Source organism: Saccharopolyspora sp. MMCC62 (assembly GCF_057736575.1).
Window position 1 is genome coordinate 1 of sequence record NZ_JBYKCM010000015.1, and the last position, 114376, is coordinate 114376.

The 114376-nt window shown below is 72.6% G+C and carries 102 protein-coding genes and 1 tRNA gene; 49 read left to right on the forward strand and 54 right to left on the reverse strand.

Features of this window, described 5'->3' with window-relative positions; genetic code table 11:
- The first annotated feature begins 195 nt into the window (after window positions 1-195).
- Window positions 196-297 (forward strand): aromatic-ring hydroxylase C-terminal domain-containing protein, encoded by a 102-nt coding sequence (locus tag AC29IT_RS26520; RefSeq protein WP_488220471.1) that lies wholly within the window; start codon window positions 196-198, stop codon window positions 295-297.
- A gap of 73 nt (window positions 298-370) precedes the next feature.
- Here the strand turns inward: AC29IT_RS26520 and AC29IT_RS26525 are convergent, their stop codons facing one another.
- Window positions 371-1498, reverse strand: coding sequence for an NDMA-dependent alcohol dehydrogenase (locus AC29IT_RS26525; RefSeq protein ID WP_358433244.1), 1128 nt, complete (start codon window positions 1496-1498; stop codon window positions 371-373).
- Window positions 1499-1919: 421 nt separating this feature from the next.
- On the opposite strand from AC29IT_RS26525, the gene AC29IT_RS26530 reads away from it, so the two are divergent.
- Complete coding sequence (locus AC29IT_RS26530; protein WP_358433247.1) at window positions 1920-2561, forward strand: carbonic anhydrase; 642 nt, start codon at window positions 1920-1922, stop codon at window positions 2559-2561.
- Window positions 2562-2653: 92 nt separating this feature from the next.
- Window positions 2654-3415 (forward strand): MBL fold metallo-hydrolase, encoded by a 762-nt coding sequence (locus AC29IT_RS26535; protein ID WP_488220472.1) that lies wholly within the window; start codon window positions 2654-2656, stop codon window positions 3413-3415.
- Between the two features lie 70 nt (window positions 3416-3485).
- On the opposite strand, the gene AC29IT_RS26540 is transcribed toward AC29IT_RS26535, so the two are convergent.
- Window positions 3486-4505, reverse strand: a complete 1020-nt coding sequence (locus AC29IT_RS26540) for a CobW family GTP-binding protein (protein ID WP_358433253.1) — start codon at window positions 4503-4505, stop codon at window positions 3486-3488.
- 175 nt (window positions 4506-4680) lie between these two features.
- On the opposite strand from AC29IT_RS26540, the gene AC29IT_RS26545 reads away from it, so the two are divergent.
- Window positions 4681-5475, forward strand: a complete 795-nt coding sequence (locus tag AC29IT_RS26545) for an acetoin reductase (RefSeq protein WP_358433256.1) — start codon at window positions 4681-4683, stop codon at window positions 5473-5475.
- A 40-nt stretch (window positions 5476-5515) separates the two neighbouring features.
- On the opposite strand, the gene AC29IT_RS26550 is transcribed toward AC29IT_RS26545, so the two are convergent.
- Window positions 5516-6415 carry a CPBP family intramembrane glutamic endopeptidase gene (locus AC29IT_RS26550; RefSeq protein ID WP_488220473.1) on the reverse strand — a complete coding sequence of 300 codons (900 nt, stop codon included), beginning with the start codon at window positions 6413-6415 and terminating at the stop codon, window positions 5516-5518.
- 148 nt (window positions 6416-6563) lie between these two features.
- Here AC29IT_RS26550 and AC29IT_RS26555 point away from each other — a divergent pair, with 148 nt between their 5' ends.
- Together AC29IT_RS26555 and AC29IT_RS26560 are read left to right on the forward strand one after the other, a co-directional pair.
- On the forward strand, window positions 6564-7961 hold the full coding sequence (locus AC29IT_RS26555) for a sensor histidine kinase (RefSeq protein ID WP_488220474.1): 1398 nt from the start codon (window positions 6564-6566) through the stop codon (window positions 7959-7961).
- Window positions 7962-7984: 23 nt separating this feature from the next.
- Complete coding sequence (locus AC29IT_RS26560) at window positions 7985-8638, forward strand: response regulator (protein ID WP_358433263.1); 654 nt, start codon at window positions 7985-7987, stop codon at window positions 8636-8638.
- 173 nt (window positions 8639-8811) lie between these two features.
- Here AC29IT_RS26560 and AC29IT_RS26565 read toward each other — a convergent pair whose 3' ends face one another.
- The 4 genes from AC29IT_RS26565 to AC29IT_RS26580 form a co-directional block, all read right to left on the reverse strand.
- Complete coding sequence (locus AC29IT_RS26565) at window positions 8812-9639, reverse strand: carbohydrate ABC transporter permease (RefSeq protein WP_358433266.1); 828 nt, start codon at window positions 9637-9639, stop codon at window positions 8812-8814.
- Window positions 9636-10547 (reverse strand): carbohydrate ABC transporter permease, encoded by a 912-nt coding sequence (locus AC29IT_RS26570; RefSeq protein ID WP_488220475.1) that lies wholly within the window; start codon window positions 10545-10547, stop codon window positions 9636-9638. The genes AC29IT_RS26565 and AC29IT_RS26570 overlap by 4 nt, the downstream gene beginning before the upstream one ends.
- Window positions 10544-11788 carry an ABC transporter substrate-binding protein gene (locus tag AC29IT_RS26575; RefSeq protein WP_488220544.1) on the reverse strand — a complete coding sequence of 415 codons (1245 nt, stop codon included), beginning with the start codon at window positions 11786-11788 and terminating at the stop codon, window positions 10544-10546. Before AC29IT_RS26575 ends, AC29IT_RS26570 begins: the two co-directional genes overlap by 4 nt.
- 375 nt (window positions 11789-12163) lie before the next feature.
- Window positions 12164-12436, reverse strand: coding sequence for a hypothetical protein (locus AC29IT_RS26580; RefSeq protein WP_488220476.1), 273 nt, complete (start codon window positions 12434-12436; stop codon window positions 12164-12166).
- 124 nt (window positions 12437-12560) lie between these two features.
- Here AC29IT_RS26580 and AC29IT_RS26585 point away from each other — a divergent pair, with 124 nt between their 5' ends.
- Together AC29IT_RS26585 and AC29IT_RS26590 are read left to right on the forward strand one after the other, a co-directional pair.
- Window positions 12561-13436, forward strand: a complete 876-nt coding sequence (locus tag AC29IT_RS26585) for a helix-turn-helix domain-containing protein (RefSeq protein WP_488220477.1) — start codon at window positions 12561-12563, stop codon at window positions 13434-13436.
- Entirely contained in the window at window positions 13408-13602 is a 195-nt protein-coding gene (locus AC29IT_RS26590) for a DUF397 domain-containing protein (protein ID WP_358433277.1), read from the forward strand. The genes AC29IT_RS26585 and AC29IT_RS26590 overlap by 29 nt, the downstream gene beginning before the upstream one ends.
- Before the next feature lie 66 nt (window positions 13603-13668).
- Here AC29IT_RS26590 and AC29IT_RS26595 read toward each other — a convergent pair whose 3' ends face one another.
- The 3 genes from AC29IT_RS26595 to AC29IT_RS26605 all read right to left on the reverse strand — a co-directional run bounded on the left by AC29IT_RS26595 (window position 13669) and on the right by AC29IT_RS26605 (window position 17015).
- Window positions 13669-14889 carry an FAD-dependent monooxygenase gene (locus tag AC29IT_RS26595; RefSeq protein WP_488220478.1) on the reverse strand — a complete coding sequence of 407 codons (1221 nt, stop codon included), beginning with the start codon at window positions 14887-14889 and terminating at the stop codon, window positions 13669-13671.
- A 52-nt stretch (window positions 14890-14941) separates the two neighbouring features.
- Window positions 14942-16750, reverse strand: a complete 1809-nt coding sequence (locus AC29IT_RS26600; protein WP_488220479.1) for an ABC transporter ATP-binding protein — start codon at window positions 16748-16750, stop codon at window positions 14942-14944.
- 136 nt (window positions 16751-16886) lie between these two features.
- Window positions 16887-17015 (reverse strand): hypothetical protein, encoded by a 129-nt coding sequence (locus tag AC29IT_RS26605; protein WP_358433286.1) that lies wholly within the window; start codon window positions 17013-17015, stop codon window positions 16887-16889.
- A 367-nt stretch (window positions 17016-17382) separates the two neighbouring features.
- On the opposite strand from AC29IT_RS26605, the gene AC29IT_RS26610 reads away from it, so the two are divergent.
- Together AC29IT_RS26610 and AC29IT_RS26615 are read left to right on the forward strand one after the other, a co-directional pair.
- A complete protein-coding gene (locus AC29IT_RS26610) occupies window positions 17383-18750 on the forward strand; it encodes a pyridoxal phosphate-dependent decarboxylase family protein (protein WP_488220480.1) in 1368 nt (455 codons plus the stop codon).
- Between the two features lie 102 nt (window positions 18751-18852).
- Window positions 18853-19011, forward strand: a complete 159-nt coding sequence (locus tag AC29IT_RS26615; RefSeq protein ID WP_358433290.1) for a hypothetical protein — start codon at window positions 18853-18855, stop codon at window positions 19009-19011.
- A gap of 107 nt (window positions 19012-19118) precedes the next feature.
- On the opposite strand, the gene mftE is transcribed toward AC29IT_RS26615, so the two are convergent.
- The 12 genes from mftE to mftA form a co-directional block, all read right to left on the reverse strand.
- Window positions 19119-19790: a mycofactocin biosynthesis peptidyl-dipeptidase MftE gene (mftE, locus tag AC29IT_RS26620; protein WP_488220481.1), complete on the reverse strand. Its 672-nt coding sequence runs from the start codon at window positions 19788-19790 to the stop codon at window positions 19119-19121.
- Window positions 19787-21121, reverse strand: coding sequence for a mycofactocin biosynthesis glycosyltransferase MftF (gene mftF / locus AC29IT_RS26625; protein ID WP_488220482.1), 1335 nt, complete (start codon window positions 21119-21121; stop codon window positions 19787-19789). Before mftF ends, mftE begins: the two co-directional genes overlap by 4 nt.
- Complete coding sequence (locus tag AC29IT_RS26630; protein ID WP_358433298.1) at window positions 21118-21903, reverse strand: mycofactocin-coupled SDR family oxidoreductase; 786 nt, start codon at window positions 21901-21903, stop codon at window positions 21118-21120. Before AC29IT_RS26630 ends, mftF begins: the two co-directional genes overlap by 4 nt.
- Complete coding sequence (locus AC29IT_RS26635; protein ID WP_488220483.1) at window positions 21896-22756, reverse strand: mycofactocin-associated electron transfer flavoprotein beta subunit; 861 nt, start codon at window positions 22754-22756, stop codon at window positions 21896-21898. The genes AC29IT_RS26630 and AC29IT_RS26635 overlap by 8 nt, the downstream gene beginning before the upstream one ends.
- A 5-nt stretch (window positions 22757-22761) precedes the next feature.
- Window positions 22762-23058, reverse strand: coding sequence for a ferredoxin family protein (locus AC29IT_RS26640; RefSeq protein WP_488220484.1), 297 nt, complete (start codon window positions 23056-23058; stop codon window positions 22762-22764).
- 24 nt (window positions 23059-23082) lie between these two features.
- Entirely contained in the window at window positions 23083-24441 is a 1359-nt protein-coding gene (locus AC29IT_RS26645) for an FAD-dependent oxidoreductase (RefSeq protein WP_488220485.1), read from the reverse strand.
- Complete coding sequence (locus AC29IT_RS26650) at window positions 24434-25372, reverse strand: mycofactocin-associated electron transfer flavoprotein alpha subunit (protein WP_488220486.1); 939 nt, start codon at window positions 25370-25372, stop codon at window positions 24434-24436. The genes AC29IT_RS26645 and AC29IT_RS26650 overlap by 8 nt, the downstream gene beginning before the upstream one ends.
- Complete coding sequence (locus AC29IT_RS26655; protein ID WP_488220487.1) at window positions 25369-27330, reverse strand: mycofactocin system FadH/OYE family oxidoreductase 2; 1962 nt, start codon at window positions 27328-27330, stop codon at window positions 25369-25371. Before AC29IT_RS26655 ends, AC29IT_RS26650 begins: the two co-directional genes overlap by 4 nt.
- Window positions 27327-29258, reverse strand: coding sequence for a mycofactocin system FadH/OYE family oxidoreductase 1 (locus AC29IT_RS26660; protein ID WP_488220488.1), 1932 nt, complete (start codon window positions 29256-29258; stop codon window positions 27327-27329). The genes AC29IT_RS26655 and AC29IT_RS26660 overlap by 4 nt, the downstream gene beginning before the upstream one ends.
- Before the next feature lie 70 nt (window positions 29259-29328).
- Window positions 29329-30531 carry a mycofactocin radical SAM maturase gene (mftC, locus tag AC29IT_RS26665; protein WP_488220489.1) on the reverse strand — a complete coding sequence of 401 codons (1203 nt, stop codon included), beginning with the start codon at window positions 30529-30531 and terminating at the stop codon, window positions 29329-29331.
- 22 nt (window positions 30532-30553) lie between these two features.
- The gene (gene mftB / locus AC29IT_RS26670) at window positions 30554-30859 is read right to left on the reverse strand and encodes a mycofactocin biosynthesis chaperone MftB (protein ID WP_358433321.1); all 306 of its coding nucleotides are present in this window, start codon (window positions 30857-30859) and stop codon (window positions 30554-30556) included.
- Window positions 30837-30944, reverse strand: a complete 108-nt coding sequence (mftA, locus tag AC29IT_RS26675; protein ID WP_358433324.1) for a mycofactocin precursor MftA — start codon at window positions 30942-30944, stop codon at window positions 30837-30839. The genes mftB and mftA overlap by 23 nt, the downstream gene beginning before the upstream one ends.
- A gap of 81 nt (window positions 30945-31025) precedes the next feature.
- Between mftA and mftR the strand changes: the two genes are divergently transcribed.
- Window positions 31026-31637 carry a mycofactocin system transcriptional regulator MftR gene (gene mftR / locus AC29IT_RS26680; protein ID WP_358433326.1) on the forward strand — a complete coding sequence of 204 codons (612 nt, stop codon included), beginning with the start codon at window positions 31026-31028 and terminating at the stop codon, window positions 31635-31637.
- Here the strand turns inward: mftR and AC29IT_RS26685 are convergent.
- Window positions 31634-32542 carry a pseudouridine synthase gene (locus AC29IT_RS26685; RefSeq protein WP_488220490.1) on the reverse strand — a complete coding sequence of 303 codons (909 nt, stop codon included), beginning with the start codon at window positions 32540-32542 and terminating at the stop codon, window positions 31634-31636. The genes mftR and AC29IT_RS26685 overlap by 4 nt on opposite strands.
- A gap of 116 nt (window positions 32543-32658) precedes the next feature.
- Between AC29IT_RS26685 and AC29IT_RS26690 the strand changes: the two genes are divergently transcribed.
- The 3 genes from AC29IT_RS26690 to AC29IT_RS26700 all read left to right on the forward strand — a co-directional run bounded on the left by AC29IT_RS26690 (window position 32659) and on the right by AC29IT_RS26700 (window position 34103).
- Window positions 32659-32748 (forward strand): putative leader peptide, encoded by a 90-nt coding sequence (locus AC29IT_RS26690; RefSeq protein ID WP_488220491.1) that lies wholly within the window; start codon window positions 32659-32661, stop codon window positions 32746-32748.
- Window positions 32749-32832: 84 nt separating this feature from the next.
- Window positions 32833-32906: transfer RNA gene (locus AC29IT_RS26695), tRNA-Cys, on the forward strand.
- 45 nt (window positions 32907-32951) lie between these two features.
- Window positions 32952-34103, forward strand: a complete 1152-nt coding sequence (locus AC29IT_RS26700) for an MsnO8 family LLM class oxidoreductase (protein ID WP_488220492.1) — start codon at window positions 32952-32954, stop codon at window positions 34101-34103.
- Window positions 34104-34151: 48 nt separating this feature from the next.
- On the opposite strand, the gene AC29IT_RS26705 is transcribed toward AC29IT_RS26700, so the two are convergent.
- Genes AC29IT_RS26705 through AC29IT_RS26720 form a run of 4 tightly spaced genes read right to left on the reverse strand, consistent with a single transcriptional unit; the run spans window position 34152 to window position 39579 of the window.
- Window positions 34152-35099 carry an ABC transporter substrate-binding protein gene (locus tag AC29IT_RS26705; RefSeq protein WP_488220493.1) on the reverse strand — a complete coding sequence of 316 codons (948 nt, stop codon included), beginning with the start codon at window positions 35097-35099 and terminating at the stop codon, window positions 34152-34154.
- Window positions 35096-36112 carry an acyl-CoA dehydrogenase family protein gene (locus tag AC29IT_RS26710; RefSeq protein ID WP_488220494.1) on the reverse strand — a complete coding sequence of 339 codons (1017 nt, stop codon included), beginning with the start codon at window positions 36110-36112 and terminating at the stop codon, window positions 35096-35098. The genes AC29IT_RS26705 and AC29IT_RS26710 overlap by 4 nt, the downstream gene beginning before the upstream one ends.
- Window positions 36113-36152: 40 nt before the next feature.
- Window positions 36153-37607, reverse strand: coding sequence for an ABC transporter substrate-binding protein (locus AC29IT_RS26715; protein WP_488220495.1), 1455 nt, complete (start codon window positions 37605-37607; stop codon window positions 36153-36155).
- Window positions 37608-37635: 28 nt separating this feature from the next.
- Entirely contained in the window at window positions 37636-39579 is a 1944-nt protein-coding gene (locus AC29IT_RS26720) for a hypothetical protein (RefSeq protein WP_488220496.1), read from the reverse strand.
- A gap of 461 nt (window positions 39580-40040) precedes the next feature.
- Here AC29IT_RS26720 and AC29IT_RS26725 point away from each other — a divergent pair, with 461 nt between their 5' ends.
- Window positions 40041-40928 (forward strand): aldolase/citrate lyase family protein, encoded by an 888-nt coding sequence (locus AC29IT_RS26725; protein WP_488220497.1) that lies wholly within the window; start codon window positions 40041-40043, stop codon window positions 40926-40928.
- A gap of 115 nt (window positions 40929-41043) precedes the next feature.
- On the opposite strand, the gene AC29IT_RS26730 is transcribed toward AC29IT_RS26725, so the two are convergent.
- Genes AC29IT_RS26730 through AC29IT_RS26755 form a run of 6 tightly spaced genes read right to left on the reverse strand, consistent with a single transcriptional unit; the run spans window position 41044 to window position 47065 of the window.
- Window positions 41044-41901, reverse strand: coding sequence for a phosphogluconate dehydrogenase C-terminal domain-containing protein (locus tag AC29IT_RS26730; RefSeq protein WP_488220498.1), 858 nt, complete (start codon window positions 41899-41901; stop codon window positions 41044-41046).
- Window positions 41898-42695, reverse strand: a complete 798-nt coding sequence (locus AC29IT_RS26735) for a sugar phosphate isomerase/epimerase family protein (RefSeq protein ID WP_488220499.1) — start codon at window positions 42693-42695, stop codon at window positions 41898-41900. The genes AC29IT_RS26730 and AC29IT_RS26735 overlap by 4 nt, the downstream gene beginning before the upstream one ends.
- Entirely contained in the window at window positions 42692-43468 is a 777-nt protein-coding gene (locus tag AC29IT_RS26740) for a triose-phosphate isomerase family protein (RefSeq protein WP_488220500.1), read from the reverse strand. The genes AC29IT_RS26735 and AC29IT_RS26740 overlap by 4 nt, the downstream gene beginning before the upstream one ends.
- Window positions 43465-43935 (reverse strand): ribose-5-phosphate isomerase, encoded by a 471-nt coding sequence (locus AC29IT_RS26745; RefSeq protein ID WP_358433355.1) that lies wholly within the window; start codon window positions 43933-43935, stop codon window positions 43465-43467. Before AC29IT_RS26745 ends, AC29IT_RS26740 begins: the two co-directional genes overlap by 4 nt.
- A 36-nt stretch (window positions 43936-43971) precedes the next feature.
- A complete protein-coding gene (locus AC29IT_RS26750) occupies window positions 43972-45687 on the reverse strand; it encodes a dihydroxyacetone kinase family protein (RefSeq protein WP_488220501.1) in 1716 nt (571 codons plus the stop codon).
- A gap of 31 nt (window positions 45688-45718) precedes the next feature.
- On the reverse strand, window positions 45719-47065 hold the full coding sequence (locus AC29IT_RS26755; protein WP_358433361.1) for an MFS transporter: 1347 nt from the start codon (window positions 47063-47065) through the stop codon (window positions 45719-45721).
- A gap of 426 nt (window positions 47066-47491) precedes the next feature.
- Between AC29IT_RS26755 and AC29IT_RS26760 the strand changes: the two genes are divergently transcribed.
- Window positions 47492-48232: a FadR/GntR family transcriptional regulator gene (locus AC29IT_RS26760; RefSeq protein WP_488220502.1), complete on the forward strand. Its 741-nt coding sequence runs from the start codon at window positions 47492-47494 to the stop codon at window positions 48230-48232.
- Between the two features lie 64 nt (window positions 48233-48296).
- Here the strand turns inward: AC29IT_RS26760 and AC29IT_RS26765 are convergent, their stop codons facing one another.
- Entirely contained in the window at window positions 48297-48692 is a 396-nt protein-coding gene (locus tag AC29IT_RS26765) for a Rid family hydrolase (protein ID WP_488220503.1), read from the reverse strand.
- Between the two features lie 325 nt (window positions 48693-49017).
- Between AC29IT_RS26765 and AC29IT_RS26770 the strand changes: the two genes are divergently transcribed.
- The gene (locus tag AC29IT_RS26770) at window positions 49018-49392 is read left to right on the forward strand and encodes an SdrD B-like domain-containing protein (protein ID WP_488220504.1); all 375 of its coding nucleotides are present in this window, start codon (window positions 49018-49020) and stop codon (window positions 49390-49392) included.
- A 46-nt stretch (window positions 49393-49438) separates the two neighbouring features.
- On the opposite strand, the gene AC29IT_RS26775 is transcribed toward AC29IT_RS26770, so the two are convergent.
- On the reverse strand, window positions 49439-50656 hold the full coding sequence (locus AC29IT_RS26775; protein WP_488220505.1) for a cytochrome P450: 1218 nt from the start codon (window positions 50654-50656) through the stop codon (window positions 49439-49441).
- Window positions 50656-51186, reverse strand: a complete 531-nt coding sequence (locus tag AC29IT_RS26780; RefSeq protein WP_358433374.1) for a PadR family transcriptional regulator — start codon at window positions 51184-51186, stop codon at window positions 50656-50658. The genes AC29IT_RS26775 and AC29IT_RS26780 overlap by 1 nt, the downstream gene beginning before the upstream one ends.
- Window positions 51187-51517: 331 nt before the next feature.
- Here AC29IT_RS26780 and AC29IT_RS26785 point away from each other — a divergent pair, with 331 nt between their 5' ends.
- The 20 genes from AC29IT_RS26785 (at window position 51518) to AC29IT_RS26880 (ending at window position 80544) form a co-directional block, all read left to right on the forward strand.
- Entirely contained in the window at window positions 51518-52519 is a 1002-nt protein-coding gene (locus AC29IT_RS26785; protein WP_488220506.1) for a glutathione S-transferase family protein, read from the forward strand.
- A 365-nt stretch (window positions 52520-52884) separates the two neighbouring features.
- Window positions 52885-54732: a phage tail sheath C-terminal domain-containing protein gene (locus AC29IT_RS26790; RefSeq protein WP_488220507.1), complete on the forward strand. Its 1848-nt coding sequence runs from the start codon at window positions 52885-52887 to the stop codon at window positions 54730-54732.
- Window positions 54733-54750: 18 nt separating this feature from the next.
- Window positions 54751-55275: a phage tail protein gene (locus AC29IT_RS26795; protein WP_224955584.1), complete on the forward strand. Its 525-nt coding sequence runs from the start codon at window positions 54751-54753 to the stop codon at window positions 55273-55275.
- Window positions 55276-55316: 41 nt separating this feature from the next.
- A complete protein-coding gene (locus AC29IT_RS26800) occupies window positions 55317-56045 on the forward strand; it encodes a T4 family baseplate hub assembly chaperone (RefSeq protein WP_488220508.1) in 729 nt (242 codons plus the stop codon).
- On the forward strand, window positions 56038-56700 hold the full coding sequence (locus AC29IT_RS26805; protein ID WP_488220509.1) for a hypothetical protein: 663 nt from the start codon (window positions 56038-56040) through the stop codon (window positions 56698-56700). Before AC29IT_RS26800 ends, AC29IT_RS26805 begins: the two co-directional genes overlap by 8 nt.
- A complete protein-coding gene (locus AC29IT_RS26810) occupies window positions 56697-57707 on the forward strand; it encodes a Pvc16 family protein (RefSeq protein WP_488220510.1) in 1011 nt (336 codons plus the stop codon). The genes AC29IT_RS26805 and AC29IT_RS26810 overlap by 4 nt, the downstream gene beginning before the upstream one ends.
- Before the next feature lie 33 nt (window positions 57708-57740).
- Entirely contained in the window at window positions 57741-59627 is a 1887-nt protein-coding gene (locus tag AC29IT_RS26815; protein ID WP_488220511.1) for an ATP-binding protein, read from the forward strand.
- Window positions 59618-59881, forward strand: a complete 264-nt coding sequence (locus AC29IT_RS26820) for a hypothetical protein (RefSeq protein WP_488220512.1) — start codon at window positions 59618-59620, stop codon at window positions 59879-59881. Before AC29IT_RS26815 ends, AC29IT_RS26820 begins: the two co-directional genes overlap by 10 nt.
- Window positions 59878-66561 carry an eCIS core domain-containing protein gene (locus tag AC29IT_RS26825; RefSeq protein ID WP_488220513.1) on the forward strand — a complete coding sequence of 2228 codons (6684 nt, stop codon included), beginning with the start codon at window positions 59878-59880 and terminating at the stop codon, window positions 66559-66561. Before AC29IT_RS26820 ends, AC29IT_RS26825 begins: the two co-directional genes overlap by 4 nt.
- The gene (locus tag AC29IT_RS26830; RefSeq protein WP_488220545.1) at window positions 66561-67028 is read left to right on the forward strand and encodes an SUKH-3 domain-containing protein; all 468 of its coding nucleotides are present in this window, start codon (window positions 66561-66563) and stop codon (window positions 67026-67028) included. The genes AC29IT_RS26825 and AC29IT_RS26830 overlap by 1 nt, the downstream gene beginning before the upstream one ends.
- A 20-nt stretch (window positions 67029-67048) precedes the next feature.
- The gene (locus AC29IT_RS26835) at window positions 67049-67723 is read left to right on the forward strand and encodes a hypothetical protein (RefSeq protein WP_488220514.1); all 675 of its coding nucleotides are present in this window, start codon (window positions 67049-67051) and stop codon (window positions 67721-67723) included.
- Between the two features lie 3 nt (window positions 67724-67726).
- Entirely contained in the window at window positions 67727-68068 is a 342-nt protein-coding gene (locus AC29IT_RS26840) for a LysM domain-containing protein (RefSeq protein ID WP_488220515.1), read from the forward strand.
- Window positions 68061-69200 (forward strand): hypothetical protein, encoded by a 1140-nt coding sequence (locus AC29IT_RS26845; RefSeq protein ID WP_488220516.1) that lies wholly within the window; start codon window positions 68061-68063, stop codon window positions 69198-69200. The genes AC29IT_RS26840 and AC29IT_RS26845 overlap by 8 nt, the downstream gene beginning before the upstream one ends.
- A gap of 17 nt (window positions 69201-69217) precedes the next feature.
- Window positions 69218-69736, forward strand: coding sequence for a phage baseplate assembly protein V (locus AC29IT_RS26850; protein ID WP_358433409.1), 519 nt, complete (start codon window positions 69218-69220; stop codon window positions 69734-69736).
- Window positions 69737-69745: 9 nt separating this feature from the next.
- Window positions 69746-70069, forward strand: a complete 324-nt coding sequence (locus AC29IT_RS26855; RefSeq protein ID WP_358433412.1) for a hypothetical protein — start codon at window positions 69746-69748, stop codon at window positions 70067-70069.
- A complete protein-coding gene (locus AC29IT_RS26860) occupies window positions 70066-70431 on the forward strand; it encodes a GPW/gp25 family protein (RefSeq protein WP_358433414.1) in 366 nt (121 codons plus the stop codon). Before AC29IT_RS26855 ends, AC29IT_RS26860 begins: the two co-directional genes overlap by 4 nt.
- Window positions 70428-73511 carry a putative baseplate assembly protein gene (locus AC29IT_RS26865; RefSeq protein WP_488220517.1) on the forward strand — a complete coding sequence of 1028 codons (3084 nt, stop codon included), beginning with the start codon at window positions 70428-70430 and terminating at the stop codon, window positions 73509-73511. The genes AC29IT_RS26860 and AC29IT_RS26865 overlap by 4 nt, the downstream gene beginning before the upstream one ends.
- Window positions 73508-76981 carry a putative baseplate assembly protein gene (locus AC29IT_RS26870; RefSeq protein ID WP_488220518.1) on the forward strand — a complete coding sequence of 1158 codons (3474 nt, stop codon included), beginning with the start codon at window positions 73508-73510 and terminating at the stop codon, window positions 76979-76981. The genes AC29IT_RS26865 and AC29IT_RS26870 overlap by 4 nt, the downstream gene beginning before the upstream one ends.
- A complete protein-coding gene (locus AC29IT_RS26875; protein WP_488220519.1) occupies window positions 76978-79113 on the forward strand; it encodes a hypothetical protein in 2136 nt (711 codons plus the stop codon). The genes AC29IT_RS26870 and AC29IT_RS26875 overlap by 4 nt, the downstream gene beginning before the upstream one ends.
- Before the next feature lie 27 nt (window positions 79114-79140).
- Entirely contained in the window at window positions 79141-80544 is a 1404-nt protein-coding gene (locus tag AC29IT_RS26880; protein ID WP_488220520.1) for a DUF6519 domain-containing protein, read from the forward strand.
- Between the two features lie 443 nt (window positions 80545-80987).
- Here the strand turns inward: AC29IT_RS26880 and AC29IT_RS26885 are convergent, their stop codons facing one another.
- Window positions 80988-81197 (reverse strand): hypothetical protein, encoded by a 210-nt coding sequence (locus tag AC29IT_RS26885; RefSeq protein WP_488220521.1) that lies wholly within the window; start codon window positions 81195-81197, stop codon window positions 80988-80990.
- Window positions 81198-81709: 512 nt separating this feature from the next.
- Between AC29IT_RS26885 and AC29IT_RS26890 the strand changes: the two genes are divergently transcribed.
- The 6 genes from AC29IT_RS26890 (at window position 81710) to AC29IT_RS26915 (ending at window position 84660) form a co-directional block, all read left to right on the forward strand.
- Window positions 81710-82549 (forward strand): helix-turn-helix domain-containing protein, encoded by an 840-nt coding sequence (locus tag AC29IT_RS26890; RefSeq protein WP_488220522.1) that lies wholly within the window; start codon window positions 81710-81712, stop codon window positions 82547-82549.
- Window positions 82546-82722, forward strand: coding sequence for a DUF397 domain-containing protein (locus AC29IT_RS26895; RefSeq protein WP_488220523.1), 177 nt, complete (start codon window positions 82546-82548; stop codon window positions 82720-82722). Before AC29IT_RS26890 ends, AC29IT_RS26895 begins: the two co-directional genes overlap by 4 nt.
- Before the next feature lie 108 nt (window positions 82723-82830).
- The gene (locus AC29IT_RS26900) at window positions 82831-83007 is read left to right on the forward strand and encodes a DUF397 domain-containing protein (RefSeq protein ID WP_488220524.1); all 177 of its coding nucleotides are present in this window, start codon (window positions 82831-82833) and stop codon (window positions 83005-83007) included.
- A gap of 105 nt (window positions 83008-83112) precedes the next feature.
- Window positions 83113-83289, forward strand: coding sequence for a DUF397 domain-containing protein (locus AC29IT_RS26905; RefSeq protein WP_488220525.1), 177 nt, complete (start codon window positions 83113-83115; stop codon window positions 83287-83289).
- A 108-nt stretch (window positions 83290-83397) separates the two neighbouring features.
- On the forward strand, window positions 83398-83574 hold the full coding sequence (locus AC29IT_RS26910; RefSeq protein ID WP_488220526.1) for a DUF397 domain-containing protein: 177 nt from the start codon (window positions 83398-83400) through the stop codon (window positions 83572-83574).
- Between the two features lie 180 nt (window positions 83575-83754).
- Window positions 83755-84660 (forward strand): NADP-dependent oxidoreductase, encoded by a 906-nt coding sequence (locus AC29IT_RS26915; RefSeq protein WP_358433451.1) that lies wholly within the window; start codon window positions 83755-83757, stop codon window positions 84658-84660.
- A gap of 9 nt (window positions 84661-84669) precedes the next feature.
- Here AC29IT_RS26915 and AC29IT_RS26920 read toward each other — a convergent pair whose 3' ends face one another.
- Genes AC29IT_RS26920 through AC29IT_RS26930 form a run of 3 tightly spaced genes read right to left on the reverse strand, consistent with a single transcriptional unit; the run spans window position 84670 to window position 87946 of the window.
- On the reverse strand, window positions 84670-87027 hold the full coding sequence (locus AC29IT_RS26920) for an ATP-binding protein (RefSeq protein ID WP_488220527.1): 2358 nt from the start codon (window positions 87025-87027) through the stop codon (window positions 84670-84672).
- Between the two features lie 15 nt (window positions 87028-87042).
- Complete coding sequence (locus AC29IT_RS26925; RefSeq protein WP_488220528.1) at window positions 87043-87684, reverse strand: DUF6879 family protein; 642 nt, start codon at window positions 87682-87684, stop codon at window positions 87043-87045.
- Entirely contained in the window at window positions 87677-87946 is a 270-nt protein-coding gene (locus tag AC29IT_RS26930) for a hypothetical protein (protein ID WP_358433459.1), read from the reverse strand. Before AC29IT_RS26930 ends, AC29IT_RS26925 begins: the two co-directional genes overlap by 8 nt.
- Before the next feature lie 627 nt (window positions 87947-88573).
- Here AC29IT_RS26930 and AC29IT_RS26935 point away from each other — a divergent pair.
- Complete coding sequence (locus tag AC29IT_RS26935; RefSeq protein ID WP_488220529.1) at window positions 88574-91168, forward strand: AAA family ATPase; 2595 nt, start codon at window positions 88574-88576, stop codon at window positions 91166-91168.
- On the opposite strand, the gene AC29IT_RS26940 is transcribed toward AC29IT_RS26935, so the two are convergent.
- The 3 genes from AC29IT_RS26940 to AC29IT_RS26950 all read right to left on the reverse strand — a co-directional run bounded on the left by AC29IT_RS26940 (window position 91158) and on the right by AC29IT_RS26950 (window position 93240).
- A complete protein-coding gene (locus AC29IT_RS26940; RefSeq protein ID WP_358433465.1) occupies window positions 91158-91586 on the reverse strand; it encodes a Dabb family protein in 429 nt (142 codons plus the stop codon). The genes AC29IT_RS26935 and AC29IT_RS26940 overlap by 11 nt on opposite strands.
- On the reverse strand, window positions 91586-92746 hold the full coding sequence (locus tag AC29IT_RS26945) for an MFS transporter (protein WP_488220530.1): 1161 nt from the start codon (window positions 92744-92746) through the stop codon (window positions 91586-91588). Before AC29IT_RS26945 ends, AC29IT_RS26940 begins: the two co-directional genes overlap by 1 nt.
- An 89-nt stretch (window positions 92747-92835) precedes the next feature.
- Window positions 92836-93240, reverse strand: coding sequence for a DUF805 domain-containing protein (locus AC29IT_RS26950; protein ID WP_488220546.1), 405 nt, complete (start codon window positions 93238-93240; stop codon window positions 92836-92838).
- Window positions 93241-93472: 232 nt separating this feature from the next.
- On the opposite strand from AC29IT_RS26950, the gene AC29IT_RS26955 reads away from it, so the two are divergent.
- Complete coding sequence (locus tag AC29IT_RS26955; RefSeq protein ID WP_488220531.1) at window positions 93473-94747, forward strand: ScoMcrA-related endonuclease; 1275 nt, start codon at window positions 93473-93475, stop codon at window positions 94745-94747.
- A 113-nt stretch (window positions 94748-94860) separates the two neighbouring features.
- On the opposite strand, the gene AC29IT_RS26960 is transcribed toward AC29IT_RS26955, so the two are convergent.
- The 5 genes from AC29IT_RS26960 to AC29IT_RS26980 form a co-directional block, all read right to left on the reverse strand.
- A complete protein-coding gene (locus AC29IT_RS26960; RefSeq protein WP_488220532.1) occupies window positions 94861-95853 on the reverse strand; it encodes a transketolase family protein in 993 nt (330 codons plus the stop codon).
- A complete protein-coding gene (locus AC29IT_RS26965; RefSeq protein ID WP_488220533.1) occupies window positions 95850-96731 on the reverse strand; it encodes a transketolase in 882 nt (293 codons plus the stop codon). The genes AC29IT_RS26960 and AC29IT_RS26965 overlap by 4 nt, the downstream gene beginning before the upstream one ends.
- On the reverse strand, window positions 96728-98047 hold the full coding sequence (locus tag AC29IT_RS26970) for an MFS transporter (RefSeq protein ID WP_488220534.1): 1320 nt from the start codon (window positions 98045-98047) through the stop codon (window positions 96728-96730). The genes AC29IT_RS26965 and AC29IT_RS26970 overlap by 4 nt, the downstream gene beginning before the upstream one ends.
- A 64-nt stretch (window positions 98048-98111) precedes the next feature.
- Window positions 98112-98978, reverse strand: a complete 867-nt coding sequence (locus AC29IT_RS26975; protein ID WP_488220535.1) for an NAD(P)-dependent oxidoreductase — start codon at window positions 98976-98978, stop codon at window positions 98112-98114.
- A gap of 89 nt (window positions 98979-99067) precedes the next feature.
- Window positions 99068-99766 (reverse strand): FadR/GntR family transcriptional regulator, encoded by a 699-nt coding sequence (locus tag AC29IT_RS26980; RefSeq protein ID WP_358433481.1) that lies wholly within the window; start codon window positions 99764-99766, stop codon window positions 99068-99070.
- Between the two features lie 316 nt (window positions 99767-100082).
- Here AC29IT_RS26980 and AC29IT_RS26985 point away from each other — a divergent pair, with 316 nt between their 5' ends.
- Window positions 100083-101618: a GMC family oxidoreductase gene (locus tag AC29IT_RS26985; RefSeq protein WP_488220536.1), complete on the forward strand. Its 1536-nt coding sequence runs from the start codon at window positions 100083-100085 to the stop codon at window positions 101616-101618.
- Window positions 101619-101655: 37 nt separating this feature from the next.
- Here AC29IT_RS26985 and AC29IT_RS26990 read toward each other — a convergent pair whose 3' ends face one another.
- Together AC29IT_RS26990 and AC29IT_RS26995 are read right to left on the reverse strand one after the other, a co-directional pair.
- On the reverse strand, window positions 101656-102942 hold the full coding sequence (locus AC29IT_RS26990) for an alpha-hydroxy-acid oxidizing protein (RefSeq protein ID WP_488220537.1): 1287 nt from the start codon (window positions 102940-102942) through the stop codon (window positions 101656-101658).
- 68 nt (window positions 102943-103010) lie between these two features.
- Window positions 103011-103541: a MarR family winged helix-turn-helix transcriptional regulator gene (locus AC29IT_RS26995; protein WP_488220538.1), complete on the reverse strand. Its 531-nt coding sequence runs from the start codon at window positions 103539-103541 to the stop codon at window positions 103011-103013.
- 49 nt (window positions 103542-103590) lie between these two features.
- Here AC29IT_RS26995 and AC29IT_RS27000 point away from each other — a divergent pair, with 49 nt between their 5' ends.
- Both AC29IT_RS27000 and AC29IT_RS27005 read left to right on the forward strand, forming a co-directional pair.
- A complete protein-coding gene (locus AC29IT_RS27000) occupies window positions 103591-104523 on the forward strand; it encodes an amidohydrolase family protein (protein ID WP_358433497.1) in 933 nt (310 codons plus the stop codon).
- 88 nt (window positions 104524-104611) lie between these two features.
- Window positions 104612-105385, forward strand: coding sequence for an SDR family oxidoreductase (locus AC29IT_RS27005; RefSeq protein ID WP_358433500.1), 774 nt, complete (start codon window positions 104612-104614; stop codon window positions 105383-105385).
- Here AC29IT_RS27005 and AC29IT_RS27010 read toward each other — a convergent pair.
- The 4 genes from AC29IT_RS27010 to AC29IT_RS27025 form a co-directional block, all read right to left on the reverse strand.
- Entirely contained in the window at window positions 105336-106595 is a 1260-nt protein-coding gene (locus AC29IT_RS27010; protein WP_488220539.1) for an ROK family transcriptional regulator, read from the reverse strand. The two genes, AC29IT_RS27005 and AC29IT_RS27010, sit on opposite strands and share 50 nt — an antisense overlap.
- Before the next feature lie 278 nt (window positions 106596-106873).
- Window positions 106874-108094 (reverse strand): acyl-CoA dehydrogenase family protein, encoded by a 1221-nt coding sequence (locus AC29IT_RS27015; protein ID WP_488220540.1) that lies wholly within the window; start codon window positions 108092-108094, stop codon window positions 106874-106876.
- A 60-nt stretch (window positions 108095-108154) separates the two neighbouring features.
- Window positions 108155-109510 (reverse strand): LLM class flavin-dependent oxidoreductase, encoded by a 1356-nt coding sequence (locus AC29IT_RS27020; RefSeq protein ID WP_488220541.1) that lies wholly within the window; start codon window positions 109508-109510, stop codon window positions 108155-108157.
- Between the two features lie 232 nt (window positions 109511-109742).
- Window positions 109743-112508, reverse strand: coding sequence for a sensor domain-containing protein (locus tag AC29IT_RS27025; protein WP_488220542.1), 2766 nt, complete (start codon window positions 112506-112508; stop codon window positions 109743-109745).
- 549 nt (window positions 112509-113057) lie between these two features.
- Here AC29IT_RS27025 and AC29IT_RS27030 point away from each other — a divergent pair.
- Window positions 113058-114224: a beta-ketoacyl synthase N-terminal-like domain-containing protein gene (locus AC29IT_RS27030; RefSeq protein WP_488220543.1), complete on the forward strand. Its 1167-nt coding sequence runs from the start codon at window positions 113058-113060 to the stop codon at window positions 114222-114224.
- The last annotated feature ends 152 nt before the right edge of the window (window positions 114225-114376 follow it).

Sequence of the window (114376 nt, forward strand, 5' to 3'; positions counted from 1 at the left end):
GGCCGACCGGCTGTGCCCGGCCGACCGGCTGTGCCCGGCCGACCGGCTGTGCCCGGCCGACCGGCTGTGCCCGGCCGACCGGCTGTGCCCGGCCGACCGGCTGCGCCCGACGCACCGGCTGGGCCCGACGCACCGGCTGGGCCCGACGCACCGGCTGGGCCCGACGCACCGGACGCGCCCGGCCGACCGGTCGGGGTGCTGGTGCGGCCCGACGGGATCGTCGCCTGGGCCGCGGACGCCGCCGGTGCGCCCGGTCTGCCGGAAGCGCTGCACCGGTGGGCGGGCGACCCGGCGTAGCGGGAGCGCCCCGGGGCACGACGGAGAACGGGCCTGCCGCACACGTGCGGCAGGCCCGGTGTCGTGCGGCGGCTCACCAGTCCGCGTCGGTGTAGCGGACCAGGCCGCGCAGGTTCTTGCCCTCCCGCATGTCCTCGTAGCCCTTGTTGATCTCGTCGAGCGAGTAGGTGCGGGTCACCAGCTCGTCCAGCTTCAACCGGCCCTGCCGGTACAGCTCCAGCAGCCGCGGCACCTGGGTGCGCGGGCTCGCCCCGCCGAAGATCGCGCCCTGGATGCGCTTCTGCAGCAGCGTCAGCTCGAACATGCCGATCTTCGCGTCGGTGGCGGTCATGTCGGCGAGCGCGGTCACCACCACCTGCCCGCCCTTGCCGGTGATCGCCAGCGCCTCGGCCAGCTGATCGCCCTGGAGCTCGCCGACGGTGAGGATCGTGGTGTGCGCCAGGCTGCCCCAGGTGATGTCCCGCAGCGGTTCCAGCGCCGCCGCCATCGAGGCGAAGGTGTGCGTGGCGCCGAACTCGACGGCCTTCTGCCGCTTGAACTCCACCGGGTCGACCGCGACCACGAACCGCGCGCCCGCGGCGGCGGCGCCCTGCACGGCGTTGATGCCGATGCCGCCCGCGCCGACGATCACCACGGTGTCGCCGGGGCGCGTCGCGCCGATCTCCGTCGCCGACCCCCAGCCGGTGGACACGCCGCAGCCCAGCAGCGCCGCGGTCTCCAGCGGGATGTCGTCCTCGATCCGGATGACGCTGGACTGGTTGACCGTCACGTACGGCGCGAACGTGCCCAGCAGGCACATCGGCGCCACCGGCCGCCCGCGGTGCGTCACCCGGTGGGTGCCGTCGGAGATGGCCTGCCCGGTGAGCAGCCCGGCGCCCTGGTCGCAAAGGTTCTGCATGCCCGCCGAGCACGGACGGCACACCCCGCAGGCCGGGATGAACCCGAGCACCGCGTGGTCGCCCTCCTGCAGGCCGGTGACCCCGGCGCCGACCTTGGTGACCACGCCCGCCCCTTCGTGGCCGCCGAGCACCGGGTAGAGCGGTACCGGCATCGCGTTGGTGCGCAGGTGTTCGTCGGAGTGGCAGAGGCCGGTCGCGGCGAGCCGCAGCTGCACCTCCCCGGCGACCGGATCGCCCACGTCGATCTCGTCGATGGCCCAGTCCTGGCCCGGTTCGTGGAGAAGGGCGGCCTTGGTCTGCACGATTCGTTCCTCCCGCGAGGCGTCGGCGGACAGCGCTGGCCCGCCGCAATGCGATGGCGTCGTCGGCATCGGGCCGGGCGCAGGACCCTGCGCGCCGCGGCCACGGGTGACCTGAATCTCATGCAGACCGTGTCATGGGTCGTAGCGGCAGGTCAACCGGGCGGCGCGGACTCCGCTGGGTGAGTGGAACCCCGTCGTGGCAGGCGGAATCCGCCCGTTCGGCGCATTGCTGATCCGCGATCGGATGTGCTGGCCGGACCGGAGCGGCGGATCGTGCGCTGGTCCGAACAGCGTATGGCCGGGGGACCGCCGGTCGCGCTCCGCAACCGGCCGGTGGCACTTCGTCCCGGCCGCGGCGAACCCGGCCGATCGTGATCGCGCCCACGGCTGCGGGCGCCTGACCTCGGGTAGCTTGCTGCACATGCCCTTCAACGACCCGGACTCCCCGGCCCAGGCCCTCGATCTGCTGATCCAGGGCAATGCCCGCTTCGTGGACGGGGAGCGGCTGCACCCGAACCAGGACGCCGACCACCGGGCCGCGCTGGCGCCCGGGCAGACGCCGTTCGCCGTGATGTTCGGCTGCTCCGACTCCCGGCTCGCCGCCGAGATCATCTTCGACCGCGGACTGGGTGACCTGTTCGTGGTGCGCACCGCGGGGCACGTCGCGGGCGCCGAGGCGCTCGGCAGCATCGAGTACGGCGTCGGCGTGCTCGGCGCGCCGCTCGTCGTGGTGCTCGGCCACGACTCGTGCGGTGCCGTCACCGCCGCGTCGCAGGCCTACGTCGACGGGAACTCGCCGACCGGGTTCGTGCGCGACGTGGTGGAGCGCGTCTACCCGAGCGTGCTCAGCGCCCGTGCCGCGGGCACCACCGAGATCGACGACATCGTGGACGAGCACATCCGCAAGACCTGCGACTTCCTGGTGGAGCGCTCGGCGGTGCTGGCCGCGAAGGTCGCGGACGGCAGCTGCGCCGTCGCCGGGCTGTCCTACCGGCTGCAGGAGGGCACGGTCCGGCTGGTGGCCGCGCACGGCGAACTCGGCGAGCACCTGGTCGTGAACTAGTACCGGCGGGGCGCCGGGCCGGAACCGGCGCCCCGACCGCGCTGTCCCGCCCGGACGCCGATGCGGCATGATCGTCCCGGGAGGGGATCCTGATGAGCGAGAGCCGCGTCGTGCAGGCCGCCGACGGCACGTACCTGGTCCACGGGAGCAGCAGCAACTGGGTGATCCTCGTCGAGGACGACTCGGTCACGCTGATCGACGGCGGCTACCCGGACGACGCCGACGCGGTGGAGGCCTCCGTCCGCGAAGTCGGCCACCGGATGCGGGACGTGGAAGCGGTGCTCGTCACCCACGCGCACGTCGACCACATCGGCTCGCTGCCGCACCTGGCCGTCAAGTACGGCATTCCGGTGTACCTGGACCGGGTGGAGGTCGCGCACGCCAAGCGCGAGTACCTGCAGCAGGTCTCGCCGAAGCAGATCCTCGCGAACGCGTGGCGGCCCGGCGTGCTGCCGTGGGCGGCGCACGTGGTGCGGGCCGGGGCGTTGAAGTCGTGCGCGATCCCGACCGCCGAACCGTTCCCCCGCGAGGGCGCGCTGGACCTGCCGGGACGACCGGTGCCGGTGCCGACGCACGGCCACACCTCCGGGCACAGCGCCTTCCACCTGCCGCAGCGCGGGGTGGTGATCAGCGGGGACGCCGTGATCACCGCGCACCCCACCTCGCGGGCCGAGGGGCCGCAGATGCTGCTGCCGATGTTCCACCACGACGGTGCCCGGGCCCTGCAATCGCTGGACGCGCTGGAAGGCCTGGGCGCGGACGTCCTGCTCCCCGGGCACGGCCCGCTGCGCACCGGCTCGCTGAACAAGGCCCTCGGCGCGGCTCGGGAGAACGCCGCCCGCACCTTCCGCTGACCGCGACCCCAGGTGAATGGCCCATTCGCCCGCTGTGAACGGCCCCATGGGCCATTCACCCGGGTGGGAATCAGGTGATGTAGCGCAGCACGGGGAGCATCGCGTAGTCGGCGCCCTCGACGGGGGAGCCCGTGGCGCACGCCGCCAAGCGGGCCCGCAGGTCGGGTTCGTCCAGGCCGGTGCCGATGAGGACCAGCGCGGTGCGGGGCGTTTCGCCCGCGGGCCACGGCGTCCGGTGGAAGCGCACGTAGTTGCCCACGGTCTGGAGCAGGTACCGCTGCCGGTACCCCGGGAGTCCGAAGTGGACAGGCCCCTTCATCCGGTACAGCCCGGCGGGCCGCGAGTCCAGGAACGCCAGCAGCGCCCGCGGATCCACCGGCTCATCGGATTCGAAAGCCACGCTCTGGTAGGCGGAATGCGCGTGCTCGGCGCAGTCGTGCTCGGCGAGCAGGTCGGTGAACGACAGCTGGCGCGGCCCGGTGTCGGCGGGCCGTTCCGGGCGGTCGAACAGGAACGCCGGGTCGACCTGGCCGCGTTCGGCCTCCAGCAGCGGGATTCCCGGTGCCTCGGCGGTGATCCGGTCGCGCAGCGCGGCGAGCTCCGCCGCACCGACCCGGTCGACCTTGTTCAGCACCGCCACGTCGGCGAACCGCAGGTGGGTGGCGAACTCGGGGTGGCGCCGGACGGTGTCGTCGAACTCGGCGGCGTCGATCACGTCGACGAGCCCGCCGTAGCGGGTGTGCGGGTTCTCGCCGGCCAGCAGCATCCGGATCAGCGCGCGCGGATCGGCGAGGCCGCTGCACTCCACGACGATCACGTCGATGCCCGCGCTCGGTTCGGCCAGCCGCTCCAGCATCGCGTCCAGCCCGCTCGCGTCGACCGCGCAGCACAGGCAGCCGTTGCCCAGCGACACCATCGAATCGACCTGCCCGGCCACGCTCATCGCGTCGATGCCGATGCTGCCGAAGTCGTTGACCACCACGCCGATGCGGGTGCCGCCCGCGGTCGCCAGCAGGTGGTTGAGCAGCGTCGTCTTGCCCGAGCCCAGGTATCCCGCGACCAGCACCACCGGGATGCTCCTGCCCGCCACCGGAATCGACCTCCTCCGCGTCCGCCCGCCGGGAAACCTACCGGCCCCGCGCGGCCCGGGTGCGGACGGTGCCGTTGTCAGCATGTGAGAACGGGCCTTGGGCGGGGGCGCCCGGTCCCGCAGCATTCGGGTCGCCGGGTCGAGTGACCTGGGACACGAACACGGAGGTCTTCACATGAGCGGGCAGGCAACGACGCCGCGGAACGCGCTGGTGACCGGCGCCGGGCAGGGCATCGGCAAGAGCATCGCGCTGCGGCTCGCCGCCGACGGGCTGGACGTCGCGATCAACGACATCCCGGCGAACGCCGAGGCCGCCCGGGCGGTCGCCGCGGAGGTCGAGTCCCTGGGCCGCCGTTCGACGGTCGCCCTCGCCGACGTGTCCGACGCGCAGGCCGTGGACGGCATGGTGGCGCAGGTCGCCGCCGATCTCGGGTCCCTCGACGTGATGATCGCCAACGCGGGCATCGCGCACGTCAAACCCCTGTTGGAGGTCACCCCGGAGGAGTTCGACCACCTGATGTCGATCAACCTGCGCGGGGTGCACCTGTGCTACGGCGCGGCCGCGCGGCGCATGATCGAGCAGGGCGGCGGTGGGAAGATCATCGGCGCGTGTTCGATCGTCGGCTACCGCCCGTTCCCGCTGCTCGGCCCGTATTCGGCGTCGAAGTGGGCGGTGCGCGGACTCACCCAGGCGGCGGCGATGGAGTGGGCGCAGTACGGCATCACCGTGAACGCCTACTGCCCGGGCATCGTGGGCACCGCGATGTGGGACCACATCGACGAGAAGCTCGCCGAGAACGAGGGGCTGCGCAAGGGCGCGGCGATCGAGAAGTACTCCGAGCTGATCCACCTGGGCCGGGTGTCGGTGCCGGAGGACGTGGCGAAGTTCGTGTCGTACCTGGCTTCCCCGGACTCGGACTACATGACCGGGCAGTCCGTGATGATCGACGGCGGCGTGCAGTTCTCCTGACCGCGCGGGTTCCGGCGGGCTCCCGGCGAGCCCGCCGGGATCAGGCCGTCCGGGCGATGCCGCGGCGCCGCGCCAGCCGGTCGATCCACCACGCGTAGACCACGGTCAGCGCGGTCGTCGGCAGCACGTCCCACGCCGCGAAGTCCCCGGACTGCTCCATGCTCGGCACGCCCTGCGTGCAGGCGATCAGCATGCCGAACGCGTTGTTCACCACGTGCAGCGCGATCGCCGCTTCGAGCCCGCCGGTGCGCACGGTCAGCCAGCTCGTCGCCAGCGCGAACACGAACAGGTCGGCCAGCACCAGCGGATCGTCGTACTCGTGCAACGCGACGAACAGCACCGCGGTGAGCACCGCGCCGGGCCACGGGGTGCGCCACCAGGAGGCGAAGGACTGCAGCAGGAATCCGCGGCACAGGTATTCCTCGGCGGCCGCCTGCAGCGGTACCACGGCGAGCGTGATCAGCGCCGCCAACGCGTACCGGGCGATCCCAGGCCACTGCGCCGCGAGCCACGGCTCACCTCGGGTCAGGCCGAACGCCGTGACCACTGCGAACCCGGCGAGCGCCCAGCCGGTGCAGCGCGCCAGCCATCCCCACCGCAGTCGTCTCTCCACACTGGACAGGGTTCCGGCCGGTCGGCGGTGCGCCCACTTCGCGGCGAGCAGCACGGCGGGCAGGAGCGCGGCGACGACCAGGAATCCGGCGGCGTACTCCCACATCGGGTCGGCGAAGGTGAAGTCGTGCTGCTCGACCCGGGCCAGCGCCGCCAGCCCGGCGAGCGCGCCCGCCGCCAGCGCCACGGACACGAGCGCGAGCAGCCCCAGCAACGGGAAGCCGAGCAGGGTGCGCCACCAGCGGTGCCGCGAGGTGCGCTGCAGCAGGTGGTACGGAATTCCACCGCCGGGACGGGAAGTCCTGGTGTCGTGGTCGGTCTGGAGCATCCGGGTCCTCTCCTCGGGAACGTGCCGCCGAGTCTGGTGCCGTTCGCGTCCCGGATCGTCGGTCGACCGGCCCGGCGTGCTGGTCGATCGGACACGATGTCCTGGCCACCCGGTGCTTCCGCCGCCGGCCGTCCGGGACGATGATCGGATGGTGCTCTTGGGGATGGGACGGCCGTCGTTGCGCGGCCTGGCGGCGCGCGTCGCCGCGGAGCCGCGGCTCACGTGGGACGCGGTGCGGGCGGCGCCGCGGCGCGTGCGGCTGGCGGAATCGGCGTGCTGCGCGCTGCTGTTCGCCGCCGGGCTGGTGATCCAGCTGAACACGCCGCTCGAACTGGTGCCGGAACCGCGGCCGTCGGTGCCGCTGGCCGTGCTCTACGCGCTGTGGGCGGCGGTGCTCGTCCCGGCGCGGCGTCGTTGGCCCACGGTGGCCCTGCTGGCGCTGTCGTTCAGCCAGGCGGTGCTCAGCGTGCTGATCCTGCCCGTGCTGGCGTTCGCCGCGGGCAGGAGGACGCGCAGCGCGGCCCTGCTGTGGGCGGCGGTGCTGGTCACGGTCGTCCTGGGCGCGGTCGAGGAGGCCCTGCTGCGGCCGGTCGCCCCGATGAGCGGCGAGGACGCCCTGCTCCTGCTGTGCGGCATCGTGGTGCTGCTGGTGGTGCCCGTCGTCGCTGGGCGGCTGCTCGGCACCCGGCAGCCGCTGGTGCGGTTGCTGCAGGAGCGCAACGACTACCTGGAGGGCGTCCGGCACCTCACCGCCGAGCAGGCCCGCAGCGCCGAACGCGCCGACATCGCGGGCGAGATGCACGACATGCTCGGCCACCGGTTGTCGTTGCTGTCGCTGCACGCCGGGGCGCTGGAGCTGTCGGCGGCGAAGAAGGCGCCCGAGGTCAGCGAGCAGGCCGAGTTCGTGCGCGCCACCGCGGGCGAGGCGCTCGCCGAGCTGCGCGGCATCCTCGGCGTGCTGCGTTCCGGTGCCGCCGATCGCGACGACAGCAGCGGCCGCCGCGCCGACGTGGAACGGCTCGTCGCCGAATCGCGCACCGCCGGGATGCCGGTCGACCTGCACTGGCACGGCCCCGACCTGGACGAGGTGGACCCGCGCGTGCGGCACGCGGTCCACCGCATCGTCCGGGAGGCGCTCACCAATGCGCACAAGCACGCGCCGGGCGCCGCGGCGGTCGTGGAGGTGTCGGCCGCGGACCCCGTGTCGGTGCGGGTGCGCAACGCGCCGGTCGCCGCCCCGGACGCCCCGGCGCGCGGGCTGCGCAGCGGGCTCGCCGGGCTGGAGGAGCGCGCCCGGATGCTCGGCGGCACGTTCACCGGTGGGCCGGCCGCGGACGGCGGTTTCGCGGTGCACGCGGCACTGCCCGCGCATCCGCCCGCGGCGCCACCACCGGAACCGCCGGTGCGGGAACGGCCGCCGGTGCAGGAGGCGGAGGTGCTCACCACTCCGCGCATGTTCGGCGCCGGGGTGCTGCTGCTCGTGCTGGCGGTGCCGATGCTGCTGGTGGTGCTGGTGCTGCTGTTCGCGATGCTCTACGAGCTCTGACGGCGGGCGGCTACCGTGTGCGCATGATCAGAGTGCTCATCGCCGACGACGAAACGCTGATGCGCGCCGGAATCCGGCTGATCCTGGACAACGCCGACGACGTCGAGGTCGTCGCGGAGGTGTCCGACGGACCCGCCGCGGTCGCCGCCTGCCGCAGGCAGCAGGTCGACGTGGCGCTGCTGGACGTGCAGATGCCCGGGGGCGACGGCATCACCGCCGTCGCGGGCATCGCGCGCGAGTCGCCGCGCACCCGCAGCGTGGTGCTCACCGCGTTCGGCGACGATCGGAACGTGGCGCGGGCGTTGCGGTCGGGGGCGAGCGGGTTCCTGCTCAAGGACACCGGCCCGGCGCAGCTGATCCACGCGGTGCGCGAGGTCGCGGCGGGGGAGCCGATCCTCGCGCCGCAGATCACCCGCGGACTCATCGAACAGCACCTGCTCGCCCCGGACGCGGCGGAACCGGCGCGGCGGCGGCTCGCCGAGCTCACCGAGGCCGAGCTGGAAGTGCTGCGCGAGGTCGGTGCGGGCCTGTCCAACGCGGAGATCGCGCAGCGGCGGCACATGGCGATCGGCACCGTGAAGGCGCACCTGAGCCGGTTGCTGGCCAAGCTCGACTGCACCAACCGCGTCCAGGCCGCGATCATCGCGCACGAAGCGGGGCTCCTGGCCGGCCGCTGACCGGCAGGCCCGCGTCGAACCGGTAACCGGCCCAGAACCCGGCGATCCCGGCGGTGATCACGGCGGCGATTCCCACGAGGTGCGGCATGTCCGGTCCTCTCCGCGGAAGGGGTGGACGCCCAGTGTCGACCCGCCGCATGTCACCGCCGTGACGCGCCGGTTTCCCGCTCGGGTCAGCCGTGGACGCCGGTCTCGGTGACTCCGCGCACCAGGAAGCGCTGCAAGCCGACGAACAGCAGCACGATCGGCAGGATGGACAGCGCCGCCGCCGCGAACAGCAGGTTCAGCTGCGGATTCTGCGCGGTGAGCAGCGCGGACAGCGCCACCTGCACCGTCCACGACGACGAGTCCTGCGCGATGACCAGCGGCCACAGGAACGAGTTCCAGCTGCCGATGAACGTGATCGCCGCGACGGCCGCCAGGAACCCGGTGGAGTTCGGCAGCACGATCCGCCGGAACACGCCCCACCGCCCGAGCCCGTCGATGCGGCCCGCGTCCTCCAGATCACCGGGGAAGTCGAGGAAGAACTGCCGGAACAGCACCGCGTTCAACGCGCTGAACAACCCGGGCACCACGAGCCCGCGCAGGTCGGAGAGCCAGCCGAGGCTGGACACCAGCACGAAGCTCGGCACGAACGTCACCGAGGTCGGCACCAGCAGCGTCGCCACCACCACGCCCAGCACCGTCCCCGAACGCCGGTAGGGGATGCGCGCCAGCCCGTACCCGGCGGCCGCGCACAGCACCAGCGACCCGGCGGTCTGCAGCACGGCGATCACCAGCGAGTTGAGCAGGCTGCGCGCGAACGGCACGTCGGTGCCGGACAGCAGGTCGGTGATGTTCTCCCAGCGCGGGTGGGCGGGCCAGAACGTCCAGTGCGGGGAGGTGATCTCCTCGCGGGTGGCGAGCCCGTTGCGCACCAGCAGGTAGAACGGCAGCAGGAACAGCACCGCCGCGAGCAGCAGCGCGCTCCAGCGGACGGCGGCGGCCGCGCCGCGCCTCACCGCTGCCGCCCGGTGCCGAAGCCGAACACCTTGCCCTGCACCAGCGTCACCACCGCGATCAGCACGGACAGGATCACCGCGCCCGCACTGCCGCGGCCGAGGTCCTGGCCACCGGAGCCGAGCGCCGTGTAGTACAGGTACACCAGCGGTGGCCGCCCGTACGGCGGGTAACCGCGGGCGTCGCCGAGGATGTTGTAGAACTCGTCGAACGCCTGGAACGCGCCGATGAGCAGCAGCAGGACCACGGCGACGCTGGTGCCGCGCAGCTGCGGCAGCGTGATGTGCCGGAACACCTGCCAGCCCGGTTTCGCCCCGTCCAGCCACGCCGCTTCGTACAGGTGCCGCGGGATGCGCTGCAGCGCCGCGATGAACAGCAGCATGTAGAAGCCCAGCTGCAGCCACAGCCGCGCGGTGATGAGCACGATCCAGTACAGCGGCGGGTCGGCGGTGCCGGTCCACGCCACCGGTTCGACGCCGAACGCGCCGAGCACGCTGTTGACCAGCCCGGAGCTCACCCCGGGGAACAGCGAGGTCTTCCAGATCAGCGCGGCCACCACGTAGGAGCAGGCGAACGGCAGGAAGAACACCGACCGGAAGAACGCCTTCGCGACCGGCACCCGGTCCACGGCGAGCGCGAGGGCGAGCGCGGCCGCGTAGGTGAGCGGCACGATGCCCGCGGCGAACGCGGTGAACGTGCCGAGGGAGGCGAGGAACGCCTCGTCGCTCAGCATCGCCGCGTAGTTGTCGACGCCGACGAACACCTCGGGCGTGACGGTGTTGCGGGCGTCGAAGAAGCTCAGGTACAGGCTCCACCCGATCGGCACGTAGGCGAACACGACGAGCCCGAGCAGCAGCGGCCCGACGAACAGCCAGAAGTCGCGGGCGTCGCGGCGGGTGCGGGCGTTCACCCGTGCAGGCGCTTCAACTCGGCGTCCGAAGTGGACACGATCTTCCGGGTCTCCGCGACGGGATCGGCGCCCTGGCGGGCGATGCGGAACAGCGCGTCGGACATCGCCGAGTTCGCCGCCGAAGTCCACATCGGACCGCCGACGAGGTGGGCGTGCTCGCGGGTGTAGCGCACCGCGTCGGCGGCCGGGCCGGTGCGCAGTTCCGCCGCCCGGCCGGTGAGGCCGTCGCGGGCGGGCAGGTGGAAGCCGAACGCGGTGGCGAACTCCAGCTGGTGGTCGGTGCGGTCGACCCACAGCCAGCGCACGAAGTCCTTCGCCGCCGTCACGTCCGAGCTCCGCGCGTTGACCGCCGCGCCGTACGCGCCGATCGGCACCGACGGCGCACCCTGGGAGTCGAGGCGCGGGAACGGCAGCACGCCGAAGTCGTCGCCGAGCGCGGCCGCGATCTTCGGCACGTTCCACAACCCGGTCCACTGCATGGCCGCGAGCCCGTCGATGAACGCGCTCGGATCGGACCAGTCGGCGGGCGCACCGAGCAGCAGCCCGCCGCCGTCGGCGAGCTCGGCGAGCTTCCCGAACGCGACCGCCGCCCGCGGATCGTCGAACCCGGTGCCGCGCTGGTCGGGGGTGAGGTAGTCCAGACCCGCCGACCACAGCAGCGGCCCGGCGAGCACGCCGACGCCGCCGTCGTTCCCGACGAACAGGCCGCGGCCGGTGGCGGAGTCGAGGCGCTTCGCCGCGTCGATCAGCTCGTCCACGGTCTGCGGCGGGCGCACGCCCGCATCGGCGAGCCTGCTCTTGCGGTAGAACAGCACCTGCGTGTCCACGGCCTGCGGGATCGCGTACAGCCGCCCGTCGACGGTGGCGGTCGCCAGCACCTGCTCGGGGAAGTCGTCGCGGGCGTCGCCGAGCACGTCGTCCAGCGGCACCACCTGGTTCTGCCGCACCCAGTCGACCTTGACCTGCGCCTCGAACACGTCGGGGACCGCGCTGTTCTGCAACGCGGTGACGATCTTCGAGTCGTAGTCGCCGGGGTTCCACTGCACCGAGACCTCGCCCTGCGGGTACTCGGCGGCGTAGCGCTGCACGGCCTCGTGCACGCCGTCCTCGCCGTAGGCGTGGTACCACTGCTGCAACGAGCCGGGCGCCGAGCCGCCGCGCCCCGTGTTGGAGCCGCAGGCGGCGGCGGTCAACCCGACCGCGCCCAGGCCGATACCGGCCAGCAGCGACCGCCGGGACAACCCCGGTCCGCCGAGCCGCGCCGAGGACACCCGCGAAGTCGTTCTGCGCACGGCGGATGACGCTAAGACGCAAGATCGCGCAGGTCAACCGCTCCCACAGCGTGGTCGTCGGCGGGCGGGGCCCGAACGCGCCAGCGCAACCGCCCCGCCCGCCTTCAGCGTGATCACTCGATGGGGTGGCGGCCCGGCCGGATCTCGGGGGCACGATTCCGGCCGGACCGCCGGGGAGGGCGAGCGGGAGCGGGACGGTGCTCCCGCTCGCCCGTCGGCCCGTCCGGGCGCGCACCGCTGGGGGAGGGGTGGCGCGGCGCCCGTCGGGCCACGGCCCGCGACCGGTCGGGGAGCGGTGCGCGGGCCGAGTTCAGGGAGCCGCGATCACGCGGCGTCGACCACGCCGCCCACCATCGGCGCGCCGTGCAGCGCGGGTGCGGGCGTGACCAGGGACAGCAGTGCGGCGCACTTCATGCACGGCATGCCGTCGCGTTCCACCTCCACCTGGGACACCGGCAGCGGTTCACCGCACCGGGCGAGGTACCGGGTGCCGTCCAGCACGGCCGGGTGCACCACCCGCCGCGACTCCCCGACGACCCCGACGCGGTAGCGGACGGGGACGGGGGATGCGGTTGGGGCGGTTCGTTCGGTGTCCATCGCGTTCTCCTCATCGGTGGGGTGTTGACCTTGGCTCCGGAGTCATCATGCTGGCTCCGGAGCCATCCCGGCAATAACTCTTTCGGGGACTCGCGTCGATGGGGCGCTGATTACAATCCGGCTCATGGTCGGAGCCAAAGATCGGAACACCCCGAAGGCCCGTTTGCTCGGTGCCGAACTTCGCGAGCTCCGGCAGCACGCGGGGTGGAATGCGCGAAAGCTGGCCGGTGAACTAGGCATCGCGCAGGGAACGGTGACCCGATACGAGCGTGGAGACCGAACTCCGCCCGTGGCCCACGTGTCGAGAGTGCTCGGAGTGCTCGGTGTGACAGGTCGGGCTTACGAAGAGCTCATCGAGTTCGCGGAGAACGCGAGCGAACCGAATCTCGTTGCTGACAGCGGATCCGGCCTTCACGGGCATCTGGTCGAATTGAGCGAGTACGACCGTTCCGCCACCTCGATCACGCACGTGGCGCCGTTGATCGTGCCAGGTCCTTTTCAGACGCGTGCCTACGCGCAGCAGATCATGGCATCCGTTCCGGCCCACGACCGTGAGGTCCGCATCGAGATGCGCATGGCCAGGCGCGAAGCGATCCGGTCGGAGCGCCGGTTCACGGTGATCCTTGCCGAGCGCGTGCTCAGGGAAACGATCGGAAGTCGTGCGGTGATGGCTGAGCAGCTGGACCACCTGTGCGCCACGGCTCGACGTGACAACGTCTCTGTCCAGGTCATCCCGGCCTCGGAAACGCGATGGACGTTGGCGCACAACGGTTCCTTCGTCCTGTTCGAGTTCGACAAGGCAGCGCCGACCATCCACCTCGAACACTTCCGCGGCCCGACCTTCCTGTACGAGAAGCGGGATGTGGAGGCCTACCGCGAAGAGTTGGCGAACCTGCGCGCCACGGCACTGGAGCCGCAGGATTCACTGGAACTGATCGAGTTCGTCTCAGCCCGAGTCAACGAGGAGAACCATGCAGACCTCGCCGGTCAACTGGCGTAAGTCCAGCCGTTCCAACCCGAACGACAACTGCGTCGAAGTCGGGCGGTTAGCGGGCGGTGCCGCGGTGCGGGACACGAAGGACCGGGCCGCCGGGCACTTCGCGGTGCCGGGGCCGCGGTGGTCGGAGTTCGTCGCGGCGCTCAAGTCCGGACACCTCGACCGCTGACGCCGCCAGGTGAATGGCCCATTCGACCAAGAGGACGGGGCGAGTGGGCCATTCACCTGCGGTGCATCAGCGGGAGGGGGACTTCTCCGGGCGGGCGCCGAGAGCTTCGCCCCGGCGGCAGGCCAGGTACCAGCGCTGCCCGTTGTCGTACCAGCGCATTCCCTTGCGCACGGCCGGAACCTGCGTCGCCTGGTGCATCCGGTACTGCCACGGCGACTGGGCACCGCCGCGCGCGGCCATCGCGTACGCCACGTCGACCGCCTCCCGGTCGAGGTAGCGGTCCGCCCGCTCGAACCAGGCCATGCTGGTGCGCCCGGCCGCCTGCAGCGGGCGCAGCGCGCTGCGGCCCTGCTGGTCGAAGTCGCGCAGCGCGGTGTCCAGGTGCTCGTGGTCGTGCAGCTTCTGCGCCAGGATCATCGCGTCCATGATGGCCAGCCGGGTGCCCGACCCGATGCTGAAGTGCGTGGTGTGCGCGGCGTCGCCGAGCAGCATCACGTTCTCGTAGCGCCAACTCCGGTTGAGCACCTGGGTGAACCGCTGCCACCGCGCCGGTTCGCCCCGGGAGCGGCTGATCAGCGAGTGCCCTTCGAGGGGCTTCTCGAAGACCTTCTCCAGCAACCGCACCGCGTCCTCGTCGCTGCGCTCGCCGAAGCCGAGAGCGTTCCAGGTCTGCTCGGTGGTCTCCACGATGCAGGTGCTGACGCCGGCGCTGGACGGGTAGGCGTGGAACCAGATCCACCCCGCCGAGGTCCGCTCGAACGCGAACGTGAACCGGTCGAACACCTTGTCCGTGCCCAGCCAGATGTACGGGTTGCTGCCCGTCTCCACCCGGGTGCCGAACTCGTCCTCGTGCAGCGAGCGCACCTTGCTGCCCGCCCCGTCCGCGCCGATGATCAGGTCGCTGTCGGCGAGCTCGTCGAGGCTCTGCACGTCCTGCTCGTAGCGGATGTCCACACCCAGGTCGGTCGCGCGTTCGGCCAGCACGTCCAGCAGCGTCGCCCGGTTCACGCTGAACCCGTAGCCGCCGAGGAAACCGACGTCGCCGCCGCCGAGGACGATCTGCTGCTCCTGCCACAACGTGGAGGCGGACCGGATCTGCTGCGCGCTCTCCGCATCGTTGGCGTACAGCGGATCCAGCAGGTTGTCCCAGTACACGACGCCCCACCCGTAGGTGGCGCCCGGCGGATCACGCTCGATGACGGTGATGTCGTGTCCGGCGTCGCGCAGCTTCGCGGAGATCGCGAAGTACAGCCCGGCCGGTCCAGCGCCGACGCACGTGATCTTCATGGGCACCTCCTGGACGAGGACGGCGGTGTGCCGCCCGGTTGTCGTTGCGCTGTCACGTGTGTTCCCGCGTGCCGCCGTTGCGCTGCGCGGGCGCGCCGTGCACCACTTCCTCCGACGGGTGGTGCAGGTGGTACAGGTGCGCGTAGCCGTTGTTGCCCGCCAGCAGCTCCGAATGCGTGCCGAGGCCGGTGACCCGCCCGTGGTCCAGGTAGAGGATCTTGTCCGCGTCGGTGACGGTGAGCAGGTTGTGCGAGATGACGATCGTGGTCCGCCCCGCCATCAACCGGTTCAGCGGGCCGAGGATGCGTTGCCCCGCCTCGGCGTCCAGGCTCGCGGTCGGCTCGTCCAGCAGCAGGATCGGCGCGTCCCGGATCATCGCGCGGGCGATCGCGATGCGCTGGCGCTGCCCACCGGAGAGCAACCGGCCGCGCTGCCCGACGCGCGTCTCGTAGCCGTCGGGGAGCGCGGCGATGAAGTCGTGCGCGTCGGCGGCGCGCGCCGCGTCGATCAGCTCCGCGCGTTCCGCATCCGGTTTGCCCGCCAGGATGTTCTCGCCGATCGTGCCGTCCAGCAGCAGCGTCTCCTGCAGCACGATCGCGATGTGCGAGCGCAGCTCCTTCGGGTCCAGCTCGCGCAGATCCGTGCCGTCCAACGAGATGCCGCCGCGATCCGGGTCGTAGAACCGCAGCAGCAGCTTCGTCAACGTCGACTTCCCCGCGCCGCTGGCGCCGACGATGGCGACGCGTTCCCCCGGCTCCGCGGTGAGGTTCACGTCGTGCAGCACCTCGTCGGCGGTGCCCGGGTAGTGGAACCCGACGTCGTCCAGCCGCATCGCGCCGCGCACCCGGTCCAGCCGCTTCGGCTCGCGCGGCGCGGGAACGTGCGGGCGCTGGTCGAACAGCTCCAGGATGCGTTCCGCGCTCGCCGCCGCCCCGTAGATCACGTTCGAGAGCTGGCCGAGGTTGCTCACCGGCGAGTACAGCTGCGACAGGTACACCAGGAACGCCAGCAGCCCGCCCAGGGTGATCCGGCCGGACGCCAGCTCCCAGATGCCGACACCGACGATCGCCATGATCGCCAGCACTTCCAGCAGGTCCACCAGCGGCTCGAACAGGCCCCCGATGCGGGCCGCGGACAACTCCGCGGACAGGCTGGACCGGCTCTGCCGGGTGAACCGCCGCACCTCCGCCGACTCGCGGCCGTAGGCCTGGATCAGCGGGGCGTTGCCGAGGCTCTCCTCCGCGACGGTGCCGATCGAACCGGTGCGCCCGGCGACCTCCCGGGACGCCGACTTGATGCGCATCGCGAAGAACCGTGCCACCGCGAGGAACAGCGGCACCACCAGCAGCGCCACCACCGTCAGCCGCCAGTCCAGGTAGAACAGCACCCCGGCGAACAGCACGATCTTCACCAGCGAGGCCACCGTCTGCGTGATGCCCGACAGCACCAGGCTCTCGATCGAGGCCACGTCGGTGGTGAGCCTGCTCAACGTGTCGCCGAGCCTGCGCCGGTCGAAGAAGTCCACCGACAACGTGTGCAGGTGGGTGAACACCCGGATCCGCAAGCGGTTCAGGAAGTGCTCACCGATCCACACCGTCAGGTAGCTCTCGCCGAACCCGACGACCCCCATCACGATCGTGATCCCGGCGTAGGCGACCGCCACCACCGGGAACAGCGAGAAGTCCCGCGGTGTCAGCACATCGTCGATGAGGACCTTGAACAGCCAGATCGCCGCCGCATCCAGCAGCGGCGACACCAGCACCAACCCCAGGCTGAGCACCATGTACCAGCGGAACGGTCGCGCGTCCGGCCAGAACCGCCGGAACACCTCCCGCACCCCGATCGATGGCGCGGTCTCCACCAAACCCGCCTCTTCGGCGACCGGTGGGTCGAACAACCACCGAATCGGTCCCCGCACGACTTACCCCCTGTTGCCGACGGGTGTGACGCCCGCACCGGTGAAGGTGCGGGCGTCACCCGGACGTTGAGCCAAGCTGTTACTTGCAGCCGCAGCCGTGGCCCCAGCCGTGTCCCCAACCGTGGCCCCAGCCCCAGCCGTGACCCCAGCCCCAGCCGTGGCCCCAACCGTTGCCCCAGCCGTGCTTGCGGCGGCGGTTGTTGTTCACGTACACGAAAATGCTGCTGCCTTTGCCCATCGCCATGCACCTTTCCGCATTGCCGACTTCCCCCGGAGAAGAACGTCATCGTCGACATTCCGCTCGACCGGTCGGTGTCGTCGTGGACATCGGACCGCTGGTGATGCCGCCCGGGCGCGGCCCGGAGATCGGCGCACTCCTCCAGTGGCTTTCCGAAAGGTAGGTGCCCCCCATGTGGCGGAACAACCCGACCTGACAACGAGTAAACGCCATGTCACGGAGCTTGCACAGAGGACTATCGTCCCGGATTTGCCGCTGAACCAACGGGTTCTGCTTTCCCGGGCGTGGCCGCACCTGCCCGCGCGTGGTTCCTTGTGGACGGACGGAGGGGGAACCGATGGACCTGCGGGCGTGGACGGATCGGGCGGTGGCGGAGATCGCGGCGTGGCAACGGGAATTCGGCGAGTTCGAGCCGCACCCGGACGCCGTCGTGCCCGACGGCGAGTTCGGCGCGGCGTTCGACGCGCTGCTCGAACGGCTGCGCGGCACCTACCCGTTCCACCACCCCCGCTACCTCGGGCAGCTGATCAAACCACCGCATCCGGCGGCCGTCGTCGGCTACCTGGCGGCGATGCTGCTGAACCCGAACAACCACGCGCTCGACGGCGGACCGGCCACCACGGAGCTGGAGCGGGAGGCGGTGGAGCGGCTCGCGACGATGCTCGGGATGCCGGGAGCGCTCGGGCACCTCACCGCGAGCGGCACCATCGCCAACCTCGAATCCCTCTACGTGGCAAGGGAAACGCGTCCCGGTGCGGCCATCGCGCACAGCGCGGACGCGCACTACACGCACGCCCGGACCTGCCACCTGCTGGGCGTGCGGTCGGTGCCGATCCCGGTGGACGCGGCCGGGCGGATCGAGGTGGCGGCGCTGGACTCGCTGCTGGCCGAGCAGGACATCGGGACCGTGGTGCTCACCGCCGGGACCACCGGGCTCGGCGCCGTCGACCCGATCCACGAGGTGCTGGCGCTGCGGCGGCGGCACGACTTCCGCATCCACGTCGACGCGGCCTGCGGCGGGTTCTTCGCGCTCATCGCCGACGACGCGCCGGACGGGGTGGCGGCCGCGCCGTTCCGGGCGATCGCCGAGTGCGATTCGGTGGTGGTGGACCCGCACAAGCACGGCCTGCAGCCCTACGGGTGCGGTGCGGTGCTGTTCGCCGACCCGTCGGTGCAGCGGTACTACCGGCACGACTCGCCGTGGACCTACTACACCTCCGCGGAACCCCACCTGGGGGAGATCTCCCTGGAATGCTCCCGATCCGGGGCCGCGGCGGCCGCGCTGTGGCTGACGCTGCGGGTGCTGCCGCCCACGCCCGGCGGGCTCGGCCGGGTACTGCGCGCGGGCAGGCGCGCCGCGCTGCGCTGGGCGGAACTGCTCGCCGACTCGCCGGTGCTGGCGGCCTACCAGCAGCCGGAGCTCGACGTCCTGGGCCTCGTGCCCGCCGCGCCCGGCATGGCCGCGCTCGACGAGCGCACCCGGCGGGTGCTGCACGCCGGGATGCGGGCCGATCCCGGCGAAGCCGTCCACTTGGCGGCCATGGAGGTCACCGCGGACGACCTGGCGCGGCGCGGCCACCGGATCGCGCCGGACCAGCCGACCGCTCGGGTGCTGCGCAGCGTGCTGCTGAAACCGGAGCACGAGCACTGGATCCGCCGCTGCCACACCGATCTGGAGGCACTCGTCCGGCGCGCCGCGGAGTGACCGGTTTGCTCCGCCGGGTGACCGGGCACCCGGGTGGGGCGCTCGCCGGGTGACCGGACGGGCGCCGCACCGTGCCAAGCCGACATCGAAATCGGGGGTCTCATGTCGACTCGTTCGTCCGTCCGCGCCAGAAGGGTTCGCCCGGAGTTCCTGCACACCATGTGGGACGAGTCCCGCCGGATCGCCGACGCGCGCCACCGCTTCCTGCACGGCGGGAACCCGGAGGCCCAGCGCGACCGCACCGTCCCCACCCCGCGCTGATCCCGCAGGTGAATGGCCCATTCGCCCACGTGTGCTGGTCGAGTGGGTCATTCACCTGCCGAGGCCCGGTGGGTGAGTCGCCCAGCGATGTCGGGGGAGTGGGCCACTCACCTCGGGCGCCAGCGGGTGACGGCTGCGACCAGGGCGTCGGTCCAGCGGGCGAGGAGGGCTTCGCCCTCGGCGGGGGTGGCGCCCGCGGGGTCGCCGAGGACGCCGTTGGGGCTGACCGCGCGGACTCCACCGGTGCGCAGTCGATCGATGAGTTCCGGCAGCGGTTCGGTGTTGCCCGCGACGGCGTCCGGGAGAGCGACCTCGTCCGGGTGCAGGTGCAGCATCGCGGAGGTCTCGGTGCGCCCGGCGTGGCTGTCGTCGGCAGGCCCGTCGGGGCACCACGCCAGCACCCGCCTGTCCTCGCCGCGCAGCTGCTCGGCGGCCCGGCGCACGGTGGGCAGGTTGCCGCCGTGCCCGTTCACCAGCACCACCCCGGCGAACCGGTCCGCGGACCGCACCAGTTCCACCAGCAGCAACCACAGCGCCTCGTGCCCGATGGAGAGCGTGCCGGGGAAGTCGGCGTGCTCCCCGCTGGCGCCGTAGGGCACGGCGGGGCCGACGACGACCTCCGGCAGCCGCCGGGCCAGCCGGGTGCACAGCGCCTCGGCGATGGCGGTGTCGGTGCGCAGCGGCAGGTGCGGCCCGTGCTGCTCGGTGGCGCCGAGCGGGATCGCCAGCACCCGTGCGGCGCCGTCGAGTTCGGTCCAGCGCAGCGCGCCCAGGCTCATCGCGTCGTCCTCCCGGTGAACTGCGGCAGCAGTGCCGCCGCGGACCGCTCCCGCGCGCACCCGGCCCACACCCCGCACCCGTAGGCGAGGTCGTCGAGCACCCGCAGCGCGAACCAGCGCGGCCCGCGCCGGTTCCGCAGTGCCTCCCACGCGCAGGGAAGCACCGCCACCAGCAGCAGCGGACGGGTCCGCCGCGAGACCAGCAGCAGCGGGAACCAGGCGCGCCGCACCGCCTCCGCGAGCAGCCGCCCGGCGCCGAGGTGCCCGCGCACCGCCAGCCGCCACGACTCCCGGTCCGGCACGCCGTGCGCGCGCAGCTTCCGCGGCAGCACGGCGGCGCTGCCCACCGCGAGCGCCCCGGCCGGCAGCGGACGTCCCGCCACCAGCGCCGCCCACGACACCGCGCTCCACGCCGACAGCCGGGCGCAGCTGAGCCTGCCCGGGTGCCTGCGGGCCAGCGGGGCGGCGGAGGTGCCGTAGTCGTAGCGCTGCCGCAACCAGGACCGGAGCCCGGCGCGCGGCCGGTGACGTACCACCGAATCGGGGACGTAGCGCACCACCGCGCCGGTGTCGACGAGTCGCCACACCAGGTCCACGTCCTCGCCGAACCGAAGCGCCTCGTCGAACCCGCCGAGCTCGGCCAGCGCGGCGCGGCGCACGACCAGCGCCGCGGTCGGCACGTAGCTGACCCGGCTCATCGGCCGGACCCCGGCCGGGGCCGCGCCGAGGTCGAGACCGCCGCGGTCCGCTTCGTAGCGGGCGATCGCGCCGCTGCCGGAGCCACTGCGGACGCGGGGTGCGGCCGCCTGCACGGCCGGATCGGTGAACTGCCGCAGCAGCGGGGCGAGCCAGCCCGGTTCGGGCAGCGCATCCGCGTCGACGAACGCGACCATGTCGGTCTCCGCCCGCCGCCAGCCGGTGTTGCGGGCGGCCGCGGGCCCGCGGGTGACGGGGTGCCGGAGCTCGGCGGCGGGTTCCCGGGAGCCGTCGTCGACGACGATGCGGTGCGGCAGCTCCTCGGTGGCGGCCAGCAGCCGCGCCAGGCCGTCCGGATCGTCCTTCACCGGCACCACCAGCGTCACCTCGGCGAACTCCGGCGAGCCCGCGGGCGGTTCCGGGTGGGCGAGCCCGGCGTCGAGCAGCCGTCGTGCCAGCGCACCGCCGTCCCGCACCGGTTCGCCCGCGAACCACCGGTCGACCAGCCGCGCCGCCCGCGCCCCCACCCGCAGCAGCCGCACCGGGGAGCCGCCGAGCAGCACTTGGCCGCCGCGGGCCCGCCGCAGCGAGGCGTCCGGCACCAGCCGGGTGCCCGCGGGGACCGGCGCGGTCATGCGGTGAACCCGCCGTCGGCGTGCACCACGGTGCCGGTGATCGCGGACGATTCGGGGGAGCACAGGAACTCCACGACCGCCGCCACCTCATCGGGCTCCAGGATCCGCTCGGTGAGCTGGTGTTCCGCGAACTCGTCCACATCGGACAGTCCGTAGAGCTCGGCGGTGGCCCGCAGCATCTCGGTGCGGGTCGAGCCGGGGGAGACGGCGGTGGCGCAGATCCCGGTGCCGCGCAGGTCGGTCGCCAGCCCGCGCACCAGTCCCACCACGGCGTGCTTGGCCGCGTTGTAGGAGGTGAGCCGCCACAGACCGGTGTGCGCGGCCGCCGAGGCCAGCGCCACGAACCGCCCGGTGCGCGGTGCGGGGCGGCGCAGCAGCGCGGGCACGGCGGCGCGCGCCAGGTGCGCGGTGCCGTCGACACCGACGGAGAACGACGCCGCCCACTCGGTCTCGTCGGCTTCCCAGAACGGGTGCCCGCCGGTCATGAGCGCGGCGGCGGCGACCGCGGCGTCCAGCCCGCCGAACCGCCGTTCGGCGAGGTCGACCGCGCCGCGCAGCGCGTCCGGGTCCTGCACGTCGACGGCCACGTCGAGCACGGCGCCGGGGTGCTCGGCGGCGAGCGCGGCCAGCTGCTCGGCGGTGCCCAGCGGGTACGGCACCCGCGGATCGTCGGCGCAACGATCGGTCGCCACCACCCGCCAGCCGTGCCCGGCGAGCCGCCGCACGACCGCGGCGCCGATGCCGCGCGCGGCGCCGGTCACCACCGCCACCCGCTCAGCCATCGAGGTATCCCTTGTCCCGCAAGAAGGCCAGCAGCTCGTCGGCCGCTTCCGCGGGGTCGTCGGTGACCACCACGCGCGGCGGGTCCGAGCGCTGCCCGGCGCCGGTGAGCTCGCGCAGCCGCAGCAGCGGATCGGTCCCGGCGGGCGCGGGCAGTTCCCGGGCGCGCGGCCGGTAGCCGTGCGCGGCGGTGATCCGCGGCAGGTCCGGTTCGGCGCCGGCCGGGACGACCGGGATCGCGGTGGACCGGGCCGCGAGCACCGCGGGCAGCGCAGCGGTGCGCGGGCGCACCCCGGCGGCCTCCACCGAGCACACGGCGGGCAACGGCACCGCGAGCCGTTCCCGGCGGCCGCGGTCCAGCCTGCGCAGCGCCCGCAACCGGCCGTCGGCGGCGGGCTCGGTGTCCAGCGAGACCAGGCCGAGCGCCTGCGCGCAGCCGAACTCGGCGGCCAGCAGCGCCGGGGTGGCGCCGGTGCCGCGGTCCGGGGAGTGGTCGCCGGTGAGCACCAGGTCCGGTGGGCCGAACCGGTCGCGGATGGCGGCGGCGAGCGCGCGTGCCGTGCCCGCACCGGAGTCGGCCGCCCGCGGATCGGGTGCTCCGGCGGGTTCGACGCGCAGCACCTCGTCCGCACCGGCGGCCAGCGCCGCGCGCAGCAGCTCGTCCGCGCCCGCGGGCGCGAGGCTCACCGCCGCGCACCGCCCGCCGGTGGACTCCGCCAGCCGCAGTCCCAGCTCCAGCGCCGCCGCGTCCGCCGCCGATGTGCCCGCCGGGAGCTCCGCCGCCCGAACCCGGCCGGTCAACGGGTCCACCTCGGCGCGCTCGTCGACCCGGCGCAGCGCCACCACCACGAGCATCCCGCTCACCCCTTCCGGAACACGACGCCGTGCCCGCCGGCCGGGTACTCCCAGGTGATGGCACCGTTCTGGTCGCACACCAGGTAGCAGGTGCCGCACTCGAAGCACTGCTCGTGGTTGAACAGGATGCCGCCGTCGGCGGTGGGCACGAACAGGTTCGCCGGGCACGCGGTCACGCACGCTCGGGTCGTGCAGGAGCGGCACACCTCGGTGTCGACCGCGATGTGCGGTTGCTCGGACGCTCGGAAGTCCACTCTGGACATCCGTTCCTCGAAGGAGAGGTCGTGGTACTGATCTGCCATCGCGGTGCCGTCCTCCCGTTCCGATCAGCCGAAGGTCCGCAAGCCGGTGAAGGCGTCCTTGGCGAGGTCCCGCATCCGCACCCCGTTGCGCTTCGCGGCCCGCCGCAGCAGCGCGCGGAATCCGGGCTTCGGCCGCGGGTTGTCCACTGTGAACACGGATTCGGCGAAGTCGCACAGCAGGCCGGGATACCGCTGCTGCATCCGTTCGGACAGCACCAGACCCGGCGCGTCGCGCAGCTTCTCGTGGTCGGCGAGCACGAAGGAGCTGCGCAGCGCGCTGCGGTACCCGGCGAGCCCGGCCGCCGAGGTGTCCCCGGCGGCCAGCGCGGTAGCCGCGGCACGGCCCGCGTACATGCCGGAGCCGAGCGCGAAGTTCACGCCCTCCAACCAGATCCCCGCCGCCAGGCACATCCCCGCGGCGTCCCCGGCCAGCAGCAGCCCGTCGCCGATCAGCGGCGGCATCGTCCGGTACCCGCCCTCCGGGATGAGGTGCGCCGAGTACTCGACGAGCTCGCCACCGCGCACCAGCGGCGCGATCGACGGGTGCCGCTTCAGCTCGCCCAGCAGCGCTTCCGGCCGCACCTTCGCCTTCGCCAGCCCGCGCAGGCCGAGGACGAGGCCGATGCTGACCGATTCCGCGTTGGTGTACAGGAATCCGCCCCCGGGTACCTTCCCGGTGCACCCGAGCATCTCTACATCGACCCCGCCGCTGCCGGTGACGCCGAACCGTTCGTCGATGGTGTCCTTCGGCAGCGCCAGCGTCTCCTTGACGCCGAGCGTGGTGTGCGAGGCCTGATCGCCGCCGAGCAGCCCGGCCTGCTTGGCCAGGAACGAGTTCACCCCGTCGCAGGCCAGCACGACGCGCGCGGTGAGGTCTCCGTCGGGCCGGTCGGTGCGCACCCCGTGCACGGCGCCGTCGGCGGTCCGCAGCAGCGCCACCGCCACCGTGGACGGCACAAGCACGGCTCCGGCGCGCTGCGCGTGCTCGGCGAGCCACGGGTCGAACTCGGCGCGGTGCGTGGTGGCGCCGTTGTGCGGTGCCCGGCCCCAGTTCTCGCTGCGGAAGTCGACGGTCAGCGACCGCTCGCCGGAGAAGACCATCGTCTGCCTGCGGGTGACCCACCGCTGCACCGGCATCTCCTGCTGCCAGCCGGGGATCAGCCCGTCGAGGACGCGCCCGTAGACGACGCCGCCGTAGACGTTCTTCGAACCGGGGAACGGTCCGCGCTCCAGCAGCGCGACGCTGCGCCCGGCGCGGGCCAGTTCCAGCGCGGCGGCCGAGCCGGCCGGTCCGGCGCCGACGACGATCGCGTCGAAGTCGTAGCGCTGCGGCCGCGGTACCGGTATCGCGGCGGTGGCCGGCCCGGCCCCCTGCTCAGGCATGGTGGTCCTCCTCGATCCGGGCGAGCCTGCGCACCAGTTCGGCGAGCAGCCGCTGCGCGTCGGTGACCAGGCCGAGATCGGCCAGCGCGGTCATGGGGCAGCTGGCGTCGGTGTTCACCGACACCACGTGCCGGGGCGCGCCGAGCCCGCCGAGGTGCTGGGCGGCTCCGGACACGCCGAAGGCCAGGTAGAGCTCGGGGCCCACCACGGCGCCGGTGGTGCCGATCTGCCGTTCGTGCGGCGCCCATCCGGCGTCGGTGACGACGCGGGTGGCACCGACCGAGGCGCCGAGGGCGGTGGCGAGTTCTTCCAGCAGCGCCACCGATTCCGGCCCGGTCCGGTCGCCGTGGCCGAGTCCCGCACCGGCGCCGAGCAGCCGGTGCGCCTCGGAGAGGTCGGCGGTCGCCGGGTCCGGCTCCAGCACCTCCAGCACCTCCGCATCGGCGACCGCGGGCAGCCTGATGTCCACATCGGACACTTCGGCGGGAGCGCCGGCGGGGAGCGCGCCGCGCACGCCCGGCACCAGCGACACCACGCACCGCGGCGGCGTGCGCACCGCGACGCCGAGCCTGCCGTCCCAGCGCACCAGGTCCGTGCCGGACCCACCGGTGCGGGTCGCCCCGGCCAGCAGCGGCCGGTCCAGCGCGGCCGCCAGCCGGGGCGCCAGGTCCCGGCCGTCCGGGGAACCCGGCAGCACCAGCCGCGGCACCTCCGCCAGCAGCGGCGCGAGGGCGGCGGCGAACGCGCCCGGCGCGAAGTCCCCGGCCTCCGCGCACCACGCCCGCCGCAGCGGCGGCAGCGCCGGGACCGCCCGGCGGCAGCCGGTGCCGATCAGCACCGCGGCGCCACCCGCTTCCGCGACCGCCTCGTCGCCACCGACCGGCGGCACGCCGTCCCGCACGACCACCACCGCGACCACGTCCTCCGTCACAGCGCCACCGCCGTCCGATGTCCCTCCAGCACCGCCGCGTGCGCCCGCCGCGGCGCCACGCAGTCGCCGATCCGGTGGACCGGCAGCTCGCCGGTGGCGGAGATCTCCAGCCACAGCTCTTCTTCCGGTTCCTGGTGGGTCGCGCACACCACCCAGTCGAACACCGCCGCGCCGCTCGCGCCGGTGGTGTGCTTGAGCAGCTGCACCTCGACCCGGTCGTCGTCCGCGGTAGCGCCGAGCACCACCTCGTCGGTGGTCTGCTCGATGCGCTTCGCCGCGGCCCGCACCGCGAACGTCTCCAGGTCGAGCGTGCTGCCGAGGTCCTGGCCGACGACCATGCCGGGCGTGCTGATCCGCACCGCGCAGCCCCGGTCGGCGAGCAGTTCGGCCACCGACGTGGCCTGGTGGAACCCGAGGTCGTCGACCACGAGCACCGCACCGGACGGTGCCGCCCGGCCCTCCAGCACGTCCCGGACGTCCACCACGCGCGCCAGTTCGCCGGCCCACCACGGGCGCTGCGGGCGCGCACCCGTGGCCAGGACCACCACGTCGGGCCGCAGCGCGCGCAGCGATGCGGCGGTGGCGTGCTCGCCGGTGCGGACCTCGACGCCGTACCGGCGGCACTCGGCGAGCGAATTCCGCACCACGTCGAGGAATTCGGCGCGCTGCGGCACGCTCGCCGCCACCGCGACCTGGCCGCCGGTGGTGGCCTGGCGCTCCAGCAGCGTCACCCGGTGCCCGCGCTGCGCCGCCGTCGCCGCGGCCTGCAGCCCACCGGGGCCACCGCCGACGACCACGACCCGCTTCGCGGCGCGCGGTGGCGGCAGCGGCACGGATTCCCGGCCGGTGCGGGGGTTCTCGATGCAGCCGAGCCAGCGGTTCAGGCCCATCCGGCCCACGCACTCCTGGTTGCAGGACAGGCAGGTGCGGATGTCGGCGGCGTGCCCGGACCGGGCCTTCGCCGCGAAGTCCGCGTCGGCGATCTGCCCGCGCACCACACCGATCAGGTCCGCGTGGCCCTCGGCCAGCGCCCGGTCCGCCTGCACCGGGTCCTTGAACCGGCCCACCCCGACCACCGGCAGGTCCACCGCCTTGCGCAGCGCGCTCGGGATGAACAGGGCGTAGCCGGGCGGCACGCTCATCGACGCCTCGATCAGGTACAGCGTGGCGGTGGCGACCCCGATCGAGGTGTTCACGTAGTCCACGGCGCCGGTGGCCTCGACGAGCCGCGCCACCGCCACCGCTTCGTCGATGGTGGTGCCGCCGTCGATGAGCTCGTCGCCGCACAACCGCACGCCCAGCGCCAGGTCGGGCCCGATCGCCGCGCGCACCGCCGCGACCAGCTGCAGCAGCAGCCGCGCCCGGTTCGGCAGCGCGCCGCCGTACTCGTCGGTGCGCGCGTTCGTGGCGGGGGACAGGAAACCGCGCACGATCGACGAGTGCGAGCACTGCAACTCCACCCCGTCGAAGCCGCCGTCCCGGCAGTGCCGCGCCACGGTCGCGTACCCGGCGACGATCTCGTCGATCTCGGCGTGGTCCACGGCCTTCGGCACTTCGCGGAACAGCGGGTCCGGGACCGGCGACGGCGCCCACACCGGCAGCCGCGAGTACATCCCGGAGGCCTGCCCGCCGTTGTGGTTGAGCTGCGCGAAGATCGGCACCCCGTGCGCGTGCACCGCGTCGGTGATCCGCCGGTAGCCGGGCACGACCTCCGGGTGGAAGCCGTGGATCAGCTTCTCGTACGGCCAGTCGGTCGGATGGGTGGAGTGCTCCTCGGTGATGATCAGCCCGGCGCCGCCTGCGGCCCGCGCCGCGTAGTAGGCGGCGTGCTGCTCGGTGGGCAGCCCACCGGCCGCGTAGTTCGTCAGGTGGGCGGAGAACACGATGCGGTTGGCGACGGTGACCGGTCCGAGCCGCAGCGGTTGGAACAGGTGCCGGTACCGGCCGGTGGCGCTCATGCCGGTACCACCAGGTCGCGGACCAGGGCGAACGCGGCGCGCCGGCCTTCCCGGACGGCTTCGTGCGCGGTGCGCGGCGCCACCCGGTCGCCGACGGTCGTGCCGAAGTCCGGCGGCGGAGCGGGGTCGGGCAGCCGGTGCCCGCAGTGCACGACGAGCTCGGCGGGCAGGGTCCGTTCGACGCCGGTGAACACGTCGGCCAGCAGCACCTCGCCGGGCCGCACCGCCCGCAGCGCGCTGCGCTTGGCGAGCACCACCCCGGCGCGCTGCAAGCGGGCGTTCGCGTCCGCCAGGTCGCCGGTGCGGGCGAGCTGGGTGCCGATCACCTGGTCCTGGCTGATGATCGAAACCTCCCGCCCGGTGGCGGCGAGGAGTTCGGCGACGGCGACCCCGGTGGCGTCGCCGACCGGGTCGAACACGGCGACCGGGCCGTCCGGCACCACCTCGCCGAGCCGCCGGTCCCGGACCGCGCGCAGCAGGTCGGCGACCTCCAGCACGGGTGCGGTGCTCGCGTAGTGCCGCGGTCCGGGGGCGGAACCCGTTGCGGCGACGAGGAATTCCCCCGGACCGGGCCGGGCTTCCGCGCCGGTGGTGATCGGGACGCCGAGCTCGCGGACCTCCGCGACCAGCCAGTCCACCAGCGCGCCGAGCCGTTCCCGGCCGGGCAGCAGCGCCGCGAGCGCGAGCATCCCGCCGAGCCGATCGGTGCGCTCGACCAACCGCACCGGGTGCCCGCGCAGCGCCAGCACCCGCGCGGCCTCCAATCCGGCGGGACCGCCACCCGCGACGAGCACCGGCCGCCCGTCGCCGGTCCCGCCCGGGACCGGATCGGTGGTCTCGTGCCCGGTGCGCGGTTCGCCGAGGCAGCTCACCAGCGGGTTGCGCTCGTCGCGCACCCGGCACTGCTGGTTGGTGAGCGTGCACGGCCGAACCCGCCGTCCCGCCCGGACCTTCCGCACCAGCGCCGGGTCCGCGAGCTGGGCGCGCGTCATCTCCACCAGGTCCGCCGTCCCGTCGTCCAGCGCGGCCTGCGCCTGCGCCGGATCGACCACGGAACCCTGCAACACCACCGGGGCCGCCCCGGCCACGGCGTCGCGCACCGCCCGGCACAGCTCCCGGTTGAACCCGGGTTCGGCGTGCGCGTCGGGCGTGGTCGCGGCGGCGCCCATCGCGGAACCGCGCACCACGGCCAGGTAGTCCACCTCGGGGGCGAGCGCGGCGGCGAGCTCGGCGCCCTGCTCCGGGGTGATGCCCGCCCACGGTGCGAGCTCGTCGCAGGACAACCGCAGCCCCAGCACCCGGCCGGCGCCGAGTTCGGCGCGGACCGCGGCGAGCACCTCGCGCAGCAGCCGGGCGCGGTCGGTGCCGTACTCGTCGCCGCGCTGGTTCGTCAGGCCGGACAGGAACTGGCGCAGCAGCGAGAACTGGCCCGCCCCGACCTCCACTCCGTCCACATCGGACTCGACCGCGGTCCGGGCCGCGGCCGCGAAACCCTCGACGAGGGAGCGGATCTCGCGGTGCTCCACCGCCATCGGCAGTTCCCGGCTCGCCACGTCCGCGACCCGCGACGGCGCCCACAGCGCCGCCTGCGACCGGGCCGACGAACCCTGCGAACCCGCGTGCCCGAGCCCGGCCAGCACCAGCGCACCGTGCGGGCGGCAGGCCGCCACGACCGCCGCCCAGCCCGGCCCGCACTCGGTGGCCAGCGGCGCGCGCTCGTACGGCCAATCCGATTCGTGCGCGCTCGCGACCTCGGTGACCACGATCCCGGCGCCGCCCGCGGCCCGCTCGGCGTAGTGGGCGGCGTGCGCACCGGACAGCGCGCGCCCGTCGCCCAGGTTCGTCTCGTGCGGCCCGAACAGCACCCGGGACGGTGCTTCGCGCCCGGCGAGCACCACCGGCTCGGTGAGACCCGCAGATCCGCTCATGTGGTGGGAGCCTTCCGTGGATGCGGCGGAACCGCCCGTCCGGTTCGGCCGAACGGGCCGTTCGCCCGGGTCAGGGGTGGAAACCGGCGAGCGGGCTGGTGTCGCAGGCCCGATCGGGCGGCGGCTGCTCGTCCGGTGGTCCCCAGCCGATGCCCACCGCCACCGGTTCCTCCCGGCGGCGGGGCGCGGTGCGGTGCGAGTGGTCCTTGTCCGGTTTCGGCACCGCGGCCCCGACCCCGGCCAGCGCGCGTTCCCCGTTGCCCAGCACGCACTCCGGGTCCGGCCCGTCCAGCGGCAGCCCGGTGAAGAACTTCGCCGCCATGCACCCGCCCTGGCACGCGTCGTAGGCGGCGCAGGACGTGCACGCGCCGCCGGTCTGCGGCGCCCGCAACCGCTCGAACAGCTCCGATTCCCGCCACACCGCCCCGAATCCGCCCTCATCGCGCACGTTGCCCGCGAGGAACTCGGAGTGGATCGCGAACGGGCAGGCGTAGACGTCGCCGATCGGGTCGATCAGGCACACCACCCGGCCCGCGCCGCACAGGTTCAGCCCCGGCAGCGGGGTGGAACCGAGCGCGTTGAGGTGGAAGAACGAATCCCCGGTGAGCACGCCTTCGCCGTGCGCGACGAGCCAGTCGTAGATCTCCCGCTGCTGCCCCGCGGTCGGGTGCAGCTCGTCCCACACGTCGGCGCCGCGTCCGGACGGCCGCAGCCGGGTGAGGCGCAGCTGTGCGCCGTGCTCGTCGGCGATCGCCTTGAACCGGTCCAGCTGGCCGACGTTCTCCCTGGTCAGCACCACGCTGATCTTGAAGTCGGCGAATCCGGCGTCGCGCAGGTTGCGCATCGCCGTCATCGCCGTGTCGAAGGAACCCGCTCCGCGCACCCGGTCGTTGACCTCCGCGGTCGCCCCGTCGAGGGACAGCTGCACGTCCACGTAGTCGGTGCCCGCCAGCCACCGCGCCCGCTCCGGTGTCAGCCGCACCCCGTTCGTGGAGAACTTCACCCCGACCTGGTGCTCGACGGCGTACTCGACGAGGTCCCAGAAATCGGCGCGCACGGTCGGTTCCCCGCCGCCGATGTTCACGTAGAACACCTGCATCCGCTGCAGCTCGTCGATCACCGCCTCGCACTCGGCGGTGGACAGCTCCCGCGGATCGCGCCGCCCGGACGCGGACAGGCAGTGCACGCAGGACAGGTTGCACGCGTAGGTGAGCTCCCAGGTGAGGCAGATCGGGGAGTCCAGGCCGTGCTGGAAGTGCTCGACTAGCCGCATGTGCGCCTCCTCGCGGGGCGGTTCAGTCGCGGGGCCGGATGGTGCCCGCCTCGCGCAGTCCGGCGAGAGCGGTCAGGTAGCGCGGGTGCTGCTCGACGGGCACGTCGGCGGCGGTGAGCGCGGCGTGCACGTCCGGCTGGTGTTCGAGTTCGCGGACCACGGCGACGAGCTCCGGCGTCTTCAGGAACGACAGCCGCCGCGTGGTGAAGTCGTAGACGAGCGCGCCGAAGCGCTCCGGGCGCAGCGAGACGGCCGGGCTCAGCCGGTGCGGGCGACCGGGGTCGAACCCGGCCGGCCCGCCCGGATCAGTAGACGCCGCACATGCCATCGATCGACACTTCCTCGACGAGCAGGTCGTCCTCCACCCCGTCGGCGGGGGCGGTGCCGCTCGCGTCGTGCTGGGATTCGCTCATGGGATGCTTCCTCCCGATCACTCACTGCGATGTGGTGGCCGCCACACGATATGGGCACCCGGTGTCACAATGGAAGAGGCGATGACCGGACCGACCCGCGACCACACTTCCGGACCAACCACGGGTCCCGGCAGGCGGCGCACCACCAGCCCCGCCGAACTCGAACGCGTCGCGTTCGCGCTGTTCGACTCGGACGGGTTCGACCGCACCACCGTGGAGCACATCGCGCGCGCCGCGGGAATCGGGCGGCGCACCTTCTTCCGGTACTTCGGCTCGAAGAACGACGTGGTGTGGGGCGCGTTCACCGAGCGCCTCGACGTGATGCGCGCGGGGTTCCGCGCGCGACCCGCGGACGAGCCGCTGCTGGAGTCGATCCGCGCGGTCGTCGTCGACTTCAACCGGGTCGACCCGGGGGAGGGTGAACGGCACCGCCGCCGCCTCGAACTGATCCTGCGGGTGCCCGCGCTGCAGGCGCACTCGACGCTGCGCTACGCGGACTGGCGGGCCGTCGTCGCCGAGTTCGCCGCCGACCGGCTCGGCGAACCGGTCACCGCGCTGCGCCCGCAGGCCGTCGCGCACTCCACCCTCGGCGCGGCCCTCGCCGCCTACGAGCACTGGTTGTCGAACCCGGGAACGGACCTGTGCGCGGCCCTCGACGACGCCCTGCGCGATCTGGGGCGCGGGTTCGGCTAGCGGTCCAGGGACAGGGTGCGGCGGCTGGTGAAGCGGCGCGGCTCTCCGGTGATCGGATCGTCGAAGGCGAGCTCCTTCGCCAGCAGCCGCAGCGGATCGGTGAAGTCGTCCGCGGCCCGCTCCCGGACCGCCGGGTACAGCTCGTCGCCGAGGATCGGCACGCCCAGCGCGGCCAGGTGCACCCGCAGCTGGTGGGTGCGGCCGGTCGCGGGCCGCAGCCGGTAGCGGCCGAGCCCGTCGCGGTGTTCCACGAGCTCCACCCGCGTCTCGGCGTTCACCGGGCCCGGCACCTCGCGCGCCTGGAGCACGCCGCGTTCCTTCTCGATCCTGCTGCGCACCACCCGCGGCAGCGCGAGGTCCGGGTCGTGCGGCGCGATCGCCTCGTACTCCTTGCGCACCGCCCGGTCCTGGAACAGCAGCTGGTAGGGCCGCCGCGCGGCCTCGTGCACGGTGAACAGCACCAGGCCCGCGGTCAGCCGGTCCAGCCGGTGCGCCGGGCTCAGCTCCGGCAGCTCCAGCCTGCGGCGCAACCGCACCAGCGCGGTCTCGGCGACGTGCCCGCCGCGCGGCGTGGTGGCCAGGAAGTGCGGCTTGTCCACCACCAGCAGGTGCTCGTCGCGGTGCAGCACCTCCGGTTCGAACGGCACCGGTACCTCCGCCGGCGGTTCTCGCCGCAACCACAGGAGATCGCCCGGCGCGAACGGGGTGGTGGCGTCCACGAACCGGCCGTGCCGGTCGGCGACGCGCTCTTCGCGCAGCATCCGGTCCACCTCGTCCGCCGGGATCGGCAACCGGTCGACCAAGTGGTCGCGCATCGTCGCCCACGAACCCGCGTCCGGGGTGCGCAGCCGCGCGGCGTCCAGGCCGTCGCGCTGCGGCAGGGGGGATCGGAGCTTGCGTCGCATCACCGGCCAGCCTACGGCGCGGCCGGTGGCCTGCGGTTCCGGGCGAGCTCGTCCAGCCAGTGGGACGCGGCCCGAGTTCGTTGACGCTCCGGCCGGAACGGCGCCAGAATCGTGGCGTGGACATCGAGGCGCGGTTCTTCTTCGCTCGGCGGCACGTCGACCTCCGGCGGCACGCCAGCTCGATCTGTGCCCCCGCGCTGCCCTGAGCAGCACCCTCCCGGACCCTGACGTGGTCCGATGTGGACGATTCTGGTCACCCGATCTCCGGCAGGCGCCGCGGATCGGGTCGTGGCGGAGTGACCGAGAGGCCAGGTAAGGGCCTGCAAAGCCCTGCACGCGGGTTCGAATCCCGCCTCCGCCTCCACGATCCACTGTGGACCGCCCGCTCCTCCGGCCGGGGAGAGCGGGCGTGCTGGAGGAAGCGATGACCGCGGTACCGCTCTCGATCCTCGACCTCGCACCCATCCCCACCGGCGGCACCGCGGGTGGCGCGCTGCGCGACACCGTCGAACTCGCCCGGCACGCCGAGCAGTGGGGGTACCGGCGGTTCTGGCTCGCCGAACACCACCTGGTGCCCGGTGTCGCCTCTTCCTCGCCCGCGGTGCTCATCGCCGCGGTGGCCGCCGCGACCGAGCGGATCCGCGTCGGATCCGGGGCGGTGCTGCTCGGCCAGCACAGCCCGCTGCAGGTCGCCGAGGACTTCGGCACCCTGGCCCAGCTGCACCCGGACCGCATCGACCTCGGCCTCGGCCGCTCCGGGCTCGCCAAGTACGTCGAATTCGCCAAGGCCGCCGCCGCGGCTCCCGCACCGGTCACCGTGCCGGAACCCGCGTACGTGGACGGACTTCCGGTGCCGCGCGCCGCCCGCGGCGGAGGCCTGTCGCGGTCCCGCGTCGACCAGCTCGAAGGGCACGCGCTGCTGCTCGGCGACATCGGGCGGTCCGACTACGCCGAGCAGGTCCGCGAAGTGCTCGCGTTCCTCGACGGCACCTTCCGCGACGGCGATGGCCGCGAGGCGCACGCGATCACCGCCGAGCACGCGGCGTTGCAGGTGTGGGTGCTCGGCGCCAGCGCGGGACCCAGCTCGCGGGCGGCCGGGGAGCTCGGGCTGCCGTTCGTGTCCAACTACCACGTCACCCCGGGCACCGTGCTCGATTCCGCCGCGTCCTACCGGGACGCGTTCACGCCCTCCGCACGGCTCGACCGGCCGCACCTCGTGGTGTCCGCGGACGTGCTCGTCGCCGAGGACGACGCGACCGCGCAGGAACTCGCCACCCCGTTCGCCGGGTGGGTGCACGACATCCGCCACGGCGACGGGGCCCAGCCCTACCCGAGCCCGGACGAGGCGCGCCGCCGCCGGTGGACCGAGGCCGAACGGGCTCGCGTCGCCGACCGGCTGCAGACCCGGATCGTCGGTTCGCCGGAGACCGCGGTGGAACGGCTCGACGTGCTGCGGCGGGTCACCGGCGCGGACGAACTGCTCATCACCACCATCACCCACGACCCGAAGGACCGGCTGCGCTCCTACGAACTCCTCGCCGAGGCCTGGTCCCGATCCTGAACCGCCGGCTGACCGGCCCGTCGGCCCGCGCAGGCCGGGCGGGTGGGATCAGCGGCGGTGGTGGGCCGCGTCGGCGATGCGGGGGAGGAGGTGGTCGATCAGGTACGGCAGGGAGAGCACCCCGGGTTGGCGCAGCAGCGGCCAATCCGCCTGCGCCAGCGGCAGGTAGCCGCCGTCCCGGACCGCGCCCAGCGCACCGAACACCGGCAGCGATTCGATCTGCGGCCGCACCGCCGGGTTCGGGTACGCGGTGATGAGCACGTCGGTGTCGATCCGCGCCAGGTTCTCCGCGCTGACCTGCGCGTTGAACGCCTCACCCGGCAGGTCCGCCGCCGCGGGGGACAGCACCATCCCGAACTCGGTCAGCGTGCGCACCGTGACGTCCTGCCCGGACCGGATCACCCCGAGCCCGCCGGGGCTGTGCCCGAGGGTGACCGCGACCTCGGCGCCCGCCAGCTGCGGGTGCGCGGCGCCCGCCTCGCGGATGCGCCGCTCGGTGTCGGCGACGAGCCGGCCCGCCTCGGCGGGCTCGCCGAGCGCGCGCCCCACCTGGCGGGTGGTCGTCTGCCACGGTTCCTCGTCCGGCTTCGTCTCGAACGCCGTGGTCGGGGCCAGCCGGGACAGCGCCGCGTACTCCCCGTCGATGTAGTAGTCGCTGCCCGCGAGGATCAGGTCCGGGTGCAGCTGGGCGATGGCTTCCGCGGAGTAGCCCTGGTCGGTGGGCCGCAACGTCACCGGGTCCCAGCCCGGCCGCCGCTGCCACGGCTGCACGTCCGCGCTCAGCGGCAGCCCGATGCCGACCGGTTCCACGCCGAGCGCGAGCGCGGCGTCGACGTCGGCGGGCCCGAGCGCGACCACCCGCGCCGGGTGCGCGGGCGCGATCGTGGTGCCGAGCGCGTGCCGGACCTCTGCCCCGGTGCGCGCCGGGGCCTGCGGGGCCGACGAGCACCCGGCGACGAGGCCGAGCAGCAGGGCGACGATCGCGATCCGCTTCACCGCGCACCTCCGGAGAGCAGTTCGAGGATGCCGTCCTTGATCGGCGGCCGGGACGCGACGACCAGGGTGAACGTCGCCTCCCGCACCAGTCGCTGCCCGTGCTCGCCGAGCAGCAGCGCCGAACTGCCCGCCGCGGCCACCAGCGCGCCGGCGGCGCGCAACGCCAGTTCCGCGGCCGCCGCCCGTGCCGGGGAGATGTCGGTGCCCGCGGCGAACGCCTCGTCCAGCCGGTCCCGCACCGCATCCCGCTCCGCTTCGAACCGGTCGGCGATCTCGGGCCGCCCCGCGTCCGCGATGAGGCGGGCGCAGCGTCCCGCGATCCCCAGCGGCATCGCCCCGTTCAACCGGGCCGCCCCGGCCTGCGCGGCGAGCAGGGCGGCGTGCGGCACCACGCCCAGCACCCGTTCGGCGGGCAGGAAGTGGTCGTCGAACCGCAGCCGCACCGTCGCGGTGGCCTGCGCCGCGACCAGTTCGAGCGGCTCGACGCGGACACCGGGGGCGGGGCGCGCGTCGAGCAACCCGTTCACCACCGAGTCCCCGTCCCGCGCCGACACCTGCAGCACGTCCACCAGACCCCAACCGCTGACGAACGGCGCTTCGCCGTCGAGCCGGTAACCGCCGTCCACCGGTGTCGCGAGCAGCCGCGGCGGCTGCGGGATCGCCCCGGCGAACGACACGCCGCCGCGCAACTTCCCGCGCACCGCGTCCGCCAAGTGGCGATCGCGCAGCTCGGTCCGATCCGTCGTCAGCAGCCCGCGCACCACGCCGTGGTGCTGCGCCCAGACGAACGTGGTGCTCAGACATCCGCCGGAGAGCGCCTCCACGATCCGGCCCGCCTCGTCGAGCGGCAGCTCCGGGCCACCGTGCTCGCGGGGCGCGACCGCACCGTAGAAGCCGTGCTCGGCCAGCAGGTCGAAGTGGGACGCCGGCACCGCCCCCGCGGCATCGACCTCGGCCGCCGCGGGGAACAGCACCTCGTCCGCCAGCGCCTGCGCGCGTTCGTAGGAGACCACCTGGTGAGGCTAGCCTGAGATCCACGGGCGGGTGAAGGAATCAGCGGGGTTCGGTGCCGGTCCGCACGACTTCCGCCTCGCCATTCCCGATGCGGCGCAGCACGGGTATGTCCTCGTCCACTCGATCGCCGCTCCTGCCGTCGATCTGAAAAGTTCCGCTCGCTCCTGGGACACTGTTGAGCAGGTAGAGGTTGGCCCGGACGCCCTCGGCCGTAGGAACCTTCTCCTCTTCGTTCTTCACCGCTCGCTGCGCGGCGAGCGTTGCGGTGAACGTGGCGTCGTGGCCCATCACGCTCCAGTTCGACACGTCGGTTTTCGTCCCGAACAGGTTTTTCAGCCGGCTTTCGAAGCCGGTGAATTGCGAGCGCTGCGGGTTGTCCGGCGATCCCAGCGCCGCCGGATCGGAGGCCGATGCGTACACCACCGACACCGGTCCGTCACCCGGTTCGCGGGGGAGCGAGAGGTCGGTGGACTCGGACCCGGTGATGATCGTGATGGGGGTTTTGTTGTTGCAGCTGCGCTTGCGCACCTGATCGACGAACTCGCCCAGCAGGTTGCTGCGCCCTGCGTACAGCACCACGTTCGCCGCCTTCGTGGCGTCGTCCTCGCCGCACAACCGATCCGCGATGTACCCGAACTGGGTGCTCACCCCGAACCTGTTCCGTCCTCCGGTGTAGGGCGGGTCGGACCTGCCGGTGCGCTCCCACTCCTCGCGGAACAGTTCCTCGAAGTTCTTTCGAAGGTCATCGGTGTAATAGTCGTTAGGATTGTCATCGCGGACCAGCATCGCCCGTGGATCTTCAACCACTTGATCAAGGTGCTCGGCGACGGTGCTGAGCTCTTGTTTCAAGCTCGGCGACACCCGGGTCAAACCCGCGATCTTCGGACCGTACTCGTTGGGGAGGCTGTTGAAGCGGTCGGCGCTGAGGTAACCGACCATGGGGATTCCAGCTGCGGCGAGCTTGCTGGCGCCGTACGCGGTTTCGGGAGAACTCAGCCCGAGTCCGGTGACGGCCACGAGTTGGTCCGATTCGACCATGTTGATCAGTCGGTTCGTCACATCGTCCCAGGAACGCTCGTACGATCCCTCGTTGGCCAATGCCAACCGGATCTTCAGCCCCGGTTCCTCCGCATTCGCGTTGAGCTGCGCGACGTGAGCACCTTCCAAATAGGCCTGGATCTGCTTGATCGAGAGGCTGTCGCCGTCTTCGGCGGTCATCGGCATCAGCACGGCGACAGTGACGACGTACGGGTCGTCCTCGACCTGAGCGTTCTCGTCGCGGATCCGACGTTCCACGTCGGCCAGTTCGGGCGAGAACACCTCGTCCCCGAAGGTGACGCCCACGCATTCGTTCCCGACCCGGGATGTCCCGCTCCCGCATTCGGAGAACGCCCAGCTCACGGTGACGACGCCGAGTGCCAGGACGAGCGCGCAGCCCGCGGCCAGTGCGATGCGGAGCCCCCATCGGGGGCGCGGTGGTTGTTCGAAAGTCACGCTGATCCTCTCCTCGCCGGGGTGCGGTTCAGTCGGTCAGTTCGGACCACCTGCGGTACTTCTCCGATTCGGCGCGGAGGGTGGCCAGTCCGCTGCCGGAGTGCGGGGCTATGTCGTCGAAGCAGGCGGCGATCTCCAGGAAGAGCGCGTGCCGCCTGCTGTCGCCGAGCGGATCGGTGTCGATCCACAGCGCCGCGACCAGCCGCGCGACCGAGGCCGCCGGGACGTCGCCGGGGTCGGTCCAGGAGGCGAGCGAGCGCACCTGGTCGGGCTGCGCCATCCGGTGGTCGAGGCGGTTCGGTGCCGAGGTGATCGTGCCGAGCAGGTAGAGCCAGGTGGACAGTTCGCTGAACGGCAGCAGCATCGCCAGGTGCCGCGCCACCGGCTCCACGTCGCCGACGGCGAGCGCGTGGTAGAACACGCCCGCTTCGTCGCCGTGCTCGGTGTGCTCCTGGCGGAACCAGGAGTGCACCGCCGTCCAGCTCGCGCGGTCGTCCTCGGGCCGGGCGGCGAGTTCCCGCAGCAGCACTCGGCGCAGCACCGGCGGCAGCACCTGCTGCCCGTCGGCGGCGGAGATCCACAGCTCCGGGGCGAACAGGGACCGCACGTCGTGGCCGAGCATCAGCCCGCTGCGCGCCACCAGCTGCTCCGCTTCGTCCCGGTGGCGCGCCGCCGAGCAGGTCACCAGGTCGTGCAGCGTCTCCTCGGTCAGCCCGGTGCGGAACGCTTCGGCGGGCCCGAACGAGCCGCGCGGGCCGAGCCGGGGCGCGTGGCCGAGCAGCGGGGTCAGGTCCACCGGATCGCCGGGGTGCGCCCGGATGCCTTCCAGGACCCTGCGGGTCGCGTCGGGATGTCCGCCGGTGAGCCGGAAGAGGGCGGCGGCGATCCGGTTCTTCTGGTTGCCCGCGTAGCGCCCGAGCTCGTCGACCGTGTTGGCGACCTCGTCGCGGGTGAGGTCGCGCATCCGCACCGGGTGCCAGGACTTGCCGCCGCAGTCCAGGAAATCGGTGTAGTACGGCGAGGGCCCGTTCGGGTCGAGCCGTTCGATGTCGCGCATCGGGGCGGCTTCGCCGGTGGCGATGACGGCGGCGGCGCGCTTGCCGTGGCTGGCGGCGACGACGGTCAGCGGGTCGTCGTCGCCGGGCTGGTGCGCGGCGTGCTGCCTGCGGGTCTGCACGAGCGCGTCGAGCAGTGGTTTCGAGGCGGGGGAGTCGACGTCGTCGAGCAGCAGCAGGTAGTTGAACCGGCGCTGCGCGTTCCAGGTGCCGCGGTCGAACTCGGCGCGCAGGTCGGCGAGGAGCGCGGCCCACAGCAGCTCCGCGGTCTCGCGCGCGTCGTCCTGGTTCAGCGGGGTGGCGGCCCGCCGGTTGAGCTCGACGAGCACGTCCAGCGCGTCGCGGCCGAGTTCGCGGTCCTGGTGCCCGAACCAGTCGGCGTCGAGGACCGCGCGGCGCCCGTGGCGCCAGGACGCGAGTCCGCGCAGCACCCCGTCGGCGAGCCGGCGCCCGCGGGGTTCGGCGTGCGGGAGGAGTTCGCCGAGCAGTGCACGCAGCGGGTCGGCGCGGCGGTGCAGCGCGAGTGCGCTCGCGGCCTGGCCGCGGGCTAGCCCGGGCGCGGCGTCGAGCTGCTGGGCGGCCACCACCTGCCCGGCGATGAACCGGGGTAACGCGATCGGGACGTGGCTGTGCGCGTTGAGCTCGGCGGCGATGTGGGCGAGGGTGGCGCAGGTGGTGCCGAGCGCGGTGCAGTCCAGCCGGGCGTAGGGGACCTCGTTGTCGTGCAGCCGGTGTGCGAGCGCATCCAGGAACGCGGACTTGCCGCTGCCGCGCGGTCCGGTGAACAGCAGCACCGGCTGCGGTCTGCCGGTGCGCTCCGGCCGGTGGGCGAACTCCTGGACCAGCGTCATCGCGGATTCGCGGCCGAACAGGTGTCCCCCGCTGTTCGGCCCGTTCGCGGTTGCGTGCAGTGCCACGAGAAGCCCCCCGACTTCATTCAGTTGAACCGACTGCGTCCCCCGATCAGCCACACAGCGTAGCCACATGTGATCTACCCGTCAAACGAGTTCGTGGCGGTGTGGCGACGGGATGCCTGGTATCGCACGGTTTCCGGGACCGTCCACTGTGGTCTGGGGCAGGCGCCCGTGCACTACTGGCCGTAAGCCTTCCGGGCGTCATCCTGATAGCCGATCCGGCCTCGCTCGGCCGAGTTGCACCTGTCACGGTCGACGCCCGCCGCCGCACCGGAAAACCCTTGGTGCGGCTGGCAATCGGGTGGTCCCGCTCGCGCACCGCTGGGGCGGATCCGCGCCCCGCCGCGCCGGGAGCACCGCGCGTCCCCGGAGCGGATGAATCGCGCAGCCCTGCGCCTTCGCCGAATGGCCGTCGATCCACCCGGCTCGTACCGTCGGAACCGGCCGATCTGGGGGGAGCGGACATGGTTGACGGAGACGTGGAGACCGCGGTGCGCGCCGCGCGCAGCTGGTTGTTCACACCCAGCACCCGACCGGAGCAGTTCGACGTCGCGGCCCGCGAAGGTGCCGACGCGGTGCTGCTCGACCTGGAGGATTCGGTGCGGCCGCAGGACAAGTCCGCGGCGCGCCGCCTGGTCATCGAACACCTCGCCGCTGCGCTGCCCGGCGAACTGGTCACCGCGGTGCGGATCAACGCCGCCTCGACCGCCGTCGGCCTGGCCGACCTCACCGCGCTGCTCTCCGCCGATGCCGCGCCCGACGTGCTGGTGCTGCCGCGGACCGAATCCGCGGGCGCGCTCGGCGTCATCGAGAACCTGCTGTTCGAGGCGGGCAGCCGCACCATGCTGGTGCCGCTGATCGAAACCGCCCGCGGCCTGCGGAACCTGCCGCGCATCCTCGCCTCGCAGACCCGGGTGGTCGGCGTGCTCGTCGGTGCCGCCGACGTAGCAGCCGACCTCGGCACCGCGGGCGACCCGGAGGCCCTGCGCTCGGTGCGGGATTCCGCGGTGCTCGCCGCGGCCGCCGCCGACGTCGTCGTCATCGACTCGCCGCACTTCGGGGTCGGCGATCCGGAGGCGCTGGCGGCGGAGACGCTGGGCGCCGCGCGCGCCGGGTTCACCTCGAAGACCGCGGTCCACCCGGAGCAGATCGCCACCATCAACGACGCGTTCGCGCCCACCGAGCAGGAACTGTCCTGGGCGCACGCGATCCTCAAGGCGAGCGCGGTGCGCGCGGGTGACGCGGGAGCCCCGGTGGACGAGGCCGACGCGGCGCGCGCCCGCCGCTACCTGCAACGCGCCCGGCCCACCCGGTCGCCCGCTCCGGAACCCGCGGCGGCCCGGGCGATCTGACCGCGGAACGCACGAACGCACCGCCTCGGAGGAGAGCGGTGCGTTCGGCGTCCCCGCGCCGGCCGGCAGGTGGCGCCCGAGCGGCCGAGCGGGGTGGTCGTGCCGGTCCGGCGGATCAGCGTTCGATGCGGTCCAGCTTCAGCATCCGGGTGATCACGGCGTCCAGCTGCTCGTCGTTGAAGATCTTCTTCCAGTCGTCCTTGATGATCGACTCGCGGCCGTAGTCCATCGCGATCAGGCACGCGTCGGAGAACGGGTTGTCGCCCTTGAGGGTGTTGGCCAGCGCCACCTGGGTGTGCCCGAGCAGCATCGCGCGCGCGGCCGCCTCCGGGACGCCCACGGTGTGCACGGTCTCGTGCAGCGCCTCCTTGAGCAGGTCGCCCACCATGCAGGCCACCGTCTCCACCAGCGTCGGCTCCAGGTAGGCCAGCTGCTTCACCGTCACCCAGTGCACGTCCACCACCGGCGCGTACATCGCGCGGATCACCGATTCGGCGACGGCGCGGCGCTCCTCGTCGCCGGACTCGATGGCGGCCACGACCTCCTGCGGGGCGGCGATGCCGCCGAAGGTGTCGGCCAGCTCCTCCGGGGTGCGGCGCTGCAGGAACACCGACGGGTGGCAGGGGTGCGCGACCACGTACTCCAGGTCCGCGCGCTTGGCCAGCAGGTTCGCGTACGCGGCGGCCGGGTCGAGGGTGACCACGACGGAACCGGCGCGCAGCTGCGGCACGACCTCCTCGGACACCTTGCCCAGCACGATGTCCGGGACGGCGAGGATGACCACGTCGGCGTCGGCGATCGCGGCCGAGGTCTCGGTGACCGCGCGACCGGCCTCGGTGACGCGCTCCTGCCCGGCGGGGGAGTTCTCGCTGTAGAACACGGTGTGCTCGGTGCGCTGCAGGTTGTTCGACACCCGCATGCCCATCTTGCCGCCCGCGCCGATGACCGCGATCGTCAGCTTCGCATCCGTCATGTCCGCTCGCTCCTCAGGTAGTCCAGGTTGTGCGCGGTCCACTCCCGTTCGACCGCGCAGGTCGTCGCCGCGTCGCCCTGCCAGGGCAGCCAGTGCTCGACGACCTCGTTGATGCCGCGTTCGGCGGCGCGCACCGCGCGCACCTCGTGCGCCCGGTCCAGCTGCCCGGTGCCCAGCCGGGCGCCGGTCAGCGCGAACCCCACCCACCCGGCGGAGCGGGTGAAGGCGAAGTCCTTGACGTGCACGTTCTTCACGTGCGGCGCGGTCAGGTCGATCACGTCGCCGGGAAGTTCCAGCGCGGCCACCACGTTCGCCGGGTCCAGGCAGATGCCCAGGTGCTCGTCACCGACGCGGTCCACCAGGTCGACGAGCGCGCGGGTGGGGACCTGCTCGTAGGTCTCCAGCGCGATCGTCACGCCCGCCGCCGCGTACTCCGGCACGACCTCCCGCAGGTAGGCCTCCGCTTCGTCGAGCGTCGGCCTGCTGTCGGCGGAGTAGAGCATCGACCGCACCAGCGAGGCGTCCAGCCGCCCGGCCAGCTCCAGGTAGCGGCGCAGGTGGTCCGGCCGCAGCCCGCGCGTGCCCAGTTCGAGGCGCACCCCCAGTTGCCGCGCCTCGTCCCGGACCTCGTCGAGCTCGGCGTCGCCCATCGACTCCAGCGGCGGGTAGTCGCAGATCTGGAACAGGTGCACGCCCTGCGCCGCGGTGTCCGCGAGCATCTCGGTCAGCGACAGCGGTTCCGGCACCTGGTCGGACCACTGCCAGAAGTAGGCGTAGGTGCTCAGCCCGATCATGCGGTCACCCCGCCGAGCGCGACGACCTCGTCGAGGATCTGCTCCAGCGCGGCCGGGTCGTGCGCGAAGCGGCCGAGGAACAACCCGTCCGCCGCGTCGCCGAGCGTGCTGAGCAAGCCCGGCCCCGCGCTGCCGCCGTAGATCACGCGGCTGCCCGCCAGCACCGGTTCCGCGTCCAGCGCGGAGCGCAGTTCGCCGCACACCGCGCCGATGAACTCGGGGTCGGCGGGTTCGGCGGCGCCGATCGCCCACTGCGGTTCGTAGGCCACCACGACCGCGCCGAGCCGGTCCGCTTCGCGGGCGCGGGACAGCGCCGAGTCCAGCTGCTCCAGGCAGGTGCGCACCGCGTCGGTGCTGCCGCCCGCCTGCTCCTCGCCGAGGCACAGCACCGGGGTCAGCCCGTTGCGCAGCGCCGCCGCCGTCTTCGCCGCGACCACCGGGTCGTCCTCGCCGAACAGCCTGCGCCGCTCGGCGTGCCCGACCTCGACGTGGCTGCAACCCAGTTCGCGCAGTTCCGCGCCGCTGACCTCGCCGGTGTAGGCGCCGTGGTCCTCCCAGAACAGGTCCTGCGCGCCGACCTCGACCGGGGTGTCCCGGAAGAGCTCCAGCGCGGGGGCCAGCCCGGGGAACGAAGGCAGCACGAACAGCTCCGCGCCGCCGCCGCGCACCGCGGGATGGCGGCGGGCGAGCTCGGCGACCTCCGCGCACCAGTCCAGCGTGCGCTGGTGCCCGAAGTACATCTTCAGGCTGACGCCGATGGTCCGGCTGGTCACCGCGGGCTCCCGTTCTCGTAGTCGCTGATCAGGCAGACCTTCTGCGCCGAGGCCGATTCCGGGTCGAAGCGGTGGGTGAGCCACTCGGCGGCGAGCTTGCGGGCCAGCTCGATGCCGACGACGCGCTGGCCGAAGGTGAGCACCTGCGCGTCGTTGCTCTTGATGGCCCGTTCCACGGAGAAGCCGTCGTGCGCGGTGACCGCCCGGATGCCCTCGACCTTGTTCGCGGCGATCGCCACGCCCAGCCCGGTGCCGCACACCAGCAGCGCCCGGTCGGCCTCCCCGGCCGCGACGAGTTCGGCGGCGGCGATGGCGACGGTGGGGTAGGGGGTGTGCCCGTCGGCGTGCACGCCGACGTCGCGCACGGAGGCGACGAGGTCGCTGTTCTCCAGGTCCTGCTTGAGGATCTCCTTGTAGTCGAACCCGGCGTCGTCCGAGCCGACCACGATGCGCAGCTTGTCGCTCACGCGCGTTCTCCTTTCACCGCAACGGGGTTCGGGTCATCACCTGGCGAGCACCGCGTGCACCGCGCGGGTGATCAGCGACAGCGAGACGGCGCCCGCGTCGGGGGTGCCGAGGCTCTTCTCGGCGAGGGGGCGGGCCCGGCCGCGCAGCGGGCGCAGCGAGGCGGTGGCCTCGGCGGCCTTCCCCGCGGCGGTGGCGGCGGCATCCCACGCGGTGGGGAGGTCGGATCCGGTGGCGATCGCGGATTCCAGCTCGTCGGCGAACGGCACCAGCGCGTCGACCATGGTCTTGTCGCCGAGTTCGGCCTTGCCCAGCCGCACCACGGCGTCGGCGGCGGCCCGCACCGCGGCGGCGGTGGTGCGCGGCCCGGGGGCGGTCTCGTCGCGGATCTCGGCGCCGACGGCGCGCAGCGCCACGCCCCACAGCGCGCCCGAGGTGCCGCCCGCCCGGTCGGCCCAGGCGTCGGCGGCGCGGTTGAACGTGCTGCCCGCGCCCGCGCCGCGTTCGACGGCCTCGCGGGCGGCGGTCACGGCCGCGTCCGCGCCGCGCTGCATGCCGATGCCGTGGTCGCCGTCGCCCGCGACCGCGTCGATCCGGCCCAGCTCCGCCGCGTTGTCGTCCACAGTGGACTTGATGGCTTCGAGCACGGCCAGCGCGCAGCGCGCGGATTCCTGCGATTCACCGGTGGCGGGCGGGATCACGTCCAGCGCCACGAAGTCCTCGCCCGCCTCGGCGTCCTCGGCGGCGACCGCAGGCGTCTTCCGGTAGGCGGCGGAGTCGGCGGGGGCGCGCCAGAACCGCTCCAGCTCGTCGTCCAGCCAGCACAGCGTGAGGGAGGCGCCCGCCATGTCGAAGCTGGTCACCAGTTCGCCCACCTCGGGCTCGACGACCTCCACCCCGGCTTCGGCGAGCAGCGCGGCGACCCGGCGGAACACCACGAACAGCTCCTCGTACTTCACCGAGCCGAGTCCGTTGAGCAGCACCACGACCCGCGATCCGGCGACCTCGACGCCTTCGGGAACCTCGGCGAGCAGGGTGCGCACGAACAACTCGGCGAGCTCGTCGGCGCTCGGCACGTCCTGCTCCGCGATGCCCGGTTCGCCGTGGATGCCCAGCCCCACGGCCATCTTCCCCTCCGGCACGGTGAACAGCGGTTCCTCGGCGCCGGGCAGCGTGCAGCCGCCGAAGGCGACGCCGAAGGAGCGGGTGCGGTCGTTGGCGCGGGCGGCGACCCGCACCACCTCGTCGAGGTCGTACCCGGCCGCGGCCGCCGCCGACGCTGCCTTGAACACCACCAGGTCGCCCGCGACGCCGCGCCGCTTGTCCCGCTCCTCGGCCGGGGCGCTGGAGACGTCGTCGGTGACGACCACGGTGCGGCAGTCGATGCCGTCGCCGCGCAGCCGCTGCTCGGCGAGGCCGAAGTGCAGCACGTCGCCCGCGTAGTTCCCGTAGCACAGCAGCACTCCGCCGCGGTTGTGCGCCGAGGTCGCGACCGAGCGCACCTGCTGCGCGGACGGCGAGGCGAACAGGTTGCCCATCGCCGCGCCGTGCGCGAGGCCGTCGCCGACCAGCCCGCTGAACGCGGGGTAGTGCCCGGAGCCGCCGCCGATCACGACGGCGACCTCGCCGGTGCGGGCGCGGTTGCGGCGGACCACTCCGCCGGGCACCCGGCGCACCCGGTGCGCCTGGGCGGCGGCGAAACCTTCCAGCATCTCCTCGGCGAACGAGCCGGGGTCGTTGAACAGGCGGGCCATGAGCTCTCCTACGGGAACGGGGGAACGGCGGTCACTCGGCGGCGGGCACGCGGCGGTCGGCCCGCTCGGTGCGCGCGAGCAGCACCATCAGCACGGCCGACAGCAGCAGGAACGCGCCCACGACGAACATCGGCACCACGTAGGAACCGGTCCAGTCGAACAGCGCGCCGGTGACGTACGGCGCGAGGAACCCGGCCAGGTTGCCGACCGTGTTGATCAGCGCGATGCCCGCGGCGGCGGCCACCCCGGTGAGGAACTTCGTCGGCAGCGTCCAGAAGTTCGGCAGCGCCGCGAAGATCGCGCAGGCGGTGACCGTGATGATCGCGATGGTCAGCTCGGGGGAGCCGGCGAACAGCGCCAGCGGCACGCTGACCGCGCCGACCACCGCGGGCACGGTGATGTGCCAGGAGCGCAGGCCGCGCCGGGTGGCGTCCCGGGACCACAGGTACAGCACGATCGCCGCGGGCAGGTACGGGACCGCGGTGATCAGGCCCTTCTCGAACACGCCGAACGTGGTGCCGAACCGCTGCTCGAAGTCGCCGATGATCGCGGGCAGGAAGAACGCGAGCGTGTAGAGCCCGTAGATGAACCCGAAGTACAGCATCGCCAGCGTCCACACCCGGCCGTTGCCGAACACCGACCGGATGCCGTGGTGCCCGGATTCGGCGGCCGTCTGCTGCTTCTCGGCGGCGAGCTCGCCGGTGAGCCAGTCCTTCTCGGCGGCGGTGAGCCACTTCGCGTCGCGCGGGTCGTCGGCGAGGTAGAACCAGGCGACGACGCCGAGCACGATGGCGGGGATCGCGACGCCGAAGAACATGAAGCGCCAGCCCTCCAGCCCGAACACGCCGTGCTGCTGGATGAGCCAGCCCGCCAGCGGGGCGCCGATCACGGTGGTCAGCGGCTGCGCGAGGTAGAACAGCGCGAGGATCTTGCCGCGGTGCCGGGCGGGCACCCACAGGCTCAGGAACAGCACGGCACCGGGGAAGAACCCGGCTTCGGCGACGCCGAGCAGGAAGCGCAGCACGGCGAGCTGGGTGAAGTCCTGCACCCAGGTGAACAGCAGCGCCACCACGCCCCAGCTGACCATGATCCGGGCGAGCCAGCGGCGGGCGCCGAACTTGTTCAGCGCGATGTTGCTGGGCACTTCCAGCAGCAGGTAGCCGACGAAGAACACGCCGGAGGCGAAGCCGAACTGGGCCGCGGACAGCGCCAGGTCGTCCTGCATCCCGTTCGGCGCGGCGAAGCTGATCGCTGTCCGGTCGAGGTAGTTGACGAAGAACATCAAGGCCACGAACGGCACGAGGCGGACGGCGACCTTGCGAATGGCCGACTTCTCCACCCCCGGACCGCGCTGCTGCGCGGCGGTCGAGGTGTCCACATTGACTCCTTTGAAGCGGGTGCGGGCGAGGACCGCGGCCGGGGCGGGCGGTCCTGGTCCGGGCGTGGCGCGGCCGCGGGCGTTCCGCGGCGGGGCTTCGCCGTTCGGCCTAGTATCGAGAGCAGCCCCCAACCTGTCAACCGGTTGACCAATTAGCGGCAACTGGAACGAGAAAGCACTCCGATCCGAGCCTGACGCGGCAGGTCCTGCTGTTCCTCGTCAGCGGCGAAGCCGCTGAGCGGCGACCCAGCACGCAACCGGACCACCCGCGGGTTCTCAGCGTCCTCCTCGCGAGGACAGCGTTTTCTCGTATCGCGGAGCCACAGGTGAAAACGATCCCGCAGCGAGGAGGACGCCGAGGTTCCGCCACCCGACCCCCTACGCGACAAGAGTCGGCCAGACGGCGAGAAGTTAGGATGCGTGCCCATGCCTCCGTACCCGGAAAACCCCGATGCCGCGTTCGGCGCCGCCCTCGGCGCCGTGCCCGCGGGTACGGCCGTCTCCGCGGTCGCCAAGCGACTGCTGGACCTGTTCACCACCGGCGACCTGGAGCCCGGCACCCGGCTGCCGCCCGAGCGCAGCCTCGCCGCCTCGCTCGGTGTCGGCCGCTCCGCGATCCGGGAAGCGCTGGCGGCGCTGGAGATCCTCGGCATCGTCGACGTGCGGCCCGGCTCCGGCACCTACCTGCGCGGCAGCGCCTCCGAACTGCTGCCGCAGACGCTGAGCTGGGGCCTCATGCTCGGCGAGCCGCGCACTCGCGAACTCGTCGAGGTGCGCAACGGGCTGGAGGTGCTCGCCGTGCGCAGCGCCGCGGTCCGCCGCACCGACGACGACCTCGCCGACCTCGCCGCCCAGCTCGACGGGATGCGGGACAACCGCACCGAACTGGACAAGTTCGTCGAGGCCGACCGGCTGTTCCACCTGCGGATCGCGGTGGCCTCCGGGAACGTGGTGCTGCAGCAGCTGCTGCAGAACGTGCGCTCGCTGCTGCGGCTGTGGGTGGAGCGGGCGCTGGCCGACCAGGGCCACGCCGACCTCGCGCTCGCGGAGCACGAACTCGTCTACGCGGCACTGCGCGACGGCGACCCGGACGCGGCCGCCGAAGCGATGAGCGCCCACATGCACACCGCCGCGGGCCGCCTCGCCGAGCACTTCGGCCAGGAGTAGCCCGCCTCGGCGGCGCACCCGGCCGGGCGTGCGCTCCCGCGACATCGAGCCCCAGCCCGGCAGTTCACCGCGCCGCGACGCCCTCGACCTCGACGAGCATGTCGGGATCGGACAGGCCCGCGACCTGGACGAGCGTGCTCGTGGGGCGGCAGTCGTGCGCGGCGAGGATCGCGGTGACGACGTCGTAGTTCGCCGTCACCGCGCGGATGTCGATCGCGTGGACCCGCAGCTGCACCACGTCGGCGAGGGTGAACCCGGCCTCGGCCAAGGTCTCCCGGATGCGCTGGAAGGTGAGTCCCAGCTGCGCCCGCACGTCCCCGCGGTGCGCGATCGAGCCGTCGTCGGCGCGGGACTCGTGACCCGCGATCATGAGCCACTGCTCGGGCCGTTCGAGCAGCACCGCGTGCTCGTAGCCGAGCTGCCCGCCGAAGTGGCGCGGTCCGATGTCCTCGCGTCGCACGGTGTTCCCCCTTCGATCGCGGGCGGCGTGCCCGCCCCGCCGCATTGTCGGCACCCGCACCGGGGTTCGCCCGGCGGTGGCCTCCCGGTGCGAACGGGAGACGCGGCACCACGCCTCGCCGCGCGATCGCACGCGCGGACCACTCCGATGAGCTCCACCGTGATCGGCCGGACGGCTCCTTTCCCGGTCGTGCGGTGGATTCCGCCGCGGCAGGGGCAACCGCGGTGGGAATGTCCGCGTCCCGGGTTCGGAAGGCCGTGATGGGACGGCCTTCGGGGGACGCGTTTCCGGGCGGGGGAGCTCGCCCGTTCTAGAGGAGGATGTCGTGCGAGGAATCATGGCCGCGATGCTCGCGGCGCCGTTGCTGGTGGCCACCGCCGCCCTGCCCGCGCAGGCCGAGGCCGCGCCGTCGGACGGCGGGCTGGGCGGGGTCGTCTACCTCGACGCCAACGGGGACGGCGAGCAGCAGGCGGACGAGGCGGGGGTCGCCGGAATCACCGTCTCCTACAGCTGGGCCAGCGGGGACGTGCACGGGAAGCTGGTGACCGACGAGAACGGCCACTACGAGATCGCGGACCTGCCCTACGGCAAGTACTCGGTGCAGGTCTACGCCGACGGGTACACCAACACCACGCCGTGGGCGGTCGGCACGGCCGTGTGGGGCCCGGCGGACTCGGGCATCGACTTCGGCATCCAGTGAGCACCGGGTGCACGTCCCGCTCACCGCGGGACGTGCACCGGTCCGATCACCAGGTGATCGGGAGGGCCTTCACCCCGCCGGTCACCCGGTCCGAGCGGACGTCGAGGTCGTCGACGTCGACCGCCAGCCGCAGCTCCGGGAACCGCTGGAACAGCTCGGTGAACACCACCTTCAGCTCGGTGCGCGCCAGGCTCGCGCCGATGCAGAAGTGCATGCCGTGCCCGAAGGTCAGGTGCACGTTCGGCTTGCGCTCCGGGTCGAAGTGCTCCGGTTCGCCGTACACCGATTCGTCGCGGTTCGCCGCGCCGGTCGGGATGAGCACCGCGTCGCCGCGCGCGATCAGCTGCCCGCCGACCTCCACGTCCTCGTGGGCGTAGCGCAGCAGGCCGAGGCCGCTGGGGTCGGCGACGCGCAGGATCTCCTCCACGGTCTGCTGCACCCGCCCTGCCGGGTCGGCGGCGAACTCGTCCCGGCGCTCCAGGTCCGTCAACAGCAGCAGCACGCCGAGGTCGATGCGCGTCACCGTCGTCTCGTGCCCGGCGAACAGCAGGCCGGAGGCGAGCCTGGACATCTCGCCGTCGTCGAAGTCCGGGTCGGATTCCTGCGCCCGCACCAGGTCGGTGACCACGTTCTCACCGGGGGACTGCCGCTTCACCTCGGCGAGCCGGGCCATGTACTCGGCCAGCTCGACCCGCGCGGCCTGCGCTGCGTCGCCGGTGCCCATCCGGCTCATCCGGTCGGAGAGCCCCGCGAAGTACTCGCGGTCCTCGAACGGCACCCCGAGCAGTTCGCAGATCACCAGCACCGGCAACGGGAACGACAGGTGCTCGTGCAGGTCCACCGGGGAATCCGGGTTCGCGTCGTGCGCGGCCTGCAGCGAATCCAGGCAGCCCCGCACCAGGTCCTGCACGTGCTCGGTGAGCAGCCGCATCCGCTTCGCGGAGAACGCGGGGGTCAGCAGCTTGCGCATCCGGTGGTGCCGGGCCTGCTCGGTGTCGTAGTCGCCGTTCGGTCCGTTGAGGACACCCGCGTCGGAGATCTTCGAGGCCTGTTCCGGAGCCGGGTGCGAGCGGCCGAACCGCGCGTCGCCGAACACGGCGCGCGCCTCTTCGAACGAGGTGATCAGCCACGCCGGGTCCCCGGCGGGCGTGCGCACCCGGGTGATCGGCGACTGCTTGCGCAGCACCTCGTACAGCGGCGCGATCTCCAGCACGTTCGGCCGGTCGAACGGCAGCTGCGGCAGGGCTTCGGCCGTGGTGCTCATCAGTGCTCCTCCTGTGGTGGTGGGGAATCTGCGGCGGCCCGGGCGGCGATCCCGTCGAGCCAGTCCAGTTCGGCGCGCAGCCTGCGCAGCGATTCGTCCAGCGCCTCCTGGCCCCAGGTGCTCGCGCCGCGGCGGGTGAGCGCGGCGAGCCGGTCGCTGCGCTGCCGCAGCGCCCGCCTGCGCGCGTCGACGACGCCGAGGCGCTCCCCGGCGGTCAGCCAGTCGAAGTGCGCGAGGCGGGCCAGGAACTCCGGTGCGTCCGCGGCGAGCTCGGCCGGCAGGTCGGCGAGCATGTCGTGCAGCAGTTCCCGGCCGACCTCGGTGATCGTGTAGACGTTCCGCGGCGGCCGGCCCTCCTGCGGTTCGGCGGTGCGCGTGACGGCCGCGGCTTCGGTGAACCGGCGCAGCGCCGGGTACAGCGAGTTGTTCGAGAGGGCGAACCCGGTGCCCTCCTCCACCCGCTTCCGCAGCTCGTAGCCGTGCGAGGGCTCCTTGGCGAGGTGGGCCAGCAGCAGGACATCGATCCACACCTAAGTCACGATAACCTAGGTCACCCTGACGGTCGACCTCCCAGGCCCACCACCCCAGGTGAGCGGCCCGCTCACGCCGCCGCCCGTGCCAGCGGCCCACGCACCCGCGAGGCCGTTCCAGGTGAGTGGCCCGTTCGCCCCGTCTGGTTGGTCGGGTGGGCCATTCACCTGTGGGGTCGTTTCGGGTGGGTGGCCCGTTCGGCTTGTCCGGTCGGTCGGGTGGGGCACTCGGATTCGGCGGTGGGGGTCGCGCGGTCGGCGGTGAACGTTGGGCCGTTCGGCGGCGTAGGGTCGAGCCCGAATCCGGCCGCAGCCGCAAGGGGGTCGCATCGTGGGAGCCGCGCAGTCCTCGACCGACGAGTTCGTCCGCGAACCGCTGGGGGTGCAGGAGCGGATCACCGCCGACGGCAGCTCCCCGTGGCCCGTCGAACCGCACCGCTACCGGCTCATCGGCGCCCGCGCCTGCCCGTGGGCGAACCGCGTGATCATCGTGCGCAGGCTGCTCGGCCTCGAACCGGTGCTGTCGCTGGGCATCGCCGGGCCGCTGCACGACGACCGCAGCTGGCGCTTCCACCTCGACCCCGGCGGCGTCGACCCGGTGCTCGGCATCGAATGGCTGCGCGAGGCCTACGAGCGGGCGATCCCCGGCTACGACAAGGGCGTCACCGTCCCCGCGATCGTGGAGATCTCCACCGGGAAGGTCGTCACGAACGCCTACCAGGACCTCGAATTCGACCTCGCCACCCAGTGGAGCGCGCACCACCGCCCCGGCGCGCCCGACCTGTTCCCGGCCGAGCACCGCGACGAGATCGCCGAGATCTCCGACCTGCTGTTCCACGACGTCAACAACGGCGTCTACAAGTGCGGGTTCGCCAAGGCCCAAGGCGCGTACGAGAAGGCCTACGACGCGCTGTTCGCCCGGCTGGACCAGCTGTCCGAGCGGCTCGCCGGGCGGCGCTACCTCGTCGGCGACACGATCACCGAGGCCGACGTGCGGTTCTGGGTGACGCTGGTCCGCTTCGACGCCGCCTACCACGGGCACTTCAAGTGCAACCGGTCCACGCTCACCGACATGCCGGTGCTGTGGGCCTACGCGCGCGACCTGTTCCAGACGCCCGGGTTCGGCGACACCATCGACTTCGAGCAGATCAAGCAGCACTACTACGGGGTGCACAGCGAGATCAACCCGACCGGGATCGTGCCGAAGGGCCCGGACCCGTCGGGCTGGCTGACGCCGCACGGGCGCGAGGAGCTCGGCGGGCGCCCGTTCGGCGACGGCACTCCGCCCGGCCCGCCGCCGATCGCGGAACGGGTACCACCGATCGGCGAGTAGCGGACCGGATTGCGCGGAATTCGTGCGATCCGACGGATTCCGCTGCGCCGTTCGGCGCACCTGCGTCGATTCCGCTGATATTCGATCTTCATCGCGCTGAGCCATTCGTGAAAAGCGCTTGACCTCCGCGGACGATCTCAAGAAACTGATCTCGCGCGCCGGTTCCAGCAGGTCGCCAGCCGGGAAGGGGTCCCGGCCCTGTCCAGCGCGCGAAGGATCGGGGCTTCGCGGCTCCGTTCCGCCATTGGGGGAATGGTTTCTTCACCCGGCTCGGTTTCCGAGCCGAGCGCTTTCGCGCGCTTTCGTTCCGCTGCCTTTCCCCCTGACCCCGTGCGCTTTCCTGCGTGCGGAGGAATGGGAGGGGCATGCCGACGAACACGTCCTATCCAGGTGTCCACGTCGAGGAGATCCCGAACAGCGCGCGCACCATCTCCACCGTCACCACCTCGGTGACCGCGTTCGTCGGGCACACCCGCCGCGGACCGCTGAACGAGCCGGTGCGGGTGACCAGCTTCGCCGAGTTCGAGCGCCGCTTCGGCGGGCTGACCTCGCGCGGCGCGCTCGGCTACGCGGTGCACCAGTTCTTCGCCAACGGCGGCACGATCGCGGTCGTGGTGCGCGTCGCCGCCCGCGGCAGCGGCAAGGCCGCCTCGGTGGTGCTGCACGCCGGTGACCGGCGCAAGGACTGCCCGGTGCTCGCGGTGCACGCGAAGGAACCCGGTGCGTGGGGCAACGGCCTGCACGTCACCGTCGACCACGACACGACCTGCCCCGAGGAGACGTTCAACCTGCACGTCGCCGACGCGCGGGTCGGCGTCCGCGAATCCTTCGGCGGCCTGTCGCTGGATCCCGGGCACGGCCGGTACGCGGAGACCGCGGTGAACTCGTCCTCGGCGCTGATCCGGGTCGAAGTGCTGGATTCGGGGCTGCCCGCCGCGAACGGCACCGTGTCCCGCCCGTTCGACGGCGAGCTGCCGGACCTGGGCGTGGAGCTCACCGCGAAGATCGGCGACGTGGAGCGGGACTTCACGCTCTACGAGGAGGACGTGGACGGCGAAGCACCGTGCAGCGTCGCCGAACTGGCGCTGCTGCTGGAGCGCAAGCTGCGCTCGCTTCCGGACGCCCCTGGCAAGCGCGCGTTCGCGGGGGCGACCGTCACCGCGTTCGGCGACCGGCTGCAGACCGTCGCCGGTTCCACCGACCCGGCCGACGAGGTCCGGTTCCGCGGCGAGTGCGCCGGTGACCTCGGGCTCGACGAGGTGGTGCGCCCGCCGGTGTTCCCGCTGGAGTGCGGGGAGGACGGCGACCCGCCGGGCCCGCGCGACCTCATCGGCAGCGAGGCGCGCAAGACCGGGTTGCAGGCGTTGCGCGACGTGGACGACGTGAACCTGCTGGCACTGCCCGAACTCGCCGGGTACGAGTCCACTGAGGACGTGCTGGCGGTGCTCACCGCCGCCGACCGGATCTGCCGCGAGCGCCGGATCTTCCTGCTGGTCGACGCGCCGTCGGCCTGGTCCGGGGTGGACGCGGTGCGCTCGGGGATCGCCGCGTTCGACCCGGTGCGCAGCGACCACGCGGGCCTGTTCTTCCCGCACCTGCAACTCATCGACCCGCTGTCCGGGCGGCTGCGGTCCTTCCCGCCGTGCGGGGCGGTCGCCGGGGTCATCGCCCGCACCGACGCCGAACGCGGCGTGTGGAAGGCACCCGCGGGGACCGAGGCGAAGCTGCTCGGGGTGCGCTCGCCGTCGGTGCGGCTCACCGACCGGGAGAGCGGGCTGCTCAACCCGCTCGGGGTGAACTGCCTGCGCACGTTCCCCGTGGTGGGCGCGGTCGTGTGGGGCGCGCGGACCCTGGCGGGATCGGATGCGGCCGACTCGGAGTGGAAGTACCTGCCGGTGCGGCGGCTGGCGCTGCACGTGGAGGAGAGCCTGCGCCGCGGTCTGCAGTGGGCGGTGTTCGAACCGAACACCGAGCAGCTGTGGCAGCAGATCCGGCTCAACGCCTCCGCCTACCTGCACACCCTGTTCCGGCAGGGCGCGTTCCAGGGCGGCACGCCCCGCGAGGCGTACTTCGTCAAGTGCGACGCCGACACCACCACGCAGGAGGACGTCGACCGCGGAGTCGTCAACGTCGTCGTCGGCATCGCGCCGACGAAACCAGCCGAGTTCGTGATCGTGACCATCCAGCAGTTCGCCGGCCTCCCGCAGGCGTAGCGAACCGGAGGAGTGAGCATGGCCGAGTTCCAGATCAACGCGCACCGCTTCGACCCGTACAAGAACTTCAAGTTCCTCGTCCTGTGGGACGGGCGCACGGTGGCGGGCGTCAGCAAGATCAGCCCGTTGAAGCGCACCACCGAGGTGGTCAAGCACCGCCACGGTGGCGACCCGAGCTCCCCGCGCAAGGCACCGGGTCGCTCCGAGTTCGAGGGCATCACCTTGGAGCGCGGGGTCACCCACGACCCCGAGTTCGACCGGTGGGCCAACAAGGTCTGGCAGGTCGGCGCCGGTCTCGGATCCGAGGTGTCGCTGGCCGACTTCCGCAAGGACATCGTCATCCAGCTGCTCAACGAGGCGGGCCAGGTCGCCGTCTCGCACAAGCTGTACCGCACCTGGCCCAGCGAGTACCAGGTGCTGGGCGAGCTGGACGCGAACGCGAACGCGGTGGCGATCCAGAGCCTGAAGCTGGAGTGCGAGGGCTGGGAGCGGGACTACGAGGTGCCGGAGCCGACGGAACCGGCGTTCACCAATCCCGCATAGCTCCACTGTGGATGGATGTTCGGGGGGAGGGGTGTCGGGTGGTGGTGACGGGACCGGCGGAGCTGCTGGCCGCCTGGGAAGCCGGGTTGGCGCAGCGCGCGCCCGGGCGGGCTGACCTGCTGCACCGGGCCTCGCGACCGGAGGCCACGGTGGCGCAGCTCGACGCGGAACCGCTCGGGGCGCGGGTGGCGGACCTGCTGGAGCTGCGCCGCGCGCTGTTCGGCGAGCGGATGCAGGTGCTGCTGGAGTGCGCCGCGTGCGGCGAGGTCGTCGAGTTCGACCTGGACGCGCGCGGCCTCGCCGACCACCCGCGGCCCACCGGTGATCCGCTGCGGGTGGTGGACGACGGCGTCGAGGTCGAGTTCCGGTTGCCGACGGCCGCCGACCTGGACGCGGCGGCCGCCGCACCGGCCGAACAGCGCGGCGCGCGACTGCTGGCCCGCTGCACGCTCTCCGCCGAGCAGGACGGCGAACCGGTCGACCCGGACCGGCTTCCGGAGCGGGTGCGGCGGCGGATGGCGGAGCTAGCCGAGCAGGCCGATCCGGCGGCGGACCTGGCGGTGACCGTGCACTGCCCGCACTGCGGCGGCGGCACGCCGACGGTGCTGGACGTGGCCGAATTCCTGTGGTCGGAACTGGATTCGTGGTCCCGGGACGTGCTGCTGGACGTGCACCTGCTCGCCGCCGCCTACGGGTGGAGCGAACCGCAGATCCTGGCGCTCAGTCCGCTTCGGCGGCGCTACTACCTGGAGTTGTGCGCTGATGCCTGATTTCTTCGACCGGCTGGCCGCCCGGCACGATCCGGCGGCGGTGCGGTTGCGACCCCGGTTGCCGGGACCGTTCGAGCGGGTGGGCTCGCTGCCGGACCCGGCACCGGAGGTCGAATCTCCCGCAGCGGCGCGGGTTCCGGCTCCGGTGCCGCGGGAGCGCGAGGTGCGGCGGGTGGAGCGGGAAGTGCACCGCACCGACCGGATCACCGTGGTGCGCACCGAATCCCCGGCCACCGAGCCGCCACCGCGACCGGAAGCCGCACCGCGGCGGGACGCGGCCGAACCGGTGGCGAGGCTGGTGCCGCCGGCGGACGTCACCCCGGCGCCCGAACCGCCGCGCCCGGACCGGGACAACGCGCCGGGCGAGCCCGAACCGGTGCGGGCGCGCGGCGGCTCGCTGCGCCCGGCGGCCGCCACCCCGGCCCCGGCCGACTCCCCGCGCACCCGGATCGCGGCCGCCGCTGCCGCACCGCGCACCGCGCCCGCATCGCGCCGCCGCCCGGCCGCGCCCGCGGAACCGGTGGTGCGGGTGGAGATCGGGCGCCTCCAGGTCGGCGCCGCCGCACCGCAGCGACCACCGGACCGGCAGCGGGCGGGCCGCCGCGCGCCCGCGGTGAACCTGGCCGACTACCTCGACGAGCGGGCGGGTTCATGAGCAACGCACTGGCCATCGCCACGGTCACGCAGGCCCTCGCACTGCTGATCGAGAGCAACCTGCGACCCGAGATCGACTTCGCGGTGTCGGTGGAGACCCGCAAGCCACCGGCCGAACCACCGACCGACCCGACGATCACCGTGTTCCTGTACCAAGTGGCGCCGAACCCGTCGCTGCGCAACACCGACCTGCCCAGCCGCGCCTCCGGTGGCGGGCTGCTGGCGCGGCCCACGGCGGCGCTGGACCTGCACTACCTGATCAGCGCCTACGGCGAGGAGACCGAGCTGGTGGGGCAGCGGTTGATCGGCTGCGTGGTGCGGACCCTGCAGGAGATCCCGGTGCTGCCCCGCGAACTGCTGGTGGAGGCGGCCTCGCGGCCGTACCTGGCGGGCAGCGACCTGGCGGACTCGCCGCAGCGGGTGCGGTTCTCGCCGATCCAGATGGACACCGACGAGACCTCGAAGTTGTGGGGGATGCTGCACCAGACGCCGTACGCGCTGTCCACGACCTACCAGGGTTCGCTGGTGCTCATCGAGGGCCGGGAGAAGCCGGTGCCGCCGAAACCGGTGGAGCGGGTGGTGCCGACGGCGCGGCCGTTCCCGCCTGTCGCGGGGGCGGACGAGCCCGCCGCGCGGACCGGAGCCGCCGCTGACGGCGCACCGGGCGCGACCGAGGCGCGGGACGGGTCCGACGAGACCGGTGCCTCCGAGGAGACCGGCGCCTCCGACGAGACCGGCGCGTCCGGGAGCGACCAGCCGTCCGAACCCGAGCGGCAGCCGGAGGCCGATCAGCCGCCCGAGCCCGAGCCCGAGCCCGAGGCCGACGAGGCGCCGCCCGAGCGGCGTACCACCCGCACCACCCGCACCACCCCGACGAAGCGCTCCGGCACGAGCACCCGGTCGACGACGGCGAAGCGCGGCACGGGATCGACACGCCGCAAACCTCCCGCGAACAAGGCGAAATCGAGTGATCAGTCCACATCGGACGAAGCGGCCGAGCAGGACTGACCCGATGCGCGGCGAACCGGGAGGAGGCGGGCGATGACCGGGGCACACGACGCAGCGGACTCGGCGCTGGCGGGCGCGGTGCGCGCGGTGCTGGCCGCACTGGACGCGCACGCCGGTGGTGAGGCCGCCGAGCACGCCGTCCCGTCGGTGCCGGAGCTGGACGCACTGGCCGCCTGCTTCGGCCTGAGCACCTTCGAACGCGAGGTGCTGCTGCTGTGCGCGGCGATGGAGCTGGACGCGGGCACGGCGGGCCGGTGCGCGGCGGCGAGCGGTTCGGCCCGCGCGCACCCCACGTTCTCCCTCGCGCTGGCCGCGTTGACCGAACCGCACTGGAGCGCGTTGACACCGGTGTCGCCGCTGCGCCGCTGGCGGCTCGTGGAGCTGGACGAGCAGGCCGGGTTGACCACCGGCCGGTTGCGGATCGACGAGCGGGTGCTGCACTTCCTGCTCGGCTCCCCGTACCTGGACGCGCGGCTGCACGGCCTGCTGCGCCGCGTCCCGGAGCCGGGGCGGCTGCCCGCCTCCTACCGGGGCGCCGCGGAGCGGATCGCGTCGAGCTGGGCCGACGGTGATGCGGAGACCGCGTTGCGCGTGGAGCTGGTCGGCGGGGACGCGCGCACCCGCGCGGACCTGACGGCCGCCGCCGCGGACGCCTGCGACCTGGGCCTGTACGCGCTGTCCGCGGAGGACGTGCCGGACGATCCGGCCGAGCGGGACCTGCTGGCGCGGTTGTGGCAGCGGGAGGCGGTGCTGCTGCCCGCCGCGCTGCTGCTGGAGGTGGACGAGCCGAACCGCGAGCAGCTGGCGGCGGCCGAGGCGTTCGTGGAATCGGCGGCGGTGCCGCTGGTGATCGGCAGTGCGGAACCGCGTCCGAGCTCCCGGGCCCGGGGTGAGCGGATCACGGTGCCCGCGCTGGACGACGCCGAGCAGTTCGAGCTGTGGCGCGGCGCGTTCGGCGAGCTCGCCGACGCCGAGGTGGGGAACCTGGTCGCCCAGTTCTCGCTGCCACCGCACGTGGTGGTCTCCGCGGCCGCGACCGTGCGCGGCACCGCGGACGGCGACCTGGCGCAGGCGGCGTGGCGGGCCGGCCTGGAGCAGGCCCGGATGGGGCTGGACGAGCTGGGCAGGCGCATCGAACCGGCCGCGGGCTGGGGAGATCTGGTGCTGCCGGAGCGGCAGCTGCGGGTGCTGCGCGAGGTCGTCGCGCACGTGCGCCAGCGCGCCACCGTGCACCACGACTGGGGCTTCTCCGCGACGCTGCGCCGCGGCCTGGGCGTGACGGCGCTGTTCGCGGGCGGCTCCGGCACCGGCAAGACGCTCACCGCCGAGGTGATGGCCCGCGAACTGGGCCTGGACCTGTTCGTCATCGACCTGTCGCAGGTGGTCAGCAAGTACATCGGCGAGACGGAGAAGAACCTGCGCAAGGTCTTCGACGCGGCCGAGCGCGGCGGGGCGCTGCTGCTGTTCGACGAGGCGGACGCGCTGTTCGGCAAGCGCAGCGAGGTCAAGGACAGCCACGACCGGTACGCGAACCTGGAGGTCAGCTACCTGCTGATGCGGATGGAGGCGTACCGGGGCCTGGCGATCCTCACCACGAACATGAAGAAGGCGCTGGACTCGGCGTTCCTGCGCCGCATCCGCTTCGTGGTGGACTTCCCGTTCCCCGGCGAGGCGGAGCGCGCCGAGATCTGGCGGCGCGTGGTGCCGGAGCAGGCTCCGGTGAAGGACCTCGACCCGCAGCTGCTGGCTCAGCTGACGGTGGCGGGCGGCTCGATCCGCAACATCGCGCTGTCCGGCGCGTTCCTCGCCGCCGAGGACGGCGAACCGGTGCAGATGCGGCACATGCTCGCCGCCGCGCACACCGAGTACCGCAAGCTGGAGCGATCCCTGACGCCGTCGGAGGTGCGGGGATGGGTGTGACCGTGCACATCGGCGAGCTGGTGCTCGACGGGTTCGACGGCGTCGACCCGGACCGGGTCGCGGTCGCGTTCCAGGCGGAGCTGACCCGGCTGGTGGAGCAGCGCGGCGTGCCGCTCGCCGCGTGGGGACCGCGCCAGGTGGACGGCATCGCGGACCTGCCCCCGCTGCCCGCGACGACGTCCCCGGTCCGGTTGGGCGAGGCGCTGGCGCGGTCGGTGCACGCGGGCCTCAGCGGCAGGGGGCGGTCCGGATGAGCGCACCCGTCCCCGCCCGGCAGTCCCGTTCGACGCAGGATTCCCGGCGCCGCAAGCGGAAGAACCACACCGCGAACCGGGCACCGGAGCCGAAGGAGATCGTCAGCGGCGCCGGCCAGCCCCTCGACGAGAGCACCCGGCGCGAGCTGGAGGAGTCGCTCGGCCACGACTTCAGCCGTGTCCGCCTGCACACCGACCGCGACTCCGGGGAGCTCGCGCAGGACCTGGGCGCGGACGCGGTGGCGGTGGGGCAGGAGGTGCTGTTCGCACCGGGGAAGTTCCGGCCCGGCACGGCCGAGGGAACCCGGCTGCTGGCGCACGAACTCCTCCACACCGTGCAGAACCCGCACGGGCTCGGCGCGCTGCGCGCGGGCCGCGAGCTGGGGGCGGTGAGCCTGCCGCAGCAGGCGATCGAACGCGAAGCCGAGTCCACATCGGACCCCGCTGGAGTGCGCTCCGGGCAGGCCACACCCGGCTGGCTGCGCTACGCGACCGTCGACGCCGACCGCCGCCGCGCCGAGGAATTGGACCCGGCGACGATGATCGACCGGCTCGCCAACGGCATCCAGCGCTCGCTGCGCGGTGATCCGGAGGACCGGTCCAAGCGCACCCGCAAGCGGCTCGCGCGGCTCCCCGAGGACGTCCTGGACGTGGTGCTGGACCGGCTGGAGTCGCGGCTGCTCAGCTCCGAGCACGAACGTGTCCTGGACTTGGTGGACGAGGTGGCGGCCGATCCGGACCTGGAACCCGGCGCGATGGCGACCCCGGCGGTCGAGCCGGACGCGAGCGCTGACGTGCTGGCCGAACGCGAAGAGCAGCAACAGGAGACCGACCGGCAGCGCGAATCCGAGCAGCAGCCGCCCGAAGCCACCGGACCGGAGAAGGAGCAGGAGGTTCCCGGCGGGGCCGACGGTGGGACGCCGGAGAACGCGGGGCCGGAGGCCGCGGCACCGGAGCAGGACGCGGCGGCGGGGGAGCAGGAGTCGGCGGATCCCGCTGCGGAGCAGGACTCGGAGGAATCCGCCGCGGGCTCCGGGGAATCCGAGGAGCAGAGCGGGGAGCAGGACGCCGAGCGACAGCCGGGAGGCGAGCAGGCCGCTGACGAGAAGGGCGCCGACGAGAAAGCCGCTGACGAGAAGGACTCCGAGGACAAGGGCGAGGACGAGCAGGCCGAGCAGGACGAGAAGGCGGCGGGCGAGGAGGAGAGCGCCGAGCAGGACGCGGCGGCGAAGAACCGGCCCGACGCCATCGACCCCCTCGCGGCGAAGCCGAAGGACCGGCAGCAGGACGTCGATCCCTCCCCGGAGCAGGCGGGCAAGGACACCCAGCTCGCCGGTGCCGTCGATTCCCTGGACGGCGCCCGCAACCAGGACATGCTCGGCCCGGAGGAGGAACCGGAGTCGGAGGCGCACGGCGGGGACTCGGAGGTCGAGGTCGGCGGCGAGGAGAAGAGCGCCTGGGACGTGAAGCTCGCCCCGGAGGACTTCCTGCCGGAGCAGGACCTGGACGTCTCCGGCGTGCCCACGGCCGACAAGTTGGAACCGGGCGCCGCTCCGCCGCCGATGCCGTCCTTCCCCGCGCCGCCGCCGACCAAAGCCGAACAGGTGCAGGCCGAGCGTGACGCGGAGGACGCCGAGGACGAGGCGGCCGAAGCGGAGCCGGTGGAGGCGGAACCGGAGGAGCAGACCGAACCGGACCCGTCGATCACCACCGAGGGCACGCCGGGAGCGGCGGACCTGGCGACCCTCGCCGCGGACAAGGCCACCGAGAAGCGACCCGGCGCGGCGGCGAAGCCCACCGATCCGAAGGCGGGCGCGGATCCCGAAGCGGGCCCCGCCGAGGCGCAACGCCTAGCCCAGGAGGCCCCGGGCAAGACCGAGGGCGCGAAGGACGAACCCGGCGGCGCCGTCAAGGAATCCGCGGCGAAGGAGGAGCAGGACGGCGCGGACCAGGGCGGTAAGGAGTCGGGCGGCAAGGATTCGGCGGGCGGGGCCGAGAAGGTCGGCGAGCAGCCGGGCAAGGGCGAGAAGCCGGACCAGGACGCGCAGGGCGGGGGCACCGGGTCCGAGAAGTCCGAGTCCGGCGGCGAGGATTCCGGCGGCGCAGCGGGCGCGAAGAGCACCGACGAAGCGGAATCACCTTCTGCAGCAAGGGATTCGCACACCACCGGCGGCACCGAGCAGACGAACGAATCGAGCACGGGTGCCGAACCGCCCGAGCAGGAGCCCGCGTCCGCGAAGCAGAGCTCCGCCCGCGCTCCGGCGGCGACCGGCGAGGCCCCGAAACCGACGTCGGAACCGAAGGCCCGCGCGGCCAAACCGACCTCCGCGCCCGCCCAGAAGACCGAGCAGGCGGCCCCGAAACCCGAACAGCCCAAGTCGGCGCCCGCCGCACCGAAGGCCGGACCTGCTCCGGCCGCCCCGCGCTCCGGCGGCGGTGGAAAGGCGAGCAAGGGCGGCGGCGCGAAGGCGAAGAAGAAGGCGCAGGCCGCCCCGAACCTCTCCCAGGTGTCCCCGGAAGCGGGCTTGCGCACGGCTTCCGGCCTGAAACCGCACGTGGCGCTGCAGGCGATGGGCGGGGTGGACGGCGCGGTGGACCGCACGGTCGGCGACGAGCACCAGCAGCTCGCCGCCGATCCACCGTCGATGCAGCGCCCGTCCGGTGCTCCGCAGACCGCGAGCGGTGCCCCGGACACCGATGCCCCCGCCGAGTACTCCCAGGACGAGGCGGCGAAGTCCGACGCCCCGGAGAGCAAGGACGCCGAGGTCAAGGGCGAGAAGAAGCCGGAGGGCCCGATCCCCGCCGAGGAGGTGGAGGAGCCGAGCGGCTGGGACACGTTCCTGATGGGCGCGGGCTATGTCATCGGCTGGCTCGGCGAGAAGGTCGGGTTCGACGTCTCCCCGGAGGACTTGGCCGCCCAGTTCGCCGGGATGCCCACCGAGGACGAGGCGATGGAGCAGGCGAAGGCCGGCACCGCCCCCGGGGTGGAGATGCAGGGCGACGCCGGGGACAAGTCCCGCGAGCAGGACGACGCGGTCACCACGAAGGGCGAGCAGACCGCCGACACCGCTCGCGACGATGCGAGCCGCGGCATGGGCGAGGACCAGGTCTACCCGGACGCGCCGAAGGAGCAGCTGAAGGGCAAGGTCCCCGGCCGCGAGGGCGGGAAGGGCGGCGGCAAGGTCGACGCCGGAACCGGTGCCGTACCACCGGAAGCGGCCTCGGAGGTCGCCGAGCACGAACGCGGCAAGGAGTTCAAGTCCGCGTTCGGCAAGGGCGAGCAGGGCCTGGCCGACGGCAAGCAGCAGAAGGAGCGCGACACCCGCACTTCCCGGCAGAAGCACGACCGCGAGGTCGACGCGGAGGTGAATCGCAACACCGACCAGCAGACCGGCAAGCGGGAGTCGACGTTCGACGACGTGTCCGGCGAGCGGGAGAAGTGGCGCGCGGACCAGGACGCCGAGCTCGACAAGCTCGGCACCGGCAAGACGGAGAAGCGCGAGCAAGCCCGCAAGGACGTGGAGAAGGAGGAGCAGGACACCGACAAGAAGGTCGAGGAGCGCAAGAAGGACGACGACGAGGGCATCAAGAAGAAGCGGGAGTCCGCGAAGACCGAGGCGAAGACGAAGCGGGACGACACCTCGCGGGAGTCGAAGAACTGGGTCGAGAAGGCCTTCGACGAGATCAAGAAGTTCTTCCTCGACCTCCGCGACAAGATCGTGGCGATCCTGCAGGCCGCGCGCGACGCCATCGTCGACTTCATCGAGAACTTCAAGCGCGACGTCGAGAACCTCATCAAGACCATCCGCGACAAGATCGTGGGGCTGATCGAGGACCTGATCGAGGCGCTGATCGAACTGGCCGTCGCGCTGGTGCAGGCGGTCATCGAGCTGGCCCGGCGCATCCGGCAGTTCATCGAAGACCTGGTGGCCGCCGCCATCGCCTTCGTCACCGAGCTGGCCGCGAAGCTCAAGCAGCTCATCACCGACCTGCTCGAAGCGATCTCGAAGCTGCTCAGCGACATCCTCAACGTGCTGAAGAAGGCGCTCGCCGACGTGCTGAAGGCCGTCAAGGACGCCATCAAGTCGGTGCTGGACTTCGCTTCGAAGCTCCTCGCGGGCTTCGGCGAGTTCATGATGGTCGCCGTCGACTTCCTCGCCGACCCCGGCGGCTGGCTCTCCGGCGCGAAGAGCTCCGCGGAGGACGGCGCGAAGAACCACTTCTTCCGCGAGGTCAAGAGCGCGGTCCAGGTGTGGTTCAACCAGAAGATCGAGGAGATCATCGGCCTGCCGAAGGCCATCATGGACCGGCTCATCAAGGGCGGCATCACCCTCCAGGAGATCGTCAAGGAGACCTGGGACGCCGTCGTCCCGCAGCTGCCGTTCATCATCGGCGAGATCGTCATCACCAAGGTGATCGCGAAGCTCATCCCCGGCGCCGGCTGGGTTGCCGCCGTCATCGACGCCTTGCGCACCGCGATCGGCGCCCTGGGCGAGATCCTGCGCGCGTTCGGCGCCGTCCTCGACTGGCTCAAGTCCGTCGGCAAGGGCGGCAACGGAGTCCTCTTCGCCAAGGCCGTAGCCGCCGGCGTCGTCGCCCTCCTGGAACTCGCCTACCAGTTCCTCCTCGACGGCATCGGCAAGTACGTCAGCAAAGTCGGCGACCGCTTCAAGACCGTGGCGAAGAACCTGGGCAAGGACAAGAACAAGACCAAGGACGGCGGCGCCGAACCGCCCCCGGAGCGGGGTGACCAGCGCCCGAACCAAGGTGGCCAGCAGCCGGACAAGCAGCGCCCTGGCGAAACCGACGGCAAGGACCGGCCCGAAGCGGACCGACCGGGCAAGCCGACCGCCGCCCCGAAACGTCCTGGCCGAGCCGATAAGCCCGGCGAACGCCCGAAGCGCGATCCCGAAACCCCGAAGAAGCCATCCGACAAACCGAAGGGTGACAAGACCGGGGAGGGCAAACCCAAGAACGACAAGCCCCGCAAAGACGACCAACAGCAGCACGGGAGGCAGCAGGACGGGCGGCAGAAGGACAAGCCGAAGGACGACAAGCCCAAGGACGACAAGCAGACCCCGGCCCGTGACCGCCCGAAGGGCGGGGACCGCAAGCCCGATCGCGACCAACCGGACCAGAAGTCGCCACCCGACAAGAAGAAGCAGGACGAGGCCCGGGACCGCAAGCGCAATAAGGAAACCGAGTGGCCGCCCCGCAAGCCTGGCTCAACACGCGACCACAAGAAGAAGCACGACCAAACGCTGGGCCGTCGAAAGCAGGAGAAGGACTCGAGTCGCCGGAAGCCGAAAGAGGATCACCAGAACCCTCCGAAGAGGAAAGACGAAAAATCTGAGATCGGCTATCGGGGCCCTCGCGGTCGGGGCCAGAAAAGGGATCCGCTTAATTTCAGTCGCGCGATGAACAGGATTGACAAAGGCAAGGAAGCTTCCGAAGATAGGAAGAAGGAAAAAGAAAAGCGCACAGAGGAAGAGCAGTCGAAAGACTCGAAGGGGGCAAGGCTTCGGCGGATTGTTGCCCGAATTCGCCCTCGGGTTGATAAATTGCTCGAATTTGGTATCCCGCAACGTGGCCTCCAAGCTGCGTTGCGTGGTATGCGGGTTTTCTATCGGCTAACATCACTTGATTTTCCCGGTTCTTCTGCTGATTCTATAACGGCCACGCTAAATCCGAGTGCGGAGGTGGCGAAGGCGCGGCGCGCGTTGCTCAACCTTCTCCGGCGACACCCTGGAATAGCTGAAGAGATTCAAGAAGAATTAGCGGGCGAGCTTCGAGGAACGAACATCAGGTCGTGGTTGTATAGATCTGATATCGATGTTATACCGCAGCATGTTCGGGATCGTCTCGATGACGAAGAACTCGCTTTACGGCGCCAACGGCAGGCGGAAATGGAGGACGAGGCGATTCGTCCAAGGCTTGCCAGAATTAGTAAGGTGTTGAGTCAACGTAGCGGTCCTGTTACGAATAGGAACAGTGATTTCGTGCGCTTGGCTCGGCGCTCAGAAGGGGTCACGTCTCGAATTCCTGAAAGGTCTCGAGAGGAGGCAATTAGGGCGCGCGAGGCGAGAATCATTAATCGCAGAGTTCGGGGTAGGAGCGTGTCGCGAGAAGAGGTGAACCGGAATGCCCGCGACCAGGTCGACAGATCTCAGCGGAATTCCCGGAGTTACGAGCTTCCGTCTCGTGGAATCCGAAGTAGAAGCACTCAGCGCCGCGAAGAAGACGTAATTGATCAGAGTAGGCGCCTTGCTATTGCTCTGCAGGATGGGGAATATGTAGGAAGCAATCGTTCTTTTGAGGGGGGTGTGGCGGGGGCGATTTCATTTGGGGACGAGGTTCGGAGTCATACAAGTATGAGAACGGGTGGTCTAACGCCGGATCGGCACCGCGTGGTGGAGGAAATTCTTGAGGGAGTGGCGCCCGGTGATCGCTCGCTAGGGCATGGTCAATGCGCCGAAGTGGCGCTAATATCGGACATATTACATGAGACCCAGATTGCCACTTTAGGGGAGGCGTCTCGATTCTTTAAGAGACATCGAACGGTAATATCAACGCACCAAGTCGGCGGGTTTGGGAGCACCCCTCCTTATATCAAAGCCTGCAGCTCCTGTCAGGTACTCTTGAGTGAGCTTGGTATTCGGCACGTCGGGAGTGGTCGGTGATGACATCGCTGAATGGTGAAACAATTCGGATACTGCGGGATTCGGGGTGGAGCGAGGGAAGAGATGTTGGTCATCTGGTCGATCTATGGACGAATGAAATCGCATCCTTGGTGGGGTCGGGAGGGCTGCGATTTCCGTCGGCCCCTGAAAGTGTTTTGGAGTTTTTGCGCGAATTTGGCGGGATTCATGTTGTTGTTCAGGGTCGTGGTTTGAGTATGATCAAGAACCCTTTTGTATTTGATCCACGAGAGGGGGTTTTGGGGCCCCGCGCCTATGCTCAACTGTCAGAAATGGTTGGCGCGGTTGCCTATCCTGTAGGTGTTCTTAAAAATGAGAACGCTGCAATTTCTGAAGATTCGCAGGGGAGGTTTTATCTGATTTCATCTGCCGGTGAGATGGTTTTAGGCGAGAGCTCTTCGGAGGCGTTGAACAATTTAGTTTCTGGGGTTCGCCCGGAGTTTATTTGATAATTGTCCAAGGAGGAACTATGCGCTACGCCGACATTCCCAAGCCGATCCGTTCCGGCATCGTGCTGGTCGATCCTGAGCGCGGTACCCCGCAGCGGGTGATCGTGTTGCAGTTCAACCCCGACACGTTGGAACGTTCGGTGTCGCCGCAGTCCGCCGGAGGCGAAGGTGATTCCGGCGGTGGTGGCAGCGGATCGGGGGACAAGAACGAGGCGCTGCGGCTCAAAGGCCCGGCGGAGGAGTCGTGGAAGTTCACGGCGGAGATCGACGCGACGGACCAGCTGGAGATCGCCGCGCCGGAGGGCATCCACCCGCAGCTCGCGGCCCTCGAAATGCTGGTGCAGCCGACGACCGCGCAGCTGCGCGAAGCGACCCGCCTGGCGAAGAACGGCACCATCGAGATCAGCCCGATCGAGATGCCGCTGACGCTGTTCACCTGGGGCGGCAAGCGGGTGATCCCGGTGCGGCTCACCGAGATGTCCATCAACGAGTCGGCGTTCGACGTGAACCTGAACCCGATGCGGGCGAGCCTGAGCCTCGGCTTGAAGATCCTCACCGTCAGCGACCTGCCGCCGGGCCACCGGGGCGCGGAGCTGTACTTGGCGCACCTGTCGCAGAAGGAACGGCTCGCGGGCATCGGAACGCTGGGTTCGCTGGGCTCGCTGGGCCTGAACGGCGTCGGGGCGGGGAGGTAAGCCGTGATCGAACCGTACGAGACCGCGCTGGACGACATCCCGGGCGCGCAACCGTATCCGCGCACGAGCCGGTACCACGACGTGGAGATCGGGGTGCACCGCACGGCCGACGGCACCGAGGTGCGGTACGCGAAGCGCCGGCTGCTGCCGAAGCTCCCGGAGCACGCCGACGAGCACGTGGTGAGCGCGGGCGAGCGCCCGGACCACTTGGGGCAGCGGTTCTTCGGCGATCCGGGCCAGTGGTGGCGGATCGCGGACGCGAACCCGGTGCTCGACCCGGCGGAGCTCACCGCCGAACCGGGCCGGGCGATCGACGTGCCGAGCCCGGGGAGCTTCGATGTCTGAGGTCCCGATCGGTTCCGGCCCGGTGCACCTGAGCCTGCACATGGGCCCGAAGCTCACGAGACCGGTTCCGGGCGAGGTGGCGCAGGCGTTGCTGTCCGCGCAGATCACCAGTACCGCGGGCGAGCGCAGCGGTTTCCAGCTGGCGTTCGACCTCACGAAGAAGGGGCGGATCGTCGACCGCCTGCTACCGGAGGGCTTCTTCGACCCGAAGACGCGGGTGGTCCTGGCGCTCACCATCAAGGGGACGCCGAGCGTCATCCTCGACGGGCTGATCGTGCGCAACGAGGTCGGCGCCAGCAACCAGCCGGGGCAGTCGACGCTCACCGTCACCGGCGAGGACCTGACCTTGCTGCTGGACCTGGAGGAGCGCACCGACCGGTACCCGAACCTGGCGCCCTCGCAACGCGTCGAGCGCATCCTCGGGAAGTACGCCGACTACGGCATCGACAGCCGCATCATCCGCGAGCAGATCCACCAGCCCCCGCGGGAGGAACTGCGCGTCGACTACCAGTCGAGCACCGACCTGCAGTACGTCAACGACTTGGCCCGCGCCAACGGGTACACCTTCTACCTCGATCCCGGCCCGCGCCCGGGCCGCTCCACCGCCTACTGGGGGCCGGAGCAGCGGCTCGGGCAGCGCCAGCACGCGCTCACCGTCAACATGGACGCGCATTCCACTGTGGACCAGCTGACCTTCGCCTATGACGGCACCGCCCGCGAGCAGCCCGAGGCGCGCGTGCAGGACCCGGCGACCCGGCAGGTGACGCTGCTGCCGGACCCGGACATCGGGCCGCTGCGCCCGCCGCTGGCGCGTCGCGAATCCCCGGCGTTGAAGCGGAAACCGCTGTCCGGCACGGCGAAGATGGACCCGGAACGCGCCCGCGCGCAGGCGCTCGCGCGGGCGGCGACCTCCGCCGACGCGATCTCCGGTTCCGGCTCGCTGGACGTCAACCGGCACGGGTACGTGCTGCGGCCGCGCGAACTCGTCGGGGTGCGGGGTGCGGGCGTCACCTACGACGGCGACTACTACGTGAAATCGGTGACGCACAACCTGCGGGTCGGTTCGTACCAGCAGAACTTCACGCTCTCCCGCGAAGGGCTCGTGGCCCGCAGCGACACCGTCCGCCCCTAGCCCGAGGAAGGAACCGCATGGCCGACGCATCGAACAACCGCTTCCTCGGCAAGTTCCGCGGCCGGGTCGTGGACAACGCCGACCCGCTGCAGATCGGGCGGATCACCGCGCAGGTCCCCGACGTGCTCGGCGACGTGCCCTCCACCTGGGCGCTGCCGTGCCTGCCGTTCACCGGGCGCGGCGCCGGGCAGTACGTGGTGCCGCAGGTCGGCGCCGGCGTGTGGGTCGAGTTCGAGCAGGGCGATCCGAGCTTCCCGATCTGGACGGGCTGCTGGTACGGGGACCGCTCCGAGCTGCCGCCGGACGCGCTCGGCGAACGCCAGCCCGTCGTGATCCGGACGCCGGGCGACCACAAGCTGCTCATGTCCGACGTGCCCGGCGGTGAAGGGATCCTGCTGCGCGCACCGGGCGGGGCGTACGTGCAGATCGACGAGAAGGGCGTGACCGTCGGCAACGGCAAGGGCGCGTCCGTGGAACTCGTCGGCGACGAAGTGAACGTCAACCAGGGCCGGTTGATCGTGCCCAAGAGGCAGTAGGGGGAAGTCGTGACCGGAGGAAACCTCGTCACCGCCGCGACCGCGGTGCACTGCCCGCACGGCGGGCGGATCGTCGCCGCCACCGCGGCCGCCGCGATCCGCGCCGACGGGCAGGCCGTGCGGACCACCGGTGAGGCGTACGCGGTGCACGGGTGCCCGCACCTCGCGCGCCCGTGCCGCACCGCGCGCTTCACGCCGCGACCGGACGCGCTGCTCGTCGACGGCGTGCCCGCGCTGCTGGACGACACGGCGGGGCAGTGCTTCAGCGCCGACCTGCGCCCGCAAGGGCCGCCGGTGTTCCGCGGCGACTCGCGGGGGGTGCGGTGCCGGTGAGGACCCACATCGCGTTCCCGTTCCGCATCGACCGCCGCGGCCGCACCGCCGGCGCCGGGTACCACGAGCACCTCGCCGACCTCGTCGAGCAGGTGCTGTTCACCAGCCCCGGCGAGCGGGTGATGCGACCCGACTTCGGCTGCGGCCTGCTCGACCTGGTCTTCGCGCCGAACAGCCCGGAACTCGCGGCGACCGTGGAGCTGTCCGTGCACGCGGCGCTCCAGCGGTGGCTCGGCCACCTCGTCGAAGTCGACGCGCTGGACGTCACCGCCGAGGACGAGGTGGTGCGGGTGCGGCTGCGCTACCTGGTGCGCGCCACCGGAGAACACCGCGACGAGATCTTCGAGGGGAGGCGGGCATGAGCGAGCAGCACTGCCGCACCGACGGCAGGCGGGCCCGGGTCCGCGCGGCACGGCTCGGCGGGGTGGACGCGGTGGAGGCCGCCGACGGCGGGCGCACCCTCGTCGTCACGTTCATCGGCAAGGCCCCGCACGGGGTGCGACCGGAGAACGTGCGCATCGACGGCGGCCGCCGCATCACCGGCATCACCGCGCTCGACGTGACCGTCGAGCGGGAGAAGGACCCGGAGCTGGACGACCGCATGTTCGTCACCGTCGACCGTCCCGGTGACACCACCGGGTACCGGCTGTCCTTAGTGGACAGCGATCCGCACGGGAGGCCCGGCGCGGAACCGTTCCCCGGGTTCGACCAGCGCTATCACGGCGCCGAGTTCACCTTCCACCCCGGCGGACCCACCCCGTTCGACCACGCCGCACCACCGCCGTGCGAACCGGAACCCGCACCCGCACCGCTGATCGACTACACCGCCCGCGACCACGACGCGCTGCAGCGGGTGCTGCTGGACCGGTTGGCGCTCACCACCCCGGGCTGGACCGAACGGCTCGCCCCGGACCTCGGCGTCACCCTCGTCGAACTGTTCGCGCACACCGCTGACCAGCTCGGCTACCAGCAGGACGCGGTCGCCACCGAGGCCTACCTGGAGACCGCGCGGCGCCGCGTGTCGGTGCGCAGGCACGTGCGGCTCATCGACTACCCGATGCACGACGGGTGCGCCGCCCGCGCCTTCGTCGTCGCCGAGACCGCCGCCGAACTGGACCTCGAACCGGGCGAATTCCGGTTCGCCGCGGTGGATCTGCGCCCGCGCGGCCCGCACGACCCGGCCGCGCCCGGACCCGTCCTGGACGAGGACGAGCTGGCCGAGCTCGACGAGCAGGACGCGGTGGAGGTCTTCGAACCGCTCGCCGACGGCCCGTTCCGGCTGCGGCCCGCGCGCAACCGCATCCGGTTCTGGACCTGGGGTGACGAGGACTGCACGCTGCCCGCCGGAGCCACCGGGGCGACGTTGCGCGACGACGAGCGGGCGCTGGATCTGCGGCCCGGCGACCTGCTGGTGCTGGAAGAGGTCCGCGGCCCGGTCACCGGCACCCCGGGTGACGCCGACCCGACGCGCAGGCAGGCGGTGCGGCTCACCTCCACCACTCCCGGCGAGGACGCGCTGCTGGCGCAGCCGGTGTTGGAGGTGACCTGGGCGCGCGCCGACGCGCTGCGCTTCCCGCTGTGCCTGAGTTCCACCGGCGGCTACGACTGCGCACCGATCCCGGACGTGAGCGTGGCGCGCGGCAACGTGGCCCTCGTCGACCACGGTCGCACCCGGCGCACCCCGGACCGGGTGGTGGTGCCGCCGGAGCCCGCGGTGCTCGGCTCCTGCGACGCATCGGGCTGCCGGGACCGCACCGACGGCAACGAACCCGCCGAACTGCTCGGGTTCCTCCTCGACCGCACCCGCGGCGGCCGGAAGCTCACCGGCGACGACGTCCGCGAGCTGCACGTCGCGCTCGGCGAACCCGCCACCACTCGGGCGGGCATCGAGCTCGAACACGCCGGTCGCAGGCAGGAAGAGGTCGTGCCCAGCACCGCGCACGAGCAGGCCGGGGCGCTGCGGCGGCTGCTCGCCCACTCCGTCTACCCGGGAATCCGGCCCCGCTTCCGGCCCGTCCTGCACCGCACCCCGGTGGTGCAGGCCGTGCCGCACCCGCTTCCCGCGCATCTCGCCGCCGGCCAGGCCGTCCGGCTCGCCGCGATCCCGGGCGAGGTGCGCGAGCGGCTGGTGGAGCTGTGGCGCAGCGCCCGCGACTCCGACGGCCTCGCCGACGAGGAGGTCGACGAGCTGGCCGTGCTGTTCGACCGGGACCTGCTGGAACGCCTCGAACTGCGGCGGCACCCGGTGCGGGCGCTGCGCGACCTGCTGCACCGCGCCGACCACCTGCTCGCCACCAAGCGGCGCAGGCTCGCGGTGCTCACCGCCCGCGCCCACGCGGGCACCGTCCTCGGCCCCGACATCGCCTGGGAGATCGGCCAGAGCTGGGGCGAGCGGCACGCCACCGGGCTGCACCCCGGCGACCCGGTGCTGCACGGGCCCGCCACGCAGCAGCAGGACCCGCGGGCCGCGCTGCCCGCCGTGCGCGTCACCGACGGCGCACACCGGTGGGAACCGCGCCGCGACCTGCTCGGCAGCGGGCCGCGCGACCGCCACTTCGTCGGCGAGCTCGACGACGACGGGCGGCTCGCGCTGCGCTTCGGCGACGGGCGCTGCGGCGCGCCACCGGAACCCGGTGCCGCGCTGGACGTCCACTACCGGGTCGGTGGCGGCACGACGGGCAACGTCGGCGCCGAAGCCATCGATCGCCTGGTGCTGAACCGGAAACCGGACGGCGAACCACTGCCGGGCGTGGTGGTGCGCAACCCGCTGCCCGCCACCGGTGGCACCGAACCGGAACCGGTGGAGCAGGTGCGCCAGCTCGCGCCGCTTGACCTGCGCCGCACCCGGCCGCGCGCCGTCACCGCCGCCGACTACGCCGAACTCGCCGGGGGAGTGCCCGGGGTGCAGCGCGCCGCCGCCGAGATCCGCTGGAGCGGCAGCTCCCGCGAGGTGCACGTCGCCGTCGACGCCGAGCGCACCGGCACCTCCGGCCCGGACCTGCTCGCCGAGGTCACCGACCTGCTGGAACGGCACCGCCGCATCGGCCACCAGCTGGTGGTGCGCCCGGCCCGGCAGGTGCCGCTGGAGATCGCGCTGCGGATCTGCGCCGCACCCGGCCACCAGCGCGGGCCGATCATCGCCGACCTGCTGCGCGCGTTCGGCAGGCGGCGGCTGCGCGGCGGGGCGCTCGGGTTCTTCCACCCCGACGCGCTGAGCTTCGGCGAACCGGTGCGGCTGAGCAGGCTCGTCGCCGCCGCCACCGCCGTGCCCGGGGTGCGCAGCGCGCAGGTCACCCGGCTGCGACGCGCCTTCCACGACGACGACGGCGAACTCGACGCGGGCCTGCTGCGGATCGCGCCGCTGGAGGTCGCCTGCTGCGACAACGACCCGGAGCGCCCCGAGAACGGCGTGCTCCACCTGGACTTCGGGGGTGCGCGGTGAGCGGATGCGGATGCGGCTGCGACCGCCACGACGAACGGCGCGCCCCGGACCGGCCGCACAACCCGCCGGGCCGGTCGGCGCTGGACCTGCGGGCGGGGGAGCACGGCACGTTCCTCGCCGCGATGCTCGACCGGCTCGCCTCACCCGCCTACCCGGAGCTGCGCGGGCTGACCGTGCGCACCACCGACGATCCGGCGATCGGGCTGCTCGACGCGTGGGCGGTGCTCGGTGATCTGCTCACGTTCCACTCCGAGCGGATCGCCGACGAGGGCTACCTGGGCACCGCCGACGACCACCGGTCGCTGGCGATGCTCGGCAGGCTCGTCGGGCACCGGCCGCGGCCCGGCGTCGCCGCGAGCACCTACCTGGCCTACGCCTTGGACCGGGACCCGCGGGACGCGGACGCCACCGTGCTCATCCCGCGCGGCGCGCGCAGCAACAGCGTGCCCGGCGCCGCCGAGGCCGAATCGGTGGTGTTCGAGACCGGCGAGGACCTCGTCGCCCGCTGGACGTGGAACCGGCTCGCGGTGCGGCGCAGGCGGCCGGCGCTGCTCACGGTCCCGGAACTGGCGCAGCGCTCGGAGATCTACGTCGCCGGGACCGCGATCTCGTTGCGCACCGGGGAGAACCTGCTGTTCGACTTCGGCGACCAGCAGCTGCTGCGGCCCGTCGGCGCGGTGCGGGTGGACCGGGACGAGGACGTCACCGCGATCTCGCTGCAGCAGGCGCCGCCGCCGACGCTGGCGGAGCTGCGCGCCGAACTCGGCGAGTGGCTCACCCCCGGCACCGGGGAACCGTCCCCGCAGCTGCCGAACCCGCGGCCCGCCAGCACCCTCATCGAGGAGTTCGACGCCCAGGTCCTCGCCCCACTGCGCGCCGAACTGCCCGCGATCGGCTCGCCGGCCCAGCTCGCGCTGCGGTTGGCCGAACCCCTGGACCGGCTCGCCGAAGCCGAAGTGCTCGCCGAATCCCGCGAACCGGTCGCCGACTGGTTCGGCAGGCTGCGGGCCGTCGTCGCCGAACTGCCGGACCGGGCGCTGGGCCTGGCACCGGCCGCCGGCGCGCCCGCCCGCACCGCCGCACCTGCCCGCACCACCGCGACCGCCCGCGCCGCCCGCACCGCCGCGCCCACCGGAGTGCTCCGCGAACTGGTCGCGATGCGGGTGACCGCCGCCCCGTTCGGCGCCACCGCCCCGCTGCAACCGGTGCAGGACCGGGCGGGACAGGTCGTACGCCAGTCCGACTGGCCGCTGCCCGGCGGCACCCGCACCAGCGTGCGCATCGCGTTCGACGCGGGCGGCACCCGGCCGGTGCGCGCCGAGTTCGAGCGCACCGACCCGGGCGGCGGCAGCAGGCACGTCGAACAGCTGCCCGCCGAGGCCGACTTCGAGTTCGGCGGCGGCCGCGTCGAGCTCTCCGCGCCCGACCCGGCGCGGCCCAGCCCGAGCCCGCGCGCCGAGAACCCGGCGGGCGTCACCGTCCGGCTGCTGCCGGACCTGCCCGTCTGCACCCTGACGGTCTCCCGCCCGGACGAGCAGGGGCTGGTGCACGTCGGAGTGCGGAACGGGTCCCGGGAGGACTGGGACCTGGCGCCGCAGCAGGAGCGGACCGCGTTCGTCGGCCCGTACCGGCTCACCGCCCGCTACGGCGCCGGTGGGGAACCGGCGAACGTGGAGATCACCTTCACCACCGCGCCGTACCCGGGCGGCGAACGCCTCCTGGTGCTGGACGGGGTGCACGAGGAGATCACCACCGGCAGCCGCGTCGTCGTGCTGCGCCCCCGGAAGGGCGCGCCCGGCGGGATTCCGGGTGATCCGGCGCTGGCACGCGTCGTCACCCGCGTCACCGCGGTCCGCACCACCGCCGGCACCCGCTACGGCATCACCGGCCGCGCCACCGAGCTCACCCTCGCCGATCCGTGGCTGGACGACCAGGACCGGCAGCTCTCCGACATCCGCGACGCCACCGCCCTGGCAGGCGGCGAGCCGCTGCGGCCGGCGGACGAACCGCTGGACGAGGAGGTGCGCGGCAACACCCTCGAACTCGCCGACCTGCACGAAGGCCTGCGGCCCGGCAGGTACCTGGTCGTGTCCGGGGAACTGGCCGATCCGCCGGGGGAGACCGGCACCGAGGTCGCCGTCCTCGCCGCCGCGGACACCGCGCTGGACCCGGAGCTGCCGGGCGACCACCCGCACACGGTGCTCACCCTGACCGCCGACCTGCGGCACCGCTACCGGCGGGACACCGTGGTGGTGCACGGCAACGTCGTGCCCGCCACGCACGGCGAGAGCCGCGACGAGCCGATCGGCAGCGGCGACGCGGGCCGGGCGCACCAGACGTTCGCGCTGTGGCAGTCGCCGCTGACGTGGCTGCCCGCCGACACCCCGCTCGGCGCCACCCCGGCCCTGGAGGTCCGGGTGGACGGGCTGCGCTGGCACCCGGTGGACAGCCTCGCCGGGCGCGGACCGACCGAGCGGGTCTACGTGGTCGGCGGCGACGCGTCCGGGCGCACCACGGTGACCTTCGGCGACGGCGTGCACGGCGCGCGGCTGCCCACCGGGCAGGAGAACGTGCGGGCCCGCTACCGGTTCGGCACCGGCCGCGCCGCGAACGTCGGCCCGGACCGCATCACCCAGCCCGTGACCCGGCCGCTGGGCGTCACCGGGGTCACCAACCCGCTGCCCGCGACCGGTGGTTCGGATGCGGACGGTCCGGCGCTGACCCGGCGCACGGTGCCGCTGGCGGTGTCGGCGCTGGACCGGCTGGTGTCGGTGCAGGACTACGAGGACTTCGCCCGCTCCCGCGCCGGAATCGGGCGGGCCGCGGCGCGGCGCGTCTTCGACGGCAGGCGGGAGCTGCTGCACCTGACCGTGGCCGGGATCGACGACCTGCCGCTCGCACCGGACGGCGACCTGCTGCGCGCGCTGCGGGCGGCGCTGGACGAGTACGGGGACCCGCGGCTGCCGGTGCGGGTGCAGCCGCGGGAACCGGTGCCGCTGGAGGTCGCCGCGAACATCCGGCTGGAACGCGATCACGCGTGGGACGTGGTGGCCGCGCGGGTCCGGCGGGCGCTGCTGGCGGAACTCGGCTTCGCCGGGCGGGAGCTGGGGCAGCCGGCGCTGCGGTCGGAGGTGCTCGCCACCGCGCAATCCGTTCCCGGAGTGTCCTACGTGGACGTCGACGTGTTCCGGGGGAGCACCTCGGACGGCACCGCCGAAGTGGTGCCCGCGCGCCTAGCGGAGTACGTCGAGCAGCGCTACCGCGTCACCGAACCGGGCGGCGAGACGCTCACCGAGATCGCCACCCGCAACGGGATCGCGCTGCGCGACCTGCTGCGGCGCAACCCCGACATCACCGGCACCGCGCGGCTCGAACCGGGCCGCCGCGTGTTCGTGCATCGCGGGCTGCGCCCCGCCCAGCTGGCGCTGCTGTCGCCGGACTCGCTGATCCTCACGGAGGTCACCCGATGAGCAGGGAACCGGACGCGCTCGCGAACCTGCTGCCCGCCTGGCACCGGTTGCGCGACGATGAACAGGGCGAACCGCTGCGCGCGCTGCTCGCCGTCGTCGGCGAACAGCTCGACCTGGTGCGCGATGCGGTGGAGCAGCAGTACGACGACTGGTTCGTGGAGACCGCCGCCGAGTGGGCGCTGCCGTACCTGGGCGAACTCGTCGGCTACCACCGGCTACCCGGCTACGAGCGGGTCGGCACCGCCGGTCTCCGCGACGGCGGCGACCCGGCGGAGGCGCGGCGGCGGCTCGCCGAAGCGCTCGCCCCGCGCCGCGACGTGGCGGCGACCGTCGCGCACCGGCGGCGCAAGGGAACGCTGCCGCTGCTGGAGGAACTCGCCGCCGGAACCGCCGGGTGGCCGGCCCGCGCCGTGGAACTGTCCCGGCTGGTCGCGCACCAGCAGCCGGTGCGGCTGCACGGCGCGGGCGACGCCGCCCGGTTGCGGCGCGGCAGGCTCGCGGACCTGCGCGAATCGACGGCGCTGGACCTGGCGGGCGGCCCGTTCGGCACCGTCGCCCGGTCCGCCGACGTGCGGCGCGCCGGATCGCGGCACCGGCGCGGCGGTCTCACCCCGGCGGGCGTGGCGCTGTTCGCATGGCGGCTGCGGCCGCAGCCGGTGACGGGCGCTCCCGCGTACTGCATCGACCGCACCCGCAGCCTCTACACGTTCTCCATCCTGGGCAACGACGTGCCGCTGGTGACGAAACCGGTGCCGGAGCCGTCGGCGACGCACATCGCCACCCTGGACAACGTGCCCGCCCGGTTGCGGCGCAGGCAGGTCGCGGACCGGCTGGCGGACTACTACGGGCCGGGCAAGAGCTTCGCGATCCGGCTGGACGGGCAGGACGCGCCGGTGCCGCCGGCGGCGATCACGATCGCGGACCTGACGGGCTGGCGCTACCGGCCCGGGTACGGGCAGGTGGCGGTCGACCCGGTGCTGGGCCGGATCGCGTTCGGCTCGCGGTCGGCGCCGCGCGACGGGGTGTCGGTGGACTACCACCACGCGTTCTCCGCGGACATCGGCGGCGGCGAATACCCGCGCGACCCGGAGACCCCGCCGCACGCGCGGGTCCGGCGGGTCGGCCCGGGGGAGGAGCACGCGCTGATCCTCGACGCCTACCAGGCGTGGCGGGACGAGCGCGACTCCGGCGGTGCGCCCGACTGCGTCATCGAGATCGCGCACAACGGCGCGCACCAGGAGGAGCTGGACTTCGACCTGGGCCCGGACGAGCGGTTGCAGCTGCGCGCCGCCGAGGGGAAGCGCCCGGTGATCCGGCTGCTCGACACCTACAGCAACCGCCCGGACGCGCTGAACATCCGCGTGCCGCAAGAGGTTCCGGAGGGGCGGCGACCGCGGGTGGTGCTGGACGGCCTGCTCGTCACCGGCCGCGGCATCAGCGTGACCGGGCCGCTGGCGGCGCTGGAGATCCGGCACTGCACGCTGGTGCCGGGCTGGTCGCTGGAGGCGGAGTGCGAACCGCACGCCCCCGGCGAACCGAGCCTGCTGCTGGACCGCACCACCGCCTGCGTGGAGATCGACCGCAGCGTGCTCGGCTCGATCACGGTCATCGGCGACGAGGTGAGCACCGATCCGCTGCCGATCCACCTGCGCGACAGCGTCCTCGACGCCACCGGGCACGACTGGGAGGCGCTGTCCGCCCCGGACTGCCGGCACGCGCACGCCGAGCTGCACGCCCACCGCAGCACCGTGTTCGGCGAGGTGCACGCGCACGCGGTGCGGCTGGCGGAGAACTCCCTGTTCACCGGCCGGATGCACGTGGCCCGCCGCGGCATCGGCGACCTGCGCTACACCTACGTGCCGCCCGGTTCCCGCACCCCGCGCAGGCACCGCTGCCCCGCGGACGTGGTGGACGGGGTGCGGCCGGTGTTCGAGTCGGTCCGCTACGGCACGCCGGACTACGCGCGGCTGGCGGCGAACTGCCCGGCACCGATCCGCCGCGGCGCCGAGGACGGTTCGGAGCTCGGCGCGTTCCACGACCTGTACGAGCCGCAGCGGGAGGACGACCTGCGCGCACGGCTGGCCGAGCACGTCCCGGCGGGCGCCGACGCGGGCCTGATCTTCGTCTCCTGATCTTCAGCACGAGAGGACGCTTCCGACATGCACGCAGACCTGTCCCGCATCAACTTCCGGCCGGAGCGCGGCTATTCCGCGGTGGTCGCCCAGCAGGGCCGCGTCCAGCTGGATTCGGACGCGAACGAGCAGGCGCTGATCCAGTTGCACGAGCAGCGGACGGTGCTCACCGACCTGATCGGCCCGCACGGCGGCCCGGTGGACGCGACCGGCTTCGGCATCGAGCGGATCGCCGGTCCGCACGGGTTGTCGGACCTGGCGATCGGCGGTGGCCGCTACTACGTGGGCGGCATCCGCTGCGACGCCTACCGCCCGGCGCCGGGCGAGGCGGTGCCGGACGAGGACGAGCCGGTGCCGCCGGTGGAGCAGCCGTCCAGCTGGACGTACTGGAACCAGCCGGACGGGTTCCGGGACGTGGAATCGCCCGCGGATCGGCTTCCGGACGAGCCGTACCTGGTGTACCTCAAGGTGTGGGAGCGGATCGTGACCGCCGCCGAGGACCCGCAGCTGCGGGAGGTGGCGCTGGGCACCGCGGCCCCCGACACCTCGGCGCGGGTGAAGGTGGTGTGGCAGGTGCTGGCGCTGCCCGCCGCCGAACTCGGCGTCACGAACGCGGATGCGCCCGCGGAAGCCGTGCGCGAGGCGTTCGACGAGTGGTCCCGGCAGCAGCGCGCCCAGCGCCCGTTGCTGGCGGCGCGCAGCAAGCGGCCCGCCGACGCGGACACCGATCCGTGCCTGGTGCACCCGGAGGCCCGCTACCGCGGACCGGAGAACCAGCTGTACCGGGTGGAGATCCACGAGGGCGGTGCGGAATCCGGCGCCACCTTCAAGTGGTCCCGGGAGAACGGGTCGGTCGTCTTCCCGATCGAGGAGGTCGACGGCACCTGGGTGGCGCTGGCCTCGCTGGGCGGGGACGAGAAGCTGGACCTGGACGTCGGCGACCTGGTGGAGGTCGTGGACACCGCGTACACGAGCCGGTCGGAGCCGGAACCGCTGCTGCAGGTGGAAGAACTGGACCTGCCGGAGCGCCGGGTGCGGCTCTCGGCGGAACCCGAGGTCGGCCGGGACGCGCTGCTGCACCCGTTCCTGCGCCGCTGGGACCAGCGCGAAGGCAGCAGGCAGCCCGGCGCCCCGACCCGCCCGATGCGCGGCGGCGCGATCCCGGTGGAGGAAGGGCGGTGGCTGCGGTTGGAGGACGGCGTGGAGGTGCACTTCAAGCGCACCGACCCGAACCGGCCCGCGTACCGCACCGGCGACCACTGGCTCGTCCCCGCCCGCACCGCCACCGGCGACGTGGAGTGGCCGACCGACGCCGGGAGCCGCCCGCTGCTGCGCGAACCGACCGGCATCGTCGTGCAGCACGCGCCGCTGGCGTGGGTGGCGGGCGAGCAGCAGATCGTGGACCTGCGGTTGACGTTCGGGCTCACCTGAGCCCGGTGCGGTGCGGTGCGGTCGAGGCGGGTCGCACCACAACTGAAAGCCGATTCGGTGCGGACGAAAACCGTTGCACCACCGTCGAAATCCGATTCGGTGCGGTCGAAGATCGGTGCGGTGCAGCCGGAACCCGTTGCTGCGCGGCCGGAGCCGGTTCCAGCGCGACCGGAGCTGTTCGCCGGGGAGCCCGGCCGGGATGTGGGGGAGTGCCCGGCCGGGCTCCTTCCTGCGCGGCCGGGCGGTCGGGGAGGGACCGCGCCCGGCCTGACCTCGCCGGAGCGGCGAGGCCCCGGCCCGCGGCTGGTCGGGGAGTCAGCGCGGCGGGCCGAGCATCTCTTGCTGTGGCGGTGAGTTGTGCCGTGCGAGCGCGTCGAGGCGATTCCGCTGCGTCCTGCTGCTCGTGGGATCTCCGACGACGAGGGTTCCCGTGATCGCCGGTGTCAAACCCCGGCGTCGCGCGCCGCGTGCAGCACGGCGTTGCAGTCGGCGCAGGACGGCGCCCGCACCCAGTCCTCTTCGGACACATCGGCGGTCAACGCGGTGCGCGCGCCGCACATCGACGTCCCCTCCGGCTGCCCGTTCCACCGCGGACCCCGGAACGCGTGCCGCACCCCGTCCGCCGCGGGCCGCCAGAAGTGCCGCGAACTCACGCGACCCGCCGTGCGCAGACCCGGCACATCGCCCGATCCGCCACCCCGTCCGGAATCCGCGGGGACCGCCGCAGGTGCACCGGTCCGTAGACGTAGGTCCCGCACTCCGCGGCCAGCGCCCCGCCACCGGCCCGGCCCACCGCGTGCCACCGCGTGTCCGCCGGACCGCGGGAGGCCGCCCACGCCGAGATGGATGCGTCGGAGAATCGATCCTCCCGATTGTGGGTAATTCCGAAGTGGAACTGTCCGATCGGGCTGTCGTCGGATCGGAGCGGAGTTCCCGCCGCGCTGCTCTGGAACGAATTCATCGTTGCACTCCCTCGGATTTTCGCTGCCCCCGGTTCCGCTGTCGGGGTGGGCTGGCATCATGCCCGGATCGGCTCGCCGTCGTCCGAGAACCATGGACCGCAGGCGGTTTCGCCGACAACGGCGCGGTACTAGCCGCATCGGGTGATCAGGTAGGTGGGCCCGCGACGGATGCGATCTCGCGGGAGCGACGACACGGAGCGCGAATGGCGAGAACTCCGAAGAACCAGGCATTGGGAAAGGCGCTGCGGCAGGCCCGCGAGGAGAACGGGTTGACGTTGCGCGCGCTCGCGAAACGACTCGAACGCGACCCCGGGGTGCTCTCGCGCTGGGAGACGGGTGATCGGACACCGCGCCCCGAACAGGTGGCGCAGGTGCTGACCTCGCTGGGCGTCAACGGCGCGCGGTACGAGGAGGTCGTCGACCTCGCGCACGGAGCCGACGCCCCCAACTGGGTGGCGACGACGCTTCCGGCGCAGCGGCAGCAGTTGGAGGCTCTGATCGACTTGGAGCGGCGGGCGACGAAGATCGTCGAAGTGTCCCCGCTGATGATTCCGGGGTTGCTGCAAACGAGTGATTACAGCGCTGCTGTCATGCGGGGAGGAGGTGTGCCGGAAGCGGAGCTCGTCTCCCGAACGTCCTTGCGTAGCAGTCGTCGAGAGTCGGTGACGGGATCACAACCCGCTGACCTCGTCGCGTTCATCGGGGAAGCTGCGTTGTACCAGGTGATCGGGGACAGATCAGTCCTGGTTTCGCAGCTTCGATTCCTCGATCAGGTGGCGGCCAGGCCGAACATTGAACTTCGCATCGTTCCGCTGGCCAGCGGTTGGCATCCGGGGTTGGAAGGCCTCTTCCTGCTCATCCGAACCGGCTTGGAGGAGGTCGTCCATTTGGAGAATCGTAAGTCCGGACTCTTCCTGCACGAGCAGGCCGATGTGAAGATCTACCGAGAAGCCGTCGGCATGGTCGAGCGAGTGTCGCGGAGCGCGCACGAGTCTCGGGCCATCATCGCCGACCTCGTCAGGAGGATGGAGGAGCGCCGATGAGCGCGGAACGCACCTGGATCAAGTCGAGTCGCAGCCAGAACACCGCGACGTGCGTCGAGGTGACGACGACGTTCGACGAGATCCGCGATTCCAAGGACCCGAACGGCCCGACCCTGAAGGCCGCCGTCACCCCGTTGGTCCGGGCGATCAAGTCCGGGCGCTTCGACACCTGAAACCCCGTCCAGATCACCAGGTGAATGGCTCATCAGCCCAGAGACGTTGGTCCGATGGGCCATTCACCTGATGCGGTGCCCGCCGGACGAAACCCCGAGGGAGTACCCGTGCCGACCACTCCGCGATGGATCAAATCAACCCGCAGCCAGAACACCACGACGTGTGTCGAGGTGGCCACGGCCCTCGACGAGATCAGAGACTCCAAGAACCTGACCGGCCCGACCCTCAAGGCCGCCGTCACCCCGTTGGTGCAGGCCATAAAATCCGGCCGCTTCGACGCCTGACGCCGAGCAGATCACCAGGTGGACGATCGATTCGCCCAGGAAGGCTCGTCGACGGGCCGTTCACTCGATGCGGCGTCCGATGGGCTTCAGCGAAGGGAGCATCCGGTGACCACCACCCAGGTCTGGATCAAGTCGACCCGCAGTCAGAACACCTCGACGTGCGTCGAGGTGACGACGAGCCTCGATGAGATCCGCGATTCCAAGGACCCGACCGGCCCGACCCTGAAAGCCGCCGTCACCCCGTTGGTCCGGGCGATCAAATCCGGCCGCTTCGACGCCTGAAGTCCCGTCCAGATCACCGGGTGAATGGCTCATCAGCCCAGAGAGGTTGGTCCGATGGGCCATTCACCTGATGCGGTGCCCGCCGGACGACACCCCGAGGGAGTACTCGTGACGACCACTCCGCGATGGATCAAATCGACCCGCAGTCAGAACACGGCGTCATGCGTCGAGGTGACGACGACGTTCGACGAGATCCGCGATTCCAAGGACCCGAACGGCCCGACCCTCAAGGCCGCCGTCACCCCGTTGGTGCAGGCCATCAAGTCCGGCCGCTTCGACGGCTGACCCGGCGAGTTCACCAGGTGAATGACCCATTGGCCCAGCCGGACTGGGCGAATGGGTCGTTCACCTGGTCGGATCGGCGCCCGGTCGCGGCGGTCGGCGCTTCGCGGCCGGGTCGGTGCTTCTTCCGTATGGTGATCGTGTGGCGGCAGTCCACGACGGCATCCGGGAGGACGGGGCGACATGCGTGCGGTCAGGTACCACCAGTACGGCGGCGTGGAGAACTTGGTGGTCGACGAGGTGCCCGAACCGCACCCCGGCCCCGGTGAGGTCCGCATCCGGGTCGCGGCGGCCGGGGTGAACCCGGTCGACTGGAAGGTGCGTTCCGGTGCGGTCCGCGACTTCCTGCCGCTGGAGCTGCCCGCGATCCCGGGCCGCGACGCCGCGGGCGTCGTCGACGAGATCGGCCCCGACGTGTCCGGTGTGGACCTGGGCGACCGCGTGTTCGGGCTGGGCGGTGTCACCGGTGCGACGGCGGAGTTCGCGGTCCTGTCGGCGTGGGCGCCCGCGCCCGACGAGTGGGACGACGCGCAGGCCGCCGGCGCGGGCTTGGCCTCGGTCACCGCGATCGGCGGGCTGAACCCGCTCGGCCCGCTGCACGGCCGGACGCTGCTGGTGGAAGGCGGTGCCGGGGGAGTGGGCAGCGCGGCGGTGGAGATCGCCGTCGCCCGCGGCGCCACCGTGATCGCCACGGCGAGCGAGCGCAACCACGCCTACCTCGCGTCGCTGGGCGCCGCGCCCACCACCTACGGGCCGGGGCTCGCCGAACGCGTCGCCCGCCTCGCGCCGAACGGCGTGGACGTCGCGCTGGACACCGCCGCCTCCGGTTCGCTGGCGGACCTCGTGGCGATCGTCGGGGAGCCCGGCCGCGTGTCCACGGTCGCCGATCACGCGGGCGCCGCGAGCCTGGGTGTGCACCTGGCGAACGCCGAGAACAACCCCGCGTACCTGGCGGAAGCGGCGGAACTGGGCCGGGAAGGCCGCTACACGCCGCAGATCGAGCGGACCTTCCCCTTCGCGGAAACCGCCGACGCCCACACCTACGTCGAACGCGGCCACGTCCGCGGCAAGGTCACGATCTCCTTGTAGGCGTGGAGATCAGGTGCCGAGCAGGCGGGCGCGGGCGCGCAGCGAAGCCGGGTCGGTGAACCCGGTGAGCAGCTCCGCGGCTTCCTGCCGGGCCTGCTCGGCTTCGTCCCCGACCCAGCCGAGGGCGGTGGCGAGGTGGTCCAGGACGGTGGCGAGCCACCACGGGTCGTCGAGCTCGCGGAACGACTTCGCCGCCGTCCGGTGGAACCGGGCGGCTTCATCGGCGCGGTCCAGAGCCCGGTACGCGGTGCCCACCGCGTCGATCGCCTCCGCTTCCCGGGCGTGGTCGGCGAGCCTGCGCTGCATCGCGGCCGACCGGTGGAACGACTCCAGCGCTTCGGACGGATGGCCGAGATCGACCTGCACCCGCCCGAGTTCGAGTGACCAGAACGCCTCCCACGCCCGGTTCTCGTGCTCGTGCGCGATCACCAGCGCCGCCTCGACGAACCGCAGTGCGTCGTCCGGGCGCCCGAGCCCCCGGTGGGCGTGGCTGAGTCCGCGCAGCGCGTCGCCGCGGCCGCCGGGGGAACCGAGGCGGGTGTAGCGGTGCACCGCGTCCCGGAGCAGCTCGGCCGCCTCCTCGAACGATTCGAGTCCTAAATGGACGTTCGCGGTGCCGTTGGTGGACACCGCGATCCAGTACTCGTCCCCGGCTTCGGTCGCCAGCCGCCGCGTCTGCTCGAACATGCGCAGCGCCCGCTCCAGCTCGTGCCCGCGCAGGTGTGCCATGCCCACCGCGTTGGTGGAGGCCAGTTCGCCCACCCGATCACCGAGCTCCCGGCGCAGTTCGAGCGCGGCCAGCTGGAACCGGATTCCCTCGCCTCGCCGCGCCGCCTGGGTGTGCGCCTTGCCCAAGCTCTCCAGCATGTCGGCCTCGGCGTGGCGATCCCCGCAGGCGCGCGCCGCCCCGAGCCCGATGGTGCTGGTGGCGAACCAGTCGTCGAACTGGTTCCGGCCCGCGTAGATGCCGCGCAGCACCGCGGGGAGCCGGCACGCCGCCTCGTGCAGGCCCGCGTCCGCGGCGGCCCGCGTCGCGGCGACCAGGTTCACCCGCTCCCGCTCGTACCAGCGCGCCGCCTCGTCCGGGGTGCCGAACTCCGGGACCGGCGCACCGGAACCCTCGCCCGCCGGTCGCCGGTGCCCCGGGGCGAGCATCCGCACCGCCCGGTCGGCGCCCGCCGCGTACCAGCGCACCGCCCGCTCCAGCGCGGCGCGCGCGGTGTCGGCGGATTCCTCGGTGCGCGCCTGGTCGGTGGCGTAGGCGCGGAGCAGGTCGTGGAACTCGTACCGGTCCGGCCGCGGCTGTTCCAGCAGGTGCGCGCCCGCCAGGTCGTCCAGCAGCCGCCGCGCGCGGCTCACCGGCACGTCGGCCAGCGCGGCCGCCGCGGCCGACCCGAAGTCCTTGCCGGGGTGCAGTCCGAGCAACCGGAACAGGCGGCTCGCATCCTTCGACAGCGCCCGGTAGGACCAGGCGAACACGGAGCGCACCGCATCGGCGTCGTCGTCATCGCCCGCGGTCAACGCGTCCCACAGCGCGGATTCGTCCCGCAACTCCTCGATGAGGTCGCGCAGCGGCGCCGTCGGCCTGCTGATCGCGCGTTCCGCCGCGATCCGCAGCGCGAGCGGCAGCCGCGCGCACAACCGGGCCAGTTCGTCCAGCTCCGCGTCGTCGTCCGGCCCGCGATGCCCGGCGGCGAGGCTCCGCAGCAACCGGACCGCCTCCTGCTCGGGCAGGACGCCGAGCGTCACCCGCCGTGCACCGTCCCGCGCGACCAGCCCGGAAAGCCTGCTGCGACTGGTGATCAGCGTGAGGCACGCACCGCTGCCCGGCAGCAGCGGGCGCACCTGCCCGACGGTCGCCGCGTTGTCCAGCACCACCAGCATCCGTCGCCCGGCCAGCAGCGAGCGGAACAGGGCCGCCCGCGACTCCAGGTCCGCCGGAATCTGCGCGCCGGGCACGTTCAGCGCGCGCAGGAAGCGGTCCAACGCCTGATCGGGCGTGACCAGCGGACCCGGGTCGTAGCCGTGCAGGTCGACGTACAGCTGCCCGTCCGGGAAGCGCGGCGCCATCCGGTGCGCCCAGTGCACGGCCAGCGACGTCTTGCCCACTCCGGCGGTGCCGACCACCACGCACGGCGCCGTCGTGCGCCCCGTCTCGTCGTCCGGCAGCAGCAGGTCCAGCTGGTCGAGTTCGGTGCTCCGGTTCACGAATCCCGGCGCGTCGGCGGGCAACTGGCGGGGCACGCCGCCTTCCGGACCGCCCGGGTTGTGGAAGTGGATGCCGCCCTCGACCCGGCCGGCCTGCACCACTTCCTGCGCTCTGCCGGAAAGCTCGTTCCTGGACTCGTCGCCGCCCCGCGTCGGCATGGCACCCACCCCGGCTCAGACGGACGGCGCGTCGCAACCCGCGGGCCGCAATCCCGCCACTGCTCGATCGAAGTACGCGTCGATCGGTTCCCCTGCGTGGTCCAGGGCATCGATCAGAATCATCCAGCGGTCCGCGGTCGCCCGGTCGATGCAGCGAATCGCGCCGACGGCCTCGCCTTCCGAGTCGTACTCGACTTCGTACACGGTGTCCGGGCCGATCACGAAGATCTCCGGCAGCGGACCGTTCCGCTCCCACTGCTCCAGCAGGTCGGCGTTGACGATGCTGACCGCGGCACCGGCCTGGTGCCGGATCAGCAGCGAGTTCAGCTCCCAGATCAGGTAAGGGCTCAGCGGTTCGGTCACGACCCGCACGCGGCGCACGCTGAAGCCGTGCGCCGCGACCCGCTCGAAGTAGTCCCGAAGTTTCGGTCGCCGTTCTTCGAGCAGCCGCAGCGACCGGTCCCAGTCCCCTGCGTTGAACGCATTCCAGCTGGGGCTCTCCGGTTGCCGGAACGTCTGCCTGCGTTCGAGCTTCCAAGCGATGGTGTTCCCCGGTCGCCAGAACCGTTCGTTGAAATCGGCGAGGTACTCGTCGAGCGTCAGCTCGTCCCCGGAGATCGAGGCCCGGAGTTCGGTGATCGAGGTCGTGTCACTCATCAGGGATGTCCCCCTTCGCGGACCTGAGCATCGATCCGGGGATGACGACGAGCCGTTCGTCGAATCCGACGTTCACCCCGTGCGGCAGTGCGCCGGCGTAGGAATCGGTGAGGTCGCGTCCGATCACGGCGACGTCGCCGTTGTCCAGCTCCCAGATGTCCGGGCAGGTCGGTTCGTCGTCGGTGTGGCCGAGTTCGAGCGCGGATTTTCCCAGTCTTCTTCGAAAGGTCGCAGACGCGTCCGCTTCCCAAGGTCGTGGCATGGTCATCCCCTCCGCTGATCGTGGACCCGGCGGGACGAGGCCGCGGAAAGCAGCCTCGTTCGGGGAAGCATTCCTCGATCACTGCCTTGTTGGAAACTTCCCGCTTTATGGTTCGATCGCCTGGAGGAATTCATTGTAAAGACGCGGCGAAGGGGTGTGGGGATGCCATTACTTCGCGTCACTCGGATGAGTGGGATTGATGCCTGATCAGTGGAGAAATGCTGCACAAGTGCGGTTTCGCCCGCGAAATCCGCACGGTCTGAGAGCGAAGTATCCGCAGCTGGCGCCCCCTGGCGCCTGCATAAGCAACCCGGAATACTCATGGTGCACCGAAGGTAACACCTCTGTCGGTGAATTCGCCCCGTGAAGCATGATCGTTACGCATCTTCGACCGAACGCGCCCAATTCGAAAATCCCGCCGCCGCACCGCCCAATCCCCGCCGGTGAACGGCCCACCCGACTCGGCTGATGGGGCGAGTGGGCCACTCACCTGACGTGGAACCCGCGGCCGAGCCCGGTGCGGAGTCCGCCGACGGTCCCCAGGGCGGCGCTCCGGTCGACGGGCGCTTCGGCCGCGGGCGGGAATCGCGTGCGCCTCGCCGTCGGCGGCGCCGGTAATCTCGCCGCATGCGCACGGTGTCGCCGCTCGTCGGGCGGGACGAAGAGCTTCGCCGGCTCGAACAGCTGACCTGGGCCGCGGCCGAGGGGCGTGGCGGCGCGCTGGTGCTGCGCGGGGAGCCGGGCATCGGCAAGAGCGCGCTGCTCGACCACCTCCGCCGGACGGACGGTTTCCTGGTCGCCGAGGCGTCCGGGGTCGAGTTCGAATCGGAGCTGCCGTTCGCCGGGTTGCACCAGCTGTGCCTGCCGCTGCTCGGGCGGGTCGCGGAGGTGCCGAAGGCGCTGCGCAACGCCTTCGGTTCGGCCGGTGCGCCCGACGCGTTCCGCATCGGGCTGGCGGTGCTGGAACTGATCGGCGACGCCCGGCGGGAACGACCGGTGCTCTGCGTGATCGACGACGCCCACTGGCTGGACCACGCCTCGGCGAAGGTGCTGGCGTTCGTCGCGCGGCGGATCGCCGAGGAACCGGTGGCGATGGTGTTCGCGGCCCGGAACGGGTTCGACGAACTCCCCGGGCTGCTGCTCGGCGGACTGCCCGAGGCGCAGGCGCGCCGGTTGTTGCGCGCCACGCTCGACGAGCAGGTGCGGGACCGCATCCTCGCCGAGGCGCGCGGGAACCCGTTGGCACTGCTGGAGTTGCCGGGGGAGGGCGGTGAGCCACCGGTGACCTCGTCCGTGCCGCACCGGATCGAGCTTTCCTTCCGCACCAGGTTCGCGCGGCTGCCCGCGACCGCCCGGGCGCTGCTGGTCGTCGCCGCGGCCGAACCGGCCGGAGACCCGGTGCCGGTGTGGGCCGCCGCCCGCGAACTCGGCATCGACGGCGGGGCCGCCGCGGTGGCGGAGATGTCCGGACTCGCCGAGTTCGGCACGCGGATCAGGTTCTGCCATCCGCTGGCCAGGTCCGCCGTCCTCCGCGCCGCCGACGCCGAACAGCGCCACGCCGCGCACCGGGCGCTCGCCGCCGTCGCGGACCCGGTCGCCGACCCGGACCGCCGCGCGTGGCACCGCGGCCAGTCCGGCACCGGCCCCGACGAGGACGTGGCCGCGGAACTGGAGTCGGCCGCGGCCCGGGCCGGCGCGCGCGGCGGTGTCGCGGCGACCGCCGCCGTCCTCGAACGCGCGGCGGCGCTGTCGCTGGACCCGGTGCGCCGCACCGACCGCACGTTCGCGGCCGTGCGGGCCCGGCTCGCGGCGGGCGGCGTCGAGGCGGCGGCCGAGCTGCTCGCGACCGCGGCCACCGGCGGCCTCGACGAGCGGCGGCGCGCCGAGGCCGACCTGCTGCGCGGCCGGATCGCGTTCGCCGCGGGCGGCGAGGACGGGCCGGTGTTCATGCTCCGCGCCGCCCAGCGCATGTCCGAAGTGGACCCGGCGGTGTCCCGGGAGCACCACCTGGACGCGTTGGAGATGGCGCTGGTGGTGGGCCGGGCGTCCGGGGTGCTCGACGCGGTGCTGGACGCTGCCGCGCCCGCACCGGGGCCGCCGGACGTCCTCGACGCGCTGGTGGCGTTGGAGACGCGCGGCCACCGGGCGGCGGGCCCGCTGCTGCGCGCCGCCGTCGCCGACGACGCCGCGATCGCCGCCCGCCCCGCGCTCGCCGCCATGATCGCGGCCGAGCTGTGGGACTTGGACGCGCACGCCGACGTCACCGGCCGGATCGTGCGGGCGGGCCGCGCCTCCGGCTCGCCGATGGTCGTGCGGCTCGGCCTCGCCCAGACCGCGTCCGGCGCCGTGCTCGCCGGTGACTTCGCCGCCGCCGCGTCGGCGATCGCCGAGGAGGAGGCCATCGCCGACGCCGCGGGGGAACCGCCGCTGCGGTACCCGCGCCTGCACCTGGCCGCGATGCGCGGGGACCACGGGGAACTGGCGCGGCTGGGTGGAGAGGGGGACGGTGCCGGGCAGCTCGCCGCCAACCTGCACTGGGCCACCGCGCTGCTGCACAACGGCCGCGGCGACTACCGGGCGGCACTGGCCGCGGCCGAGGCGGCGACGGGGCCCGGCGACCTGTTCCTCGCCGGGATCGCGCTGCCCGAACTGGTCGAGGCCGCTTCCCGCTGCGGTGCGCGGGCCGCCGCCGAAGCCGCCGCCGACTCGCTCGCCGAACGCACCCGGGCCGGTGGCTCGGCGTGGGGCCTCGGCGTCGCCGCCTGCGCCCGCGCGTTGATCAGCGGGGACGAGGACGACTACCGGGAGGCCCTCGACCACCTCGACGGTTCACCGACTGCCCCGCACCGGGCGCGGGCCCGGCTGCTGTACGGGGAATGGCTGCGCAGGCGCAACCGCGGGCTCGACGCCCGGGAGACCTTGCGCGCCGCGCACCGGGAACTCGCCGACCTCGGGATGACCGCGTTCGCCGACCGCGCCGCCGATGAGCTGCGCGCGGCGGGAGGACGGGTCACCGGACGTCCCGCGGCCGCCGCAGCGGAACTCACCCTCCAGGAACGGCACATCGCGCGGCAGGTGGCGACGGGCGCGACGTCGAAGGAGGTCGCGGAACGGCTGTTCCTCAGCCCGCGCACGGTCGACGCCCACCTGCGCAACATCTTCCGCAAGCTCGGCGTCACCTCGCGCAGGCAGCTCCGCGACCTCCCGGGAATCACTCCCTGACCCGCTCGCCATGCTGTCCGGGGGCGGCGCTGCCGCGGTACTCGCCGAGTCCTGCGACGAGCGCGGCGATGTCCGGCATGCCGTCGTACCGCCGCCGGTGCAGCTCCGCGATCTTCTCGGCGAGCCCGGGGTCCGGGTCGTCGGTGATGTCGAACGACGCGAACCTGTCCACCAGCGGCAACCCGACGCGGTCGGTGGCGAGGTGCGCCGGGTGCACCAGGTACTCCTGGTAGCCGTCCAGGTCGGCCAGCACGAAGACGGCGCCGTGGTCGTACTCGCCGCCGTGGTCCGGGCCGACGACGAAGGACCGCACCGCCGGGATGGTCCGGCCCTGGTTGCGCAGGCTCTCCAGCGCCTCCTCGACGCGTTCCGGGTCCGCGTCGGCTCGGAAGGTGAACCGGTTTCCGTGGTAGATCATCAGGATTTCCTCTCGTTGCGGTGCAGCGCCGCAGCGGTGCACGCGGCCGCGGCCAGCGCCGCGCCGGTCCAGGTGAAGGCGCCGGAGATCCCGGCCACCTCGATGAGCGGTTGCGCGACCAGCGGCGACAGGAACTGGCCGAGGAAGATCCCGGTGACCAGTCCGCCGAGCACCCGCCCGCGGCTGGCGGGCGCCGCGAGCTCGGCGAGCCGCAGGTTCAGGTCCGGGACCACGAGCCCGACGCCGACGCCGCCGACGAGCAGTCCGAGCACGACCGGCCCGGCGGAACCGGCGGTGCCGATCACCACCCAGCCCAGCCCGAGCAGCGCGGTGCTGCCCGCCGTGAGCACGTGCGGGGCGAGCCTGCCGCGCAACGCCGGGAAGGCCAGCGCGCCGACCGCGCCGGTCAGCGTGCTGCACGCGACGACGGCACCGGTGACCGCCGGGCCGAGGTGGAAACCGGTCAGCAGGAACGGCAGCTGCGTCGGCGCCATGTAGAACACGAGCGTCGCCACCAGCGCCAGCAGGTAGATCCGGCCGATCCGCCCGCTGTTCCGGACCCGGCCGGCGGCGGGCGGGTCCGCGGTGCGCGGAGTTCCCCGGACCGTCCGCAGCGCGAACGGCAGCACCAGCGCACCGGCGGCGTAGAGCCAGAACGGCAGCCGCCAGTGCACCGCCGCCAGCATCCCCGCCAGCGGCAGGAAGACGACACCGCCGAGGCTCGCGGCCGCCTGCTGCATCCCGAGGAACGCGGCCCGGCGCCGCCCGTCGAACCAGTCGGTGATCAGCGCGCTGATCGCGGTCATGAGCCCGCCGACGGCGACCCCGAGCAGCACCCGCGTCACCAGCAGCGGTCCCAGGCCGGTCGCGAAGTAGCCCGCCGTGCCCGCCACCGCGTACACCGCCAGCGCGCCGACCAGCAGCGGACGGCGGCCGAGCCGGTCGGCGAACGCACCGGAGATCGGTGCGCTGATCGCGATCGCCAGCGACGTGATCGTCAACGCCAGTCGCACCAGCACGTCGGCGCCCGCGAACGCGCCGGTCATCGCGGGCAGGCTCGGCGCGATCAGCGCCGCCGACATGATCGTCAACCCGGCCGCGGCCAGCACCGCCGCCCGCGCCGCCCGCGTCGGCGCCCCCTGAACCGTCGTTCCACTCACGACGTCGACCCTGGCACCGGCCCCGGGCGGAACGCGTCGGCGAAAACCACCTAGGCCGAACGCGTCGGACGGCTAGGTGGTTCGCGCGGTCAGGGGCCGTACTGGTTCGCGTGCGGTCGGCTCGGCTCCGCCCAGGAGATCAGCACGATGAAGAAGAAGCAGGTGGGCAGGAGCAGGCACCAGAAGCCGCTGCGGCCGGTGTCGTGCAGCCGCCGGATGCCGACGGCGACGAACGGGATCAACCCCCCGTACGCGACGGCGACGAAGATGAGGATCCCCAACCAGTGCCGGTTCTCCGGTACCGCAACCAGGAAGATCAGGGACGCGCAGATCACGGCCCCGTAGAAGAGGGCGAACAGCCAGAACTCGCTGCGCGAAGCGCGGCCCCTCGCCTGGAAGGACTTCCGAAGAGCACCGCGGACGGCCGCCGCGAAGGTGACCCGCGGTTGCGGGGGTCGCGGTGCGGGCTCGACATCGCCGAGATCATCTCTCATCACCCGACGAAGTGTTCAGCGAAATCCCCACTCCCGAGGCGAAACCGAAGACCCGCACCCGAACGGAGTCATGCGGAGGCCGGGCACGCAGAGGAGGCGTCCCGCAGCCGCGTCGGGCGACGTCGTACTCGTCCGGCGCCCGGCCGAACCGAGGACCGGCTGGGCGTTCGGGAAAGCGCGAGTTCGATGTGCGTGCGTGTCGCAGGCGTACCTCATTATCCTCCCCCCCCCCGTGGCGATAGCGGACATCACAGCCGACCTCTTGCGGGCGGCGATTGCGGAACACGACGAGTCGGGAGTGCGCGAGTTCTGCTCCCAGCACGGGTTTCCTGTTGCGCGTGACCACGTCATCATTGTCGGCGAGGAGCGCTACGGGGCGAGGGTCATCTGCGCCGCAGCGCACGGGCTGCTCCCCGGTCAAACGCCGTTGCGCCCCGAGGACGTCGATGAGCGCTCGGCGATCGATCTGCTGGAACGTGAAGGGTTCACCGTGGAAGCCGACGCCATCAGTGTCACTGCCGATCGGGGAAGCGCGTGGGCGGTGTTCTCGTCCGAGTCGCGGAAGTACGGCGGGAACGCGGGCTACGGCGACGTCCTGGGAGTGCAGTACGTCTACGACAACAAGGTCCCGAACCACCGCCGCGTCCAGGTCGGTGACGTCGTCGTCGTTCGCAACGACGTCCAAGTCCACGGAGTCGGGCGAATCCATCGCATCGAGAAGACGACGGGGGTCGACAAGATGCAGCTCGTCTGCCCGGACTGCGGCAGCGGCAGGTTCGACGAGCGCAAGCGGCAACGACCTCGCTACCGCTGTCGGACGGATTCGTGCCGTGGTGAGTTCGAGCAGCCGGCCGAGACCTCGATCGAGGTCGACCAGTTCACCGCGCTCCTCGGCGGAACCTGGCGCTCGCTCGACGGCGCGCTCGCGCCGGAGGAACTCAAGTCCGCACTGCTGGACCGAGCGGATCAGAACGCGATCCGCCCAGTCGATTCCCAGCTGCTCCAGGCGATGCTCGCCCGCCTGCTCGTGGAGGTCCCGCCGCTTCCACCGACCGAGGAGCAGGGACGGTCCCGAACGCCTCGAGGTGGTCGCCGTGCAGCGGTCACCAACGTCCGCAACGGTCAGGCGGCGTTTCGGACCGGCCTGCTGAGGCGGTACGGGGCCAGGTGTGCGATCACCGGTCCATGCCCGGTGGAAGCGTTGCAGGCCGCGCATCTCAAGGAGTTCGCCGAGCACGAAACGCATGACCTCGATGAGGGAATGCTGCTCCGCGCCGACGTGCACCTGCTGTTCGACAACGAGCTGTTGGCCGTCGACCCGGATTCCTGGCGCGTCGTCATCGCCCCGGTGCTCGACGCATACCCCGACTATTCGAGGCTGGCCGGTGCTGAGCTGGTCGAGGGCCCGAGCCCCGCGGCGGTGCGGGAGCACTACGACGCGGTCACCGCGGCTTGGGGTGGGGCGCGAGTCGGCGCCGAGCGGGACCGCGCATCGCTGTCCGGTTGAACGGAAGGGCCGGTAGCTTCACGAATGAGGTAGCGAGCCGACAGAACTTTCCCGGCCGGTCCCCGCGGCGCTCGTGACACCGCGGGGATCTCATCCGTGCTGCCGGTTCGCGGTCACCCCAGCTCGGCGAGGACCTTGGTGACGATGGTCGTGCGGGCGAGGCCGTAGCGTTCGTGGAGGGTGGGGAGGGCTCCCGCGTCGAGGAATTCGTCGGGGAGGGCGATGGGGACGACGCGCTCTTGCACGCCGCCCTTGGCCAGTTCCGCGGCGAGGGTCTCGAAGAGGCCGCCGACGACGGTGTGGTTCTCCAGGGTGACCACGAGCCTGCCGCCGCCGAGCTCGGCGAGCACCGTCTCCGAGTCGAACGGCTTGATGGTGGGGCTGTGCACGACCGACACGTCCACGCCGTGCTCGGCGAGGTCCTGCGCGGCCTGCAGCGCGCGCATCGTCATCAGGCCGCTGGAGACGAACACGACGTCGTTGCCGCCGCGCAGCACCGAAGCCTTGCCGAGCCGGAACTCGTAGTCGTACTCGTCGAGGACCGTCGGCACCTTCCCGCGCAGCAGCCGCAGGTACGTGGGCCCGTCCGAGGCCGCGAGCTGCGGCACCGCCTGCTCGATGTCCACCGAGTCGCAGGGGTCCACGATGGTCAGGTTCGGCATGCCCCGGAAGATGGCGATGTCCTCGGTCGCCTGGTGGCTCGGGCCGTATCCCGTGGTGAGCCCGGGCAAGCCGCCGATGATGTTGACGTTCAGGTTCGGTTCGGCGATGTCCAGGCACAGGAAGTCGTAGGCCCGGCGCGCCGCGAACACGCTGTAGGTGGAGGCGAACGGCACCAGCCCGACTTCGGCCATGCCCGCCGCGGCGCCGAACAGGAGCTGCTCGGCCATGCCCATCTGGAAGAACCGGTCCGGGTGGGCTTCGGCGAACACGTGCATGTCGGTGTACTTGCCGAGGTCGGCGGTGAGGCCGACGATCCGCCGGTCCTGCTCGGCGAGCGCGGCCAGCGCGTGCCCGAACGGGGCGGGTGCGGTCCGCTGCCCCGGGTCGGCGAACGAGGCGATCATCGCCGAGGTGGTGAGGCGCTTCGTGGTGGGGGTGCTCATGCGCTCGCTCCTTCGAAACCGGCGGTGAGCTGGTCGCGGCACAGCTGCCACTCGTGCTCGTCGATCCGCATGAAGTGGGCCTTCTCGCGGGATTCCAGCAGCGGGACGCCGCGGCCGATCTGCGTGTCGCAGAGGATCACCGACGGGGTGCCCTCCGGACCGGCCTGCTCGGCGGCCGCGTCGAACGCGGCCAGCAGCGCCGCCACGTCGTTGCCGTCGACGCGCTGGGTGAACCAGCCGCAGGCCGCCCACTTCTCCTCGGCCGGTTCGATGCTGAGCACCGATTCGGTCTTCCCGTCAGCCTGCAGCGCGTTCATGTCCACGATCGCGGTCAGGTTCCCCAGCCGGTGGTGCTTGGCGCCCATCGCGGCCTCCCAGGTGGAACCCTCGTCGAGCTCGCCGTCGGAGAGGAAGTTGAACACCCGCGGGGATTCGCCGCGCAGCCGCAGCCCCAGCGCCATGCCCACCGCGACCGCCAGGCCGTGGCCCAGCGAACCACCGGAGATCTCCATCCCGGGTGTGTAGGAGGCCATGCCGGACATCGGCAGCCGCGACCCGTCCGAGCCGTAGGTCTCCAGTTCCGCCACCGGAACGGTCCCGGCCTCCGCGAGCGCCGCGTACAGCGCGATGGCGTAATGGCCGGTGGACAGCAGGAACCGGTCCCGCTGCGCCCAGTGCGGGTCCGACGGGCGCAGCCGCAGCTGGTCCACGTAGGACACGGCGAGCACGTCGGCGACGCCCAGCGCCTGGCCCACGTAGCCCTGGCCCTGCACCTCGCCCATGTTCAGCATGTGGTGGCGCATCCGGTGCGCGGCCGCGCGCACCCGATCCGCGCGCGCGGCGAGCTCCGCCGGGCGCGACTCGCTCAATGCGGTCATGCGGTCCTCACTTCCTTTCCGGTGGCCGGATCGGTGTCCGGCAGTGTCGCGGGAGCGGTTTCCGGGGTGACCGCGGCGACGGCGGTCGAGACGATGCCCAGCAGCACGAACAGCAGCGCCGCACCGAGCCAGCCCGCGATGCCGTACAACGCGGTCGCCAGGAACGGCAGCAGGCCCGCGACCATCGAGGCGCCGTTGTAGCCCAACGAGATGCCGGACGAGCGCACGTCCCGCGGAAACTGCTCGGAGAACCAGGACGACTCCACCGCGAAGATCGGGTCGTGGCTCAGCAGCAGTCCCAGCGACACCGCCACCACCACGGCGATGCCCGCGCCCGTGTTCACCAGCAGGAACATCGGGATGCCGAAGGCGATGGTGAACACCGATCCGAGCAGGAACACCGGTTTCCGCCCGATCCGGTCCGACAGCGCGCCGAACAGCAGGTGGCTGAGCAGTCCCAGCGCCGACCCGACGATGGTGCCGACCAGCACGTGCTGCTTGTCCGCCAGCCCGGCCAGCACCACGTACGAGAGCATGAAGCTGGTGGTGATGTAGTAGCCGCCGGTCTCGGCCAGCCGCAGCGCCACGATCTTGAGGATCACCCGCCAGTCGCGGTGCAGCACCTCCAGGGCCGGGGTCTTGTGGATCTCGCCGCGGTCCTTCATGGCGGTGAAGTCGGGGGACTCGGAGATCTTCATCCGGATGAACATGCCCGCGCCGACCATCACGATCGACACCAGGAACGGCACCCGCCACACCCAGTCGCCGTCGAACACGGCCTCCGAGGCGAGGAACGCGCCGTTCGCCAGCAGCAGCCCCGCCGGGATGCCGATCTGCGGCACCGCGCCGAAGAACCCGCGCCTGCGTTCGGGGGCGTGCTCCACCGACATGAGCACCGCGCCGCCCCACTCGGCGCCGAACCCGATGCCCTGCACGATCCGCAGCAGGATCAGCAGCACCGGAGCCAGCGCCCCGACCTGCGCGAACGTCGGCAGCACCCCGATCAGCACCGTGCCCAGGCCCATGATCGCCAGCGACCACATGAGCACCGTCTTGCGGCCCAGCCGGTCCCCGTAGTGCCCGGCGAGGTAGCCGCCCAGCGGGCGGAAGAAGAATCCGACGGCGAGCGTGGCGAACGAGGCCAGCACGCCGAGGAGCTCGTTGCCGGTGTGGAAGAACACCGAGCCGAAGTAGGCGGCCGACGCGGTGCCGTAGATGAAGAAGTCGTAGCTCTCGACCGCGGTACCGATCATCGACGCGACCGACACCTTCGCCGGGTTGTCGCGCGGTGGTCCGGTCGTGGGCGCAGCGGACATGGTCTGCTCCTTTGCAGCGACCGCAGGGGACGCAGGGATTTCCGCGTGGTGCGGGGGAATCGGGTCAGGGCGCGGGGTAGGTCTCGATCACCCGCGAGTCGTCGCGCGCGCCCAGCCCGGCATCGGCGGCGCGCTCGTAGCGCTCCCGCGCCAGGTCCAGCAGCGGCGTGTCCGCCCCGGCCTGCCGGGCGGCATCGGCGACGAGGTTGCTGTCCTTGACGAAGATGCCGATGGTGCTGGTCACCTCCACGTCGGTGCCCTGCAACATGCGCGGCCCGCGATCGGTGAGCATCCACGACCCGGCCGCGCCGGACTCGACCAGCGACAGCACCTGCTCGCGGTCCAGGCCCAGTTCTCCGGCCAGCGACAGGGCTTCGGCGGCGGCGACGATGTGCACCGAGCACAGGTGCTGGTTCACCACCTTGATCGCTTGGCCGTCGCCGATGCGCTCGCCGACTTCGCGGATCGCGCCGAAGGACTCCAGCACCGGGCGGGCGGCGGCGATGGTCGCCGGGTTCCCGGCCGCGAACAGCGTCAGCTCACCGGTGCGCGCCCGCGCCACCCCGCCGGTGACCGGCACGTCCAGCACCAGCGCGCCGGCCGCGACGAGCCGCGATCCCTGCTCCCGCACGGCATCCGGGCCGACGGTGCTCATCACGATCCAGCGCTGCCCGTCGAGGTCGTTGCGGCGCAACGCCTCGTCGACGAGCGCGGCCAGCTGGTCCGGGGTCGCGACCATCACCACGACGAGCTCGGCGCGCGGCGCCGCTGCGATCGACGCGACCGCCGAAATCCCTTGCGCCGCAGCCCATTCCCGCGCGGACGGGCCCGGATCGACGGCGATCGTCGCGCGGCCCGCAGCGACCAGCCTGCTCGCCATGTGCCTGCCGATGGCGCCGATCCCCACGAACACGACGTCGGGTTCGCTCATGTGAAACCTCCTGCTCGGGCCCGGAAGCGGGCAGCGCGCACCGGCGCCCGGACGTCGGGCGCTGGTGGGTGGGTGGTGCTGGGTGCGGGTCAGCCTTCGCCGGTCAGCGAGGACCACACCTCGAAGTGGTGGCGCATCGCGGCCCGCGCGGCCTCGCCGTCGCGGTCCGCCACGGCGTCGACGATCCCGTAGTGGACGGTGTCGATGATCCGGTCCTCGCCCGGCGCCAGGGGAGCGCGTTCGACGGCGGCGCGGCGGCGGTCCACCACCTCGTCGCGCAGCACGTGGCCCAGCCCGTCGTGCAGCAGGGTGAAGATGGGGTTGTCGACGATGGTGAACAGGCGGCGGTGGAAGTCCAGGTCCGCTTCCAGCGCGCGGTCGTCCTCGCCCGCGGCGCTGGCGCGCACCATCTCGTCGACCAGGCCGCGCAGCACTTCGACGTCGTCGGCGGTCGCCAGCCGGGCCGCGGCCTCGGACATGCTGATCTCCAGCATTTCGCGGGCCGAGCGGAACTGACCGCCGCCGAGCTGGCCGAGCTCGTTCGACAGGTCGAAGTACAGCTGGATGAACCCGGCGTCCGGCACGCCCAGGTAGGAGCCGCGGCCCTGGGTGCGGGTCAGGAAGCCCAGCATCTCCAGCATCGACAGCTGCTCGCGCAGCGCGCCCCGGCTGATGTCCAGCGACGCGACCAGGTCCCGTTCGGTCGGCAGCCGGAGCAGGCCGGTGCCCGGTTCCGGCGTGGCCTGCTCGGCCAGGCTGCGCACCAGGAACGAGAGATCGACACCCACTGGACACCTCCTTTGGTAGGACCAATGCCGGATACGCTAAGCGCGCCGGGAAACCCTGTCAACGATTTGGTCCGACCTTTGCGGAGCGGGGAGTTCGTCGGGGGAGCCGGCGCCCGCGCGCGCCCGGCAGGCTCTCCGGCCGTCCCGTTCGTCCGAATGGAGTGTGTCCGTGCGCCGTTCACCTGCGATTCGAGTGAAACGGAGTGACCTGGAGCACATCGTGTTGAGGATGACCTGACGGCATGGTTTCTCCTGTAGCCCGGGGAGATCGAACCGGCCGTGCGCACGTTCGCGGCCGGCCAGTCGAGGAGGGGCGATGTACGACGCGATCATCATCGGAGCAGGGTCCGCGGGGGCGGCGGTGGCCGCGAGGCTCGCCGAGGACGACGGCAGGCGGGTGCTGCTCCTCGAAGCGGGCCCCGATTACCGCTCCGCCGAGACGCCGCCCGAGATCCGCGGCATCGAACCCGGCAAGACCAAGCTGGTCGAGCAGCTGGCCGCCACCCACACCTTCCCCGCGCTGCGCGCCACCAGGTCCGCCGCGCAGGAACCGGCGCGCTACGTGCGGGGCCGTGGCGTCGGCGGCAGTTCCGCGATCAACGGGCTGTTCGCGATCCGGCCGACCGTCGAGGACCTCGACGGCTGGGCCGCGCAGGGCTGCACCGGCTGGGGCCACCAGGACGTGCTGCCGCTGCTGAACCGGTTGGAGGACGACCACGACTTCGCCGACCGGCCGTACCACGGCTCCGGTGGGCCCATCCCGGTGCGGCGGCCGCGGCGGGAGGACTTCGCCACCGTCGAAGCCGCCGTGGACCTGATCGCGGACCGGCGCGGGCACCCGTGGGCGCCGGACCACAACGCGCCCGGCTCGACCGGGGTGTCGCCCTACGCCTACAACGCGATCGGCGAGCGGCGCGTCTCCACCAACGACGGTTACCTCGAACCGAACCGGGACCGGGCCGAGCTGCACGTCATCGGCGGCGCGCTCGTCGACCGCATCCGGTTCGACGGGAACCGGGCCATCGGGGTGCGGGCGATCATCGACGGCGAGCCCGTCGAGTACCGCGCCGCCGACGTCGTGCTCGCCGCCGGTGCCGTGCACAGCCCGGCGATCCTGCAACGCTCCGGCATCGGGCCCGCCGCCGAGCTGCGCGAACTCGGCATCGCGCCGGTCGCGGACCTGCCGGTGGGGCACGGGTTGCAGGACCACCCGTCGATCCTGCTGGCGCTCGCGCTGCACGAACCGCCGGACTTCGGCGGCCTGCCCGAACGCGGGCAGCTGTGCCTGCGGTTCAGCACCGGCGTCGACGACGAGATCAACGACGGGATGCTCGCCGCGCCGGGCGCGCTCGGCGTCGGCATCCCCGTCGCGGGCCTCCTCGGCTGGAACAACCGGGTCAACTCGACGGGGCGAGTCCGGATCACCGGCACCGATCCGACCGCGGACCCGGACGTGGCGTTCGACCTGCTCTCCGACGAGCGGGACCTGCGGCGGCTGCGCGTGGTCGTGGACGAGCTGCGCGCCTTCGCGGCACAACCGGAACTGCGGAAGATCAGCGCCGCGATGGGGCTCGGCGCGGGCATGCTCGATCCCGCGACCGCCCTGAACGACCGGGAATTCGCCGAGTTCGCGCTCGCCAACGTCTCCGACACCGCGCACGCCGCGGGCACCTGCCGGATGGGCGACCCGGACCGGCCGGACACCGTCGTCGACCCGCACGGCCGGGTGCTCGGCGTGGACGGCCTGCGAGTCGCCGATGCGAGCGTGTTCCCGTGGCTGCCGCGCGCGAACCCGCACCTGAGCGCCGTCCTCGCTGGCGAGAAGATCGCCGACTCGCTGCGGGCCGCCTAGGTGCGGTGCCGCGCGGCGCTGACCGGCGGCGGGCAGCTCAGCCGCGGAGGACGTCCGGGGTGAGTTCGGCGGGGCAGGTGTGCCCGGTGAGCCCCAAGGTGAGGTCCAGCTCGGCGACGATGTCGGCCACCGCGTCGCGCGCCCCCGCCGCCCCCGCCAGCGCCAGCCCGTACAGGTAGGGGCGGCCGACGCAGACCGCGTCCGCGCCCAGCGCCAGCGCCTTGACCGCGTCCGCGCCGGAGCGGATGCCGCTGTCGAACAGCACGGTCAGCTCCGCGCCGACCAGCGGCGCGATCTCCGCCAGCGCGTCCAACGCGGCGATGGAGCCGTCGACCTGGCGGCCGCCGTGGTTCGACACGACGACGCCGTCCACGCCCGCGTCCACGGCGCGGCGGGCGTCGTCGGGGTGCAGCACGCCCTTGAGCAGGATCGGCAGCGTCGTGCGCTCCCGCAGCGACGCCAGGTCCGCCCAGCTCAACGACGGCCGCGAGTAGGTGTCCAGGAAGGTGCGCACGGCCTCCCGCGGTTCCGGCGAGCGCAGGTTCCGCAGCAGCGGCCCGGGAAAGCGGCGGCTCATCGACAGCAGCGCGCGCACCGCGGCGACCGTGACGCGCACGTCCTCGCCGCCGCCGGAGCCCCGCGCGATCCGCTCCCGCACCATCTCCCGGAACCGCGGGTCCGAGGTGTACTGGGCGATGCCCTCGCCGCGCGCGAACGGCAGCGAACCCAGGTTCAGGTCTCGCGGGCGCCAGCCCAGCAAGGTCGTGTCGAGCGTGACCACCACGGCCTCCGCGCCGCTGCGCTCGGCGCGGGCGAGCAGGCTGTCCACCAGGTCCTCGTCGGTGCTCCAGTACAGCTGGAACCAGCGCGGCGAGTCGCCCATCGCGGCCGCGCAGTCCTCCATCGGCACGCAGGCCTGGCTGGAGAACACGTACGGCAACCCGAGCTCGGCGGCGGCCCGCGCCACCGCCAGGTCCGCTTCGGGGTGGAGCAGTTCGGCCGCGCCGACGGGCGCGAACAGCACCGGCGCCGGGATGCGGCGGCCGAACAGCTCGACGCCGAGGTCCCGGCGGGACACGTCGCGCAGCACGCGCGGCACGATCGTCCGGCGGTCGAACGCCGCGCGGTTGGCCCGCATCGTCGCCTCGGCTCCGGCGCCGCCCGCCACGTAGGCCCAGCCGCGGCGGGAACTCCGGCGCCGCGCCTTCCGCTCCAGTTCCCGGAAATCGGTGGGCACCCGCGGCCTGCGGCCGGTCACGCCCGCGCCGTAGATCGCGGACTGGCGGTCGCGGCCGAACCCGGCCTGCGCGGTCTCCTCGGACACGGTGGTTCCTCCCCGATGTCGCCGATGGGCCTGATCATCGCCGCCGGGGCGGGTCCGGGTCCACCGGATCAGTCGACGTGCTCGCGATAACCGGAGTTGATGATGTCGGTGAGGCGTTCCAGCTGTGCCGCCAGGTGCAGCCGTTCCTCGGGGGTGAAGGCGGCGTAGCCGCGGGCCTGTTCGCGGCGGCGCTGCGCGCGCAGCCGGTGCAGTGCGGTGGTGCCGCGCTCGGTCAGGCTGATCAGCACCCGGCGCTCGTCCTCGGGGCTGCGCCGTCGCGCCACCAGCCGCTTGCCCTCCAGCTGGTTCAGCATCCGGGTCGCGGTGGGCAGCGTGACGCCCGCGGCCGCGGCCAGGTCGCTGACCGGCAGTTCGGCGCCGGACGCCAGCGGCAGCACCAGCGCGAGCTGCGCCAGCGACAGCCCTTCGACGCCCGCGGCGTGCGCGGCCCTGGCCCGGCGCATCGCGAGGAACAGCGCGTCGGCGGCCTGCGCCAGCTCGTCCATCCCGGGATCGTCGAGGCCGGGTTCGCTGAGGCCGGGTTCGTCGGCTCTGGGTTCGCCGAGGTCGGGTTCCGGTTCCTGGTCGGGTCCGCTCATGGGTGCTAGCGTAGCCATTGATTAGCAAGCTAAGTAATAGGAGGCGGTCATGTCCCCGGCACAACGCATCGACGTCCACCACCACGTCGTGCCGCCCGTCTACCGGGAAGCCCTGCAGCGCGTCGGCTCCGATGCCGCAGGCGGCAGGCACCTGCCGGACTGGAGCCCGCAGGCCTCGCTGGACCTGATGGACCGCAACGAGATCCGCACCGCGATCCTGTCCGTCACCACCCCCGGCGTCGAACCGTGGCCCGGACAGGAAGGACGCGACATGGCGCGCGCCCTCAACGAGCACTGCGCCGAGCTCGTCCGCGACCACCCCGGCCGGTTCGGGTTCTGGGCGACGCTCACGCTGCCCGACGTGGACGGGGCGCTCGCGGAAGCCGAGCACGCGCTCGACGAACTCGGTGCCGACGGGGTCGTGCTGCTGGCCAACAGCGGCGGCACCTACCTCGGCGACGAGGCGTTCGAACCGCTGCTCGCCGAACTCGGCAGGCGCGGCGCCGTCGTGTTCGTGCACCCCTCGGCGCTGCCCGCTGACCCGGTGCCCGGCATCCCGCCGTTCGCCGCGGACTTCCTGCTCGACACCACCCGCGCCGCCGCGAAGCTCGCCGCGAGCGGCACGCTGCACCGGTACCCGGACCTGAAGATCATCCTGTCGCACGCGGGCGGATTCCTGCCCTACGCGGCGGAACGCATCGCCGCCTGCCTGGAACTGGCCGGGAGCGAGCGGAGCACCGAGGACCTGCTGGCCGACCTGCGCCGCTGCTACTTCGACACCGCGCTGTCCGCCTCGCCGTACGCGCTCCCCGGGCTGACCGCGTTCGCCGACCCCGAGCGCATCCTGTTCGGCAGCGACTTCCCCTACGCCCCGGCGGACATCGCCACCACGATGACCGAACGCCTCGACGCGTCACCGGTGATCGACCACGCCGCCGTGGACCGCGGGAACGCCGCCCGGCTCCTCCCGCAGCACGCCTGACCCCCGCGCGGAGCGGCCTGCTCGACCGGTCACAGTGGGCGGACGGGCCGCTCACCTGGTCGGAGCGGGCGGGAATCGAGGAGGACGCATGGATCTCGGGTTGAGCGGGCGGGTCGCGGTGGTGCCGGGCGCGACCTCCGGGCTGGGCGCGGCCGTCGTGCGCGGGCTCGCGGGCGAAGGCGCGCACGTCGCGTTCGGCGGGCGGCGGGCCGAGCTCGCCGCGGAGCTGGCGGCGGAACTCCCGTCGGCGGTCGGCATCGGCGTGGACCTGCTCGACCCGGACGGGCCGCGCAGCCTCGTCGACGCAGCCACCGCGGCGTTCGGGCCGGTGGACGTGCTGGTGCTCAACGGCGGCGGTCCCGCCCCCGGCACCGCCGCCGAGATGACCGCCGAGGACGCCGAGCAGGCCGTGCACCGCCTGCTCACCGCGCACGTCCGGCTGGTCGAGCAGGTGCTGCCGGGCATGCGGGAGCGCGGCTGGGGCCGGATCGTCGCGATCGGCTCCAGCGGCGTGCAGCAGCCCATCAACGGGCTCGCCGCCTCCAACGTGGGTCGTGCCGCCCTCGCCGGCTACCTCAAGACGCTGGCCGCGGAGGTCGCCGCCGACGGCGTCACCGTGAACGTGGTGCTGCCGGGCCGGATCGAGACCGAACGGCTGACCTCGATCAACGAGGCGATGGCCGCGCGCCGCGGGGTCGCCCCGGACGCGGTCCGCGACGCCTCCCGCGCCGACATCCCGGCGGGCCGGTTCGGCACGCCCGAGGAGTACGCGGCGGCGGTGGTGTTCCTCGCGAGCGCTCCGGCGTCCTACATCACCGGTGCGCAGCTGCGCTGCGACGGCGGCCTGATCCGCGCCCACTAGTCGCGCGGGCGTGGTGGCGCAGCGCGCCGAGCGGGTCCGCGTAGAGCACGTCCAGCGACACCGCGGCCGCCGCCTGCTGCTGGATGCCGTCCCCGGCGGCGGTGAGCCGCAGGTCGCGCGGCACCGCGGAGTGCTCCGCCACCGCGTCCGCCACGTCCCGGAGCGCGGCCGGGTGCTCGGTGAACGCCTGCCCGCCCAGCACGATCCGATCCGGGTTGACCACGTCCGCGATGTGCCCGATGGCGCGCCCCAGCACCCGGGAGCGCTCCCGCAGCAGGGCGGCCGCCCGCTCCGAACCGCCCGCGGCCAGCTCGGCGAGCGCGGCGGTGGTGCGCACCTCCAGCCCCTGCGCGCGGGCCGCTTCGACGACCCCGGTGTCGCTCACCGCGTCGGAGAGCCTGCCGGTGCGGCGCGGGTCCAGCAGCTCGGTCGGACCGGACGGCAGGTGGCCGAGCCCGCCCGGGCCGGTGCTCGGGTTGTGCACCGCGCCGTCGATGGTCAACGCCACGCCGATCATCTCGCGGGCGTAGCAGTACAGCGCGCTGCCGCGCGGATCGGCGGCGTCGCCGAAGGACAGCTCGGCGGCCGCCATCGATTCCACGTGCGGCGCCACCGAGGTCGGCAGCCCCAGCTGCGCGCCGATCAGCTCGCCGACCGGGGCGGCCCGCCAGCCCAGCAGCGGGTGGTCGACCTGGCCGAGTTCGTCGACGCGGCCGCCGAGCGCGACCCCGGCCCACAGCGGGGTCCGGCCGGGCCAGCGCGCCAGGAACCGGTGCGCGCGAGCGCCGATCGCGCGCAGCACCTCGGCGGCGTCCTCGGTCCCGGTGCGCGTCCGGATGCCGCCGAGCACCCGGCCGTGCAGGTCGTGCGCGGTGATGGTGGTGGTGCGGAATCCGATGTGGACTCCCGCGGTGAGGTGCTGTTCGCGGCGCAGCTCGAACGGCAGCCGCGGTCGGCCGACGGCGCCGGCCGGGGCGAGGTCGGCGCGTTCGCGCAGCAGACCGGCCTCCAGCAGCGCCGCCACGTGCCGGTGCACCGTGGGCGCGCTGAGCCCGGTGCGGGCCGCGGCGACGTCGCGGAACACCGGCCCGTCGCGCCGGGCGACGCGCAGCACCTCGGCGGCGGGCGTGCCCGCGAGGCGCAGGCCGGGGGAGAGGACCGGCGGGACGGGGTCGCCGACCGGTCGGAGCGCGGGCAGTGCTGCGGTCATGGGGTCCTCGGGAGCGGGAGGACGGCGCCGGACCTGCGGCGCCGTGGCGGATTCGTCAGCGGAGCGGCGACGAACCGCGACACGGCACCCGGACGGGGGGCAGACGGCAGGCGAGCGCGACGGTCACGTAGGTGACCTCAGGCGGAGCGATCGGGTTGCCGGGCACGGGCGAAAACTACCGCACCGGCACGGCTCCGTTCCGCCATGTGAGAACCACGGCGCGGGTGACCGGCCCATCCGCCCGGCGTGCGGGCTGATGGGCCGTTCACCTGGTGGGATCAGAAGTAGCCGTTGACGGGGAGCGGAGAGCCGTTGATGGTCACGTCACCGACCACCGCGGCCTTGTACGCGGTCGGGTTGTGCAGGGTGAGGGTGCGGATGTTGCGCCAGTGCCGGTCCAGGTTCCGGGAGCGGCTCGCCGACGACGCGCCGCCCACCTCGAACAGGTCGGTCGCCGCCTGCAGCGCGATGGCGTCGACGTGCACCTTCACCTTCGACGCGGCCAGCGACGCCGCCGCGAACAGCTCCCGGTCCGGTGCTCCGAGCCGTTCGCTGCGGTAGGCGGCGTCGATCTCGTCCGCCGCGGCGAGCACCGCGGCCTCGGCCACGTAGGCGGCGCTGCTGATCCGGCCCACCTCCGCGTGCAGGATCGGATCGTCCGCGGGCGAGGCGGTCGGCGCGTGCTGGAACGAGCGGGTGCGGCCGCGGATCAGCGCGGCGGCATCGGTGGCCACGCTGCGCAGGATGCCCGCGACGATCGCCTGCAGGTACAGCTGCAGTTGCGCCACGTCGCTCGACGGCCGCGGTGAACCGTCGGTGACCCGCACGTCGATCACCTCGTGCTCGGCGATGGGCACGTCGTCGAAGACGGTGGTGCCGGTTCCGGTGCGGGTCTGCCCGATGCCGTCCCAGTCGTCGAGCACGGTCACGCCCTCGCGGTCCACCGGCACCAGCACGGCCGCCACCGAGTTCTCGTCCAGCTGCGCCGACACCCCGATGTGGTCGGCGAACAGGGTGCCGGTGGAGTAGAACTTCTCCCCGTTGAGCCGGAAACCGTCCGCGGTGCGGGTGAGACCGGTGGCGAACGAGAACGCTCCGGCGGCCCGCCCGCCGCGTTCGCTGTTGGCGTTGCCGAAGAACTTCCCGGCGCGCACCTCGTCCAGCCAGTGCTGCCTGCGCGGGCCGGGCGGCAGCGCCCGCAGCAGTTCGTTGACCTGCCAGAAGTGCGCGCGCAGCGCGTGCGCCACGTTCGGGTCGGCCTCGGCCAGGTCGATCACCACCGACAGCAGGTCCCGCACCGAGGCGCCGGGACCGCCTTCGGACACCGGCAGCGTGATCGCGCCGAGCCGGGCGCGGCGCAGCAGGTCGATCTGTTCGTGCGGGTTGCGGTCCTGCGCCGCGCGTTCCGCCGACCCGGCGGCGATCTCGGCGATCAGACCGGCGAGTTCGGGGGAACCCGGCAGCACCGGGTCCGCGGCGATCGGGGTTGGGGTGGTCACGTCGGCTCCTCACCGGTCGAAGGGTTTTCCGCGCTGCGGCGGGGAATGCGGGAACCGCGCTCAGCTGAACGCGCCCCGGTGGGCGGCCGCCGGGTGGTGGTCGTCGAGCAGGTCCGCGCCGGTGATCTTGCGGCGGACGGTGCCGGGCGCGTACTCCCGCTGCGCCAGCCCGCGGTCCTGCAGCACCGGCGTGACGTGCTCGATGAATTCCAGGTAGCTGCCCGGGATCGTGTAGTTCATGACGTTGATGCCGTCGACCCCGGCGGCCCGCCACTCGTCCAGCCGGTCGGCGATCTGCTCGGGAGTGCCGACGACGCGGCTGTTGCGGGTGCGCAGCCGCGCGAGATCGCGCACCGTCGGCTCCCGGTCCGGCACCGCCTCCCGCAACCACAGCAGGTGGCTGCGGGACCCCTCCGATTCGATGTCGCCGATCGGGGTGTCCAGGTCGTAGTGCCCGAGGTCGACGCCGATGCCACCGGCGGCGTGCGCGATGATCGCGTCGTCGTCCAGGTACTCGTCGAGCTCGTCGGCGCGCAGCAGCGCCTCGGCTTCGGTGCTGCCGATGACGAACGACAACCCCTGGAAGAACCGCAGGTCACCCGGCTTGCGCCCGGCTTCGGTCACGAGCCGCCGGGTGTCCTCGACGAGCACCTTCGCGTCCTTCGGGCTGGGCGACTGGATGAACTGGGCCTCGGCGTTGCGGGCCGCGAACCGGCGGCCGGCCGGGGAGGAACCGGCTTGGAACAGCAGGGGAGTGCGCTGCGGCGACGGCGAGACCAGGTGCGGACCTTCGACGCGGTACCGCGCGCCCTCGTGGTGGATCTTGTGGATCCGGCTGAAGTCGCCGTGCACCCCGGACGCCCTGTCCTGCGGCAACGCCCCGTCGTCCCAGGAGCCCTCCCACAACTTGTAGACCACGTCCACGTACTCGTCGGCCCACGCGTACCGCTCCTCGTGCGGGGTGATGTCGGCGTAGCCGAAGTTGCGCCACGCGTTCGGCGACAGGCTGGTGACGATGTTCCACGCGATCCGGCCGCGTGAGGCGTGGTCCAACGTGGACATCTTGCGGGCGAAGTTGAACGGGTGCTCTTGGAGCACCGAACTGGTGATCGCGATGCCCAGTTCGGAGGTGGCGTGCGCGAGCGCCGAGACGAGCACCGACGGGTCGTTGCTGGGGATCTGCAGCCCGGACTCGACGAACTTCTCCCACGACGAGCGGTGGTCCCCGTACAGGCCCACCACGTCGGCGAAGAAGACGAAGTCGAACTTCCCCCGCTCCAGCTCCCGCGCGAGCGACACCCACAGGTCCAGGTCGTTGAAATCGGTCTGCCGCGCCTCGGGCAGCCGCCACGCGCCGTGGGTGATGTGCGAGGTCGTGTTCATGACGAACGCGGAGAACTGCAAGGGGCGGGGCATCGGTTTCCCTCCTCGGCGTGGCGTCCCGACTGCCCCTCGACGCTAGGGCCGACCCGCTCCCGAGCCGAGGTTTCGCCTCGGCCTGATCGCAACCCTTGGCGTGCCGCCTTCCGCTCCTGCCACCAGGCGAGGTGGGCGGCGGAACCGCACCGTCCGCGAACTCGCGCAGCGGTATCGCCCGTTCCCGCACGCCACCGGCGCGACCGAGGTGCGGAACCGGCGGAAAACCCGGTCAGGGCGCGGCGATTCCGCGGAGCGAGGCGAAATCCGCCAACGGCGCCGGTTTCCCGAAGTAGAAGCCCTGCCCCTGGTCGCACCCGATGCGCCGCAGGATGTCCAGCTGCTCGGCGGTCTCCACGCCCTCGGCGACCACGTTCAGCCCGACCGCGTGCGCCATCGCCACGATGCTCGTGACGATCGCCTGCACGTCGTCGGAATCGCTGAGCTCGGCCACGAAGGACCGGTCGATCTTGAGGGTGTCCAGCGGCAGCCGCCGCAGCTGCGCCAGCGAGGAGTACCCGGTGCCGAAGTCGTCGATCGCCAGGAACACGCCCAGCTTCCGCATGCCCCGCAGCATCCGCACCGCGGAGGTCGCGTCCAGCATCAGCGCGTTCTCGGTGACCTCCAGGCACAGCGATCCGGCGGGCAGCCCCGCGTCGTCGAGCGCGGCGCGGACCGTGTCGTGCAGCCGCGGGTCGCCGAGCTGCCGGGGGGAGAGGTTCGCGTTGATCTGGAGTTCCGCGCCGCTCTCGCGCCGCAGCTCGGCGAACTCGCGGGTGGCGGTGCGCAGCATGAACCCGCCGACCTCGTTGATCAGGTCGCTCTCCTCGGCCAGCGGGATGAATTCGCCGGGGGAGACGGTGCCGTGCTCCGGGTGGGTCCAGCGCAGGAGCCCTTCGGCGCCGACGATGCGTTCGGAGGCCAGGTCCACCACCGGCTGGTAGGCCACCCACAGCTGGCCGCGCGGCACGGCGTGGCGCAGCTCCTGCTCCAGCAGCATGTGCCGCTGCACCCGTTCCCGGAGTTCCACGTCGAAGAACGCGTACCGGCCGCGGCCCTGCGCCTTCGCCCGGTACATCGCCACGTCCGCGTCGCGCAGCAGGTCCTGCGCGGAGCGGGTGTCGCCGGGCGCGGAGACGACGATGCCGACGCTGGCGTCCACGTGCAGCCGGATGCCGTCCACGTGCGTCGGTTCGGTGAGGATGCGCAGCAGCTCGTCGGCGCGGGCGCGCAGGTCGTCGTGGTCCGGCGAGTCCTGGGTGGCGACGACGAACTCGTCGCCGCCGAGCCTGCCGACGAGTTCCCGGTCGCCGGTGGCGTGCACCAGCCGCTGCCCGATGTTGCGCAGCACCTCGTCCCCGACGCCGTGCCCCAGCGAATCGTTGACGATCTTGAAGTTGTCCAGGTCGATGAACAGCACGGCCAGCGGCTCGGCGCGGTTCGGCGAGTTCACCGCCGCGTCCAGGTGCCGCAGCACCAGCGTGCGGTTGGCGAGCCCGGTCAGCGGGTCGTGGGTGGCCTCGTGCTCCAGCCGTTCGCGGGCGGCGAGGCTCTCGGTGATGTCGCTGAACGACACCAGCACCCGGTGCGGCGGCCGGTCGTCCGGGTTCAGCGCGCGGGAGGACACCGCCAGCCACACGCTCTCCCCGTCGTCGCGGTGCACCAGCGTCACCTGCGAGTTCACCGGGTTCCCGGTGCGCAGCGTGATCGTGGAGGGCCTGGTGTCGCCGCTGACGCGGTCGCCGTTCTCGTCGTACATCGGCCACCGCTCGGAGTCCATCCCGACCAGGGCGCTGGGCTGCGTCCCGAGGATGCGCTGCGCCGCCGGGTTGGCCGATTCGATGATCCCGGTGGGGGCGACCACCAGCACGCCTTCGTCGAGCGCGTCGATGACGGTGGCGAAGGTCCGCTCGGCGCGGCGGCGGGCCGTTTCGTCGGCGCACACCAGCACGTAGCCGTCGTCCATCTCGGAGACCGTGACGCGCACGACGAGCGCGTTGCCGTCGCCGCGCCGGTGCAGCGCTTCGCTGACGCCGCCTGCGGCGAGCAGCTCCGCCGGGCTCAGCCGGGCGCCGACGAGCTCGTCCACCGGGCGGCCCATGGCCTGCTCCGCGGAGATCCCGTAGACCGCCTCGGCGGCCGGGTTCCAGCTGGTGACCAGGGATTCCCGGTCGGTGGCGATGATGGCGTTGCTGACGTGCTGCACCAGCGCGGCCTGGTAGCGCAGGCTGGTCTCGGCGGACTTCTTGTCGGTGATGTCGCGCAGGATCACCTGCAGCGCGGGACGGCCTTCCCAGGTGGTGAGCACCGAGACGACCTCGACGGGGGCGCGGCTGCCGTCGAACCGGTGCAGCGCGGCCTCGGCCGGTTTGGTCCGCGCGCCGGGGAAGGTGAGCGTCCGCAGCCTGGCTCGCATCATCGGCACCGAGTCGGAGACGACGAAGTCGGTGATGGGGCGGCCGATGACCCGGTCGACGCTGTCGGTGCCGAGGATGCCCAGCGTCGCCGAGTTCGCGTAGCGGACCACGCCGTCCTGGTGCACGCAGATCGCGTCCGGGCTCAGCTCGACGAGCAGCCGGTACCGGTCGGCGAGGTCGGTGAGGGTCTGCCGGTCCTGGTGCACGCGGGTGACGTCCGCGGCGACGCCGATGAGCCGGTCCGCGTCGCCCTCCTCGCGGTGGCGCCGGGCGTGGAAGTGCACGAACCGGGTGCCGCCGTCGGTCGCGGGCAGGCGTTGTTCGAGGTCGAGGTCGTGCCATTCGGCGGCGGTGCGGGCGGACAGCGCGATGGGTTCGAGGAGTTCGCGCAGCCGGGCGCGCAGCGTCTCCTCGTCCGCCTCGGGCAGGCCCAGCAGGGGCCCCATGCCGGAGGTCCAGGCGAGGCTGTCGTCGTCGAGGCGCAGCGACCAGCGGACCGCGCCGCTGGCGGCCAGCGCCAGGTCGAGGAACTCGCGGTCCAGCTCCGAGTTCTTCGAGTGCGAGACCACCGGGTCAACCATCGATCATCCAGGAGACAGATCTTGTGCACGTTCCGCGCAACCGCTCCACCGCCGTCCACGCCATGTCGTTCCGCTCTCGAACAGCGAAGCGCCCTCCCCTTCTCCGGCGGGACGCAGCCCGCGGCCGGATGCTCGTAGTTTCCCATGTGCGCTGCTCGTGAACCGTCCTGAGTGGCGGGTGCGTCCGAGGAGCCCGCTGATCATAAGCCCGTGCCCGATCGGCGGCGAACACGGCACGTGATCCATCGCGCCATGTCCGTAGTGAACCTCTGACCCGTTCGCGTGGTCATTCGAGTTCAAAAACACGAATGGTTTTCCGATGCCCGCCTCTCGCTTCACTCTAAAGAGGATCGAGTGGGTAGGCGCGGCGACCTGAGTGACCGCGCGTAACTCGATCTCCGATTCGGTGATCCGCCCCCACCCGCCGTCCGAGCGGAATTCACGCCACCGGTCTCGGCGGGCGATTCGCGGCGGCTCCGAACGCGCATCGCCGCGACCCAGCGGTGATCGCGAAATCGATCGATCGGGAAAACGGGAAAGGGAAAGAAGATGACCTCGAAGCACGCTGAAATCGAAATCGGCGGCATCGGAGCGGTCACCGGCTACGGCTGGGGACGCGCCGAGTTCTGGGACGGCCTGGCCTCCTCGAAGCTCGCCGCCACGCTCGTCGACGGGTACGGGCCCGACCAGGACCGCACCGCCTGGGTCGCGCGCGTCCCCGACGGCGGCGACCCCACCGACGGGCCGAGCCGGTTCGCCAGGGCGATGCGCTCGGCCGCCCGCGAAGCCATCACCGACGCCGGCGAACGCGGCTGGACGCCCGGGCGCCGGGTGGGCCTGCTGCACGCCGTGGTGCTCGGTGAAGTGGACCTGTGGCGGGAGTTCTACCGGTCCCGCGGTGGCCGGGTCTCGGTGCGGGAATACCTGTCGCTGATGCCCTCCACCCCGATGTCGACGTTCATGAAGGAATTCGGATTCCACGGACCCGCCATGAACGTCTCCGCGATGTGCGCGTCGGGGAACGCGGGACTGCTCACCGCGAAGGTCTGGCTGGACGCCGGGATCGTCGACGACGTGGTCTTCGTGGCCACCGATCTGTCGGCGACGCCGGAGAACGTGCTGCACTTCGAACGGCTCGGCGTCACGATCACCGACGCCGATCCGCTGGACGCGTGCCGGCCGTTCCAGGAAGGCAGCCGCGGTTTCATCATGGGCGAGGCCTCGGTCGGAATGGTGCTGTCCCGCGGCCTGCCGGATTCCTACGCGCGGCTGCTCGGCGGCGCCATGTCGCACGACGCGCACCACGTCACCTCGATCGAACCGAACCTGACCGAGGTGAACCGCTGCGTGCGGGATGCGCTGGACAACGCCGGGGTCGCGGGCGGCGACATCCGCTACCTCAACGCGCACGGTCCCGGCACCGCGCAGTGCGATCGCGCCGAGGCGCGGTTCTGCGCGGAACTGCTGGGCGCGGACACCGAGATCTTCTCGGTGAAGCCGCTGGCCGGGCACTGCCAGGGCGCCGCGTCGGCGGTCGAGATCGCGGCCACCGCGCTGGGCCACCGGCACGGCCTGGTCCCGGCCGCACCGCGGCAGGCGGCGGGCGACCCGCGGCTGCTGGACGGCCCGACGCCGTTCGACGGCGGGCTCACCCTGAAGTCGTCCATCGGGATGGGCGGGCACAACTCCGCGGTCGTGCTCGCGCCGCCGCGGTGAGACCCCGCTGATCGGCGGTGGCCCGGGGCCAGGCCGGCGCCCCGGCCCCCCCCCCGGGGCCCGCCCCCCCGCCCCCCCCGCGTGCCCCCGGGGGGGCGCGCCCCGCGGGGGGCGGCCCCGCCCACCACGGTTCGGCTAGCGGTCAGCGGTCA

Bases quoted from the DNA above. Each gene is read 5' to 3' on its own strand.
- AC29IT_RS26845 (WP_488220516.1), top strand. From the start codon at position 68,061: ATGTCTGAGGTCCCGATCGGTTCCGGCCCGGTGCACCTGAGCCTGCAC.
- AC29IT_RS26750 (WP_488220501.1), bottom strand. From the start codon at position 45,687: ATGGCCCGCCTGTTCAACGACCCCGGCTCGTTCGCCGAGGAGATGCTG.
- AC29IT_RS26925 (WP_488220528.1), bottom strand. From the start codon at position 87,684: ATGAGTGACACGACCTCGATCACCGAACTCCGGGCCTCGATCTCCGGG.
- AC29IT_RS26725 (WP_488220497.1), top strand. From the start codon at position 40,041: ATGGTTGACGGAGACGTGGAGACCGCGGTGCGCGCCGCGCGCAGCTGG.
- AC29IT_RS26630 (WP_358433298.1), bottom strand. From the start codon at position 21,903: ATGGCTGAGCGGGTGGCGGTGGTGACCGGCGCCGCGCGCGGCATCGGC.
- AC29IT_RS27025 (WP_488220542.1), bottom strand. From the start codon at position 112,508: ATGGTTGACCCGGTGGTCTCGCACTCGAAGAACTCGGAGCTGGACCGC.
- AC29IT_RS26835 (WP_488220514.1), top strand. From the start codon at position 67,049: ATGCGCTACGCCGACATTCCCAAGCCGATCCGTTCCGGCATCGTGCTG.
- AC29IT_RS26825 (WP_488220513.1), top strand. From the start codon at position 59,878: ATGAGCGCACCCGTCCCCGCCCGGCAGTCCCGTTCGACGCAGGATTCC.
- AC29IT_RS26820 (WP_488220512.1), top strand. From the start codon at position 59,618: ATGGGTGTGACCGTGCACATCGGCGAGCTGGTGCTCGACGGGTTCGAC.
- AC29IT_RS26950 (WP_488220546.1), bottom strand. From the start codon at position 93,240: ATGAGAGATGATCTCGGCGATGTCGAGCCCGCACCGCGACCCCCGCAA.
- AC29IT_RS26975 (WP_488220535.1), bottom strand. From the start codon at position 98,978: ATGAGCGAACCCGACGTCGTGTTCGTGGGGATCGGCGCCATCGGCAGG.
- AC29IT_RS26530 (WP_358433247.1), top strand. From the start codon at position 1,920: ATGCCCTTCAACGACCCGGACTCCCCGGCCCAGGCCCTCGATCTGCTG.
- AC29IT_RS26940 (WP_358433465.1), bottom strand. From the start codon at position 91,586: ATGATCTACCACGGAAACCGGTTCACCTTCCGAGCCGACGCGGACCCG.
- AC29IT_RS26915 (WP_358433451.1), top strand. From the start codon at position 83,755: ATGCGTGCGGTCAGGTACCACCAGTACGGCGGCGTGGAGAACTTGGTG.
- AC29IT_RS26635 (WP_488220483.1), bottom strand. From the start codon at position 22,756: ATGCTCGTGGTGGTGGCGCTGCGCCGGGTCGACGAGCGCGCCGAGGTG.
- AC29IT_RS27020 (WP_488220541.1), bottom strand. From the start codon at position 109,510: ATGCCCCGCCCCTTGCAGTTCTCCGCGTTCGTCATGAACACGACCTCG.
- AC29IT_RS26880 (WP_488220520.1), top strand. From the start codon at position 79,141: ATGCACGCAGACCTGTCCCGCATCAACTTCCGGCCGGAGCGCGGCTAT.
- AC29IT_RS26585 (WP_488220477.1), top strand. From the start codon at position 12,561: ATGGTCGGAGCCAAAGATCGGAACACCCCGAAGGCCCGTTTGCTCGGT.
- mftA (WP_358433324.1), bottom strand. From the start codon at position 30,944: ATGAGCGAATCCCAGCACGACGCGAGCGGCACCGCCCCCGCCGACGGG.
- AC29IT_RS26595 (WP_488220478.1), bottom strand. From the start codon at position 14,889: ATGAAGATCACGTGCGTCGGCGCTGGACCGGCCGGGCTGTACTTCGCG.
- AC29IT_RS26615 (WP_358433290.1), top strand. From the start codon at position 18,853: ATGTCGACTCGTTCGTCCGTCCGCGCCAGAAGGGTTCGCCCGGAGTTC.
- AC29IT_RS26560 (WP_358433263.1), top strand. From the start codon at position 7,985: ATGATCAGAGTGCTCATCGCCGACGACGAAACGCTGATGCGCGCCGGA.
- AC29IT_RS26535 (WP_488220472.1), top strand. From the start codon at position 2,654: ATGAGCGAGAGCCGCGTCGTGCAGGCCGCCGACGGCACGTACCTGGTC.
- AC29IT_RS26790 (WP_488220507.1), top strand. From the start codon at position 52,885: ATGCCGACGAACACGTCCTATCCAGGTGTCCACGTCGAGGAGATCCCG.
- mftR (WP_358433326.1), top strand. From the start codon at position 31,026: ATGACCGGACCGACCCGCGACCACACTTCCGGACCAACCACGGGTCCC.
- AC29IT_RS26995 (WP_488220538.1), bottom strand. From the start codon at position 103,541: ATGAGCGGACCCGACCAGGAACCGGAACCCGACCTCGGCGAACCCAGA.
- AC29IT_RS26920 (WP_488220527.1), bottom strand. From the start codon at position 87,027: ATGCCGACGCGGGGCGGCGACGAGTCCAGGAACGAGCTTTCCGGCAGA.
- AC29IT_RS26815 (WP_488220511.1), top strand. From the start codon at position 57,741: ATGACCGGGGCACACGACGCAGCGGACTCGGCGCTGGCGGGCGCGGTG.
- AC29IT_RS26795 (WP_224955584.1), top strand. From the start codon at position 54,751: ATGGCCGAGTTCCAGATCAACGCGCACCGCTTCGACCCGTACAAGAAC.
- AC29IT_RS26730 (WP_488220498.1), bottom strand. From the start codon at position 41,901: ATGACGGATGCGAAGCTGACGATCGCGGTCATCGGCGCGGGCGGCAAG.
- AC29IT_RS26805 (WP_488220509.1), top strand. From the start codon at position 56,038: ATGCCTGATTTCTTCGACCGGCTGGCCGCCCGGCACGATCCGGCGGCG.
- AC29IT_RS26685 (WP_488220490.1), bottom strand. From the start codon at position 32,542: ATGCGACGCAAGCTCCGATCCCCCCTGCCGCAGCGCGACGGCCTGGAC.
- AC29IT_RS27005 (WP_358433500.1), top strand. From the start codon at position 104,612: ATGGATCTCGGGTTGAGCGGGCGGGTCGCGGTGGTGCCGGGCGCGACC.
- AC29IT_RS26550 (WP_488220473.1), bottom strand. From the start codon at position 6,415: ATGCTCCAGACCGACCACGACACCAGGACTTCCCGTCCCGGCGGTGGA.
- mftE (WP_488220481.1), bottom strand. From the start codon at position 19,790: ATGAGCCTGGGCGCGCTGCGCTGGACCGAACTCGACGGCGCCGCACGG.
- AC29IT_RS27030 (WP_488220543.1), top strand. From the start codon at position 113,058: ATGACCTCGAAGCACGCTGAAATCGAAATCGGCGGCATCGGAGCGGTC.
- AC29IT_RS26810 (WP_488220510.1), top strand. From the start codon at position 56,697: ATGAGCAACGCACTGGCCATCGCCACGGTCACGCAGGCCCTCGCACTG.
- mftF (WP_488220482.1), bottom strand. From the start codon at position 21,121: ATGACCGCGCCGGTCCCCGCGGGCACCCGGCTGGTGCCGGACGCCTCG.
- AC29IT_RS26590 (WP_358433277.1), top strand. From the start codon at position 13,408: ATGCAGACCTCGCCGGTCAACTGGCGTAAGTCCAGCCGTTCCAACCCG.
- AC29IT_RS26850 (WP_358433409.1), top strand. From the start codon at position 69,218: ATGGCCGACGCATCGAACAACCGCTTCCTCGGCAAGTTCCGCGGCCGG.
- mftC (WP_488220489.1), bottom strand. From the start codon at position 30,531: ATGCGGCTAGTCGAGCACTTCCAGCACGGCCTGGACTCCCCGATCTGC.
- AC29IT_RS26960 (WP_488220532.1), bottom strand. From the start codon at position 95,853: ATGAGCACCCCCACCACGAAGCGCCTCACCACCTCGGCGATGATCGCC.
- AC29IT_RS26645 (WP_488220485.1), bottom strand. From the start codon at position 24,441: ATGCCTGAGCAGGGGGCCGGGCCGGCCACCGCCGCGATACCGGTACCG.
- AC29IT_RS26970 (WP_488220534.1), bottom strand. From the start codon at position 98,047: ATGTCCGCTGCGCCCACGACCGGACCACCGCGCGACAACCCGGCGAAG.
- AC29IT_RS26555 (WP_488220474.1), top strand. From the start codon at position 6,564: ATGGTGCTCTTGGGGATGGGACGGCCGTCGTTGCGCGGCCTGGCGGCG.
- AC29IT_RS26865 (WP_488220517.1), top strand. From the start codon at position 70,428: ATGAGCGAGCAGCACTGCCGCACCGACGGCAGGCGGGCCCGGGTCCGC.
- AC29IT_RS26610 (WP_488220480.1), top strand. From the start codon at position 17,383: ATGGACCTGCGGGCGTGGACGGATCGGGCGGTGGCGGAGATCGCGGCG.
- AC29IT_RS26545 (WP_358433256.1), top strand. From the start codon at position 4,681: ATGAGCGGGCAGGCAACGACGCCGCGGAACGCGCTGGTGACCGGCGCC.
- AC29IT_RS26580 (WP_488220476.1), bottom strand. From the start codon at position 12,436: ATGGACACCGAACGAACCGCCCCAACCGCATCCCCCGTCCCCGTCCGC.
- AC29IT_RS26775 (WP_488220505.1), bottom strand. From the start codon at position 50,656: ATGAGCACCACGGCCGAAGCCCTGCCGCAGCTGCCGTTCGACCGGCCG.
- AC29IT_RS26965 (WP_488220533.1), bottom strand. From the start codon at position 96,731: ATGACCGCATTGAGCGAGTCGCGCCCGGCGGAGCTCGCCGCGCGCGCG.
- AC29IT_RS26890 (WP_488220522.1), top strand. From the start codon at position 81,710: ATGGCGAGAACTCCGAAGAACCAGGCATTGGGAAAGGCGCTGCGGCAG.
- AC29IT_RS26640 (WP_488220484.1), bottom strand. From the start codon at position 23,058: ATGGCAGATCAGTACCACGACCTCTCCTTCGAGGAACGGATGTCCAGA.
- AC29IT_RS26655 (WP_488220487.1), bottom strand. From the start codon at position 27,330: ATGAGCGCCACCGGCCGGTACCGGCACCTGTTCCAACCGCTGCGGCTC.
- AC29IT_RS26895 (WP_488220523.1), top strand. From the start codon at position 82,546: ATGAGCGCGGAACGCACCTGGATCAAGTCGAGTCGCAGCCAGAACACC.
- AC29IT_RS26830 (WP_488220545.1), top strand. From the start codon at position 66,561: ATGACATCGCTGAATGGTGAAACAATTCGGATACTGCGGGATTCGGGG.
- mftB (WP_358433321.1), bottom strand. From the start codon at position 30,859: ATGGCATGTGCGGCGTCTACTGATCCGGGCGGGCCGGCCGGGTTCGAC.
- AC29IT_RS27000 (WP_358433497.1), top strand. From the start codon at position 103,591: ATGTCCCCGGCACAACGCATCGACGTCCACCACCACGTCGTGCCGCCC.
- AC29IT_RS26760 (WP_488220502.1), top strand. From the start codon at position 47,492: ATGCCTCCGTACCCGGAAAACCCCGATGCCGCGTTCGGCGCCGCCCTC.
- AC29IT_RS27010 (WP_488220539.1), bottom strand. From the start codon at position 106,595: ATGACCGCAGCACTGCCCGCGCTCCGACCGGTCGGCGACCCCGTCCCG.
- AC29IT_RS26935 (WP_488220529.1), top strand. From the start codon at position 88,574: ATGCGCACGGTGTCGCCGCTCGTCGGGCGGGACGAAGAGCTTCGCCGG.
- AC29IT_RS26875 (WP_488220519.1), top strand. From the start codon at position 76,978: ATGAGCAGGGAACCGGACGCGCTCGCGAACCTGCTGCCCGCCTGGCAC.
- AC29IT_RS26985 (WP_488220536.1), top strand. From the start codon at position 100,083: ATGTACGACGCGATCATCATCGGAGCAGGGTCCGCGGGGGCGGCGGTG.
- AC29IT_RS26735 (WP_488220499.1), bottom strand. From the start codon at position 42,695: ATGATCGGGCTGAGCACCTACGCCTACTTCTGGCAGTGGTCCGACCAG.
- AC29IT_RS26930 (WP_358433459.1), bottom strand. From the start codon at position 87,946: ATGCCACGACCTTGGGAAGCGGACGCGTCTGCGACCTTTCGAAGAAGA.
- AC29IT_RS26660 (WP_488220488.1), bottom strand. From the start codon at position 29,258: ATGAGCGGATCTGCGGGTCTCACCGAGCCGGTGGTGCTCGCCGGGCGC.